This is a genomic window from Stenotrophomonas sp. STEN031 (genome assembly GCF_056759975.1).
Genome location: NZ_JBRREA010000008.1, coordinates 1 through 110,710, shown reverse-complemented (window position 1 = coordinate 110,710; position 110,710 = coordinate 1). Strand labels below are relative to the sequence as shown.

Annotated in this window: 114 protein-coding genes and 1 riboswitch (1 of these 115 cut by a window edge); of the genes, 51 read left to right on the top strand and 63 right to left on the bottom strand. The window is 64.1% G+C overall.

What is annotated here, in order from left to right; genetic code table 11:
- The 15 genes from ACVOLQ_RS05760 to ACVOLQ_RS05690 all read right to left on the bottom strand — a co-directional run.
- Window positions 1-254, bottom strand: the 5' portion of a protein-coding gene (locus tag ACVOLQ_RS05760) for a phage tail terminator protein (RefSeq protein ID WP_481527417.1). Its footprint begins 226 nt before the window's first position; only the first 254 of its 480 coding nucleotides appear in the window; it begins with the start codon at window positions 252-254; its stop codon lies beyond the left edge, outside the window.
- Window positions 251-778, bottom strand: a complete 528-nt coding sequence (locus ACVOLQ_RS05755; RefSeq protein ID WP_481527416.1) for a gp436 family protein — start codon at window positions 776-778, stop codon at window positions 251-253. Before ACVOLQ_RS05755 ends, ACVOLQ_RS05760 begins: the two co-directional genes overlap by 4 nt.
- A 10-nt stretch (window positions 779-788) precedes the next feature.
- Window positions 789-1,331 (bottom strand): hypothetical protein, encoded by a 543-nt coding sequence (locus tag ACVOLQ_RS05750; protein ID WP_481527415.1) that lies wholly within the window; start codon window positions 1,329-1,331, stop codon window positions 789-791.
- 119 nt (window positions 1,332-1,450) lie between these two features.
- On the bottom strand, window positions 1,451-2,404 hold the full coding sequence (locus ACVOLQ_RS05745; protein WP_481527414.1) for a major capsid protein: 954 nt from the start codon (window positions 2,402-2,404) through the stop codon (window positions 1,451-1,453).
- Between the two features lie 65 nt (window positions 2,405-2,469).
- Window positions 2,470-2,823, bottom strand: a complete 354-nt coding sequence (locus ACVOLQ_RS05740) for a capsid cement protein (RefSeq protein ID WP_481527413.1) — start codon at window positions 2,821-2,823, stop codon at window positions 2,470-2,472.
- 52 nt (window positions 2,824-2,875) lie between these two features.
- Entirely contained in the window at window positions 2,876-4,051 is a 1,176-nt protein-coding gene (locus tag ACVOLQ_RS05735; protein WP_481527412.1) for a hypothetical protein, read from the bottom strand.
- Between the two features lie 210 nt (window positions 4,052-4,261).
- A complete protein-coding gene (locus ACVOLQ_RS05730) occupies window positions 4,262-4,843 on the bottom strand; it encodes a phage virion morphogenesis protein (protein ID WP_481527411.1) in 582 nt (193 codons plus the stop codon).
- A 98-nt stretch (window positions 4,844-4,941) separates the two neighbouring features.
- Window positions 4,942-6,204 carry a PBECR2 nuclease fold domain-containing protein gene (locus ACVOLQ_RS05725; protein ID WP_481527410.1) on the bottom strand — a complete coding sequence of 421 codons (1,263 nt, stop codon included), beginning with the start codon at window positions 6,202-6,204 and terminating at the stop codon, window positions 4,942-4,944.
- 3 nt (window positions 6,205-6,207) lie between these two features.
- Window positions 6,208-7,752, bottom strand: coding sequence for a DUF935 domain-containing protein (locus ACVOLQ_RS05720; protein WP_481527409.1), 1,545 nt, complete (start codon window positions 7,750-7,752; stop codon window positions 6,208-6,210).
- Window positions 7,753-7,754: 2 nt separating this feature from the next.
- Window positions 7,755-9,194 (bottom strand): phage terminase large subunit family protein, encoded by a 1,440-nt coding sequence (locus ACVOLQ_RS05715; RefSeq protein ID WP_481527408.1) that lies wholly within the window; start codon window positions 9,192-9,194, stop codon window positions 7,755-7,757.
- Window position 9,195: 1 nt separating this feature from the next.
- A complete protein-coding gene (locus ACVOLQ_RS05710; protein ID WP_481527407.1) occupies window positions 9,196-9,738 on the bottom strand; it encodes a DUF3486 family protein in 543 nt (180 codons plus the stop codon).
- 1 nt (window position 9,739) lies between these two features.
- Window positions 9,740-10,048, bottom strand: a complete 309-nt coding sequence (locus ACVOLQ_RS05705) for a hypothetical protein (protein ID WP_481527406.1) — start codon at window positions 10,046-10,048, stop codon at window positions 9,740-9,742.
- Window positions 10,038-10,388, bottom strand: coding sequence for a hypothetical protein (locus ACVOLQ_RS05700; protein ID WP_481527405.1), 351 nt, complete (start codon window positions 10,386-10,388; stop codon window positions 10,038-10,040). The genes ACVOLQ_RS05705 and ACVOLQ_RS05700 overlap by 11 nt, the downstream gene beginning before the upstream one ends.
- 336 nt (window positions 10,389-10,724) lie before the next feature.
- Entirely contained in the window at window positions 10,725-11,135 is a 411-nt protein-coding gene (locus tag ACVOLQ_RS05695) for a hypothetical protein (RefSeq protein ID WP_481527404.1), read from the bottom strand.
- The gene (locus ACVOLQ_RS05690; RefSeq protein ID WP_481527403.1) at window positions 11,132-11,884 is read right to left on the bottom strand and encodes a hypothetical protein; all 753 of its coding nucleotides are present in this window, start codon (window positions 11,882-11,884) and stop codon (window positions 11,132-11,134) included. The genes ACVOLQ_RS05695 and ACVOLQ_RS05690 overlap by 4 nt, the downstream gene beginning before the upstream one ends.
- Before the next feature lie 186 nt (window positions 11,885-12,070).
- On the opposite strand from ACVOLQ_RS05690, the gene ACVOLQ_RS05685 reads away from it, so the two are divergent.
- Window positions 12,071-12,295: an Acb2/Tad1 domain-containing protein gene (locus tag ACVOLQ_RS05685; RefSeq protein ID WP_481527402.1), complete on the top strand. Its 225-nt coding sequence runs from the start codon at window positions 12,071-12,073 to the stop codon at window positions 12,293-12,295.
- Window positions 12,296-12,346: 51 nt separating this feature from the next.
- Here ACVOLQ_RS05685 and ACVOLQ_RS05680 read toward each other — a convergent pair whose 3' ends face one another.
- Complete coding sequence (locus ACVOLQ_RS05680; RefSeq protein ID WP_481527401.1) at window positions 12,347-12,967, bottom strand: hypothetical protein; 621 nt, start codon at window positions 12,965-12,967, stop codon at window positions 12,347-12,349.
- Window positions 12,964-13,425: a helix-turn-helix domain-containing protein gene (locus ACVOLQ_RS05675; protein WP_481527400.1), complete on the bottom strand. Its 462-nt coding sequence runs from the start codon at window positions 13,423-13,425 to the stop codon at window positions 12,964-12,966. The genes ACVOLQ_RS05680 and ACVOLQ_RS05675 overlap by 4 nt, the downstream gene beginning before the upstream one ends.
- Before the next feature lie 46 nt (window positions 13,426-13,471).
- Here ACVOLQ_RS05675 and ACVOLQ_RS05670 point away from each other — a divergent pair, with 46 nt between their 5' ends.
- From ACVOLQ_RS05670 to ACVOLQ_RS05570, 21 genes are read left to right on the top strand one after another with little or no spacing between them, the layout of a single operon-like run.
- Entirely contained in the window at window positions 13,472-13,684 is a 213-nt protein-coding gene (locus ACVOLQ_RS05670; protein WP_481527399.1) for a DNA-binding protein, read from the top strand.
- Window positions 13,681-13,929: a hypothetical protein gene (locus ACVOLQ_RS05665; RefSeq protein ID WP_481527398.1), complete on the top strand. Its 249-nt coding sequence runs from the start codon at window positions 13,681-13,683 to the stop codon at window positions 13,927-13,929. The genes ACVOLQ_RS05670 and ACVOLQ_RS05665 overlap by 4 nt, the downstream gene beginning before the upstream one ends.
- The gene (locus tag ACVOLQ_RS05660; protein ID WP_481527397.1) at window positions 13,926-14,219 is read left to right on the top strand and encodes a helix-turn-helix domain-containing protein; all 294 of its coding nucleotides are present in this window, start codon (window positions 13,926-13,928) and stop codon (window positions 14,217-14,219) included. The genes ACVOLQ_RS05665 and ACVOLQ_RS05660 overlap by 4 nt, the downstream gene beginning before the upstream one ends.
- 14 nt (window positions 14,220-14,233) lie before the next feature.
- Window positions 14,234-15,175, top strand: a complete 942-nt coding sequence (locus tag ACVOLQ_RS05655; protein WP_481527396.1) for a hypothetical protein — start codon at window positions 14,234-14,236, stop codon at window positions 15,173-15,175.
- Window positions 15,176-15,177: 2 nt separating this feature from the next.
- Window positions 15,178-16,980 (top strand): hypothetical protein, encoded by a 1,803-nt coding sequence (locus ACVOLQ_RS05650; protein ID WP_481527395.1) that lies wholly within the window; start codon window positions 15,178-15,180, stop codon window positions 16,978-16,980.
- Complete coding sequence (locus ACVOLQ_RS05645; protein ID WP_481527394.1) at window positions 16,980-18,155, top strand: ExeA family protein; 1,176 nt, start codon at window positions 16,980-16,982, stop codon at window positions 18,153-18,155. Before ACVOLQ_RS05650 ends, ACVOLQ_RS05645 begins: the two co-directional genes overlap by 1 nt.
- Window positions 18,152-18,547, top strand: coding sequence for a hypothetical protein (locus ACVOLQ_RS05640; protein ID WP_481527393.1), 396 nt, complete (start codon window positions 18,152-18,154; stop codon window positions 18,545-18,547). Before ACVOLQ_RS05645 ends, ACVOLQ_RS05640 begins: the two co-directional genes overlap by 4 nt.
- Window position 18,548: 1 nt before the next feature.
- Window positions 18,549-18,773: a hypothetical protein gene (locus ACVOLQ_RS05635; RefSeq protein ID WP_481527392.1), complete on the top strand. Its 225-nt coding sequence runs from the start codon at window positions 18,549-18,551 to the stop codon at window positions 18,771-18,773.
- A gap of 1 nt (window position 18,774) precedes the next feature.
- On the top strand, window positions 18,775-19,095 hold the full coding sequence (locus ACVOLQ_RS05630; RefSeq protein WP_481527391.1) for a hypothetical protein: 321 nt from the start codon (window positions 18,775-18,777) through the stop codon (window positions 19,093-19,095).
- A 3-nt stretch (window positions 19,096-19,098) separates the two neighbouring features.
- A complete protein-coding gene (locus tag ACVOLQ_RS05625; RefSeq protein WP_481527390.1) occupies window positions 19,099-19,398 on the top strand; it encodes a hypothetical protein in 300 nt (99 codons plus the stop codon).
- A complete protein-coding gene (locus ACVOLQ_RS05620) occupies window positions 19,391-19,612 on the top strand; it encodes a hypothetical protein (protein ID WP_481527389.1) in 222 nt (73 codons plus the stop codon). The genes ACVOLQ_RS05625 and ACVOLQ_RS05620 overlap by 8 nt, the downstream gene beginning before the upstream one ends.
- Window positions 19,605-19,814: a hypothetical protein gene (locus ACVOLQ_RS05615; RefSeq protein WP_481527388.1), complete on the top strand. Its 210-nt coding sequence runs from the start codon at window positions 19,605-19,607 to the stop codon at window positions 19,812-19,814. The genes ACVOLQ_RS05620 and ACVOLQ_RS05615 overlap by 8 nt, the downstream gene beginning before the upstream one ends.
- A gap of 41 nt (window positions 19,815-19,855) precedes the next feature.
- The gene (locus ACVOLQ_RS05610; protein ID WP_481527387.1) at window positions 19,856-20,050 is read left to right on the top strand and encodes a hypothetical protein; all 195 of its coding nucleotides are present in this window, start codon (window positions 19,856-19,858) and stop codon (window positions 20,048-20,050) included.
- Window positions 20,051-20,076: 26 nt separating this feature from the next.
- Window positions 20,077-20,694 (top strand): DUF3164 family protein, encoded by a 618-nt coding sequence (locus ACVOLQ_RS05605; RefSeq protein WP_481527386.1) that lies wholly within the window; start codon window positions 20,077-20,079, stop codon window positions 20,692-20,694.
- A 2-nt stretch (window positions 20,695-20,696) separates the two neighbouring features.
- Window positions 20,697-20,969 carry a hypothetical protein gene (locus ACVOLQ_RS05600; RefSeq protein ID WP_481527385.1) on the top strand — a complete coding sequence of 91 codons (273 nt, stop codon included), beginning with the start codon at window positions 20,697-20,699 and terminating at the stop codon, window positions 20,967-20,969.
- A complete protein-coding gene (locus tag ACVOLQ_RS05595; protein WP_481527384.1) occupies window positions 20,962-21,321 on the top strand; it encodes a DUF2528 family protein in 360 nt (119 codons plus the stop codon). The genes ACVOLQ_RS05600 and ACVOLQ_RS05595 overlap by 8 nt, the downstream gene beginning before the upstream one ends.
- Window positions 21,321-21,650, top strand: a complete 330-nt coding sequence (locus ACVOLQ_RS05590; protein ID WP_481527383.1) for a hypothetical protein — start codon at window positions 21,321-21,323, stop codon at window positions 21,648-21,650. The genes ACVOLQ_RS05595 and ACVOLQ_RS05590 overlap by 1 nt, the downstream gene beginning before the upstream one ends.
- 2 nt (window positions 21,651-21,652) lie before the next feature.
- Window positions 21,653-22,561, top strand: coding sequence for a recombination-associated protein RdgC (locus tag ACVOLQ_RS05585; protein ID WP_481527382.1), 909 nt, complete (start codon window positions 21,653-21,655; stop codon window positions 22,559-22,561).
- Between the two features lie 3 nt (window positions 22,562-22,564).
- A complete protein-coding gene (locus ACVOLQ_RS05580; protein ID WP_481527381.1) occupies window positions 22,565-22,900 on the top strand; it encodes a hypothetical protein in 336 nt (111 codons plus the stop codon).
- On the top strand, window positions 22,890-23,384 hold the full coding sequence (locus ACVOLQ_RS05575; RefSeq protein WP_481527380.1) for a phage protein GemA/Gp16 family protein: 495 nt from the start codon (window positions 22,890-22,892) through the stop codon (window positions 23,382-23,384). The genes ACVOLQ_RS05580 and ACVOLQ_RS05575 overlap by 11 nt, the downstream gene beginning before the upstream one ends.
- Window positions 23,385-23,387: 3 nt before the next feature.
- Window positions 23,388-23,732 carry a Mor transcription activator family protein gene (locus ACVOLQ_RS05570; protein ID WP_481527379.1) on the top strand — a complete coding sequence of 115 codons (345 nt, stop codon included), beginning with the start codon at window positions 23,388-23,390 and terminating at the stop codon, window positions 23,730-23,732.
- Window positions 23,733-24,084: 352 nt separating this feature from the next.
- On the opposite strand, the gene ACVOLQ_RS05565 is transcribed toward ACVOLQ_RS05570, so the two are convergent.
- The 4 genes from ACVOLQ_RS05565 to dusA all read right to left on the bottom strand — a co-directional run bounded on the left by ACVOLQ_RS05565 (window position 24,085) and on the right by dusA (window position 27,895).
- Window positions 24,085-25,512, bottom strand: a complete 1,428-nt coding sequence (locus tag ACVOLQ_RS05565) for an ATP-binding protein (RefSeq protein ID WP_313171216.1) — start codon at window positions 25,510-25,512, stop codon at window positions 24,085-24,087.
- A gap of 23 nt (window positions 25,513-25,535) precedes the next feature.
- Window positions 25,536-26,219, bottom strand: coding sequence for a response regulator transcription factor (locus ACVOLQ_RS05560; protein ID WP_057627010.1), 684 nt, complete (start codon window positions 26,217-26,219; stop codon window positions 25,536-25,538).
- A 73-nt stretch (window positions 26,220-26,292) separates the two neighbouring features.
- Complete coding sequence (locus ACVOLQ_RS05555; RefSeq protein WP_313171218.1) at window positions 26,293-26,682, bottom strand: PepSY domain-containing protein; 390 nt, start codon at window positions 26,680-26,682, stop codon at window positions 26,293-26,295.
- Window positions 26,683-26,881: 199 nt separating this feature from the next.
- Window positions 26,882-27,895 (bottom strand): tRNA dihydrouridine(20/20a) synthase DusA, encoded by a 1,014-nt coding sequence (gene dusA / locus ACVOLQ_RS05550; RefSeq protein ID WP_481527378.1) that lies wholly within the window; start codon window positions 27,893-27,895, stop codon window positions 26,882-26,884.
- 338 nt (window positions 27,896-28,233) lie between these two features.
- Between dusA and ACVOLQ_RS05545 the strand changes: the two genes are divergently transcribed.
- Window positions 28,234-30,060, top strand: coding sequence for a cyclic nucleotide-binding and patatin-like phospholipase domain-containing protein (locus ACVOLQ_RS05545; protein WP_481527377.1), 1,827 nt, complete (start codon window positions 28,234-28,236; stop codon window positions 30,058-30,060).
- 19 nt (window positions 30,061-30,079) lie between these two features.
- Here the strand turns inward: ACVOLQ_RS05545 and ACVOLQ_RS05540 are convergent, their stop codons facing one another.
- From ACVOLQ_RS05540 to ACVOLQ_RS05525, 4 genes are read right to left on the bottom strand one after another with little or no spacing between them, the layout of a single operon-like run.
- Entirely contained in the window at window positions 30,080-30,427 is a 348-nt protein-coding gene (locus ACVOLQ_RS05540; RefSeq protein ID WP_313493702.1) for a DUF3307 domain-containing protein, read from the bottom strand.
- Between the two features lie 37 nt (window positions 30,428-30,464).
- The gene (locus ACVOLQ_RS05535; protein WP_481527376.1) at window positions 30,465-32,690 is read right to left on the bottom strand and encodes a CHASE2 domain-containing protein; all 2,226 of its coding nucleotides are present in this window, start codon (window positions 32,688-32,690) and stop codon (window positions 30,465-30,467) included.
- On the bottom strand, window positions 32,687-34,450 hold the full coding sequence (locus ACVOLQ_RS05530) for a FecR family protein (RefSeq protein WP_481527375.1): 1,764 nt from the start codon (window positions 34,448-34,450) through the stop codon (window positions 32,687-32,689). The genes ACVOLQ_RS05535 and ACVOLQ_RS05530 overlap by 4 nt, the downstream gene beginning before the upstream one ends.
- 11 nt (window positions 34,451-34,461) lie before the next feature.
- Complete coding sequence (locus ACVOLQ_RS05525) at window positions 34,462-35,910, bottom strand: tetratricopeptide repeat protein (RefSeq protein WP_481527374.1); 1,449 nt, start codon at window positions 35,908-35,910, stop codon at window positions 34,462-34,464.
- A 141-nt stretch (window positions 35,911-36,051) separates the two neighbouring features.
- Between ACVOLQ_RS05525 and ACVOLQ_RS05520 the strand changes: the two genes are divergently transcribed.
- Complete coding sequence (locus tag ACVOLQ_RS05520) at window positions 36,052-36,384, top strand: SMR family transporter (protein ID WP_313171234.1); 333 nt, start codon at window positions 36,052-36,054, stop codon at window positions 36,382-36,384.
- Window positions 36,385-36,718: 334 nt separating this feature from the next.
- Window positions 36,719-37,339 (top strand): bifunctional nicotinamidase/pyrazinamidase, encoded by a 621-nt coding sequence (gene pncA, locus ACVOLQ_RS05515; protein ID WP_481527373.1) that lies wholly within the window; start codon window positions 36,719-36,721, stop codon window positions 37,337-37,339.
- Window positions 37,340-37,352: 13 nt separating this feature from the next.
- Here pncA and purU read toward each other — a convergent pair whose 3' ends face one another.
- Entirely contained in the window at window positions 37,353-38,204 is an 852-nt protein-coding gene (purU, locus tag ACVOLQ_RS05510; RefSeq protein ID WP_481527372.1) for a formyltetrahydrofolate deformylase, read from the bottom strand.
- A 98-nt stretch (window positions 38,205-38,302) separates the two neighbouring features.
- Window positions 38,303-38,716, bottom strand: coding sequence for a DUF2798 domain-containing protein (locus tag ACVOLQ_RS05505; RefSeq protein WP_481527371.1), 414 nt, complete (start codon window positions 38,714-38,716; stop codon window positions 38,303-38,305).
- Here ACVOLQ_RS05505 and ACVOLQ_RS05500 point away from each other — a divergent pair.
- Window positions 38,709-39,647: a LysR family transcriptional regulator gene (locus ACVOLQ_RS05500; protein WP_481527370.1), complete on the top strand. Its 939-nt coding sequence runs from the start codon at window positions 38,709-38,711 to the stop codon at window positions 39,645-39,647. The genes ACVOLQ_RS05505 and ACVOLQ_RS05500 overlap by 8 nt on opposite strands.
- Window positions 39,648-39,684: 37 nt before the next feature.
- Here ACVOLQ_RS05500 and ACVOLQ_RS05495 read toward each other — a convergent pair whose 3' ends face one another.
- The 4 genes from ACVOLQ_RS05495 to ACVOLQ_RS05480 all read right to left on the bottom strand — a co-directional run bounded on the left by ACVOLQ_RS05495 (window position 39,685) and on the right by ACVOLQ_RS05480 (window position 43,534).
- Complete coding sequence (locus tag ACVOLQ_RS05495) at window positions 39,685-40,794, bottom strand: NADH:flavin oxidoreductase/NADH oxidase (RefSeq protein WP_481527369.1); 1,110 nt, start codon at window positions 40,792-40,794, stop codon at window positions 39,685-39,687.
- 74 nt (window positions 40,795-40,868) lie between these two features.
- Window positions 40,869-41,729, bottom strand: coding sequence for an NAD-dependent protein deacetylase (locus tag ACVOLQ_RS05490; RefSeq protein ID WP_481527368.1), 861 nt, complete (start codon window positions 41,727-41,729; stop codon window positions 40,869-40,871).
- 11 nt (window positions 41,730-41,740) lie between these two features.
- Complete coding sequence (locus tag ACVOLQ_RS05485; RefSeq protein ID WP_312367676.1) at window positions 41,741-42,145, bottom strand: acyl-CoA thioesterase; 405 nt, start codon at window positions 42,143-42,145, stop codon at window positions 41,741-41,743.
- Between the two features lie 390 nt (window positions 42,146-42,535).
- Window positions 42,536-43,534, bottom strand: a complete 999-nt coding sequence (locus ACVOLQ_RS05480) for a ribonucleotide-diphosphate reductase subunit beta (RefSeq protein WP_293712244.1) — start codon at window positions 43,532-43,534, stop codon at window positions 42,536-42,538.
- 154 nt (window positions 43,535-43,688) lie between these two features.
- On the opposite strand from ACVOLQ_RS05480, the gene ACVOLQ_RS05475 reads away from it, so the two are divergent.
- Entirely contained in the window at window positions 43,689-44,045 is a 357-nt protein-coding gene (locus ACVOLQ_RS05475) for a four helix bundle protein (protein ID WP_312367672.1), read from the top strand.
- A gap of 72 nt (window positions 44,046-44,117) precedes the next feature.
- On the opposite strand, the gene ACVOLQ_RS05470 is transcribed toward ACVOLQ_RS05475, so the two are convergent.
- Entirely contained in the window at window positions 44,118-46,427 is a 2,310-nt protein-coding gene (locus tag ACVOLQ_RS05470; RefSeq protein WP_481527436.1) for a ribonucleoside-diphosphate reductase subunit alpha, read from the bottom strand.
- A gap of 271 nt (window positions 46,428-46,698) precedes the next feature.
- Window positions 46,699-46,915, bottom strand: a riboswitch (cobalamin riboswitch).
- A 269-nt stretch (window positions 46,916-47,184) separates the two neighbouring features.
- On the opposite strand from ACVOLQ_RS05470, the gene ACVOLQ_RS05465 reads away from it, so the two are divergent.
- Complete coding sequence (locus ACVOLQ_RS05465; protein WP_313493689.1) at window positions 47,185-47,994, top strand: DUF2884 family protein; 810 nt, start codon at window positions 47,185-47,187, stop codon at window positions 47,992-47,994.
- A gap of 48 nt (window positions 47,995-48,042) precedes the next feature.
- On the opposite strand, the gene ACVOLQ_RS05460 is transcribed toward ACVOLQ_RS05465, so the two are convergent.
- The 3 genes from ACVOLQ_RS05460 to ACVOLQ_RS05450 all read right to left on the bottom strand — a co-directional run bounded on the left by ACVOLQ_RS05460 (window position 48,043) and on the right by ACVOLQ_RS05450 (window position 51,522).
- A complete protein-coding gene (locus tag ACVOLQ_RS05460; protein WP_481527367.1) occupies window positions 48,043-49,542 on the bottom strand; it encodes a VWA domain-containing protein in 1,500 nt (499 codons plus the stop codon).
- A gap of 211 nt (window positions 49,543-49,753) precedes the next feature.
- A complete protein-coding gene (gene zapE, locus ACVOLQ_RS05455) occupies window positions 49,754-50,848 on the bottom strand; it encodes a cell division protein ZapE (RefSeq protein WP_481527366.1) in 1,095 nt (364 codons plus the stop codon).
- Between the two features lie 2 nt (window positions 50,849-50,850).
- On the bottom strand, window positions 50,851-51,522 hold the full coding sequence (locus tag ACVOLQ_RS05450) for an alpha/beta hydrolase (protein WP_313171250.1): 672 nt from the start codon (window positions 51,520-51,522) through the stop codon (window positions 50,851-50,853).
- 62 nt (window positions 51,523-51,584) lie between these two features.
- Between ACVOLQ_RS05450 and ACVOLQ_RS05445 the strand changes: the two genes are divergently transcribed.
- Window positions 51,585-52,445 (top strand): EamA family transporter, encoded by an 861-nt coding sequence (locus ACVOLQ_RS05445; protein WP_481527365.1) that lies wholly within the window; start codon window positions 51,585-51,587, stop codon window positions 52,443-52,445.
- A 205-nt stretch (window positions 52,446-52,650) separates the two neighbouring features.
- Here ACVOLQ_RS05445 and ACVOLQ_RS05440 read toward each other — a convergent pair whose 3' ends face one another.
- From ACVOLQ_RS05440 to ACVOLQ_RS05430, 3 genes are all read right to left on the bottom strand, one after another.
- Complete coding sequence (locus ACVOLQ_RS05440) at window positions 52,651-54,384, bottom strand: ExeM/NucH family extracellular endonuclease (protein ID WP_481527364.1); 1,734 nt, start codon at window positions 54,382-54,384, stop codon at window positions 52,651-52,653.
- A gap of 108 nt (window positions 54,385-54,492) precedes the next feature.
- Entirely contained in the window at window positions 54,493-55,011 is a 519-nt protein-coding gene (locus ACVOLQ_RS05435) for a c-type cytochrome (RefSeq protein WP_313495776.1), read from the bottom strand.
- Between the two features lie 135 nt (window positions 55,012-55,146).
- Complete coding sequence (locus tag ACVOLQ_RS05430; protein WP_481527363.1) at window positions 55,147-55,764, bottom strand: TetR/AcrR family transcriptional regulator; 618 nt, start codon at window positions 55,762-55,764, stop codon at window positions 55,147-55,149.
- A gap of 144 nt (window positions 55,765-55,908) precedes the next feature.
- On the opposite strand from ACVOLQ_RS05430, the gene ACVOLQ_RS05425 reads away from it, so the two are divergent.
- Window positions 55,909-57,072 carry an isovaleryl-CoA dehydrogenase gene (locus tag ACVOLQ_RS05425; protein WP_481527362.1) on the top strand — a complete coding sequence of 388 codons (1,164 nt, stop codon included), beginning with the start codon at window positions 55,909-55,911 and terminating at the stop codon, window positions 57,070-57,072.
- Window positions 57,073-57,184: 112 nt separating this feature from the next.
- Here ACVOLQ_RS05425 and ACVOLQ_RS05420 read toward each other — a convergent pair whose 3' ends face one another.
- Window positions 57,185-57,355 (bottom strand): hypothetical protein, encoded by a 171-nt coding sequence (locus ACVOLQ_RS05420; RefSeq protein WP_313171262.1) that lies wholly within the window; start codon window positions 57,353-57,355, stop codon window positions 57,185-57,187.
- Between ACVOLQ_RS05420 and ACVOLQ_RS05415 the strand changes: the two genes are divergently transcribed.
- Window positions 57,354-58,964, top strand: coding sequence for a carboxyl transferase domain-containing protein (locus ACVOLQ_RS05415; protein WP_481527361.1), 1,611 nt, complete (start codon window positions 57,354-57,356; stop codon window positions 58,962-58,964). The genes ACVOLQ_RS05420 and ACVOLQ_RS05415 overlap by 2 nt on opposite strands.
- A gap of 356 nt (window positions 58,965-59,320) precedes the next feature.
- Window positions 59,321-61,288: an acetyl/propionyl/methylcrotonyl-CoA carboxylase subunit alpha gene (locus ACVOLQ_RS05410; RefSeq protein WP_481527360.1), complete on the top strand. Its 1,968-nt coding sequence runs from the start codon at window positions 59,321-59,323 to the stop codon at window positions 61,286-61,288.
- A gap of 14 nt (window positions 61,289-61,302) precedes the next feature.
- On the opposite strand, the gene ACVOLQ_RS05405 is transcribed toward ACVOLQ_RS05410, so the two are convergent.
- Entirely contained in the window at window positions 61,303-62,562 is a 1,260-nt protein-coding gene (locus ACVOLQ_RS05405; RefSeq protein WP_481527359.1) for a putative peptide maturation dehydrogenase, read from the bottom strand.
- A gap of 78 nt (window positions 62,563-62,640) precedes the next feature.
- Here ACVOLQ_RS05405 and ACVOLQ_RS05400 point away from each other — a divergent pair, with 78 nt between their 5' ends.
- Window positions 62,641-62,949, top strand: coding sequence for an NHLP-related RiPP peptide (locus tag ACVOLQ_RS05400; protein ID WP_481527358.1), 309 nt, complete (start codon window positions 62,641-62,643; stop codon window positions 62,947-62,949).
- Window positions 62,950-62,962: 13 nt separating this feature from the next.
- Here ACVOLQ_RS05400 and ACVOLQ_RS05395 read toward each other — a convergent pair whose 3' ends face one another.
- The 4 genes from ACVOLQ_RS05395 to aceB all read right to left on the bottom strand — a co-directional run bounded on the left by ACVOLQ_RS05395 (window position 62,963) and on the right by aceB (window position 69,668).
- Window positions 62,963-65,431, bottom strand: a complete 2,469-nt coding sequence (locus tag ACVOLQ_RS05395; RefSeq protein WP_481527357.1) for a putative peptide modification system cyclase — start codon at window positions 65,429-65,431, stop codon at window positions 62,963-62,965.
- A gap of 31 nt (window positions 65,432-65,462) precedes the next feature.
- Window positions 65,463-66,482, bottom strand: a complete 1,020-nt coding sequence (locus tag ACVOLQ_RS05390) for a GGDEF domain-containing protein (RefSeq protein WP_481527356.1) — start codon at window positions 66,480-66,482, stop codon at window positions 65,463-65,465.
- Window positions 66,483-66,652: 170 nt separating this feature from the next.
- Window positions 66,653-67,984 carry an isocitrate lyase gene (gene aceA / locus ACVOLQ_RS05385; protein WP_313494935.1) on the bottom strand — a complete coding sequence of 444 codons (1,332 nt, stop codon included), beginning with the start codon at window positions 67,982-67,984 and terminating at the stop codon, window positions 66,653-66,655.
- 43 nt (window positions 67,985-68,027) lie between these two features.
- Entirely contained in the window at window positions 68,028-69,668 is a 1,641-nt protein-coding gene (gene aceB, locus ACVOLQ_RS05380) for a malate synthase A (RefSeq protein WP_313494934.1), read from the bottom strand.
- A 108-nt stretch (window positions 69,669-69,776) separates the two neighbouring features.
- Here aceB and ACVOLQ_RS05375 point away from each other — a divergent pair, with 108 nt between their 5' ends.
- The gene (locus ACVOLQ_RS05375) at window positions 69,777-70,745 is read left to right on the top strand and encodes a LysR family transcriptional regulator (RefSeq protein ID WP_313171279.1); all 969 of its coding nucleotides are present in this window, start codon (window positions 69,777-69,779) and stop codon (window positions 70,743-70,745) included.
- A gap of 177 nt (window positions 70,746-70,922) precedes the next feature.
- Complete coding sequence (locus ACVOLQ_RS05370; RefSeq protein ID WP_481527355.1) at window positions 70,923-71,831, top strand: LysR substrate-binding domain-containing protein; 909 nt, start codon at window positions 70,923-70,925, stop codon at window positions 71,829-71,831.
- Between the two features lie 187 nt (window positions 71,832-72,018).
- Here ACVOLQ_RS05370 and ACVOLQ_RS05365 read toward each other — a convergent pair whose 3' ends face one another.
- The 6 genes from ACVOLQ_RS05365 to lepB all read right to left on the bottom strand — a co-directional run bounded on the left by ACVOLQ_RS05365 (window position 72,019) and on the right by lepB (window position 79,936).
- A complete protein-coding gene (locus tag ACVOLQ_RS05365; protein ID WP_481527354.1) occupies window positions 72,019-73,305 on the bottom strand; it encodes an MFS transporter in 1,287 nt (428 codons plus the stop codon).
- A gap of 328 nt (window positions 73,306-73,633) precedes the next feature.
- On the bottom strand, window positions 73,634-75,331 hold the full coding sequence (gene dld, locus ACVOLQ_RS05360) for a D-lactate dehydrogenase (protein WP_481527353.1): 1,698 nt from the start codon (window positions 75,329-75,331) through the stop codon (window positions 73,634-73,636).
- Complete coding sequence (lldD, locus tag ACVOLQ_RS05355; RefSeq protein ID WP_481527352.1) at window positions 75,328-76,467, bottom strand: FMN-dependent L-lactate dehydrogenase LldD; 1,140 nt, start codon at window positions 76,465-76,467, stop codon at window positions 75,328-75,330. The genes dld and lldD overlap by 4 nt, the downstream gene beginning before the upstream one ends.
- 3 nt (window positions 76,468-76,470) lie before the next feature.
- Window positions 76,471-77,235, bottom strand: a complete 765-nt coding sequence (gene lldR / locus ACVOLQ_RS05350) for a transcriptional regulator LldR (RefSeq protein ID WP_313171288.1) — start codon at window positions 77,233-77,235, stop codon at window positions 76,471-76,473.
- Window positions 77,236-77,289: 54 nt separating this feature from the next.
- A complete protein-coding gene (gene lldP / locus ACVOLQ_RS05345) occupies window positions 77,290-78,948 on the bottom strand; it encodes an L-lactate permease (RefSeq protein WP_481527351.1) in 1,659 nt (552 codons plus the stop codon).
- A 367-nt stretch (window positions 78,949-79,315) separates the two neighbouring features.
- Window positions 79,316-79,936: a signal peptidase I gene (gene lepB / locus ACVOLQ_RS05340; protein ID WP_481527350.1), complete on the bottom strand. Its 621-nt coding sequence runs from the start codon at window positions 79,934-79,936 to the stop codon at window positions 79,316-79,318.
- 356 nt (window positions 79,937-80,292) lie between these two features.
- Between lepB and ACVOLQ_RS05335 the strand changes: the two genes are divergently transcribed.
- The 5 genes from ACVOLQ_RS05335 to ACVOLQ_RS05315 all read left to right on the top strand — a co-directional run bounded on the left by ACVOLQ_RS05335 (window position 80,293) and on the right by ACVOLQ_RS05315 (window position 82,380).
- On the top strand, window positions 80,293-80,544 hold the full coding sequence (locus ACVOLQ_RS05335) for a hypothetical protein (protein ID WP_481527349.1): 252 nt from the start codon (window positions 80,293-80,295) through the stop codon (window positions 80,542-80,544).
- 3 nt (window positions 80,545-80,547) lie between these two features.
- Window positions 80,548-80,997: a 3-dehydroquinate dehydratase gene (locus ACVOLQ_RS05330; protein ID WP_481527348.1), complete on the top strand. Its 450-nt coding sequence runs from the start codon at window positions 80,548-80,550 to the stop codon at window positions 80,995-80,997.
- 1 nt (window position 80,998) lies between these two features.
- Window positions 80,999-81,205: a hypothetical protein gene (locus tag ACVOLQ_RS05325; RefSeq protein ID WP_481527347.1), complete on the top strand. Its 207-nt coding sequence runs from the start codon at window positions 80,999-81,001 to the stop codon at window positions 81,203-81,205.
- A 205-nt stretch (window positions 81,206-81,410) separates the two neighbouring features.
- Window positions 81,411-81,836: a hypothetical protein gene (locus ACVOLQ_RS05320; protein WP_481527346.1), complete on the top strand. Its 426-nt coding sequence runs from the start codon at window positions 81,411-81,413 to the stop codon at window positions 81,834-81,836.
- A 106-nt stretch (window positions 81,837-81,942) separates the two neighbouring features.
- Window positions 81,943-82,380 (top strand): hypothetical protein, encoded by a 438-nt coding sequence (locus ACVOLQ_RS05315; RefSeq protein WP_481527345.1) that lies wholly within the window; start codon window positions 81,943-81,945, stop codon window positions 82,378-82,380.
- Between the two features lie 397 nt (window positions 82,381-82,777).
- On the opposite strand, the gene ACVOLQ_RS05310 is transcribed toward ACVOLQ_RS05315, so the two are convergent.
- The 8 genes from ACVOLQ_RS05310 to ACVOLQ_RS05275 all read right to left on the bottom strand — a co-directional run bounded on the left by ACVOLQ_RS05310 (window position 82,778) and on the right by ACVOLQ_RS05275 (window position 94,496).
- On the bottom strand, window positions 82,778-83,641 hold the full coding sequence (locus ACVOLQ_RS05310; RefSeq protein WP_481527344.1) for a PA4780 family RIO1-like protein kinase: 864 nt from the start codon (window positions 83,639-83,641) through the stop codon (window positions 82,778-82,780).
- Between the two features lie 272 nt (window positions 83,642-83,913).
- Window positions 83,914-85,470, bottom strand: a complete 1,557-nt coding sequence (locus tag ACVOLQ_RS05305; RefSeq protein WP_481527343.1) for an FAD-binding oxidoreductase — start codon at window positions 85,468-85,470, stop codon at window positions 83,914-83,916.
- A gap of 14 nt (window positions 85,471-85,484) precedes the next feature.
- Entirely contained in the window at window positions 85,485-87,065 is a 1,581-nt protein-coding gene (locus ACVOLQ_RS05300; RefSeq protein WP_481527342.1) for an alpha/beta hydrolase, read from the bottom strand.
- 9 nt (window positions 87,066-87,074) lie between these two features.
- On the bottom strand, window positions 87,075-88,082 hold the full coding sequence (locus tag ACVOLQ_RS05295) for an NADP-dependent oxidoreductase (protein ID WP_481527341.1): 1,008 nt from the start codon (window positions 88,080-88,082) through the stop codon (window positions 87,075-87,077).
- Window positions 88,082-89,254 carry an acyl-CoA dehydrogenase family protein gene (locus ACVOLQ_RS05290; RefSeq protein ID WP_313495598.1) on the bottom strand — a complete coding sequence of 391 codons (1,173 nt, stop codon included), beginning with the start codon at window positions 89,252-89,254 and terminating at the stop codon, window positions 88,082-88,084. Before ACVOLQ_RS05290 ends, ACVOLQ_RS05295 begins: the two co-directional genes overlap by 1 nt.
- A 55-nt stretch (window positions 89,255-89,309) precedes the next feature.
- A complete protein-coding gene (locus ACVOLQ_RS05285) occupies window positions 89,310-90,710 on the bottom strand; it encodes a flavin monoamine oxidase family protein (protein WP_481527340.1) in 1,401 nt (466 codons plus the stop codon).
- A gap of 409 nt (window positions 90,711-91,119) precedes the next feature.
- Window positions 91,120-93,555, bottom strand: coding sequence for a TonB-dependent receptor (locus tag ACVOLQ_RS05280; protein ID WP_481527339.1), 2,436 nt, complete (start codon window positions 93,553-93,555; stop codon window positions 91,120-91,122).
- A gap of 89 nt (window positions 93,556-93,644) precedes the next feature.
- The gene (locus tag ACVOLQ_RS05275; protein ID WP_312370121.1) at window positions 93,645-94,496 is read right to left on the bottom strand and encodes a DUF1838 family protein; all 852 of its coding nucleotides are present in this window, start codon (window positions 94,494-94,496) and stop codon (window positions 93,645-93,647) included.
- Between the two features lie 468 nt (window positions 94,497-94,964).
- Here ACVOLQ_RS05275 and ACVOLQ_RS05270 point away from each other — a divergent pair, with 468 nt between their 5' ends.
- From ACVOLQ_RS05270 to ACVOLQ_RS05250, 5 genes are all read left to right on the top strand, one after another.
- The gene (locus ACVOLQ_RS05270; protein WP_481527338.1) at window positions 94,965-96,152 is read left to right on the top strand and encodes a class I SAM-dependent methyltransferase; all 1,188 of its coding nucleotides are present in this window, start codon (window positions 94,965-94,967) and stop codon (window positions 96,150-96,152) included.
- Entirely contained in the window at window positions 96,149-96,508 is a 360-nt protein-coding gene (locus tag ACVOLQ_RS05265) for a hypothetical protein (protein ID WP_293706676.1), read from the top strand. Before ACVOLQ_RS05270 ends, ACVOLQ_RS05265 begins: the two co-directional genes overlap by 4 nt.
- Before the next feature lie 48 nt (window positions 96,509-96,556).
- Window positions 96,557-97,063, top strand: coding sequence for a hypothetical protein (locus tag ACVOLQ_RS05260; protein ID WP_293706675.1), 507 nt, complete (start codon window positions 96,557-96,559; stop codon window positions 97,061-97,063).
- A 401-nt stretch (window positions 97,064-97,464) separates the two neighbouring features.
- Entirely contained in the window at window positions 97,465-98,607 is a 1,143-nt protein-coding gene (locus ACVOLQ_RS05255) for a nitrilase-related carbon-nitrogen hydrolase (protein ID WP_481527337.1), read from the top strand.
- A gap of 185 nt (window positions 98,608-98,792) precedes the next feature.
- Window positions 98,793-99,371, top strand: a complete 579-nt coding sequence (locus ACVOLQ_RS05250; RefSeq protein ID WP_481527336.1) for a methyltransferase family protein — start codon at window positions 98,793-98,795, stop codon at window positions 99,369-99,371.
- Between the two features lie 4 nt (window positions 99,372-99,375).
- Here the strand turns inward: ACVOLQ_RS05250 and ACVOLQ_RS05245 are convergent, their stop codons facing one another.
- The gene (locus ACVOLQ_RS05245; protein ID WP_481527335.1) at window positions 99,376-100,125 is read right to left on the bottom strand and encodes a hypothetical protein; all 750 of its coding nucleotides are present in this window, start codon (window positions 100,123-100,125) and stop codon (window positions 99,376-99,378) included.
- A 141-nt stretch (window positions 100,126-100,266) separates the two neighbouring features.
- On the opposite strand from ACVOLQ_RS05245, the gene ACVOLQ_RS05240 reads away from it, so the two are divergent.
- The 5 genes from ACVOLQ_RS05240 (at window position 100,267) to ACVOLQ_RS05220 (ending at window position 104,598) form a co-directional block, all read left to right on the top strand.
- Window positions 100,267-101,643, top strand: coding sequence for an amino acid permease (locus tag ACVOLQ_RS05240; protein WP_481527334.1), 1,377 nt, complete (start codon window positions 100,267-100,269; stop codon window positions 101,641-101,643).
- 93 nt (window positions 101,644-101,736) lie between these two features.
- A complete protein-coding gene (locus ACVOLQ_RS05235; RefSeq protein ID WP_481527333.1) occupies window positions 101,737-102,321 on the top strand; it encodes a YdeI/OmpD-associated family protein in 585 nt (194 codons plus the stop codon).
- 63 nt (window positions 102,322-102,384) lie between these two features.
- Window positions 102,385-102,651, top strand: coding sequence for a hypothetical protein (locus ACVOLQ_RS05230; protein WP_313171323.1), 267 nt, complete (start codon window positions 102,385-102,387; stop codon window positions 102,649-102,651).
- Window positions 102,652-102,903: 252 nt separating this feature from the next.
- On the top strand, window positions 102,904-104,085 hold the full coding sequence (gene hmpA / locus ACVOLQ_RS05225) for an NO-inducible flavohemoprotein (protein WP_481527332.1): 1,182 nt from the start codon (window positions 102,904-102,906) through the stop codon (window positions 104,083-104,085).
- Window positions 104,086-104,217: 132 nt separating this feature from the next.
- Window positions 104,218-104,598, top strand: a complete 381-nt coding sequence (locus ACVOLQ_RS05220) for a DUF1761 domain-containing protein (RefSeq protein WP_481527331.1) — start codon at window positions 104,218-104,220, stop codon at window positions 104,596-104,598.
- Window positions 104,599-105,451: 853 nt separating this feature from the next.
- Here ACVOLQ_RS05220 and ACVOLQ_RS05215 read toward each other — a convergent pair.
- The 4 genes from ACVOLQ_RS05215 to aroE all read right to left on the bottom strand — a co-directional run bounded on the left by ACVOLQ_RS05215 (window position 105,452) and on the right by aroE (window position 109,581).
- The gene (locus ACVOLQ_RS05215) at window positions 105,452-105,880 is read right to left on the bottom strand and encodes a hypothetical protein (RefSeq protein ID WP_313171326.1); all 429 of its coding nucleotides are present in this window, start codon (window positions 105,878-105,880) and stop codon (window positions 105,452-105,454) included.
- A 313-nt stretch (window positions 105,881-106,193) separates the two neighbouring features.
- Complete coding sequence (gene dinG, locus ACVOLQ_RS05210; RefSeq protein WP_481527330.1) at window positions 106,194-108,293, bottom strand: ATP-dependent DNA helicase DinG; 2,100 nt, start codon at window positions 108,291-108,293, stop codon at window positions 106,194-106,196.
- A 74-nt stretch (window positions 108,294-108,367) separates the two neighbouring features.
- Window positions 108,368-108,724: a hypothetical protein gene (locus ACVOLQ_RS05205; RefSeq protein WP_313171328.1), complete on the bottom strand. Its 357-nt coding sequence runs from the start codon at window positions 108,722-108,724 to the stop codon at window positions 108,368-108,370.
- 8 nt (window positions 108,725-108,732) lie between these two features.
- Window positions 108,733-109,581: a shikimate dehydrogenase gene (gene aroE / locus ACVOLQ_RS05200; RefSeq protein WP_313171329.1), complete on the bottom strand. Its 849-nt coding sequence runs from the start codon at window positions 109,579-109,581 to the stop codon at window positions 108,733-108,735.
- 52 nt (window positions 109,582-109,633) lie between these two features.
- On the opposite strand from aroE, the gene ACVOLQ_RS05195 reads away from it, so the two are divergent.
- Complete coding sequence (locus tag ACVOLQ_RS05195) at window positions 109,634-110,512, top strand: TolB family protein (RefSeq protein ID WP_481527329.1); 879 nt, start codon at window positions 109,634-109,636, stop codon at window positions 110,510-110,512.
- The last annotated feature ends 198 nt before the right edge of the window (window positions 110,513-110,710 follow it).

The window sequence follows — 110,710 nt, the reverse complement described above, 5'->3', positions numbered from 1 at the left end:
AGGGCGATGCCGATGCCGACTTGGACGAACTGGCCAACCGATACCTGCTGCCCAGGCATGGCGGCACCGACATCAGTCGGACGTGCGGTTTCCTTCGCCAGCAGTACATAGGCACAGGGCGCCGGAAAGTCGTTGAGTGCTCGTATCTGTGCGTATTCGCCACGGCCTTCGACCAGGCGTAAACCGTCCTTGGTGATGGCGCGCTGGCGTAACCGCTCAATTACCAGACCCACATCAAACGGCTGCGCGCTCATCGTCCGAAGTCCCGCAGCGTGCCCATCGTGAACTGCCGTTCGGGTCCACAAAATTCCGGGGTTCCTGCGCTGGCCGGCGGCAACGGATCTTCCAAGCCTAGGCTGAACTTGCCGTCACGCACTTCCTGCAGCAGCCGGATGGCCTCCCGGTAGTCACGCACTACCGGGTCGGTCTTCTCTTCGGTGCCGAAGCGCTCCTTGTGCAGCAGGTAGCGGGCGATCCACTGCGCCCACACCGCGACAACTTCCGGCACCGGTGCGAGCGGGACTGTGTAAGGCACAGGCTTGCGCATGCGCAGGTAACCATCGATCAGTGCATCAGCGCTGGTGAGGGCACGCTCGACAACAGCAAGAGCCGCCTGTGCCGCTGCAACGTCTTCTGGATCAAAGGAACTGGTGTCAGCCTCGCGTAGTACAGCATCCATCACCGCGTCGGCCGGGATGCGCATGCGCTCTGGCGTAGCTGCCTGTGCCAGCTCGCGGGCCAGTTTGGCATCGGCCAATTGGGTGGGGGTGCAGTACATGCGTGCGTCCTTACTCGTCGGCCGGCTCAGTACCCAGCACGCCGGCTTCCTGGTACTGGAAGGCATCAGCGGCGTCCATCCGGATCCGTGCCGGCGGCTTGATCACACCGCCACGGAACCAGAACGGTGCCAGCACTTCGTATAGTGCAGATGCCGGCTCATGCAGCTGCGTGGCACCGGCCCGATTACCGGCCTGGGCTTCGCCGGTTTCCTGCAGCTGCGTGGCACCGGCCTGATGGCCGCCCCTGGCTTCGCCGGTTTCCTGCAGCTGCGTGACACCGGCCTGATTGCCGGCCTGGGCTTCACCGGATTCCTGCAGCTGCGTTGTACCAGCCTGATCGCCGGTCTGGGCCTCGCCGGATTCCTGCAGTTGCGTGACACCGGCCTGATTGCCGGCCTGGGCTTCGCCGGATTCCTGCAGCTGCGTGGTACCGGCCTGATCGCCGGCCTGGGCCTCGCCGGTTTCCTGCAGCTTCGCGGAGCCAGCCTGGTTACTGCTGGTGTCGGCGCTCTTCTTCGGCGTTGGCGCCGCAGCGTTTGTGGCCTTGGACATGTCGGGTTCCTTGCAGTGGAAATTGATAGGGCCGTCTCTCCGGCTGTCACGCCTGCATAAGGGGCGTTCCCCCCACGCAGCACTTCCTGTGCGCACGCGGAACCTCTCCCTAGACGTTCTTATGCCGGGTCCGCGCCTGCGTTCTGGATCAGGTAGCCGGCGACCATGCCGGTCAGCTGCGGCGTGCGGTTGTTGTTCACCGGGTGAATCCACGACTGGCGGTTTTCGTCGCGGTAGGCCTGGCGCACATTGGGCTGGCCACGCAGCGAGTACGTGTAGCCGTAGCTCGGCTTGGCGGCGCTGCGGCGGTTGCTGCCATTCGGCGGCGCGACATAGGCCAGGATCACGTCGGCACCCCAGACGTCGCCCAGGTCGTCGTCCTGGCCAGCCACTACGGCTTCGCCGATGGCGATATTCGGGATCTCCCACAGCGACTTGAGGATGTCGACGGTGAGCGTTTCTTTGCCCAGATGCTTGAGGTAGTCCTGGATTTTTGCGTTGGCCTTCAACGCAGAGAAAGCGCTGGCCGACAGCACCGCGGTGTTTGGGCGCACGCCAATCTTCGCGCGGACCGCCTCCTTGCCGACCTCGATGTTGGCCGTCGGATCGCCGGCCGCTCCACGCCAGCGCGACGTACCGACCAGAACCACCTTGTGGTCGTTGTCGTAGTTGGCGGCATTGCGGGCGACATCCGCACACTCGCATTCGTGTTCCAGCTCGAAGATATCGAGCGTCAAGTCCACGGCATCCTGGGATGCATCAATATGCGGTCCGGCAGCGGATTCCTGACCGATCTCATCCGGCACCACCGCCTCCAGCGCGGCATCGACGATGGCATAGGTGCCGGCTTCGTAGCCAAACTGGACCCGCTTGGTGGCTTCGCCAGGCGCGCGTTTGGTGTTGTAGCGCTTGAAGCCTTCCTTGCCGAACTTGGTCACCTTGCCGGCGCGCATGGCAACCTCAACGCGCGGGAACAAGATGGAGCCGATGTTGCCGGGCCGGACGTAACCGATGGCATGGGTGGTCAGGACGGGATCGACGATACGCGCCTGGCCGGTGGTCATCTGGGACATTGGATGCTCTCTCTAAGAAAGATGGAAAGACGCGGCAGCGAAGCGCTGCGGCTAGTTCTGGGTGATTACGGCGTTGGCGCCGGCGCGTTCTGAATCCAGAGCACCTCGACGCGGTCGCCGTCGGCGGTCGCGGCCTGAAGCGCCTGGGCCACGGCAATGCCGGCGGCCTTGGTGATCAGCTTTCCGTTTGCGCCAACCTGCAGGAAGGCACCCTTGGCAAAGGCCGCACCGGCAGTGGCGATGGTCGTGCCGAGTACGTCGGTGGGAACACGGTCACCGACAGCACCCTTGGTGTTGGTCACGCCGAAGGCATTGCCGCCTGCAGCTGGGTAAGCACCGCCAGCAGTAACAGCGCGCTCGGTCTCGAGCGCAACCGCCGCGATGACGGCCAGAGTGAGCAGGGAGATTTTCTGGGTCATGGTCATGCGCTCCTGGCGCTATGGAAGTGAAAAATGCGAGCGCTCGGGGCGATCAGCTGGATACCGCTTTGACTGCCACCATGTAGTCGGTGCCAGGATTTGCGCGCTGGAACGCCACGGCTTTGCTGTGCAGCTCCATGCGACCGGCGTCGGCCACGGTGCCTTCGGGCATTGCGAAGTCAGCAGTGGCCACGGTGCCGTTGTCATGGCCCCCCGACTTCTCTGCGAAGTCCACGCGCTTGGGCAGGTCGTTCAGGATGCTGCGCAGCAGCTCCGCCGCATCGTGATCGGTCGCGGCCTGGCCAACGGCCTCGGCAAAGTTGAGGACGGTGCCGGCCGGGAAAGCCAACAGCAGCTCGACGGCTGCCGGTACCTGGCGCGGAAGCAATTTTCCGACCGGCTCGCTGGCCAGGTGCTCGGCGAATGCAACAGCATCGGCACGACGAGCGGCGTTTTCGCGCTCCTTCAGGGCCTGCTCGCGCTTTTCCACATCAGCGTTGCGGATATCGATCTGGCGCTGCTGTTCGGCGAAGTCTGTGGCATCGCTGCCCTGAGTCTTCTGGGTCATGGTTTTCTCCGAGATGGTGTTGTTGGCCGCTTCAGCGAAAGCGGTGTGGGTGTCGTCGTCATCGGCAGTGGCCTCGGCGATGCCGTCAATGCACCACTGCGGGATCAGCTGTTCGGCCTTCTCGGTGCCGTCGCTCTCGATGGCGCGGTCACGTAGGCCCTGGAACAGACGTTTGAGGTAGTAACCCAGGCTGGTAATGCGGCGCGGCAATGGCATCGAGAACTCGATGGCGCCATCGCCTTCGGCAAACTGCGGCCGCTGCAGACCCTTCACCGCCGGAGGCTGTGCGCCGAGGAAGCCAATGTGACGCGGGTAGTAGTGGCCTGGCTTCGGGTTGCCGGGTGTGTCCGGCAAATACACAGACAGGCTGATTGCGCTGAAGCGTTCGTCATTCACCATTTCGGCGAACTGCGGATCTACCGCCTCGGGCACCGCGAACACCTCGCCACCGTCGCGGCTGAAGCTGCCGGCCCAGCCGAAAGCAGGGTCATCAGTTTTCGGGTGGCCGACAACAAGCGGTGCGCGTGACAGCTTCGGATCGTAGCTGGTGACCATGTCAGCGACATTCGCTTCGCTGAAGGTGTACTGCTTGCCGTCGGTCGCAGTGTGCGTGCCTGCACGGAAGACATGAAGATTGGCGGCGGGCTTGGGCTGGTTCATGCCGCCAGTTTCTAGTGCTCGGCGGCACCCATCTGCCAAACCATTTTGCCGTTATGCCATCCCGCGCGCGCGGGAAACTGCGCGCGCACGTCAAACGGTCATCGCATTCGGCGCAGCAAGCGCGCCAACGCGCTGTCAGACACCAAACAGGCATCTGTGATGCATGGATGCGCCGGGACGCATCCTACGGCGCCTCAAAACGCCGCACGTTCACTGCGCCTCGAATGCCTTGCCGAGGTGATCGGTGGCAATTGCCAGCAGCTCTTCCTCATCGTCCTTGGATACACCCAGCCAAGGACGTGCTGGCATCCTGACATCGTAGGCTTCAACCGTTGCCCACTTCTCATGATCCACGTCGTTGCTGCCAACGCGCGCAAAGACCTTCATACCGTTTGCTCGGTCCTTGCCGAAGGCGAGCTTGCGCGAATGTGCGGCACGCTGCGTGGTGCCGCCGAACTGGTGAATGGCGCCATAGGGCGCATTGGTACCGAGCAACAGCCCATCTGTATCAACCTGCCAGGCAAACTGGTCGCCGAGCATGTGGAAATCGAACTTCAGCATCGGCACGCCGGGACGCTTCTTCGCTTTCCACTTCGCGTAGTTCGGCGAGAGCGGGCGCCACTTGTTGCCGGCTGGGGTTTCCTCCCGTGCGGCGCGCTCACGCGTACTACGCATCAGGTACTCGCCCATCTGTCCGAGCATCAGTTCCCGCCCGTCGCCCTGCATCTGCACTAACAGACGTTTCAGGGCCGGGCTGGCGGTGTCCTTGGTGATTGCGATACGTGCTGTCATCAGGCGTATTCTCCGGTCAACCCATCGGGCGAGACGCCGCTGTCACGGCCACCGATCCTATGTCCGGGGTGACCAGTGCGGGGCAGCGTGCTGGTTTTTCATTGGTCGGCATTGCGGCCACGTCGATATAGCCGCACACCGACGCGCCAATCGTTCTCGGTCTGCTGCTCCCCTTGGAACGTTGCCACGCCCCACCAGCCGTCCGGCCCACGCTCGAACACGGCCAACGTAGGGGTTGTTTCGCCTTCAACCAGGATGCGCGCCACATACCGTCGGCGGATGACCATGCGGCCAAGAGTATCCATCCACTCTAGGCGCGCCCATATTTCGTCCGGCGCCTTCAATGCCTCTGCAAGAACTCGCATCCAGCGGCCTCGGCCGCGCTTATCCGCTTTGTATTCACCGCTGGGATCACGGAACAGCTGATCGGCTATCACCAGGCGTTCGCCAATCGCGTCGGTGAAGACCGCCGGCACATCAGCTGCCGCGCCAAACTCACCAAGGAATGCGGCCGCGTAATCGGCGGCACTCAACCCGGAAGGCAGCAACCGACTAGCAGGTACTGCTCTGGGAGCAGGCAAGTCACCAGGCGGCCGGCGATTAGGTAGGCCAGCACCGCCGGCGCTACCTGGAACAGGCGGATCAAGCTTCTCCGGCGGAACCTGCGATAGCAGGCGTGCGCGACCGGGCGCGTACTCGAAACCAGGATCGATGCCTTCGGGCACCGTGACGGTGCGCGGACCACCCGGGCTACGCTGGCCGATCACGACCTCGCTAAAGTCCATGTCAGGCGTCGGATCAGGCCCGGTCTTGCCCAGGCGCTTCATGTCCCGCTCGCTCAGCGACTCGGTGTAACACTGACAGCCCCAGCCGTTGGCGGGAAATATCACTTTCCAGATCGGATCATCCGCACGCCAGATCTTGTCGTTCCAGCCCTTATGTACCGGACGCGGGTGCATGACCGCATCGCTGTGCTTGTAGCGGATGTAGGGCATGGTCTTTGCCAGCGCCATCTGCTGTTCATAGCGGCCAGCGTTGTAGCTCTGCCGCATGTTGGTTTCATAGATGACGCGGCTGCGCCAGTTGCGGCCGCCGTTGTAGTCCCAGCCATGCTTGGCAACGATGTTGTCGAAATCAAGGCGGAAGTCATCGAGCGTCCGGCCTTCATCGATAGCGCGGCGAATCGCAGTCTGGAAATCGGACAGGATGTCATCGCGGTTGGCGCCGGCCACCATGAATGCCCAGTCATGCTCTTGGGCATAGACGTCCGTCCAGCCATTGGTTGGCAGCCGGATCTTGCGGCTGAAGAACTCGATCTGTTGCCGGAACGGCACCCGACCATAGGAAGCACCAGTGGCCACGTCTCAGCCCCTGCTGTCCGCACGGGCCTGCAGCACGTCTGCACGGCCGGCGAGTGCGGCAGCGGTGGATGCTTCGGCGAGAACCTGAGCATATTCGTCCAGGTCCATATCAGTGGACATTGCCAACAATCCCTCCTGCAGCTGCTCGAAGGTTTCGGCGTTCATCACCAAGGTACGGATCTGCTCGATCCACTCGCTGCCGATCGGCTGCAACTTACGGTCCAGCTGCCGAGCCAACGGTATGGTGGGGCTGAGGTCAGCCTCGCCCTCGGCGAAGCTGGCGCCATGTCGGTGCAGCAGCTGCACCACAGTGCGGCCAACGTCGGCGAAGTCAGCGCCAGCAATGGCGCTAGGTGTAGCTGCAAGATCAGGGGCAGACGATGCCTGGCGATCCACCCATTGGCCGCCATACTGCTCATGCACATAGGCCAGCTCGGGTTTGAATCCCCAGCTGTAAATCTTTCCGTCCCGCTCGGCGCGGGTGTTGAGATCCTCATCCTGCTCTGTCGCCCGCCAGACGCGCGGCAGCTCGGCGTCAGGGAAGTTCCAAGCCATCAGCTGAGGCACGACACGGTCGTTGAAGCTTGCACATACCAGGTCGGCATCGGCCTTCACGATGTCGTCCTTCACTTGGCCCTGCTGGTCTTCGTTGCCCAGCTTGCCCGGCGTGCCTTGGGTGGTCGCGGTCTGTCCGAGGGTCGCCTTCTGGATAGCGGCGTTCATGGTGTCATACAGGGACTTATAGTCTGCCGTGCCACTTCGCGATGCTTCCACCAAGCTCAGTTCCATACCCTTGGGGATGATGATGCCGCTGTCCTGGTGAATGGCACGCGTGGCGGCCAGAAGCTTGGCACGCTCGCCGTCAGTGGCGTCTGGATCGTACTTGCCAAGCCCGGTCGGCATCCCGAACTTCTCCAGGAAGGTCAGCCAGAACTTGATGCCGTTGCGCTTGAACAGGACTGGCCAATAGAGCCAGTGCGCCAGCCCCAGCCCGTAGGGCTCGTCGTCATGATCGGCGCCGGTGCAGAAGTCCCAGAAGTAGGGGCGCTCACAGGGAATGCCCTCGAACAAGCTGGCTTGGGTGAGCAGGCGCAGATCGCCATCTTTGCCGTAGCGAAACCGGCGCCGGTCGCGCACCTTGATCGCGCTGATGCCGATCTTGCCCTCGTCCACGCCGTAGACAATCTCGGCCACGGCATAGCCGTAGAACACGCCGAACAGCATTTTCTCGGTCACGTTGTCCCACTGGCGCTTTGCCAGCTGCTGTTGCAGCCACTGTGCCGCCTGCTTGTCGCGTCGCCGGTCACCGCCCGCGTCCACGCGCCATTCGCACTTCACGACAGCCGACTGACGCTGACCGAAGGTGGCCTTTACCTCTTCATCGCTACGCACCTGCTGATAGATAGACAGGTCACCGCCACGGTTGCGCAGCACGCTATCGAAGGGGGTCAGAAGTGGTCCGGCATAGCCCCTGGTGATGTCGATGCCATCGGCTGTCGTTGCGATCTCGCGGCCCAGCTCGGGGGCTTTGGTCATCAGTTCGTTCATGGTCACAGGAATCCTTCGAAATCGTTGCCGCCGCCCACGCTGCCGAAACCGTCGAAGCCAAGATCACCCACGCCGCCGCCCGTGAACGCACGCCGGCCGGCTGACTGGAACTCGATGGGAGCGGATGGGGATGCTGCGGCATGTACGCCCAATGCCAACGCCCAGAACCGGTCGGCGTGGCCATCGGGCGTGCGCTCGGCGGTGAAACGGATGTTGCCGGCGGCGGTGGTCTGTTTCGTGACGCTGCGCAGGTCCGACCGGATATTGGGGTCATACGGGATACGCAGGGTGCGATCTTGCATCTTGCCGCGCACGGGATAGGCCAGTGCTTCCTTCACCTTAGGAGTGAAGGTCACGGCCTCGACCCGGTGCTCGCCAAAACGGCGCTGGGCGTCGTCGCACCAACCGATGCCCAGGCCTGTGGCATCGATGCAAGTACGGCGACAACGGGAGATCCACGGCCACAGGATGGCCTCCTGCTCGGGCTTGGGCATGTTCTGCAGCGAGATCACCTCGCGGGTGTAGAGCACATCGCCCAAACGCTCGAAGATCCACATCACCGTCAGGTCGCGTTTGCGGCCAATGTCGATACCGGCATACAGCTCGGCGGGCGTACGCTCGATGAGGTTCCAGTTGGCATCCTGGGCGTATTCGCAGCTGGCGATCAGGTCATATTCGAGGAAGGCAACATCGTCGTCAGCCGGGACACACATGTATTCCTGCTGGAATGATTCTTCATCTACACAGCCCGCTTTGACGAACTCGAAGTACGCTGCCTCGTCCATCTCCTGGCGCTCGTCATCGTCGGGCAACTTCTGCTGCAGCTTGTAGAGCAGGCCCTCATTCAGGGCGTCTTCCAGCGTGACACGGTGCAGGCTGATTCCCTTCGGGTTGCCACCCTCGCGCACTTCGCGGATCAGCTGGTTGAAGAAGTTGTGGCTGCCACGGTGGGTGCTGAATACCTCCAGGCTGCCGCCCCAGGTGATGCCCGGATAGGCGATGGCCCACAGCTTCCTTGGATCTTTGTGCAGTGCAAACTCGTCCAGTACGCGGCCACCACGCTTACCTGCTTGGGCATCCGGGTTGGATGACATGCTGTGGATGCTGCGGCCATTGACGAAGTTCAGGTCGAAGCTGGTCTGTTTGCCATCAAGGACCTGCTCGCCGAAATCGCGGGCGCCCAGGGACAGCACATCAGCCCACAGCTTGCAGTCGTCGATGAACAATCGGGCCTGCATCTCATCACGGCTGCTGACCCACTGATCCAGCTTCGCCCCTTTGAGCGAAGTGCGGCGCACGCAGGCATAGGCCGAACACCAGGTCCAGCCGATCTGACGGGACTTCTCCGCCAGCTTCAGCCGGCTACGGTCGTTGATCCACTTCGTCTGCGACGGAAGGAAGGTGGCATTGCGATCTGCGGGAATACAGCGGGCGTTGCCCATCTCACACCACACCCTGCAAGCGTGCATCGATGGCAGCCAGGGTTTCCTCTGACACGCCCGCACCCGCCGCCAGCTTGCGCACGTCGGCTGCAGCAGCATCCATCTTGGCGCGGATCTCCACGGCCCATTTGTGCCGGTTGACGCTGGCACGGCTGAGCGTAGCCACGTGTTTGGCGGCGTTGCTGATAATTGCCACGCGTTCGCCCGGATCAAGGTCATCGTCCGTGGCTTCCTGCAGGCACAGCAGCGCTTCGAACATCTCGGTCTGCACCAGGCTGATGATGGCGTTGCTGCGGTCATCGGCATCATCCGGGGCCGCCGCGGCAATCAGCCGGGCGGCCTCGGTGCTGGCTTTTACCGCAGCCAACCGGCGCTCCAGCTTCTGGCCATAGGCACCGACGGTGGTCTTGCTGATCTCGAAGCCTTTCGCGGTCAGCCACTCGGCTAAGCCGATGTAGCCACCGAAGCCATTGTCGATTATCAGCGTGTCCAGCTCGCGGCGGATATCCTCCGGCAGCAGGTCGATCTTGCTCGGCGGCGGCACGTCACACCACCTTCGGAGGACGAGCAATGCCGGATTCGCAAGCGACGGTGTACTCCACGATGTCTACACCGTAGCGCGCCAGCTCGGCATGCCAGGAGCCGGTGTGCTGCCCGCCAATCTGCACCAAGCGGCGGCCAGCCAAGTAGTCCAGTTCCCGCCGTACCTCGCGCTGTGTGCTGTCCGTATACAACCCTTGGATGACACTGAGCAAAACATGCTCAGAAATACCTTCCGGCCGCGCGTAGTCCAGAGCGCGCAGTAGGTTCCAACGGATGGTTTCACGCCGGGTCTTCTCGAAATCAAGATTCACGCCTTGCCCCCTGGATCTTTACGAATTCCAATTCGGTAAACACCCGGTCCAGTTTGGCTTCCAGCACCGTCTGGCCTCGGATGTAGTCCTCCCGCCGGACGTATCTCTCCGGCAGCTCCGCCTTCAATTGCAAAAGGTCACGTTCAACGTTCTGGTATCCCTTTGCGTCCCTGGCGATCTCGGCAAGGCGGTCCTCCAACGACTGCGCGCCCCTCGACATTTCGGCAAGACGTGTTTCCAAGGACCGCTGGAACTGCGTAAGCAAGAGCTTTCCCAACGTCGTAAACAGCCCTGCCGCCATGATCAGCAGCGTGATCAGTTGCCAGATTTCAAAAGTCACCTTCACTTTTCCGCCTCCGGCGTATTGATACGGAAAGCCTGGCGCAAAAGGTGCGACTGTTGGCCCCCTAACTGGCCTGATCTGGAGGCGGGTTGGGATCTAGTAGCGGCGGCCGCTCTCGCACCTACGCTAAGAAAAGCGGAAGTTGCGCGGTCAGCATTGGCGCGGTCCAACACCGTCTGCCACTCAATCTCGCGCATCAAACCGTCATGCACGCACACCGCCGGTTGACCACTGGGCCACGCGCAATTCAATGCAGGCGCTGTCGGCGCCACAAGCGGCGCGGTCAGTGCCTCCGGAAGCGGCGCATACTCGACGACAGGAACTTCAACGATCTCAGCGGGCGGCGGGGTCGGGCGGACTGCCCCACAGGCCGTTAGCCAGAGCAGCGCAAACAGGCAGGCGGCGCAACGCATTGCAGTCTTCATCTTTGATTGCCTCGGTGTTTATCTTCTGGCGTCGCCGTTCGGCGGCAACTTCCAATTGGGCGATACGCTCGGCGCGGTCAGCCAGCTCTTGCTGGACGGCCTGCTCGATGCGGTTCCTCCGCTCGCGCTCTTCGCGCAGCGTTGCCTTGATCGTGGTCAGGGTTTGCGCCTGGGCGTTGGCGTGCATGAAAGTTGCATCGCGGTCTGCGACCAGCTGCCGGACCTCTCCATCCCTGGACTGGCGGCCAATGACCACGCCGCCACCAACCAAAGAGGCCAGCACCAGAACAACGCCAACGGCCTGACCGGCCGGGGTCATGGCGTTACCGCCCGCCGTGCGCGGCGCAGCCGGTACCAGGTGTAAATGCTTGCACCAGCAGCCACCAGCACCACGATTGCGATGATGGCGCGCAGCCAGCTGGGAAGCGCGCTGGTGGACTGGGCCACGGCATTGACTTGGGCGATGGCCGGTGTGAGCTGCTGGACCGGTGCGCTGGCCTGCTGCACAAGTTCCGCAATGGCCCCGGCACCTGAGGCCGTGGCCGCAGTGACAGCAGCAACCGGCACCGCCTTGGGTACCGCCATGAGCGGTTCGGCGCCGGGCTTGACCACCCCGGCCAAGCGCAGGCCCTCCTCGATCACCTCAGATGCATAGGGCTGCTGCCCGTTCTCATGCCGAATGATGGCCTCGACAATAGGGCGAAGGCGTCGGTATTCGTGCAGGTTCACGAAGTCATTGGGCGTTACGCATGCGCCCTGGACAGCTTCGCTGATGCAGGTTTCGCGGGCTACGTTCTTGGCATATGAATCCGTGTCGTTCTCGACCGGCGGCGCCCATCGCCCAATGATCTTGGTTATCGTGTCCAGCCCGTGCCGGTCGTAGTAGTTGACCAGAAGGGCTGCGAGCGCACGGATGCCCCACGCCGGAGAGGTGAACACCTCGAAGCGCTTCTCTGCGCGCTGCTCGGGTGTCATGCGTTCGCGCGGCATAGTCCCCTGCCACTTATTGGCTGGATTGCGTTCGATGTTGCCCGGGTTGTTATTGCGAATGCCGCGTGGCATGCCCATGACCATCTCCTGAAATAAAGATGACCGGTGGGCAGACGAGGACGGGTGCCCACCGGTCTGGTGCGCCCCACACGCACCGAACCGATGTGCCAACTTTCCGACGAGATGAAATCTGTCTCTGCCAAACCATTTTGCCGCCATGCCTCACGCGCGCGCGGGAGAGTGGCCCCCTAATCCGGAGGCGCAATGGATAACCAGCACAGAAAAATCAACGGCTACCGCGAACTGTCGCAGCAGGAGATTGATGGTATGAACGCCCTCAAGGCCAAGGGCAATGAAATCGGACGATTGCTCGAAGAGCTGAAAGAACTACCGGGCATTGACCAGCGAGCCTTGGCTATTGCCAGGACGGAACTGCAAACTGGCCTCATGTGGGCCGTGCGTTCCATCGCTCAGCCGGCATCGTTCTGACGGCTGCAACAGCAAGAAGGCCGCCTCATGGGCGGCCTTCCATTTACTGAGCTACGAGCCGGATAGGCGCGGACCTCTGCGAATAACGATATCGGTTTCACCGCGGGTCACACATGACTTGGCCATGCCATAGGAGTCAAATCGACGCGCTTCCACCGCGCACTGTCGTGCCAGTAATTCACTGGTTTGATGCGCTTCCAGCCATGCGCGCGCCTCAGCCTCGTTTGCCTCACAGTTTGCATACAACTCTGGCTTGTCGGCACTTCGTTGCCGATTTTTTTCGCACTGCTTCCCGATGTTGATCCGTGGCAGGGCAACAATCGCATTACCGAAGGACTCCCCCGTTGCCGGAATGCAGGCTGCCCACAGGCCAGCAAAGAAACCCTGATTGCTGAAGTCACCGGGTGAGGCGTCCCTGATCATTACGTGATCGCCCACGACGAAGAAGGGCTGGAAGCCAACGTAGCCACCATAGGAGTTCTTCGAGTTCACCCAGCCGCAGACCATGCCACCTTTTTCGGCCTTCAGCAGATCGGTATAGCGGGCGCTCTCAGCATCTTTCAGTTTCATCGCAACCTTTGCCTTTGCTGATGCGATATCGGGATCTTCAGTTAATGCATACACCTGCGACGCAAAAGTGGTAAGCAACATCGCAATCACAAGCTTCTTCATGCCTCTCTCCCTGTCATGTTTGCAGGCTGCGCCTGCCGCACGGCAACGTAGCGCTCAATTGCAGCCTCGATGATCTCTGGCTTATTCCACAAATTACCGAGCATCACATCGCGGATGAGCTCCCCCTTTTGCAAATCATCCGTTAGCTCCAGAGATCGACGGGTGCATTCTTTGAGTGCATCCATGCGGTCTTCTAGAGCGGATTGCCGCTCATCGATTGATTTGCCTGTAAGGATGTAGGACACATCCCACCCGGCCCGCGCCAGAGCGTCCAGTACGTCACTCCCTGGCTTTGCGCGCCCCCGCTCGTATCTGCCCCACATCTCGCGCGAAACGCCGCAAAGCGAAGCGGCATCGACCTGGCTGAGCTGTCGGGTTTTTCGCTGTTCCGCTAGGCGAGAACTAAAGTCCACAGAAATTCCTATTTTTGGCTTGACAATGAGAACGATAGTTCCCATAGTTCGCCCACGTTACCCACATTTGCCCGCAAGAGTACCGCACCCAATGACGTCCCAACGATTGCGCACCCCGGAGCAGGTACGCCGGTGGTTTGCCGAGAACGGCATCAGCCAAGCCGAGTGGTCACGCAAAAACGGCTTCAGCCATTGCGTTGTTCGCGACCTCCTTCGCGGAAAGCGCCGCGGTCTTCGCGGGGAAGCCCATCGCGCCGCCATTGCTCTCCGCCTCAAACCCGAACCGAAGGACACCCAACTGTGAACGTCGCTCGCCTCTTGCGCCGCTTCGACGCGGCTGCCCACGAACAAACCCTGGCCGAAGTGATCCGGCTGGCCGAAGAAAATGAGCACCTGCGCATCGAGCTCTCGCGTGCTGAAGAAGCCGCCGAAGCTTGGAGGAATGACGCCCTGTCGATGATGGATGCGCAGTGCGTCGCCACCGGCGCCACGCCCGGTATCACCCAGTCCGGGGCGCTGGTGCTGGTGCCGAAGGTGCTGGCCGCATGAGCACGAAATCCATCTTCGCCCGCCTGCTTTTCGGGCTGGCAGGCCATAGCTACCGAGGCCTCCGCTTGAAGCAGATCGCCGAGGGCATTGGTGAGTCCGAGCCCACGACGCTGCGCAACCTTCAGAACATGGAGGCCGACGGCCTGGTCGAGCGCGCCCCACTGGATGACAAGTGCTGGCGACTGACGCCGCGCGTGGTCCAGATATCCATCGCCCACTCCCACGAAGTGCTGCGCGAAGAACAGGCACTCCAAGAGTTCAAACAGCGGTACAGCCGCACCCCCAACTGATCGAGGAACGTTCCATGGCAAAGACCCCTGTTGCAGACCGGCAAAGTCCTGAAAACAAGCGTGGCGCCAAGCAGCTCCCCGCCGCAGACATCGTAGGCGACCAGGCGGTCGCCAGCGAAGAAGCCGCGCGCCACGGCGAGCTGGTGGCGATGAATGCCCAGCAGAGCGCGCTGGTGGAACAATTTGGAGATGGCTTGCCGTGGCATCCGGATCACTACGAGTCAGCGATCCGCATCGAGATCGGCCGCAGTGCTGAATCCTTCCTGCGCGCCGGGCGCATGCTGCTGGTGGCGCGTGCCTGCTGCGTGCATGGCGAATGGGCCGGGATGCTGAAGCGGCTCAATTTGGGGGATGACGCTGCGCTGCGGATGATGGCGTGGGCGCGCCAGATGCAGGGGGTGGCAAATCCCGCACGCGTGCGGGATTTGCAGGCCGCTGCTTCCACCATCGGCAAGATGATTGAGCTGTCCCGGCTCCCGGAAGACCAGTTCAAACAGTTGGCCGAAGAAGGCATTACGGGCGAGCTCGACCTGGATGATGTCGCCAGCATGACTCGTGACGAACTCCGCGCGGCCGTGCGCGAGGCCCGTGCCGACCTAGAAGCGAAGGATCAGCGCATCAACAAGTTGAGCGACGATCTCAACAAAGAACACGATAAAACCACCAAAGCTCAGCGCCGGTGGAAAGCTGCAGATACCGATCAGCAGTTGGTGATCCTCAAGCAGGCGGTCACTGAAGCCGAACAAGCGGTGCTTGCTGCATACGGAAACGAGAAGTCGGGCCTGCGCGCTGCGGTTCGGGCGTTGGCTGATCACGCAGCCGACAACAGCCAGGACGGCGATGCGGCCATCTTCCTCAGCGATATGTTCGGCCGCTTGTTGACTGGCGTTCGCGTTGCGCGCGATGACGAAGAGCTGGCCATTTCTATTCCCCTCACGAACGACGGGGAGGGCTGACCGTGTCGGCCGAACTCATCCAAGCGGCTGCCGGTGAACTACTGACCGCACCGCACGGCAGTAAGGGCGTCATCGTCGCCCGGCTGGCCGAGCAGATGGGATGCTCGGTCCAGACGGTACACCGCCGACTTGCCGCTGTGACTGCGCCGGTAAAGCCCAGAAAGCGGCGCTCCGATGCGGGTGACATGGCGCTTTCGCGCGCCGAGGCAGCATCCATTGCAGCCTTGGTCGAAGAGACCAGGCGTCTGACTGGAACCGGCACCTTGCCGATAGAGGATGCAGTCGAAATCCTGCGCGCCAACGACAGGATAGAAGCCGCGCGTCTGGACAAGAGCACCGGGGAATGGCGACCGCTGAGCGTAAGCGCCATCTGCCGTTCGCTACGTGCTTACGGATTCCATGCCGATCAGCTGGCCGCACCCTCGCCAGCTGCGCGGCTGGCATCGCGGCACCCGAACCATCTATGGCAGATCGACGCATCGGTAAGCCGGCAGTTCTATCTCGCTGACGACGGCACACAGGTAATGGACAAGCGTGCGTTCTATCGCGGTAAGCCGGGCAACTTCACCAAGATCGCGGAACGGCGGCTATGGCGCTATGCGGTCACCGATCACGCTTCGGGCTGCATCGACGTGTTCTACGTGCTCGGCGCCGAGAGCAGCGCCAACCTTCTGTCCACCTTGATTCACGCAATGACGCGACGCGAGATCGGGACAATGCATGGCATCCCGAAGCTGCTGATGATGGACCCGGGTAGCGCTGTCACAGCTGGCACTACGCGCAACTTCATCGCGGCGTGCGGGATTGAACTGATCGTCAACGAGGTTGGTAACGCTCGGGCCAAAGGGCAGGTTGAGAACGCCAACTACCTGATCGAAATCCACTTCGAGGCGATGCTCAAGACACGCGCCCCGGTAACCAGCTTGGAAGAGATAAACACGCTTGCCCAAGAGTGGGTGCGTGCATACAACGCCACCCGCATCCACACCCGCACCGGCATGACACGACGTGACGGCTGGCTGCGTATCACGCCGGATCAGCTGGTTCTGGCGCCGACTATTGAAGTTCTTCGCACACTCGCGCACACCACGCCAAAAGCCTGCATGGTTCGTGACGGAATGGTCCGCTTCAAAGGATCGGTCTGGGATGTCCGTGGCATTCCCGGCTTGATCAATAACCAACGCGTCCAGGTAATCGGTAATGCGTTGGACGCCGAAGGCAGCGTGCGCGTGCTGATGCCGGGCGAGCGCGATAGCGCGCCGCTCCATTACCTTGCCCCACGCATCGGAACGCTCAATGAGTGGGGCTTCTTGGATACCGCAGCGATGGTTGGCGAGCAGTTCCGCAGCTTGCCGGAAACGCCGGCTGATGCCGCGCGCAAGGAACTGGACAGGCTTGCTATGCAAGTCGAGTCGGATGCCGAGGTTGCTGTGGCACGCAAGGCAAAGCGCGTTGCATTCGGTGGCCAGATTGACCCGATGAAGCATATTCGCGAGGCCAATATCGCGCCGAGCCTGCCGCGTTCCGGAACCATCGCCAACATCGACGCGCCGCAGGTCATCGCTGCACAGCGCATTGAGCCAGTAGCACCGCGTGCCGAGCTGGCGCCGCTGAATCACGTCGAAGCGGCGATGCGTTTGAAGCCCCTGGTGGAGCGCCTGGGCAGCACCTGGACGCCGGAAATGTACGCCCGCACTGCCGGCCAGTGGCCGGACGGGCTGCCGGTCGATGACGTCGAATCGTGGGCGGCTGTTCTGGCAGCGCCGTCGCGTGCACTGCGCATCGTGGAAGGAGGGGCCGCTTGATGCTCCGCCTGAAAGCTGTACTGCAGGAAGCCCGCATCCCGCAGGGTGCCCTTGCAGCTGCCGTTGGCATCAGCCGCCCCGCGCTCAATGGCTTGATCAACCACGGCCACCTGCCGACCGGCTGCGATGCCGCCAAGGTCCGCAGCGAGATAACGCAGTACTTGGTCCAGAAAGGCGCCCCCGCCGCCGACTGGCACCTGCAAGAGAAGGGGCCGACGTGCGTCAACACGCCGGCCCCGGTTTCCCCACCGCAAGACCCCAACTGCAACGCTGAAATCAACGACGAGGAAGAGTCCATGTTACTTCGATACCAAGCATTGACGCCCAAGGCCCGCCGGGCCTTCGGCCTGACCGGCAACCCCTTCGCCGAACCGGCGGCCGCTGACGATGTGTTCCTGTCTCCGGATATCCGCTATGTGCGCGAGAGCATGTATGCCGTTGCCCGCCACGGTGGCTTCGCCGCCGTGATCGGCGAGAGCGGCGCCGGTAAGTCCACCCTGCGGGAGGAACTACTGGACCGCATCCAGCGCGAAGAGCAGGCGGTCATCGTCATTGAGCCGTATGTGCTTGCGAGCGAGGGTAGCGACGCCGTGGGTAAGACCCTGCGCAGCCACCACATCGCCGAAGCGATCATGGCAGCAGTCGCGCCCTTGTCTAAGCCGAAGAGCAGCCCGGAGGCCCGCTTCCGCCAGTTGCACGAAGCACTGCGTGATAGCGCGCGTGCAGGCCACAGCCACGTCCTGGTCATCGAAGAGGCCCACAGCCTGCCTCTGCCCACCCTGAAGCACCTGAAGCGATTCCGCGAGCTGAAGGACGGCCTGCGCCCGCTGCTCTCCGTGATCCTGATCGGCCAGCCGGAACTGGCATTGAAGCTGTCCGAGCACAACCCGGAGGTGCGCGAGGTCGTACAGCGCATTGAAATGATCACCCTGCAGCCGCTGGATAACGAGCTGGAGGGCTACCTGCAACACCGTTTCAAGCGTGCCGGCGTACCGCTGGAAAAGGTGGTGGAGCGCAGTGCTATCGATGCCCTGCGGGCCAAGCTGGTTCCGGCGCGCGGCACTGGCTCGCTGCTCTATCCGCTGGCGGTGCAGAACGCATTGACGGCGGCAATCAACCGCGCCGCCGAGCTGGGCGTGCCGACCGTCACCGCTGATGTGATCCGGGGGGTATGACCATGGGCGCATCGAAAAAGAGCCCGGCCTATCTCGGCACCCTTGCGTTCGGTTTGGTTCTGGAGGAACGGAACCGGCAGATCGAAGCCAAAGGCTATACCCATGCCCACGATGACACGGAGCACGGAAGCGAAGAGCTGGCAGCTGCTGCTGCCTTCCACCTGCTGCCAGCATGGATGAACCCTGACGTCTGCACCGCCTCCAGCGGTGGTGGCCTGGAGCTGACGCCCCTGCAGGAGGTGGTCGGTCAGGGCGCTTGGGAAGGTATCAGTCGTGATCACGACGATCCCCAGGACGATCTTGAACTGCGCATCCGCAATGTCATCCGGGGCTGTGCCTTGGGCTTGGCCGAACTGGAACGCCTGGTGCGTATGCAGAAGGGGGGCCGCTGATATGGCGCTGACTCCCACCTCTGTTCGCGCCTACCTGCGGGCACTGTTCATCGACCAGGGCATGCCCGTGGACCGCATCACCTTGGTGCATCGGGATGTGCTGGAAACCGCCTGCATTCCGTACCGCATCGGCCAGTCCTTCAACTCGCTGCTGGACGCGCTCACCCCCGGGCAGGCGGACGCCCTGGCTGATGCCCTGCGCGACGACGAAGTGGAGGAAGTCTGACATGGCCGTCCCTACCGCTTCCCGTTGTCAGGCGCAGAAGCTCAACCGGCGCGAGCACAGCGCGCACCCAAAGCACCGGCGGCAGGCTCCGGCGTCCTCTCATAGTCCGTTCGGTCAGGTGCTCCCCCTTGGTGCCGCCCCGGTGCTGCACCGCGAGTTCGCCAAAGCCCGCATGGAGGAGACAGGCGACGAATACACGCTGGCCACCGGAACGGGCGGCGCGCCCGTGATCACTTCTTCCCGCACCGGCCGCGTCTGGACCATCGATTGGGAAGCACTGATTGACCTGGCTGTTATCGACGGCATCGACAAGGAGCACTGAACCATGTCTACGAATGTGATCAACCTGCCTCTGTGCCAGGGCCTGAAACTGGCACGTATTGCCGCCGATGAGCTGGCTGCCCAGGGCATCACGGTTTACACCGCCGAAGTCAGTAAAGGCCCGGAAGCGCCTGTACTGCACGTCAGCACCTTGCCAGCTGGTATCCCCTTCGGGCTGCGCATGCGCTACCCGGATGCCAGGGGTGGAACAGTGCTGGTGCACGCGGCCTTCTTCGAAGGTTGCCGCCTGGAATGGAGCGTGGTTCGACCGGCACGAAGTGCGAAGGGGGCCAGTCATGGCTGAGCAGCGCTTTGCCGTCGTGAAGATGGATCAGATAGGCAAGCTGGCGGGAGGCGATGCCGCTGGCCAAGACCTGCAGGAAGCGGTAATCACCGCGATGACTCAGACCAGCGCGGACAAAGAGCCCCGTTACGTCGTGCAGGTCCTGCGCCTGGTCGAGGTCGATCCCAAGCCCAACGTGATCGTCCGGGAAGTTGGAGAAGCCACCCATGCGTGACCATCGCGATAGCCGACAGGGCACCCGTGACCACCAGTTGGCGTTGCCACTCAAGCCGGTCTGCGCCTACTGCGGCAAGCCGGTCGATGAGGGCAAGTTGATCTGCCCCCCTTGCGACAACGCACCTATGCCGCCGGGTGAAGGTGCGCGGATTCTCGGTCGCCTGGACACCTGGTTCCACGAAGAGTTTCGGGTGGAGTGATGGCACGTACTGGCAGGCCTACCAATAGCCGGATCTGCACCATGCGTTTTGCGTTGTGGGCGCAGAACAAGAACCCGCGCGAGATAACAGCCGAGCTTATTGCCGGGCTATTCGGCATCAGCTTGGTATCCGCCCGCCAATGGCGCACCGATTGGTTCAACGCCATCAGCCCGATGGAAATCGAAGGTGTTCCATCGGTGCTCGGGGTTCAGTTCCCGGCAGACAGCCCCCGCTGATCCGCCACCTTACAAAGGAGCTTCACATGAATGTAAAACAGGCACCGCCGGACGGTTTCCGCGAGAACCGCAGTGGCCACTTTGTGCCAGAGGCACAGATCAAGCCCATTGATCTCTTGCGCGACGGGTTGGTCATGGAGAAGGTCACCCACGCTTTGCAGCTGCGGCAGCGGCTGCGTGACTTCAAACAACAGTTGTTCCCCGATATCGACGCATTCGTGCAGGTGAGTGCGGAGCAGTACAACGCGCGCATCGGAGGTGGCAAGGGCAATGTGGCGCTGTTCTCATTCGACGGCCGCTACAAAATGGTGCGTGCAATTCAGGACGCCATCACCTTCGACGAACGCCTGCAGGCTGCCAAGGCATTGATCGATGAGTGCCTCAACGACTGGACAGAAGGTGCTGACCCGAAGCTCAGAACGCTGGTAAACAAAGCTTTCCGCGTCGACTCTGACGGCAACATCAAGACCGGCGAAGTACTTTCGCTGCGCCAGTTGGAGTTCGACGACCCCCGTTGGCAGCAGGCAATGGTTGCGATCAGTGACGCCGTAACGGTGGTCAGCAGCAAGACTTATGTCCGCTTCTACGAGCGGGATGCGAACGGCATGTACCAGCCGATCAGCCTCGACCTGGCGGTGCTCTGAACATGAAGACCACCAACGCACTGGCCATCGCAATCGCCGATGGCGCCGCCAGGTCAGATATCGAGCTTTTTGCCGGTAGTACCAACGTAGAGGGCGTGCAGTTCTACAACACCGCCATGACCGCCCCAGGCTGTGGTCCTGATGAGCTGGAGGCGGTACAGCGCGCCGTCCAGTACATCGACCAGCGGGGGGACGTGTTCCCCTGGTATATGCAGCGCCACATCGGCGCCTCGCAGCTGGTCCGCTTCGTCGAGAAGGAGAGCAACGATGGCTGATATCCCCGCAATCCGGTCATTCAAGATCGACAACGGCTTCGATCTGTCGATCACGCTCGATATCGATACCGCTGTCTTCACTCCCGACTATGCCCGGGAAACGGCCCGCTTTTGGTCGTCGAAGGACGAGGTGCTGGATGCCTCAGACAATGACGATTACCAAGCGGTCGCGCGCTACGCCGCGAGCTGGCTGTGGGGCTATCTGATTGAAGGCTACACGGTGGCCGGCGCCTTGACTGAATTGCATGAGCAGGAAGGCTGGTGCCATCCGGGCGGCAGTGTCGGCATCTCGATCCGCGAATACGACGTGCCGGGGTTCGATGCGGCCGCTTATGAAGTGGAGGTGCTGTGATGGCACACACGCTGACCCGCACCGACCAGGTGCTGGAAGTTCTGAAGGCCGGCGGCCAGGTGCAGGCTTCCGCTGACGCGCGGTTGCTGCGCCTGGTCGACAAGACCGGCAAGGTCGTAGCGGCATGGCAGACGGCTATCAAGGCGGCCGCCAAGAAATTGGGCCTCGTCCCCGCAACTGGCGAGGCGCTGGAGTGGATCCAGACCGCGCGCGACGATATCGCACGTGGCGACCTGGTGGATGCGATGGACTCGCTGCTGGTGGCGCATCGTTGCCTGCAGACGGTGCGGCAGCAGGCACTCGCTGCCGCCGCGAGCCGGGGGGAATGAGCATGTTCCCGAAGAATGTGACGATCTTCCGCTTCCCGAGCTCGGTGGACTTCTCCGAGGTCGAAACACTCCTGCCGCTGGATGTCCTCAAGCCGGTGGGTGCGCTGGAAATGACCTCGCGCGGCTTCATTTCTCCTTTCGGGCGGGAAGAGAAGGTTCAGCTCTCCCACCGTATGGGTGATTTCCTGTGGCTGACCATCGGCACCGAAGAAAAGATCCTGCCCGGGGCTGTCGTCGGCAACAAGCTGGACGAGAAGATCCAGCAGATCGAGGCCAACGAAGGCAGGAAGGCGGGGGGCCGCGAGCGCAAGCGCCTGAAAGATGACCTCCTGCACGAGCTGATGCCGCAGGCCTTCGTCAAACAGCTGCGCACTGATGCCTTCCTTGACCTGCAGCATGGCTTCGTCGCGGTGGACACGTCGAGCTACAAGACCGGCGAGAACGTGATGAGTGATATCCGGGGGCTGCTGGGCAGCTTCCCGGCGCTTCGATTGAACGCCGAGATCGCTCCGCGCACGATCCTGACCGCCTGGATCGCAGGCGAGCCGTTGCCCGAGGGCCTGTTGCTCGGTGAAGAGGCGGAGCTGCGTGACCCGGCCGAGGGCGGCGCCAAGGTGCACTGCACCGACCAGGAACTGCGCTGTGACGAGGTCGACAAGCATCTGGACGCCGGCAAGCAGGTCACCAAGCTGGCGCTGGTGTTCGAGGACAACCTGTCATTCGTCCTCGGCGATGACCTGATTGTGCGCAAGCTGAAGTTCCTGGACGGTGCCACCGATCAGTTGGAAAACATCGACGAGGAAGGCCGCCGTGCCGAGCTGGATGCCCGCTTCGCGCTAATCAGTGGTGAACTGCGCCGCCTGTTCCTGTTGCTGGAGCGGGCCCTGAAACTGTCCAAGGCGGAGGGCTGACAGATGGGCGATATCGTCACCATGCCTGAAGAACTGCCGGCCGGCCCGCTGGGGCTGCTGCGGCTGGCCGACACCTTCTACAAGGCCGGCTATGCGTCGCTGGCCAGCGACATGCGCCGCTGGGCCGACGAGCTGGCCGTCGCCCGTGGACGCCCCAACCAGGAAGAGTTGCTGGGGGTGGCAGCACGCTATGCGGAATGGCTGAAGAACCGGGGCCGTGGCACCAGCTTCTCCACCTTCGTCAACGAGTTCGGCTATGAGGAATCCGACTGTTCCAACGTCTACCAGAACCTCATATTGCCGGCTCTCCGGCTGCTGGAGAACTTCGATGGCCGCTAAGCCCACCACGAAAGGCTGCCGCACCGGGGCAGGCGATCAGCGCCTGGCAACGATTCGGGCGGTCCAGGCCATGCGCCGCAAGCTCGACCTGGATGATTGCGCCTACCGTGACCTGGTTGAGCGGCTTTCCGCTGGCCACGGCCGCCCGGTGCGCAGCGCCGGGGATTGCACCCAGGCCCAGCTCGACGCGGTGGCCTCTGAGCTGCGGCAGAAGCTGGGCCAGCCCGTCCGCTCCAGCTGGAAGGGCAAGCCCAAGGCCGGCCCGCAGGACCGGGAGGCCCGTATGCGCAAGATCGAGGCACTGATCGCTGACCAAGGGCGTGGGTGGGAATACGCACATGCCCTGGCGCGGAACATCGCCAAGGTCGAGCGGCTAGAGTTCTGCGACGCGGCGGCCCTCGGCAAGATCATCGCTGCGCTGGAATATGACATTCGCCGCCACCCCGAGCGCAGCCGCACGGGCTATAAGCCGGAGCCCCGCTGACCCGTGAACGCAACGGATGCCCTCCGCAATGAGTTCTTGACCGATGTGGCTGAAGCCGCTGAGCGAACTGCCCGTGCCCACGGCATCGACCAGGCCCTGGCCGAGCAGATCGGTGCGGCAGTAGCTGACATGATGTGCGTCGAGTACGCGGGCATCCGGATCTATATAAACCTCGACCTGGCCTTCAAGCTGGCCCCCCGCGACCGTGAAATCTGCCGGTTGCGGGCCGATGGCAAGACCATCCCAGAGCTCGCCAAAGCCTTCTCGCTCTCCGAGGAGCGCATCCGGCAGATCATCCGTCGTCGAGATGCCCGAGACCCTGACTTTGACCAAGGTCAGTTGTTCTAGAATGTCCGCAACGCTCTAATTTGCCGTCCATACGTTTTACGCCACGCGCAACAACGTTTCCGACGCCATCCAGAATCAGCCGTGTTCTTCCGACCTCTTCCGGCTAGATATCTCAACATCCCCCCTGATATATCTCACCCCTGCACAGCAAGGGCAGGATCAAAAGCGAACCCCTCCCCGGCCCTCACCTACGCACTGCGTGCGCAAGGGAGGGAGCAGGCTTCGCCCCCTCCCTTTGGCGCAGCCAAGGGGAGGGTTGGGGAGGGGTCGGTTTTTGAATTTGGCTACAGCTCAAGCGCAAGAAGCACCAAGAACACGCACGCGGCCGGCAATTCCCAGGCCTGTTCCGGAACTAGATACCCGGCGGCAAGGTCACTTCAAAACGGGCGCCGCCCAGCTCTTCCGAACGCTTGACCTGCAGCTCACCGCGATAGGCCTTGATCAGGTCCTGCACGATCGACAGACCAATGCCGTGGCCCTGCACGCGCTCATCGCCGCGCACGCCACGCTGCAGCACCTTGGCGATATTGTCCTCGGCAATGCCCGGGCCATCATCGTCCACTGCCAACGCCAGGCCTGCGCGCTTGCCATTGCCAGCGGTGATCGGCTTGGCGGTCAGCAGCACGCGTCGGTTGGCCCATTTGAAGGCGTTCTCCAACAGGTTGCCCAGCAGTTCCTGCAGGTCGCCCGGCTCGCCGTAGAAGTTCACCCCCGGCGCCACCTCGAACTCGCAGAACACGCCCTTGGCGGCGTAGACCTTCTCCAGCCCGCGCACGATTTCCTCGGCGGTGGTTTCGATCGGCACCGGTGCCGAGAACAGCTTGTGCCCGGACGATGCCGCGCGTGCCAGCTGGTAGGACACCAGGTTGTTCATGCGCTGCAACTGCACGCCCACTTCCTCGCGCAGCTCGCTCTCATTGCTGGTACCGCTTTCCAACTCGTTGCGCAGCACCGCCAGCGGTGTCTTCAGGCTGTGCGCCAGATCGGCCAGGGTATTGCGCTGGCGCTCCAGGTTCTCGCGCTCGCTCTCGATGAAGGCGTTGATGCTTTCGGTCAGCGGCTCCAGCTCGCGCGGATGCAGTTCGCTCATGCGTTCGCGTTCGCCGCGCTGCACGCGGGTCAGTTCGTTGATCACGCGCTTGAGCGGACGCAGGCTCCACTGCAGCACCAGCGTCTGCAGCAGCAACAGGATCAGGCCGGTAACACCCAGCCAGAACCACACCGCCGCACGGAAACTGCGCAGCTGCATGCCCAGCGCGCGCGAATCCTCAAGCACATAGATGGTGTACGGAAACTCGGATTCGGGCGCGCCATCGCCGCCCCATACCAGGCCCATGCCGTAGCGATAGACCTCGCCGGGCGTGCCGTCGATCTGGGTGATGGGCAAGGGGCCTTCGAATACTTCCTCGCGCGGCTTGAGCGTGTGCTCGCTCACGTCCGGCAGCATCGGGCCTTCGGCCGACATCGAGTTGGCGACATGGCCGGGCATCACCACCTGCAGGTACAGGCCGCTGCCGGGCACATCGAAACGCGGATCCGGTGGCTGTTCGCGGATGTACAGCGAGCCATCACGGGTGAAATCGATGCCACCGGCATAGGCGGTGGCGTAGTTCTTCAGGCGCTCGCTGAGGTTGTCACGCGCGGTCTGGCCAAAGGCCGCATCCAGCGCGTAACCGGCCAGGGCCAGGAAGGCCACAAGGCCCACCGACGCCGCCAACAGCTGGCGGGCCTGCAGGGAGCGGGGCCGCCAACGCTTCAATAGCCACTGACGGCCCGTCATCACGCTCTACCCCTTGGCGGGGCTCAGCCCTCGTTGCGCGGAATCGCGAAGCGGTAGCCGCGACCACGCACGGTTTCGATCGGCTTGAGCTCGCCGTCCGGGTCGAGCTTCTTGCGCAGGCGGCCGATGAACACTTCCAGCACGTTCGAGTCGCGGTCGAAATCCTGCTGGTAGATGTGCTCGGTCAGGTCGGCCTTGGAGACCAGCTCACCGGCATGCATCATCAGGTATTCCAGCACCTTGTACTCGTAGCTGGTGAGGTCGACATTGCTGCCGGCCACGCTCACCGTCTGGGCGGCCAGATCCAGCGCCACCGGGCCACATTCCAGGGTCGGCTTGGACCAGCCAGCGGCGCGGCGCAGCAGCGCGTTGACGCGAGCCAGCAGCTCTTCCACATGGAACGGCTTGACCAGGTAGTCATCGGCGCCCTGCTTCAGGCCCTCGACCTTGTCCTGCCAGCTGGAACGTGCGGTCAGGATCAGCACCGGGAATTTCTTGCCCTCGTCACGCAGCGCGCGGATCAGCTCCATGCCCGACATCTTGGGCAGGCCCAGATCGATGATGCCCACGTCGAACGGCACTTCGCGGCCCATATACAGGCCTTCCTCGCCATCCTGAGCGGCATCCACGGCAAAACCTTCGCGCTTGAGGCGGGCCGCAAGGGTTTCCCGCAGCGGGGCTTCGTCTTCAACCAGAAGGATACGCATGAACTCTCCCTAGTACTTTGGGCCGGCCAAGCGGCCAGCGTGTGTATTCAAAACCCACAACCACTATCGCTGTTCAGGAGTTATCGCCGCGTGGTGGCAGCTCCGCCCGCTGGTCGCGCGGGTGGTCTCGTGAAGGCGAAGGGTCGTCCATGTAGCGTACGCGCCCACGGTCATCCATGTATTTGACACGATTGATGTCGCGGCCGTCATACGGCACGCGCTCCGCGCCAAGAATGCGCCCACCGGTCTCGCGTTGCACGCGCCGCACGGCATCGGACAGCGAGCGGTCTGCACCGCCCTGACGGCCCGCGCGTGCAACGCGCTCACCGCCGTCCATGCCACGGGCGTGCTCGCCCCGCGACTGTTGCGGCTGCTGCGCCGACGCCACGACCACGCCCGGACCGGCCACGACCAACGTGGCAATCAGGGCGACCAGCAGACGACGACGGGAAAGCGAATGCATGGGACAGATCCTAGCGGACGGCGAGGCAACGTTCAAAATTCGTAAACCACGACCCCTGAAAATTTCCCCGAGGCCTTACGAAATCGAGCCAAATTCTTGATTTTTAGGGGTGAATCCGATCTGAACCCGTCCCCTCGCCCTGCCTGCTCGTTCAGCAAGCTGACCAAACATGTCCTGCGGCGCCGCCTCCATCGACCGCTCAGGCAACCCGTGCGGCCTGCTGGCGGGTGACCTCCAGTGCCTGCTCGACCAGTGCCCAGTCGGCACCCGGCCGGTGCGCGCCCTCGCTGAGCACCTGGCGGAAACCGCGCCCGCCCGGCTGGCCATGGAACAGGCCGAGCACGTGGCGGGTGATGTGCTTCAAGGCCAGGCCGGCACCCAGCTGTGCCTCGACATAGGGCCGCAGCGCAATCAGCAGTTCCTCGCGGCCGCGCAGCGGCTGCCCGGTCTGCGCGCAGTCCAGGGCATGCAGCACGTAGGGGTCGTGATAGGCCGCACGGCCGAGCATCACCCCGTCCATGTGCTGCATGTGCTGCTGTGCGGCCTCGACCGTGGCGATGCCACCGTTGATCACCAACGGCAGCGTCGGACGCTCACGCTTGAGCTGGTAGGCCCATTCATAGCGGAGCGGCGGGATCTCGCGGTTTTCCTTGGGCGACAAGCCCTTGAGCCAGGCATTGCGGGCATGCACCACCACCATCGCAGCGCCGGCCTGGACCTGCCGGTCCACAAAACCGGCAAACACGTCGTAGTCCTTGTCCTCGTCCACACCCAGGCGGCATTTGACCGTGATCGGGATATCCACCGCCGCCACCATCGCCGCGACGCATTCAGCAACCAATTCAGGTTCGCGCATCAGGCAGGCACCGAAGCGCCCGGCCTGGACCCGGTCAGACGGGCAGCCACAATTGAGGTTGACCTCGTCATAGCCCCACTCGGCGGCAATTCGGGCAGCCTGGGCCAGCGCATCGGGATCGCTGCCACCCAGCTGCAGGGCCAGCGGCTGCTCGACCGGGTTGAAACCGATAAGCCGCTCGCGGTCGCCATGGATCACCGCATTGGCATGCACCATCTCGGTATACAGCCGCGCGCCCGGCGCCAACAGCCGGTGGAACACCCGGCAATGCCGGTCCGTCCAGTCCATCATCGGGGCAACGGACAGGCGCAGGGAGTCGGCGTAGCGGGTGGCAGGCGAGGCGGAAAGCTGGGACATGATCGGATCGAAAGTCAGGTGGCTGTGCGGCCTCAACGGGCGCCAGCGGGGAACTCGGGCTGCAAAGAGTAAACGACCGGGCTGAACCCCGCCGGTCCATGATCGTGGCAGCCAGTTGGCGAAAGCCAAGGGGGCACCTCCACACGCCAGCTCATGCAGGATGCCTGGGCCGCAGCCTGACAGCCGGTCGTCCAGCGCTCTTACCCCGCACATGGGCCGCCGCAAGGGGGCGTGGCTGCCCCATTTGCAGGGGATATGGCCCAGCGGTTCAGCGCACTCTTACGGTCTGCGGCGATAACAGGCGGGTAAACGTCACCGATCACAGCACGAGCCGTCTCTTGGATACTGCCACCGCTCCCCGTTCCGACCTGCTGGCCGGGCTTTCCGACGCCCAACGCGACAGCCTGCTTGCCCGGATGCGGCGACTGCAACTGCGCAAGGGCGAGCACCTGGTACGCCAGGGCGAGGCCGCCAATCATGTCTACTACGTGCTGCGCGGGCGCTTTGAGGTGCTGCTCGGTGGCCGTCACCTGGTGGCCGAGATCGGAGCGGGGGAACCGGTCGGCGAGATCGCCTTCTTTGGTGGCCTGCCGCGTACCGCCGATGTGGTCGCCAGCCGCGACTCGGAGGTATTGGAGCTCAGCCGCGACAGCTTTGAGCATGTGTCGGCAGCGCAGCCGGACTTCACCCAGTCGATCCTGCGCATCCTCGGCCGTCGCCTGGCCGCCACCACCTCGGCGGCGGCGGCGATGGCACCCCGCATCGCCGATGCCATCGGACTGTGCCCGGCCGGCACCGCCCCCATCCCCGCGCAACTGGTCGAACAGCTGCTGCAGGCTTTGCGCGCCAGCGGCACCGCCACCGGCGTCTTGCGTGCAGGCGACCTGCCGGGCGACGTCGCCGTTGACAACGAACAGCAGCTCTCGCAGTGGTTGGGCATGCAGGAACATGCCGGCAGCAAGCTGTTGCTGGTAGCGGGTGACGGCAATGCCGCCTGGGACCGCGCCGCGCTGCGCCATTGCGACCAGTTGCTGCTGTGCGGCCGCCAAGACCTGGCGCATACCGGGCCGGTGCCGCTGAGTGCGCTTGAAGCCTATGCGCTGCCCTTGTTCCGGCCACGCCAGGTTGGTCTGCTGCTGTGGCGCGAACACGGTGGTGACGCGATCCGCCACACCCGTCATTGGCTGCAGGAGCGGCCATTGCACCTGCATCACCACCTGGCGCTGCAACAGCCGCGCGACTACGCGCGCGTGGCGCGACTGCTCACCGGCCGCGGACTGGGCGCGGTGCTCGGCGGCGGCGGCGCGCTGGGCGCAGGCCATATCGGCACCTTGCGGGCGCTGTCCGAAGCAGGCATCGAGCTGGACATCATCGGCGGCACGTCGATCGGCTCGGTGGTCGGCCATGCCTATGCGGCCGGCAACGACGCCGCGGCGATGATGCAGGACTACGAGCAGTTCTTCCTGCGCAACAAGGCGCTGGGGCGCTTCACCCTGCCCTGGTACAGCCTGCTCGACCACCGCCACCTGGATGCCTGCATGCAGGCACAGCTCGGCGATGCACGCCTGGAAGACCTTCCGCTGAACTACTTCGCGGTGGGGGCCAACCTGTCCACCAACGAGTTGGAAGTGGTGCGCCACGGCCTGACCTGGCAGGCGCTGCGCATTTCAACCGCCATCCCGGTGGCGCTGCCGCCGTGGATCAACGAACAAGGACAGGTGCTGGTCGATGGCGGGGTGATGAACAACGTGCCGATCTCGGTGATGCGCGCCATCAAGAGCGGACCCAACATCGTGTCGATGCTGTCGCCGGGCAACGAGTGGCGGGTGCGGAGTGCCTACGGCAACGTACCGTCGCGCCTGTCACTGGCTTGGCAGCTGCTGCGCGGGCGGCGCAGGGGCGATGACTTCCCGCGTATTGGTGAGGTGGCGGCGCGTTCGATGCAGATCACCTCCGGGCGCATGCTGCGCGGCACCGGTCTTGGCAGCGACCTGCTGCTGAAACCACCCACCGTCCCGGGGATGGGCCTGCTCGCCTTCAAGCTGGGCCGTGCGCAGGAACAGGCCGGTTATGAATACACGCTGCGTTTCCTCGACAAGGCCGGCGGCCTGGACGGCATCAACGCCTGGCGCCGCGGCGAAGTGATGCCCGGCTTCGAGGATTGATGCCGCGCAAGACCGGCGATCAGGGCAAGGGGCCGAACACCAGCAACAAGGCCACCCACACAAATTTGCAGACGATGTGCAGCAGCTGGTCGACGTTGTAGCTGATGCGATGGCCGCACTTGAGGTCATCGATCAAAGCATGTGCCAGCGCTTCGAACAGGCCCAGCAACATGCTGCCGGTGACCCAGCCCACCACCCCACCGTGGATCACCGCATGCGCGCCCAATGCCTGGTACCACGGCACCCCGGCCAGCGGCGCGAAGCGGTTCTTGGCCCTGGACAGAAACTCGCCCTGCAACGGGTAATCCGCCAATGCATGGCCGACGATCAACAACACAAACGTGGTCAACGACGGAATCAGGGACATGTGCCGATTGGGTTCAGGTCAGGGGTTGAGTCTGGCACTACTTGGAGGTCGCCGTGAAGATGCCATCCCATTGCGTCGGCGGATGTTTGATCAACTGCTCAAGTCGCTGCAGGTAAAGCATGTGCAACTGCGTAAGCAGCTGCAGTTCGTACTGCGCCTGCAGTGCGCCGAGCGCACGCAGCGCAGCACTGAAATTCCCGCAGCGATACAGACCAAGAACCTGTGCGTGGGCCTGCGCCAACGCCTGGAAATCCGCCTGCTGCGCAAACTGCGCATCGCCAAGCAAGGCAAACAGCTGCACCGGTTCAGTGCGTCCCACCACCCGCACCCGATCCACTTCCAGATAGGCCAGATCGGCGGCCTCGGCGCGCACCGCATCGGTCACCATCACGGTGACGCCGTAGTACTTGGTCAGCCCTTCCACGCGCGAGGCGAGGTTGACGGTGTCACCAATGGCCGAATAGGAGAACCGCTGCTGCGACCCCAGGTTGCCGACGCAGGCATCGCCCAGGTTCAAACCCACACCGATGCGCAATGCGCTGCCGCGTTCGCGATTGAGCGCCTCCACCGCAGCCACCATGCCCAGCGCCGCCAGGCAGGCCTTGCGTGGATGCGCGGCGATGTCGACCGGTGCATTCCAGAACGCCATGATCGCGTCGCCGATGTACTTGTCGATGGTCGCTTCATGCGCCAGCAACACATCGGTCATTGGCGTCAGGAAGTCATTGAGCAACGCGGTCAATGCATCCGGACTCAGATTCTCCGACAGTGAGGTGAAGCCGCGGATATCCGAGAACAACACGGTGATCCGCCGTGTCTGGCCACCAAGCTGCAAGGCCTGCGCATCATGCGATAGACGTTCGACCAGGGCCGGTGACAGGTAGCGCGCAAATGCCGTGCGCACGAAGCGTTTCTCGCGGTTACCGGCAAACAGCAATGCAGGCAGCATGCTGACAAACACCGCCAGCAGGCATAGCAGTGCCGGCACCGGATCCAGCAACCAGGTGTGCCGGGTATACGCCCACCACGCCATGCCGAGCACACCGGCCAGCAACAGCAGAAAGACCAGCGAAGACAGCAGCGGCCGTGCGCCCGCCAGCACCAGCAACAACAGCACACTGCTGACGATGGCAACCAGCACTTCCGCGCCGCGCGCCCAATCCGGGCGCTGCAGGGATTGTTGATTCAAGGCCTGGTCGATCAGCTCGGCATGCACATTGACGCCGGGTTCGGCCGCCGCCAGCGGCGTGGCAACGATGTCGCGCAGGCCGATGGCCGAGGTGCCGACCAGCACAACACGGCCCTCCACCTTGTCCGACCATGCCGCCGCATCACCCTGCAACAGCTGCCATGCCGGAATCACCGTCATATGCGGCATGCCCGAATAGTGGACGCGAAAGCGGCCATCGGCGGCGGCTGGCAACTCCAGCATGCCGACCTTCACTGCAGTCAGCGCAAGCGGGCCAGCGGCGCTTTCACCGCTGGCATCACTGGAGCGCAGCACCAGGCCGGATGCGCCCTGCGCGACGCGCAGGGCTTCCACGCCCAGCCCGGGATAAAGCTGGCCATCGGCAGATGCCAACAACGGCATCGCGCGGATGATGTTGTCGTGTGCCGGCGGAAACGAAAAGCTGCCGATGCCGGTGGCCGCCGCGCTCAACGCCGGCAGATTGGACAATCCGCCTTCGAAAGCGGGCAGATAGCGGCGCGGGTCGCTACCGGCGAACGACAGCCCGGCCAGCGGCGGTGACAATGCGCGCCCGGTTTCGCTCGACAGCGCAACGCCCATCACCACCGGGTTGCGGGCGATGGCCTCGGCGAACACGCGGTCATTGTCCAACGGCGCGTCATCCGGCACCCGGACGGCGATGCCCTGCGCCTGCAGGCGCTGCAGCTGTGGTCCCAGCGAAGTACGGTCCGGTTCGGTGAACACCATGTCGAAGGCAATGACCGCCGCACCAAGACTGCCGACGGTATCGACCAGCTGTCCCATCTGATCGCGTGGCCACGGCCATTGCCCAACCCGCGCCAGCGATGCCTCATCGATGTCCACCACCAGCACACCCGGATCAGGCGTGGCCGCACGCGGGGCGGCGCGCTGGAAACTGTCGAACAGCAGATCAGCCTGCCGCGACAGGCCATCGCGGAACGCGGTGTCGATCAGCAATGCCAGCAACAACACCGCCACCCCACCGAGCAGCAGCCTGGCGCGGCGCGGTCGCGCTGGCGTTGCCTTGCGGCGGCTCGACGACAGCTCGCTCACGGGGCGCCGGAAGCAGGCGTCTCACTGGTTTTCTTGCCAGCGAAGATGCCGGTGGCCGACCAGTTCGTTCCGCCTTCCTCACGCACGTCGAAGGTGCCCAGCATCGCCGCGGTGTTGTCCGTGCCGTCCGAGGCGAAGCCAGCGGTGTAGCGGCCGAAATAAGGCGCGGCCATGGTGGACTCGATGGTTCCCGAGATCGCGTTGTCCGGCATGCCGGAAGCGGCCGAACCCAGGTCAAAGCTGCTGCCGAAACTGTGCCCATCGAAATTGGCGATGTTCAAGCTGCCGGTGCCGGCGGCAAAGTTCACTGTCGCGGTGAAATCCCCGGTCAAACCGTCGACGACCTGGTCATCACGATAAGCCGCACCGATCACCATGCCCGAATAGGAGGCAACGATGTTGGTCGGCAGCTCGGCCAGCGGGGTCAGCTTGCCGATGATCCAGTAACCGTTCTGTGCGACGTTCGGCGGCACATCCTCGCCCGGAATGCCCGGCTGGGTTCCCGGTACATTGATCGCCTCCCAATGTCCCCAGCTCAGGTAATCGCAGTTGCAGAGCAGGTCCGGGCTTCCGTCCACGCGCAGGCTGCCCTGGTTGCTTTCGAACTCATAGCTGCGGTCATGCAGATAGTCACCCGCACCTGACAGGGAGGCACCGTTCCAGGACTCCGGCGCAATGCTGGCGGTGAAGGTACCGGCGGCAGCATCGAACTGGAAGCTCGCGGTGCTTGTGGACACTGCCGTGTTGCCGGCATAGGCAGAGGCGAAGCCTTGCATGATGCCGTTCAGCGTCTTGGGCAAGTCCGGATCTACCGGTTCTACCGGTTCTACTGGTTCTACTGGTTCTACTGGTTCTACTGGTTCTACTGGTTCTACTGGTTCTACCGGGTCTACCGGACCTACAGGGTCGACCGGCGTCACCGGATCCGGCGGTGTGGCGCGGCGCTCAAGCTCTGTCTCGAGCTGCGATTGCCCGGGGCTGTCGCCCTGCGCAGCAGGCAGCAATGCCGAAGGCCCCTGCCCCGGCACAACACCGGGCACACCCAGCGCCGGCCCCATCGGAGCGCCGCTGAACCCGGCACGCGCGTTTGGCTGTGCCTCCAGCCCACCGACATTCTGGTCCTCACCCTGCGCCGCTGGCAGCGCCGCCGCCGGATCAACCGGCGCACCGCCGCCATTGTTGATCAAGGCACCATCGCCGTTGGAACTGAAGCCCGTACCCGGTTGGTGCAGCACCACCGCCGGTCCCTGCGCCGGTTCGAAGCGTGCCTCATCGCCAAACTCGAACTGCCCGATGGCACTGCCTGCACAACCGGCCGCCGCATCATCCACGCACAAACCCAGAATGCCGCCACGGATGCCGGCCACGCCGACCGGCGTCTTGATCTTCACTCCATCCGCGCTCTTGGACGCCGCACCGCCAATGAAACGCATAACCCCGCGCGACATGCTGCCAGCCAGCTGCGCCGTTCCCCGCTCGGGGTTGTAGACGAATTGATCGATCACCAACGACGAACGCGGGCCGATGGTGAAACTGGAACCGTCCACCAGCAGCACCTGCACCACGCCCTTGGCGTCGGTCTGGAAGCGCTGGTTGCGCAACACGTTGTCGCCCAGTCGCACCACCCGCGGTGCCGTCGAACCGAAGTAACTCTGGGCATCCGGCGCGACCGCCGCCGCAGTGCCCACTTTCTCGGCCGAGGCCGGCGCCACCGCAAGCAACAGGCCCGCAATTACCGCTACCGGTAGATGGATACGCATCGCTGGAATCCTCAGAACGCCTGGATCACTGAAAAGCCGGCAAACCGGTTGTTGTACTCGCGCAGTGCATAGTTGGAATGCAGCCGCCGGTAGCCGGCATACAGCTGCAGATCCGTGCCGCTGCGCAGCGGGATGGTCTGCACCGCCTGCAGCACCAATTCGTTGCCGCGTTGGCGCGTATCGCGGCTGACCACCGTCATCGGCACATCATTGCGCCGCCGCGCTGCCTGGGCAGTCACCGCCAGCATCCACGGTTGGCTGTGTTTGCCGAGCAAGGCGGGGTAGCGATAGTTCACGCCGACGTTGAAGCGCGGTTCCCAATAACTGTTGAACGCGACCTGCGCCTTGCGCCGCTCGACGCCAGGATTCAGCAGCAACTGCCAGTCATCGGCAAGCTGACGGCTGTAGCTGACGCTGGCACGGTAGCGGTCACCCGAATAGGCCTTGGCACTGGCCATGTCCGCGGCCGGGGTATAGCGCTCATCGCGCCAGTCGACATTCGCCGCCAGCAATGATTCACGGCCTATCGGCTTGCGGAAGGCGACCGCCAATCCTCCCGAATGCATGTAGCGCGTGCCATCCAGCCAGGTCTGCCCCAGCAGTCCGGCAACCGCGATACGGGCGTCACGCCACCCCCAGCGGTTGAGTGAAATGTCCGGCCCCAAGCGCAGCTCCAGCCCGTCGCTGCCCAGTTCCCCCAGATCGCGATAGCGACTGGAGGCTGCGGCCAGCGACACATCCAACACACCGCCCTGTTTGGACAGCGGCTGCCGATAGCGCAGCAAAGCGCCCAGTTGCAGACTGCTGTCACTGGCTGCGCGCGAATCGGGAGCCAACTCGAAATCACGGCCATTCAAGCTGATGCTGTCACGGTCCGGCGCACCGTTGGCGTTGCTTTCCGCGCGTGCGCCGATGCTGAGCATGCCGCTGAAGCCGCCGCGCTGTTTGCGCTCACCTTCAATCACGGCCATATAGCCCGCGATGCGCCGACGTACCGGATCCGGTGTCTCCGGCAATGCCAGCACCCGGTCGAACAGCTGCCGCGCGCGCGGATAGGCACCCAGGCGGAAATACAGCGCCGCAAGCTCCAGTTGCAGCCGCGGCGTCGCCGGCCGCACGATCAGCATCCGCTCGTAAGTGGCGATCGCCGCCTCGTAATCACCGAGGCGGGTGGATGCCACCGCATAGGCGAAACCGGCATCCAGGTCCGCCGGATCGTCGAGGATCTTCTGGAACAGTTGCCGCCGCTCCGTTTCCAGCTGCGCGACCTCGCTGACCGGCACTGCCGCCGGTACGTTGTAGAAATGGTGCTGCGCCAGCGCCGTGCCGCCAGGCAAAAAGCACAGTACCGCCGCCAGGACGGCAAGGCGCGCGCGTCCCCGCCGCGCGTCCAGCACATGTCCCTCCGGGCGACGGTACTGCCCCCCCATGCTCCGTGATTCCACAATGGCCTCCTGCATCGCGGTTCCGGCTACCGGCTCGATAGCCCAGGCGCAATGTGCGCGGAGTGTATAGAGGCACCGTAAGAACACCGCGCGGTCGCGACCTTGGCGTAAGACCTCCCCGGCTAGAATCAACGCCCCACCCGTCGAGTCCGCTCAATGAACGCTTACGCCCTGTTGGCCTGCGCCATCGCCCTGGAGGTGCTCGCCACCTCGCTGCTCAAGGCCTCCGATGGCATGAGCCGGCTATGGCCCACCGTGGGTGCGCTGCTCGGTTACAGCGTGTGCTTCTGGCTGTTGGCATTGGTGATGAAGACCATCCCCACCGGCATCGCATACGCGATCTGGTCCGGCGTCGGCATCGTGTTGATCTCGTTGATCGGGCTGTTCGTGTTCAAGCAGAAGCTTGATGCGGCCGCCATCGTCGGCATTGGCCTGATCTGCGCCGGGGTGCTGGTGATCAACCTGTTCTCACGTTCAACGGCACATTGAGCGATAGAGCCGAGCGTGGTCCGCCGTTGCCCCCTCCCTTTTGCGTAGCAATGGGGAGGGCCGGGGAGGGGTGCTTTGGCTTTGCTTGCTTCGCGGCTTACGCCGCTCCTACGAGATTGTTGGTAACGCCTCTGCCGAGCATGGCTCGGCACTACCGCCGTTGCTCCCACCCTTTTGCGTCGCAAAGGGGAGGGGTGCTTTGGCTTTGCTTGCTTCGCGGCTTACGCCGCTCCCACAAGATTGCTCGCCACGCCCCTGCCGGGCATGGCTCGACACTACCTTGCTTCCATCGCCGCTGGCTTAAACTGTGCTTCCCCGCGTGAGGAAGTTGTCGATGTACGGAACCGACGTTGCGCTGCTGGTAATCGATCTGCAACCGGATTTCATGCCCGGCGGTGCCCTGCCCTGCCCGCATGGCGACACTATCGTGCCCGGCATCGCTGCGCTGTTGTCAGCACGCCACTACCACACCGTGGTTGCCACCCAGGATTGGCACCCGGCCGATCACGCCTCGTTCGCCAGCCAGCACCACGGGCGTAAACCATTCGACGCCATCGAACTGCACGGCCAACCACAAACCCTATGGCCAGACCACTGCGTCCAGGGCACGGAGGGAGCAAGTCTGGATGCACGGGTGGACTGGAAGCACGCCGACCTGATACTGCGCAAAGGCACACAGCGGCTCGTGGACTCCTATAGCGCGTTCCGCGAGAACATCGGCCCGCAAGCCACCCGTGCCCCCACCGGACTGGCCGGCTGGCTGCATGAACGCGGCATCCGCGAGGTCCACGTCTGTGGCCTGGCACGTGACTACTGCGTGCTGTGGAGCGCGCAGGACGCGGCCATCAGCGGCTTCCGGGTGCGCTTCCTGTGGGAGCTGACCCGGCCGGTGGCCGCCGCCAGCGACGAGGCCACGCGTATTGCGTTGATGGAAGCAGGTATCGAGATCGGCTGAACCCGGGCCGGATTCAGCGGAACACCACCGTGCGGTGCCCGTTGAGCAGGATGCGATGCTCCACATGCCGACGCACCGCCCGCGCCAGTACCAGCGATTCGGTATCGCTGCCCAGCTGCACCAGGTCACGCGGCGTCATTGCGTGGTCCACGCGCGCCACGTCCTGCTCGATGATCGGGCCCTCGTCCAGGTCCGAGGTCACGTAATGCGCGGTGGCGCCGATGATCTTGACCCCGCGCGCATGCGCCTGGTGATACGGCTGGGCGCCCTTGAAACTGGGCAGGAAGCTGTGGTGGATATTGATTGCCCGCCCGGACAAGGCCTCGCATAGCCGTGGCGACAGGATCTGCATGTAGCGCGCCAGCACCACCAGGTCGATGCGCTCGCGCTCGACCAGGTCGATGATCTGCTGTTCCTGTTGCTCGCGGTTTTCGGCGCTCACTGGCAGGTGGTGGAACGGCACATTGTAGGAACCGGCCAAGCCGGCGAAGTCGTTGTGGTTGGAAGCCACCGCGGCGATATCCACCTTCAGCTGGCGGCTATGGGTGCGGAATAACAGGTCATTGAGGCAATGCCCCTGCTTGCTGACCAGCACCAGCAGGCGCGCACGCCGCCGCGCATCGTGCAGTTCCCACTGCATCGCGAACTCATCGCCCAGGCCCTGCAGCCTGGCGCGCACCACCGGTTCATCGCCCGCATTGCCCATGTCGAAATGCACGCGCAGGAAGAAGCGGCCGCTTTCATCATCACCAAACTGCTGGGCATCGAGGATGTTGCAGCCCGCCTCGAACAGCAGGCCGGACACGCGATAGACAATGCCGGTGCGGTCCGGGCAGGAAAGAGTGAGGATGAAATCGGGACGCATGGCCAACAACATTTATCGGTGGGGTCGTGGAAAGTAACCGTTCCAGTCGATCCCCGGCAAAGACAGTTGCAGCTGACACGGTTTGCCCGTCGGCCTGCTCAGTGCGGATGTACCGTCAGCGCCACCAGCCGCATCACCACCGGCCGCACCATTAGCACGCAGCAGAATGCGGTTGGCATCGCCAGGCAGTAAGCCGACAGCACCCGCGCCGGGAACTGGCCATCGATGCCGGCATTGGCGGCCGTGATCACCAGGCACATCAGCATGGCCATGATCGAGGCCATGAAGAAAGCGAAAACAACAGGTGTGGCGCGCGCATGCAACTTCCAGCGGGCAACGGCGACGGAACGGGGGTCTGGCGGCATCCAGCGGGATCCATGCATGCAGCAATCAGGCGCTGCGGGCCGGGCACGATAGTCGGCAAGCCGGCGGCCGGCTAGATCGCGTCGGCTTGGCGCTTTATAAAGATTTACTTTGCAATCCTCCCGGAAAATGCCGAGCGGCATGAACATACTCCACGCCATCCGCAGCTTCATCCGCACCGCCGACGCCGGCAGCCTGGCCGCTGCCGCGCGTACCCTGGGCATCAGTGCGGCAGCGGTGGGCCAGAACATCGCCCGCCTGGAAGCCCATCTGGGCGTGCGCCTGTTCAACCGCACCACCCGCCAGTTGGCCCTGACCGAACGCGGTGCCGTCTACCTGGCACAGGTGCGGCATATCGAGCGCGACCTGCAGCGCGCCCAGGCAGCGGTGACCGACCCCGATGCGATGCCGGCCGGTCGGCTGCGCATCGCCAGCAGTGCCGCGTTCGGCCGGCATGTGCTTGCACCATTGCTGCCGGCCCTGCAGCAACGTTATCCGCGACTGGAAATGGAGCTGCTGCTGGCCGACCGCAGCGTCGACCACGCCCATGAAGACGTGGATGTCAGCATCCGCATCGAGCCGCAGCTGGAGGAAGGCCTGGTGGCACGGCCCATCGCGCAGGTGCCATTCGTGTTCTGTGCCGCACCGGCCTATCTGGCCATCGCCGGCACACCGCGTACACCCGATGAGCTGCACGAGCACCGCTGCCTGCTGTTCCGCTATCCGCTGGATGGACGCTACCTGCGCTGGGGTTTCGTCCGCGACGGCCTGCGCTTTGATGCTGAGGTACAACCAGCGCTGGTCAGCGACGATATCGATGCCCTGGCGGCGATGGCCGCACGCGGCGGCGGCATCACCCGGCTGGCGAGCTTCGTCGCCGCCCCGTATCTGGCACGCGGTGAGCTGCAGGCCCTGTTCCAGGATGAGGCCAGCAGCGATGCGCAGGCCTCACCGGAGCCGATGCGCCTGTTCCTGTGCGTCAGCGACCGCCGCGACCTGACCCCGAAAGTGCGCTCGCTGCTGCAGCACATCCTCGATGCCCTGCCGCCGGCCTGGCGCATCGACATCGACCACGCCTGAGCGCCAGCGGCCGCACCGCTGGCGCCTTCGCCGGACGTCAGCCTCGTTGGTCGAGCTTGAACAGACCGCGCGCTTCATGGGGTTCGCAGCGCATGTATTGCGGCGACACCGTCACCTGCGCGCCCAGCGCTGCCGCGGCATGCCACGGCCAGCGCGGGTCGTAGAGAATGCCGCGGGCGATGCCGATTGCGTCGGCCTTGCCATCGACGAGGATTTCCTCGGCATGCGTCGGCTCTGTGATCAGGCCCACCGCGATCACCGGCGTGCCGATTTCGGCCTTGATCGCCGCCGCCTGCGGCACCTGGTAGCCGGGCTCGACCGGAATCTGCTGGCGCGGATCCAGCCCGCCGCTGGACACATGCAGGAAGTCGTTGCCGCGTGCCTCCAGCGCCTTGGCCAGCACGATGCTCTGGGCGACATCCCAGCCGCCTTCTACCCAATCGGTAGCAGAGATGCGCACGCCCAGTGCAACGCTGCTCGGCACCACCGCACGCACCGCATCGAATACCCGCAGCAACAGGCGCATGCGGTTTTCCAGCGAGCCGCCGTAGGCATCATCGCGCTGGTTGCTCAGCGGCGACAGGAACTGATGCAGCAGGTAGCCATGCGCGGCATGTAGTTCAATCAGCTCCAGACCGAGCCGCACCGCGCGCTTGGCGGCAGCAGCAAAGTCTTCAACCACCGCGTCGATACCGGCGTCATCCAATGCTTCAGGCGTGGGATCACCGGCCTTGAACGGCCGCGCCGACGGTGCCAGCACCTGCCAGCCGTGCGCCTGTTCCGGCGCGATTGCGCCACCGCCATCCCAGGGCCTTGCAGTGGACGCCTTGCGCCCGGCATGGGCCAGTTGCACGCCGATCGGCATGCTCGACCAGCGCCGCACCGACGCCAGCACCTTGGCCAGTGCCGCTTCGGTGACGTCATCCCACAAACCCAGATCAGCCCAGCTGATGCGCGCACGCGGCTCGACCGCGGTCGCTTCGATGATCAACAGGCCGGCGCCGGACTGCGCCAGCTGGCCCAGATGGATCGTGTGCCAATCAGTGGCCTGCCCGTCTTCGGCCGAGTATTGGCACATCGGCGCGATGACGATGCGGTTGGAAAGGGAAAGCGGGCCTAGCGACAACGGTGAGAAAAGCTGGCTCACGTGGGGAACGTCCATCAACGGTGGGGGCGCCCATTGCACGCCGCGCCGGCCGTTGATTCAACCGGCGTGATGGATCACTGCGTCTTGGTGCCGTCCAACAGGAAGGCAAGTGCCTGGGCGCAGGGCATTTCCACCTTCAGCGACAGCAGGTGATCGGCGCGGGTAAGACCCAGATTGACAGCGGCCACCGGCAGACCGGCCTTGGCGGCGGCATCGACGAAGCGAAAACCCGAATACACCATCAGCGACGAGCCCAGCACCAGCACCGCATCGGAACGCTGCAGATGTTCATGCACGGCGGCAACGCGCTCGCGCGGCACGTTCTCGCCGAAGAACACCACGTCAGGTTTAAGCACGCCACCACATGCATCACAAGCCGGCACGCTGAAGGCGGAGAAATCGGCTTCCAGATCGGCATCACCATCGGGCGCGATGCCGGCCTCCAAGGTGTCCCAGCCCGGGTTGGCATCCAGCAGTCGCTGTTGCAGCAGCTCACGCGAGCTGCGTGCTTCACAGCCCATGCAACGTACCTGGTCCAGTCGGCCGTGCAGATCGATCACCGTCTGGCTGCCCGCCGCCTGGTGCAGGCAATCCACGTTCTGGGTCAGCAGCAGCTCGATGCGACCATCGGCTTCCAACGCCGCCAGCGCACGGTGCGTGCCATTGGGCAAGGCCTGGCCGAAGCGCGGCCAGCCCAGCAGGCTGCGCGCCCAATAACGCTTGCGTGTTGCTTCCTCGTCCATGAAGGCCTGGTAGGTCACCGGCGGCGTGCGCTTCCATTGGCCATCGCGATCGCGATAGTCGGGAATGCCGGAGTCGGTGCTGCAACCGGCACCCGTTACCACGAACAGGCGCCGATGGCCGGCGATGAATTCCGGCAATTCGGTGATCACTGCCGGCGACAGACGCCCGGTCGGTACCGATGAAGTGGTCATCACCGCGCAGCTCAGGCCTGCGTCGGCAGCGCCGGCACGGTGGTCGGATGACCTTCGCCATCCAGCGCGATCATCACGAAGGTGCCTTTGGTGCAGAGCGCACGTTCGCCGTTGTGCAGGTCTTCGGCGATCAGTTCGACTTCCACATGCATCGAACTGCGGCCAACCTTGACCACCCGGCCGATGGTTTCCACCATCTGCCCGATGCGGATCGGCAGCTTGAAATCGACCTGGTCCGAGCGTGCGGTGACCACGGTGCAACGGGAATAACGGGCCGCAGCGAGAAATGCTGCCTTGTCCATCCACGCCAGCGCCTGGCCGCCGAACAGCGTGCCCATATGGTTGGTGTGGTTGGGGAAGACGATTTCCGCCATGCGGACTTCGACCGGCGGGTTGGTTTCGGGAATGGGGGTCATGGGGGTGTCACCTGTAAGTTGGCGCAGATGATACGCCCGCAAAGCTGTGCAGCTTGTGTACGCAGCTGCAGATAGCTTTTGTAGGAGCGGCGTGAGCCGCGAAGCCGATAAAGCCTCAGAAGCCTGCGACGCATCCCTCCCAAACCCTCCCCTTCACCTTCGGTGAAAGAGAGGGAGACCAGTAACGCCGCAGCACTTCGCTCTGCCCCCTCCCTTCGGCGCAGCCGAGGGGAGGGCTGGGGAGGGGTGCCTTTGCTGTTGAAGGTGGCTTCCGCCAAAAAACGGCAATCGAGCGCTACGTGTAGAGCCCAAAGCACCCCTCCCCAACCCTCCCCTGCGCTCCGCGCAAGGGAGGGAGACAAGCGCGCTTCGCGCACGGGAGAGCGTCGCTCAAAACGCCATATCGAACGCCACTTCACCCTGCACGCCGACCTGGTAGGCAGAGGCGCGGCGCTCGAAGAAGTTGGTCAGTTCCTGCACGTCCTGCAGCTCCATGAACGGCAGCGGGTTGCGCACGTTGTACTTCTTGGCCATGCCCAGTTTCAGGAAGTGGTTGTCGGCGCAATGCTGCAGGTACTGGCGCATGTCGCGGGTGGAAATGCCAGCCACTCCACCGGACAGCACGTCCTCGGCAAACTGCACTTCGCAGTCGATGGCCTCTTCCAGCATCTGGTAGACCTCCTGCTCCATCTTCGCGTCGAACAGGTCGGGTTCTTCGGCGCGGATCTTGCGTACGCACTCGAAGGCGAACTCCATGTGGCAGCTCTCGTCGCGGAACACCCAGTTGGTGCCCGAGGCCAAGCCCGGCAGCAGGCCGCGCGAACGGAAGTAATACACATAGGCAAACGCAGCAAAGAAGAACAGGCCCTCGATGCAGGCGGCAAAGCAGATCTGGTTGAGCAGGAACTGGCGGCGGTCCTCGCGGGTTTCCAGGCGCTTGGTCTCCTGCAGCGAGTCGATCCACTTGAAGCAGAAATCGGCCTTCTTCTTGATCGAGTCGATGTTCTCAACCGCGGCAAACGCCTTGAAGCGTTCTTCCGGATCCGGCAGGTAGTTGTCCAGCAGGGTCAGGTAGAACTGCACATGCAGCGCTTCTTCGTACAGCTGGCGCGACAGGTACATGCGCGCTTCCGGCGCATTGAGATGCTGGTACAGGTTCAGCACCAGGTTGTTCGACACGATCGAATCGCCGGTGGCGAAGAACGCGACCAGGCGGTGGATCAGGTGCTGGTCGGCCGGCGACATCTTCTGGTGCAGGTCGGTGATGTCGATCTGGAAATTGATCTCTTCCACCGTCCAGGTGTTCTTGATCGCGTTGCGGTACATCTCGTAGAAGTCCGGGTAACGCATCGGACGCAGGGTCAGCTCGAAACCAGGGTCCAGGAGCATCGGGCGCCGCCCTTGCACAGGAGTGAGTGAAGAGGAGTGAGAAGTGAGAGTAGCGGCCTGATCGATATCGGCTGACGAAGACATTTGGATTTTCCTTATTGGCTTTCTTTGTCCAGAGGAGAAATTGAGTAGACACTCATCTTCTGGAGGGGAAATGCATTACCGGCAAACCATCATCTGGCAAAAAACGATGCATCTGACGTTGGCGATATACCGGCTGGCACCACTGCTGCCGCGCGAGGAGGTCTACGGCATGCGTAGCCAGCTCACCCGGGCCGCCACCTCGGTACCGGCCAATATCGCCGAAGGTTGGACCCGTGAATCGAGCGCAGAGAAAGCACACTTCCTTGCCATCGCACACGGATCATTGGCTGAACTCGAAACTCTTTTGACCTTATGTGAACAGCTCGACTGGTTTCCAGTTGACCAGACTGCGGTACCCCGTAGCCTGATCAACGAAGCCAGCCGCATGCTGACCACCCTGCGGAGGAGGAGAAGGAGCGAGAAGTGAGGAAAATAACGAGAGAATGCAGCGCTTGCTTTGTTCCCTCTCACTCCTCGCGCCTCTTAACTCACTCCCGCTTTACTGGCAGGCCTCGCAGGCTTCCGGGTTTTCCAGCGAGCAGGCCACGGCTTCGACCGGGGTGTAGCTGCTGACCGTGGTCTTGGCGATCTTGGTGGCCGGACGCGAACGCAGGTAGTAGGTGGTCTTGATGCCCTTCTTCCATGCGTACATGTACATGGACGACATCGCACCGATGTTCGGGCTTTCCATGAACAGGTTGAGCGAGGCCGACTGGTCGATGTAGGCACCGCGGTCGGCAGCCATGTCGATCAGCGAGCGCATCGGCAGTTCCCAGGCGGTGCGGTAGATATGCCGCAGGGTTTCCGGGATCTGCGGCAGGTTCTGGATGGAACCGTCAGCGAGCTTGATCGCATCGCGCATTTCCGCCGTCCACAGGCCCAGCTGCTTCAGTTCGGCCACCAGGTGGCGGTTGATCTGCAGGAAGTCGCCGGACAGCGTCTCGCGCTTGAACAGGTTGGACACCTGCGGCTCCACGCATTCGTAGCAGCCGGCAATCGAGGCGATGGTGGCAGTCGGGGCGATGGCGATGATCAGCGAGTTGCGCAGGCCGTGCTGCTTGATGCGCTCACGCAGGGCGTCCCAGCGCGCGGTGTCTTCCGGCACCACATTCCAGGCGTCGAACTGCAGCTCGCCGTGGGCGGCGCGGGTATCGTTGAACGAGGGGTGTTTGCCACGTTCCTGGGCCAGCTCGCAGGACACTTCCAGGGCGTGGAAGTAGATGGTCTCGGCGATCTTGGCCGACAGCGCGCGGGCCGGTTCCGAATCAAACGCCAGGCGCTTGCGGAAGAACACGTCCTGCAGGCCCATGCAGCCCAGGCCAACCGGGCGCCAGCGCAGGTTGCCGCGGCGGGCGGTTTCAATCGGGTAGAAGTTCAGGTCGATCACACGGTCGAGCTGGCGCACGGCCAGGCGCACGGTCTCGGCCAGCTTCTCGAAATCGAAGTCGCCGTGTTCGTCGATGTGGTTGCCCAGGTTGATCGAACCCAGGTTGCAGACCGCGGTCTCGTCGTTGGAGGTGATCTCCAGGATCTCGGTGCACAGGTTGGACAGGTGGATCACGTTGCCGGCGCGCAGGGTCTGGTTGCTGGCCAGGTTGCACTTGTCCTTGAACGTCATCCAGCCATTGCCGGTCTCGGCCAGGGTGCGCATCATCCGCGAGTACAGCTTGCGGGCGGATACGCTCTTGCGGGCCTTGCCCTGCATTTCAGCCTGTACATAGGCCTGCTCGAAGGCCGGGCCGTACAGGTCGGTGAGCTCGGGCACCACGCGCGGGTCGAACAGCGACCATTCCTGGTCGGCCTCCACGCGCTGCATGAACAGGTCCGGCACCCAGTTGGCCAGGTTGAGGTTGTGGGTACGGCGCGAATCGTCACCGGCGTTGTCGCGCAGCTCGAGGAAGTCCTCGATGTCGGCGTGCCAGGTTTCCAGGTAGACGCAGGCCGCGCCCTTGCGCTTGCCGCCCTGGTTGACCGCTGCCACCGACGAATCCAGCGTCTTCAGCCACGGCACGATGCCGTTGGAGTGACCGTTGGTGGACTTGATCAGCGAGCCACGCGAACGCACGCGGGTATAGCTGACGCCGATGCCGCCGCTGAACTTGGACAGCTGGGCGATGTCGGCATAGCGGTCGTAGATGGATTCCAGCGAGTCCTGCGGCGAATCCAGCAGGAAGCACGAGGACAGCTGCTCGTGGCTGGTGCCGGCATTGAACAGGGTCGGGCTGGACGGCAGGTAGTCCAGGCTGCCCAGGCGCTGGTACAGCGCCAGTGCCTCGGGCACGTCCTCGCTCAGCGCGCTGGCGATGCGCAGGAAGAACTGCTGCGGGGTCTCGATGACCTTGCGCGTATGCGGATGCCGCAGCAGGTAGCGGTCATACATGGTGCGCAGGCCGAAGTAATCGAAGTTCAGGTCGTAGGCCGGGTCGATCGCATCGTTGAGCTTGCGTGCATTGACCTGCACGAAGTTGAGCAGGCGGTCGTTGATCAGGCCCACTTCGTGGCCACGGCCCACCGACTGCGAGAACGCATGGATTTCCTGCCCGGACACTTCCTTGGCGATGAAGTTGGCCAGCAGGCGCGCGGCCAGGCGGCCGTACTCGGGCTCTTCGCCGATCAGCAGGGCGGCGGTACGGATCGACAGCTCGTCCAGTTCCTGGGTGCTGGCGCCGTTGTACAGGCCGGAGATGGTGCGCGTGGCCACCCGCATCGGGTCCACCGCGTGCAGGCCTTCGCAGCAGCGCTGGATGGCACGGACAATCTTGTTGAGGTCTACCGGCTCGGTGCTGCCATTGCGCTTGGTCACGCTCATGGCGGTGGCGGTCGGCGGCGGGGTCAGTTCAAAACCGGCTTCAGCCGGAGCGACGTCAGTATGAGTGGCAGTCACGACGATGGTGTCCTTGCAAACGTTATGCACGCAGCTCCTGCCCGCGCAGGAAGCAGAGCCGGTACGGAGCAGCGAGCATGGAAGGACGGCGTCGCAGCAGCCGCGACTGCCCGCGACCCACGGGTCGGCAGCAGTACGGCACCACGTCACCAGCCGTCTTCCCCTCGAAGACACCGCAGCCGGCACCACGCGGTGTGCATCGCGTGGCTGTCGGCAGGTCTTCGGACTCATGGGCAGGAAGGCGGGGGCCTTCTCCTACTCCGCCGCTTCCCAAGGCCTGTGCCTCAGTGCTGTTGGCGGGGTCGTTCCCAATTACCGCTGCGGGGCAGTGCCGGACTAGCCTTGAAGGCATCACCGGCTTCCCTATTAATCCGACGGAAAATTCCGCCAGAACCGACGGGGCACAAGATAGTGGGGGTGTATGACAGGGTCAACACCAAATCTAGTATTTCTTTGCCAAGCCTTGCGGCACAAGGCCTGGACTGTCCGGCGCCCGGGCCGGACACTGCAGCCCGCTCGAACGGAGTGCGCAGTCAAGCCTTTTACAGAGTTTTTTTGTAGGGAAACCGCCTGAGTTGATAGCGTAAATTTCTGATGAAATTCCGGACGTGACTTCCGGCCTGCGCCAGCTGCGACAGGAGCCGCCAAGCTGCGTCCATGTTCACGGCAAGGGATCCATGCCATGCGCCTGTCTTCCATCGCGGTCTCGCTTACCCTGCTGCTGCCGCTGGCGGCCCAGGCCGGCACGGTCAAGGCGCCTGAGCTGTCCGCCGATCAATGCGGCGTATCCACCGACTACAACGTGCTGGTCGACGGCGGCGGCATCTGGCTGCGCCGCGATACGCTGCCCATGCGCGAGATCGTCTTCCACGACGGCCAGCTGAGCATCGACAACCGCATGCAGACGGTATCGCCCGCCGATGCACAACGTCTGCGCGCACTGGAGGATGGCGTGCGCCGGCTGATGCCGGCGGTGACCGGCATCGCCACCGAGTCCGTTGGCATCAGCTTCGATACCTTGGACTCGGTTTACGAAGGCCTCACCGGTAACGCCAACTCCCGCAAAGTGCGCAAGTTGCGCAAGGAGGCCGAGCGCTTTGTCGAACAGACCATCGGCCGCGGCCGCTGGGACCAGGACCTGTTCAATGAAGGTTTCGAAGCACGGGTGCAGGATGCCGCCGAGAGCCTGAGCAGCTCCATCGCCCGCAGCATGCTGTGGGCGGTATTCACCGGTGGCGGGGACAAGCTGGATGCGCGCGCAGACAAACTCGACGCCGAACTGGAGCAGCGTCTGGAAGGGCGCGCTGCCGCCCTGGAGCAGCACGTGCGCTCGCTGTGCACGCAGGTACAGGCGCTGGATAGGCTGCAGTCGGCACTGGAGTTCCGCCTCGATGGCCAGCCACTGCAGATGATGCGCGTGAGCGGCGATGACGCGACGATGGCGGTGCGCGAAGACCGCCAGGACGACAGCATTCCGTTACCCGCGCGGTAAAGCCCACCTCCTGTAGTGCCGAGCCATGCTCAAAGGAGGGGGCACAGCTCAGCCCTTCGGCAGCTGCGCCAGCTCCTCGCGCACCAGCTTCACCACCAGCTTGTCCAGGGTGTCGACCGAATAGTTCTCCACCTCATGCACGGTCTCGCTGCCCGGACCGCTGGAGGGATCACTGGCGTCCTTGTAGGTAAGGAAGATGAATCGCCCGCCGGTGTACTGCGCGATCTGCCGCTGCGCGATCTCGCCGGTCGTGTCCTGGCCGGATGCGGCAACGCTCAACACCTTGATGCCCTTGCCCAGCGCCGCCAGCATGGTCTGCTCGTAGCGCGGCTGCGGGTAGTCCATGTGCGGCGGCGCATCGGCCAGCGACACCAGCAGGCGGGTGGTCGAGGCACCGCGCCAGTTCATCGCCTGCACCGCATGGTCGAAGGCTTCGTTCATCGCCTCAGGGTAGTCACCGCCGCCATTGGTGCGCACGCCATCGAGCACTTTCTGGAAGCCGGCAACGTTGTTGCTCAGGTCCCAGCCACGCACGAAGTATTCGTCGCCGCGGTCTCGGTAGGTCACCAGCCCCAGGCAGATGTCCGGGTTGGAGGGCAACTGGGCGATGTCACGGACGATGCCCTGCAGTGAATCGCGCAGCTTGTCGATTTCATCGGCCATCGAACCGGTGGCATCAACCATGAACACAAGATCGAGCTTGGCCCGGGCCGGCAGTGGCGCATCGGGTACCACCACCTGCACGGCATTCTTCTGTCCGCGCTGCAGGGCCGAGGTCACCGTCTTGCCTGCGCGTCGCACCTGCACCTGGTAGCTGGCCGAATCGCGGTCATCAAAGGCATTGGGATGTATCCACACCTGGCCACCGGCATCGGTGCGCGCCCACATCCGCGCGCCGTTGCGGGCGGTAACAGCCACTTCCGCATCCGGTACCGGCCGGCCCTGTGCATCCACCACCTGCAGGCGCTGGCGCACGCTGACATCGCGTCCGAGCGTATTGGCCTCTTCGTGACGCTGCAGGAATTGCCGGAAGGCGGTGAAGTCGGCATTGTCATCGACCACCCCAGCTGTGACCGCTGCCTGCTGCTGGCGCAGGTGACCGCTGCTCGGCGCGACGGCCATCGGCATTTCCGCGGCGGCCGATGCAACCTCGGCCATCGCATCCGCACTGACCGCAACCGGCGATGGCGGTGCCGCAGGCGCAGGCATCGGAGCCATCATCTTCGCCATCGCGCGCGAACCGTCCCCACGACGCAGGCGAACCTCGCCCGCGGCGATATTGTGCTGCTGCGGCCTGGGGCTGGGATCGGCAACCTCGCGCAGCACCGGCGTGTCGCTGCATACCGTGGCGCTGGGTGCCTGGAAGTTGGGCTGGGTCTGGCGCGTACGCTGGAGGGTCGGCGCCTTGAGGTCGCCGCTGTCTTCGGCCACCGGGAACGGGGTGTGGCGGACCGACGCGGCTACCGGCAGGCCGACCAACAACGTCACTGCCGCGGCCAGCGCGATGTTACGAACCGCCGGCCTGTTTGAACCCTTTGCGCTACCCATGATTCCTGCTCCTTGCGGGCCGCGTGATGCGGCGTACGGGGATAGGAACGGATGGGAATGGGGAGTGGGGTTAAATCTGCTCCCTCCCTTGCGCAACGCGCAGGGGAGGGTTGGGGAGGGGTTGGCTTTGCTGCTTTAGTGCCGAGCCATGCTCGGCAGAGGCTTTACCGGGAATGCCCTTGCCGAGCATGGCTCGGCACTACAGGAGGCGTCAGTTGCGGTGCGCGGTGCCCAGGTATTCGGCGCTCTGCATCTCGATCAGGCGACTGGCGGTGCGCTCGAAGGCGCCGGCCAAGCGGGTGCCGCTGTACAGCAGCGGCGGTGCGTCCTGGGCGGTGCAGACCAGGTTGACCTGACGGTCGTACAGCTCATCGATCAGGTTGACGAAGCGGCGCGCGGCATCTTCATTCATGCGATCGAAATGCGGAATGCCACCCAGCAGCACGGTGGTGAACTCGCGTGCGATCTCGATGTAGTCCGACGGCCCACGCGGGCCTTCGCACAATGCTGCGAAATCAAACCAGGCAATGCTCTTGCCACGGCCACGCACCGGGATCTTGCGACCTTCGATCTGGATATTGCCGCCGCGTGCTTCTTCGGCACCGCTCAACTCCTTCCAGCGTCCGCCCAACCACGCATCACTCTCGCCATCGAGCGGCGCCCGGTAGACCGGCGAGCGGGTCAGCGCGCGCATGCGGTAATCCTCTGTGCCTTCGGCATACAGCTCTACGCAATACTTCTCCAGCAAGGCAATCGCCGGCAGGAAGCTGTCACGCTGCAGGCCGTTGAGATAGAGGTTTTCCACCGCCGTATTGGACGTGGTCACCAGAGTCACGCCCTCGGCGAACAGCCGCTCCAGCAAGCGTCCCAGCAACATCGCATCGCCGATATCGGTGACGAAGAATTCATCCAGCACCAGCACCCGCAGCTTGTCACGCCACTGCTGGGCGATCTTCGCCAGCGGGTCGCTCTGCCCCTGATGCAGGTGCAGCTGCTCGTGGATACCGCGCATGAAGCGGTGGAAGTGGGTGCGGTACTTCTGCTCGATCGGCAGGCCGTCGTAGAACAGATCGACCAGGAAGGTCTTGCCGCGGCCAACACCGCCCCAGAAATACAGACCCTTGACCGGCTCGGGCTTCTTCCAGAACGCGGACAGGCGGTCCAGCCAGCCGTCCTGCGCACTGTCGACGATGGCCAGATGGATGCGGTCCAGCTCGGCCAGCGCGGCATGCTGGGCAACATCGTCGCGCCAATCGCCGCGGGCCACGCCGGCGGCGTAGCGTTGTGAGGGGGTCATCGCATCCATGCTCAGTTGCTGCCGTCGGGCAGCCAACGCCGCACTTCATGCTGGATGGCGCCGCGCAGGTCGATCAACTTGCGGTGGAAGAAATGCGAGGTGTCCGGCATGCGCACCAGCTGCGGCGGGTTCGGCAGTGATTCCAGCCACTGGTAGACACCTTGGGCATCCACCACTTCGTCCGCATCGCCCTGCACCACCAGCCAGTTGGCCGGCGGCTGCACTTCGGAAAAATCCCAGGTGCGGCGGCCCACCGGCGGCGCGATCGAGATCAAGGCCTGCGGCTGCAGCTGCGCGGCGGCGCGCAGCGACACATAGGCGCCGAAGCTGAAACCGGCCAGCCACAATGCGGCATCCGGGCGTTCGCTGCGCACCCAGTTGACCACCGCGCGCAGATCGTCGGCTTCGCCTTCACCGTTGTCGTAGGTGCCAACCGAGGCTCCGACACTGCGGAAGTTGAAACGCACGGTGGTGATGCCCAGGTCGCGCAGCGCGCGCGAGACCATGGTCACCACCTTGTTGTGCATGCTGCCACCCTCGATGGACAGCGGGTGGCAGATGACGGCGATGATCGGACGCGCGGCGGTCTCGCCATCAGGCAGGTCGACGCCGACTTCCAGCGGACCAGCCGGGCCGTCCAGCATCAGCGTCGCCGATTCGTGGGGGAATGGGAGAGTTTGCATACGGCCATAATAGCGGCCCCGTCCGGCGGCTTCACGCCCGCCCTTCACAACTGCCCCAATCCATGCATTTCCTTGTCCTGAGTGTGATCTGCAGTGTTCTGGTATCGGTGCTGCTGAAGCTGGCACCGCGTCGTGGCGTCGATATCGCCCAGGCGGTGACCTGGAACTACCTCGCCGCCAGCGTGCTGTCGCTGCTGTTGCTCAAGCCGTCGCTGCAGTCGCTGCAGAGCGGGCACACGCCGTGGTTGGCGTTGCTTGGCCTGGCCGTGGCCTTGCCCGGCATCTTCCTGGTGCTGGCCCGCGCGGTGCGCGAGGCCGGCATCGTGCGCAGCGACGTGGCCCAGCGGCTGTCCTTGCTGCTGTCACTGGCGGCCGCCTTTCTGATGTTCGGCGAACAGGCCAACGGCTGGAAACTGGCGGGCCTGGGACTGGGCTTGCTGGCGATTGTCGGTGTGACCGCGCGCGATGGCGGCAGCGCCGAACGCTCGCGTTCAAGCTGGGGCTGGTTGCTTGGAGTCTGGGCCGGCTTTGCCTTGATCGACATCCTGCTCAAGCAGGTGGCTGCCGCCGGGACGCCATCCACCGCGGCCTTGCTGGTGAGCTTCGGCATCGCCTTCGTATTGATGCTGGTTTGGCAGCTGCAGCGGCATGTCAGCGGCAACAGCCGGCTGACGCTGGGCAATCTCGGTTTTGGCCTGCTGCTCGGGCTGCTCAACTTCGGCAACATCCTGTTTTACGTGCGGGCGCATCAGGCGCTGCCACACAGCCCGGCGACGATTTTCGCGGGCATGAATATTGGCGTGGTGTGTCTGGGTGCGCTGGTCGGCGTGCTGGTGTTTGGTGAGAAGACCAGCGTGTGGAATCGGCTTGGCCTGGCACTGGCGGTGGTGGCGATAGCCTTGATTGCGCGCGGGACGCTTTAGAGACAGGAGTGAGTGAAGAGGAGTGAGGAGTGAGGAGTGAGAAAAAGCAGCGCCCTGCTCGCCTTCTGCCTGTCTCTCACTTCTCGCTCCCCTCCATCCGTTCACAACCCGAAACTCCCCCGCACCGTCAGCGCAAGCCAGAGCCAGAGCAACGAGGCAGCAGCTTGTATCTCACTCCCCACTCCTCTTCACTCACTCCTGGCCCTCAGGGCTCAAACCCCAGCAACAACGGATCATGGTCCGAGCTGCGCCACGGCCCCGGCACATTGCGGCCCTGGTAACCCACCTCGTCGGCCTCATCGGCATTGATATGCCACTCGGCCGCGCCCTTCAGCCGTGCGGCCATGCCCGGGCTGAGCAGCGCGTGATCCAGGCGACCGGTCAAACCGTTGTAGACGTAGCTGTAAGGCTGCTGCACGCCAGCCACCTTGAACGCGTCCTGCCAGCCATCGGCATTCAAGGTGCGGATCGGGTCTTCCATTGCATAGGCGTTGAAGTCGCCCAGCAACACCGCATCACGGCTGCCGGTACCGGTCGGATCTTCCTGCAGCCAGCTGTGCAGCAGCTTGGCGGATTCCACGCGGGTGGCGTTCCAGCAACCCTGGCCGTCATTGCGATCAGCATTCTCGCCACTCGCTTCCGAGCAGCCCTTGGACTTGAAGTGGTTGGCCACCACCACGAACGGCGTGCCCTTGCGGCCCATGCGGAAGGCCTGCGCCAACGGCACGCGGCTGCGCTCGCCGAACGGCTCGCGCTCCAGCACCGCCGGCTTGCCGACCGGGCTCACCCTTGAAGCGCGGTAGATGATGCCGACACGGATCGGGTTGTCGCCCGGGCCCTTGCCGGCATCGACGAAGCGCCAGTCGCCCTCCTTGCCCTGCGCCGCATTGAGCGCGCGCACCAGCTGATCGATCGCCGAGCCCGGGCCGTAGCCGTCGTTCTCCAGTTCCATCAGCGCAGCGACGTCGGCGTTGAGGCTGCCGATGGTGGTGATCAGCTTGGCCTGCTGCGCCACCTGCTGTTCGGCGGTCTTGGCGCCACGCAGGGTCGGATAGCCGCCGCCCTTGCCGTCGCCATTGAAGTAATTCTCCAGGTTGAACGCAGCGATGCGCAGGCCGCCAGCCACCGTCGGTGGCTGCTGCGGACGCTCGGCATCCACCACGACCGGAGCGGTCAGCTGCAGCCGATAGCCGCCATCGAAACGCTGGTCGACGATGCCCTGTACCTCGCGCAGCTGCGCACCACTGCGCAGCAGCTGGTCCGGCGCCAGATACGGCACCGCACCCGGATCGCGCTTGCCGCTGGCATCGTCCAGGCGCAGGCGACGGCGGTTGTTGTCGGCAATAACCGCGGCTTGTTCGGGGCTGCCGGCGGCGGCCACTTCGCTGGGCTGCCACAGGCGGCCGCCGAAAGCAGCGGTCAGTTCGCCATAGCGCGAGAGCTGGTCCTGGCCAGCCACGGTCAGGCCGGTCGGAATGCGCACCTGCATGCCTTCCAATGCTTCCCAGTTGGCGGGGACATCGGTCAACACCAGCGGCGCCGGTACGGGCCGCGCTGCAGCCGGGTTGACGGTCTGGGCCTGCAGCGTGGTCAGGCCCTGCTCGCTCTTGCCGGCGGCCTGCTCTTCGACGGTACCGGTAATGCGCAGCCACTGGCCGACCTGCACGGCCTGCTCCTTGGGCAGGCGCACGAACATGGCATCGGAAGTGGCGGTATCAGCATCACCTGCGTCCTGCACGAAGATGCCGCCCAGGCCATCGCGCATATCGGCGGTCACCGCGCCCTCGATGGTGACGGTCTTGCCCGCGTACGGGCTGTGATCGGTCGCGCCCTGCACGCTGCCGATCGGCAGTACAACGGGCCTGGAGGGGGCAGCCAGCGCCGCGCCGGAACAGGCGGCAGCCAAGGCCAGGGCAAGCAAGCTAGGGGTACAACGCATGGACGCACTCCGGGGAAGACGGAAACACAAAGCGCCGCCCTGGTGGGGCGGCGCCGGCTATTCTGCAGCAATCGGGCCTGTTGCCAGCTGCGTGAGTCTGGCGGCTTTCTATTTCAGATTGGCCAGCATCCAGTCCACAGTGGCGTGGATCTGCTCCTCGCTGAGCCCAGCATTGCCGCCTTTGGGCGGCATGATGCCGCCGTCCGGGCCGGTGTAGCCCTCGATGGCGTGTTTGTAGAGGGTGTCCTTGCCCTGTGCCAGGCGCTGATCCCAGTGGCTGTGGTCCAGGGTCGGTGCTTTGCCAACGCCGGTGGTGTGGCAGGCGGTGCACAGGCTGTCGAAGATGGTCTTGCCGTCCAGGGTGCCACCGTAGGCCCCGCTGGCTGCTGCCGCAGCGGCAGCTGCTGCTGAAGCGGCAGCCTGTGCCGATGCCCCGGTGGCGCCGGCGTACACCGCACCAATGGGGGCGATGCGTTCCTCGATGCGTTTGGTCGCGGTCGGCGACACTTCCTTGGGAATGACGTGCTGCAGGTAGGACGCGAAGATGATCAAGCCAATCGTGATGACGGCCAGGATGGCGATCACGATGGAAAAGCGTTTCAGGAACTCAAGGTCGTAATTCCGCACGTCTCATCACCCCGGGCGAGTTGTCGGTGGACCAGCAGCTGCTGGGCGAGTATAGACCAGCGTCCGCCCGCTCCCGCAATGCCCTGAACGCGCGCACAAGTGCGGCATTGCAGCATCCCGCAGGGCTTACAGCACTCACTGCGGCATCGGCGCACCGGCTGCGCGCAGGCACAGCGCACTGATCGCAGCGACCAGGTGTTCGCCATCGCGCAGGCCGTCACGGCTGGGCGCGGTCGGCCCAACCAGGGCTTCGGTGAAGGCACCGACGATGCAGGCCGCGCTGATCTCCAGGTCCTGCGCCGGCAGCTCGCCAGCGTGTACGCCGTCTTCAAGGATGCGCTTGAACACGTCACCGAACAGACGCCGGCAGCGGATGCGCTCGGCCTCCACTTCCGGGTCCACCGGCTCGGCGATGAAGGCATAGGCCAGGCCCGGGCCGGCCATGGCGCGGCGCACGAACGAGGCCACCGCCAGCTGCAGCCGCTGCGGCGCCGGCAAGGGCTGATCGGCGATGGTGGCGAGGATCTCCAGCTCGTGCTCAACGGCGAAGGTCAGCACCTCCACGAACAGCTCGGCCTTGGAGGGGAAATGCCGGTAGATCAACCCGGTCGAGACCCCCGCCTCGGCCGCCACGGCGGTGATCGGCGCATTGCGATAGCCACCTGCGGCGACCAGCCGGCGGGCGGCGACCAGGATCCGCTCGCGGTTGCCCGCCAGCCGTTTTTCCATCAATTCCGAGCGCTTGTAAGCCATTTGTTGATTCTATGTTCAATTTTTGAATTTGTATTCACTTTTTGTCCGGGAGCCGCTAGGCTGCGCGCAAACGCCCGTGCCGACGGCCTGCCCGTCTCCCCAACCCGGTGCGCCCCTTATCGCCAAGCAGTACCGGAGCCAGCCATGCACGTCCCCACCCTGAATTTTGATCTGGGCGAAGAAATCGACATGTTGCGCGAAAGCGTGGGGCAGTTTGCCGCCGCCCACATCGCGCCACTGGCCGCCGAAGCCGACGCCAGCAACCACTTCCCCAACCAGCTCTGGCGCCAGCTCGGCGAGCAGGGCCTGCTGGGCCTGACCGTGGAAGAAGAATACGGTGGCAGCGGCATGGGCTACCTGGCGCATGTGGTGGCGATGGAGGAAATCTCGCGTGCTTCCGGCGGCATCGGCCTGTCCTATGGCGCGCATTCCAACCTGTGCCTCAACCAGCTGCGCAAGAACGCCAGCGAAGCGCAGAAGCACAAATACCTGCCCAAGCTGTGCAGTGGCGAACACGTCGGCGCGCTGGCAATGAGCGAGCCGGGTGCCGGTTCGGACGTGGTATCGATGAAGCTGCGCGCCGAGCTGCGCGGTGATCACTACGTGCTCAACGGCAACAAGATGTGGATCACCAATGGTCCCGATGCCAACGTGCTGGTGGTCTACGCCAAGACCGACCCGGAAGCGGGTTCACGCGGCATCACCGCCTTCATCATCGAGAAGGGCATGAAGAGCTTCTCCACCGCGCAGAAGCTGGACAAGCTCGGCATGCGCTCGTCCAACACCTGTGAGCTGGTGTTCCAGGATTGCGAAGTGCCGGTCGAGAACGTGCTGGGTGCAGTTGGTGGTGGGGTCAAGGTGCTGATGTCCGGCCTGGACTACGAACGCGTGGTGTTGTCGGGCGGCCCGCTGGGCCTGATGTCGGCGGCGCTGGATGTGGTGCTGCCCTACGTGCATGAGCGCAAGCAGTTTGGCGAAGCGATCGGCAGCTTCCAGCTGATCCAGGCCAAGTTGGCCGACATGTATGTCGGCCTCAATGCCTGCCGCGCCTATGTGTATGCGGTGGCCAAGGCCTGCGACCAGGGCCGTACCACCCGCCAGGACGCGGCCGGCGCGATCCTGTATTCGGCCGAGAAGGCAACCTGGGCGGCAGGTGAAGCGATCCAGATCCTCGGCGGCAACGGCTATATCAACGAGTACCCGGCCGGGCGCTTGTGGCGTGATGCCAAGTTGTATGAGATTGGTGCCGGTACTTCGGAAATCCGCCGCATGTTGATTGGGCGCGAGTTGTTCCAGAAGACCGCATGAATGACGCAAAGCAGAATCAAAGCGGAATAGAAGCCCCTCTCCCGCCTGCGGGAGAGGGGTTGGGGTGAGGGGAAGCTCCTGGCAAGCAGGCCCAATGCTTTAGAAGCTTCCCTCATCCGCCCCTGCGGGGCACCTTCTCCCGCAAGCGGGAGAAGGGACGCAACAGCAACAGCAGAGCAACGGCAAAAGCAAAAGCCAAGCAACAGCAAAGCAACAGCAAAAACAAAAGCCCTGCTGCCATGTTTCCGCGCAGACAAGCTCCAGAATCCAGGACCTCGGCCATGACCGTACTCACCTCCCAGCTGCAACCCGGCAGTGACAGCTTCGAAGCCAACCGCGCCGCGATGCAGGCCCAGGTCGACAACCTGCGCGCAACACTGGAAGCCACCGCGCGCGGCGGCAGCGATGCAGCCCGGGCCAAGCACAGTGCGCGCGGCAAACTGTTGGTGCGCGAGCGCATCGACGCCCTGCTCGATCCCGGCAGCCCCTTCCTGGAGGTCGCGCCGCTGGCCGCGCACGGCATGTATGCCGATCCGGTGCCCGGCGCCGGCATGGTCGCCGGCATCGGCCGCGTCTCCGGGGTGGAATGCCTGATCGTTGCCAACGATGCCACCGTCAAGGGCGGCACCTACTACCCGGTGACGGTGAAGAAGCATCTGCGCGCGCAGGAAATCGCCCAGCAGAACCGCCTGCCCTGCATCTACCTGGTCGACTCCGGCGGTGCCTTCCTGCCGCTGCAGGATGAGGTCTTCCCCGACCGTGACCATTTCGGCCGCATCTTCTACAACCAGGCCAACCTGTCAGCCCAAGGCATTCCGCAGATCGCCTGCGTGATGGGCAGCTGCACGGCCGGCGGCGCCTATGTGCCGGCAATGAGCGATGAGACCGTCATCGTCAAGGAACAGGGCACGATCTTCCTCGGTGGCCCGCCGCTGGTGAAGGCCGCTACCGGCGAAGTGGTCAGCGCCGAAGAACTTGGCGGTGCCGACGTGCATACGCGTATCTCCGGTGTTGCCGACCACATGGCCGACAACGACCTGCAGGCGCTGGCACGGGTGCGTTCGATCATCGCCAACCTGAACTGGCGCAAGCCGGATGCAGGCGTTGCGCCGCAGCCCAGCGAGGCACCGCTGTTCGACGCGCGGGAACTGTACGGGGTGATTCCCAGCGACACCCGCAAGCCCTATGACGTGCGCGAGGTGATCGCTCGCATCGTCGACGGCTCGCGTTTCGATGAGTTCAAGCCACGCTATGGCAACACGCTGGTCACCGGCTTCGCGCATGTGCATGGCCATCCGGTCGGCATCATCGCCAACAATGGCATCCTGTTCTCGGAGTCCGCGCTGAAGGGCGCGCATTTCATCGAGCTGTGCTGCCAGCGCAATATCCCCTTACTGTTCCTGCAGAACATCACCGGCTTCATGGTCGGCCGCAAGTACGAGCACGGTGGTATTGCCAAGGACGGCGCCAAGCTCGTCATGGCGGTGGCCAATGCACGTGTTCCGAAATACACGGTGGTGATCGGTGGTTCTTTCGGTGCCGGCAACTATGGCATGTGCGGGCGCGCGTATTCGCCGCACTTCCTGTGGATGTGGCCGAATGCGCGCATCGGGGTGATGGGCGGTGAGCAGGCGGCCAGTGTGTTGGCCACAGTCAAGCGTGATGGTATCGAGGCCAAGGGTGGGGCGTGGTCGGCTGATGAGGAGGATGCGTTCAAGCAGCCGATCCGTGATCAGTTCGAGCAGCAGGGTCATCCGTATTACGCGAGCGCGCGTTTGTGGGATGACGGGGTGATTGATCCGGCGGATACGCGCAGGGTGCTTGGGTTGGCCTTGGCTGCCAGTCTCAATGCGCCTGTGCAGGACACGCGGTTTGGTGTGTTCCGGATGTGATGGCGTGAACATCGCTCTGACAGCAACAGCAAAGGCTTTCACTCCCCTACGGGGAGCGAGTCACTTTTCTTTGCTTGTGCAAAGAAGAAGTAACCAAAAGAAAACACACCCTGCCTTCGCGCCCACGATGCTACGCATCGCGGGTCCACTCCGCCGGCAGGATTTTTCGACGAGACATCCCTGTCTCGTCGAAAAACGACGCACATCCTTGTGCGCCGCCCCTTCGGGGTCTTGTCCGCCGGCTCCGTCGCTACGGAAGGGGACCCGAAAATCAAAGTCACAAGCCAGAGCAAAGCCCGGCCCCCTAGCCTCCGCTTTTCGCCACGCCACCGCCACGGCACTCAACGGATAAAACCATGTTCAACAAAATCCTGATCGCCAATCGTGGTGAAATCGCCTGCCGTGTTATTGCTACCTGCCGTCGTCTTGGCATCGCTACCGTGGCGGTGTATTCGGATGCCGATCGCAATGCGCGACATGTACGCCTGGCCGATGAAGCCATCCATATTGGCGCAGCGCCCGCTGCCGAGAGCTATCTGCGCGCCGAGGTCATTCTCGATGCTGCGCGGCGCAGCGGTGCGCAGGCCATCCATCCGGGTTATGGCTTTCTCTCCGAGAACGCGGGCTTCGCGCGTGCCTGTGATGCTGCTGGCATCGTCTTCATCGGGCCGCCAGCCAGCGCCATCGATGCCATGGGCGACAAGAGCTCGGCCAAGGCATTGATGCAGACCGCCAACGTGCCGCTGACGCCGGGCTATCACGGCGAGCGGCAGGAGTCCGAGTTCCTGCGCGCGCAGGCCGACGCCATCGGCTATCCGGTGCTGATCAAGGCCAGCGCCGGCGGTGGTGGCAAGGGCATGCGCAAGGTCGAGGCCAGTGCCGACTTTGAAGCCGCGTTGGCCAGCTGCCAGCGTGAGGCGCAGGCGTCGTTCGGCAATGCACATGTGCTGGTGGAGAAGTACGTCGAGCGCCCACGCCATATCGAGATCCAGGTATTCGGCGATAGTCACGGCAACGTGGTCTATCTGTTCGAGCGCGACTGCTCCGTGCAGCGCCGCCACCAGAAGGTGTTGGAAGAAGCACCCGCGCCCGGCATGACCGCCGAACGTCGCGCCGCAATGGGCAAGGCGGCTACCGATGCCGCACGCGCAGTAGGTTACGTCGGCGCCGGCACGGTGGAGTTCATCGCCGGGCCGGATGGCGACTTCTATTTCATGGAAATGAACACCCGCCTGCAGGTCGAGCACCCGGTCACCGAGTTGATCACCGGCACCGATCTGGTCGAGTGGCAGCTGCGCGTGGCCGCAGGTCAGCCGCTGCCGAAGGCACAGGAGCAACTGCAGATCCACGGTCACGCGATCGAGGCACGGCTATACGCCGAAGACGCCGACCGCAGCTTCCTGCCTTCGACCGGTACGCTGCGCCATCTGCATCTGCCACAGCCCAGCGCCAATGTGCGTGTGGACGCCGGTGTCGAGCAAGGTGATGCAATCACCCCGTACTACGATCCGATGATCGCCAAGCTGATCGTATGGGACGTGGACCGTGCCAGCGCCTTGCAGCGCATGCAGCAGGCCCTGGGCCAATGCCAGGTCGTCGGTGTGACCACCAATGCCGCCTTCCTGCGTCGACTGGTGCTGACCGACTCGTTCCGTAACGCCAACCTCGATACCGCCTTGATCGAGCGCGAGCGTGAGGCGCTGGATATCCATCACGTTGCTGCCAGTGACAATGATTGGGCGCTGGCGGCCGTGCTCGCTGTAACCAACGATACGCCGCACGACAACGACGCATCTCCGTGGGCAATCGCCGACAGCTGGCGCCTTACCGGCCCCGCAGCACGCTTGGTGACGCTGGAACACCTGGAGCAGCGCAAGCAGCTGCAGGTGCGCGACAGCGCCAACGGCTGGCAGGTGCAGGTCGGCGACGCATCAATCAGCGTGACCGGAAAAGTCGACAGCACTGGCTACGCCCTGCAGCTGGGTGAACGCCTGCAGCGCGGCAACGCGATCCGCGAAGGCAATACGTTGTACGTCTTCGGTAACGAACAGCGGCGCTTCAACATCCACGACCCGGTCGCCGAAGCCGACAACAACAACGACCACGGCGGCAGCCTGCTGGCACCGATGCCCGGCCGCGTCGTCACCCTGCTTGTGCAACCGGGCAGCACGGTCAGCCGCGGCACGCCACTGCTGGTGATGGAAGCGATGAAGATGGAACACACCCTGCAGGCGCCGGGTGACGGCACCGTGCATGGCTTCCGCGCCAAGGCCGGCGACCAGGTCGCCGATGGCGCGGTGCTGGTAGATTTCGAGGCGGGCTGATTGCCCGCCACGTCTCAGCCAACTGACTCCCAGACCGCCTCTGCAGGGTCGAATTCAGTGGTTTCCATGACCTGTGCGCGCCAACCAAAGCCGCATATCGCCAGGGGGCTCTGCGCCATCGGATCGAACCCCAGGGCCTGTTCGATCTCTTTCTCATTGATCGCTGCCGTTACAAAGGCACCGAGCCCCATCTCAGTTGCGCAGCCCAGCAGCAACTGAGACAGGTGACCAACATCCAGTGTCACCGCGCGGTAGGCTTTCGCATGTCCCCTGTATTTCCAGTGCAGGCGATCAAAGCGCGGCGCAAGCACGATCAGGACGTGTGCGTTTGCAAACCAATGCTGGCCCGCCACGAACTGGGCTGCCATAGCCGCCGGGAGCTGCGACGCATCAAGCATCAAGGTCAGTGCGTGCTCCGTCGGATGGTAGTGATACAAACCAGCATGCATCCCTTCGACGTTCTGCACGATGAGGTAGCTTTCGGTGGGGTGAAGCCCCCCTGCGGAAGGTGCGTTTCGTTTCAGAAAGACGCTTTCCTCGTCCAACCGATAGTGACCAGTTGCAGCGAAGCAACGTCCCATCAAACGTGAGAAGACCGCCAAAGGCAGCGGCTTTGAAACGTCGAAGTTGCGGCATGTGCAACGCATCTGGAGGCGCCGATCAAGCTCGTCCTCAGGTGCACGCGGCAGCATGATCATGGGGCCGTCCGGCGCTACCGTTGGCGGCGGCGGCGCACCAAAACGCTGACGCAGCCCAGCTGCTGTCTGGATGCCCACCGAATCAATCGCAGCGACGCTGTCCTGCCCTTCCCAACGCGCCTGCCAATGCGTCATCGCTGCAGGCCCCCACCAGCCAAGCTCTCTGATCCGCTCATCCGAGCGAGCAAGGCTACCTTTGTCGCAGTCGCTGAACAGCAATCCTTTCTCCAGCAGCTCAAGCTGGGGCGAGCTCAATGGCAGCGCAACCTCCACCCAAGCATCTGCATCGATTTCACCCACGGCCTGTAGCGCCTCCGTGGACACTTCAACACCCTCAGGCAGATGCGGCGCCAGCGCCATCCAACAACCGCGTGACACCATGCCTGCACGACCGGCCAGAACATCGTCCAAGCTGAAACAATCAACCCGCCTCGGCTCGATGAAAAGGTGCTTGCAACGACGAATCAAGACTACGTTAGAGGACATGCGTGCTTCTTGCGAAAAGTGAGATTCCAGCGAGCGCGAAACCATGTACTGGCAACCCGTCGTTGTAAGTACCGCTAAAGTTTGCTTCATTCATACCGCTATGTTGACCGAACATATTCAGCCATCATCCGTGGCTGATTCCCAACACAACCTTCTGGATGGAATGCCATGAGTAACGAAAAAAGTCCTCTCTCGCAAGAAGACGCGGTAAAGCTTCTGGACCTGCTCAGCACCGACGATGCATTCCGCGACCTGTTCGCCAAGAGCCCCTCCCAGGCAATGCTGCAGATCAGCGCTGCCGCTGCTGCATCCAGCAGCGCATGCGAAACCACCGGGCCGCTCGCAGGCAAGGAAGAGTTCCTGCGTTCGCGCGATGCGCTTCTGGGCCACTTGGCAGCAAACGCTGCCTTCTACGTCCCACATTGCTTTGTATCGGGCAAGGTGGACAGTTCGCTGCAGCGCAAGCCACAGATCTAAGCAGTCGCACATCTCATCTTCGTGCCTGCCGCACGTCTGCCACGTTACGCGCCTTGAGCGCGTACGTGCCAGAACTCTCTGCATATGCCAAACCGCGTTGCAGTGCCAGCCATTGATGTTGACTCTGAGCCAATCCCGGCCTCCCGAGTTTGACGTACAGATCCGCAAGAACCACATGAAGCTGTAGTAGCTCCGTACCGTCCGCTTGCTCTTGCAGACGCGCGACTGCTTCTTCAATCCGCGACTCGTCGACCTCTTGGCCAGCGCTTAGCAGCTGCAGGAGTTGAAGACTCCTAGGGTCGTTTACCTGCTTTACCAGACCATTCAAGCGTGGCAGCCACGAAGTTACCAGGCCTTGATGGCCAGCTCGCTGGGCCAGATAAAGCGCTGCCCCCGCAATGAAGACCCACTCGACTTTGTCGGCACCATCCGCCTGGAGTGCTTGTTGTTGCAGCGACCGGAGCTCCTTTTCAAATACTGCAGCACCTACGGGGTGCCCCGCCTCGGGAAGGACCGCAAGCTCCTGCAATCGCAAGGCGCTGCAGACATAGCCTTGGACTTTGCACTGACTTGCGCCTGCTCGTGCCTGCGCAAGTGCCTCCTCCGGCTTTCCTGCATCTATGGCAATGGCTACGCGCTGAAGCCACCCGGACATGTCTTGTGGCCGCAGTGAATCAAGAACCGCCCGAGCTCCGGCAAAGTCGTCCTGCGCCGCCAAGGTCGCCGCGAGCTCACTGTCGACATAGTTCTCGTCAGCCGCCCTTACCTCCTGGAAATTGCGCTTGGCTTCATCGAGTTTGTTCTGTGCCAGCTGCGTTCTCGCGAGTTGACGCTGCGCAAGGAGGCGTAACGAGTTCTGCGGCACTACCGCTCCGCGCACCGCTCGCTCGGCCTCCGCGTAGCGCCCAAGAGTCAACAACGCATTGGAGCGATTGGCATAGGCGGCGTGGTAATCAGGGTACAAATCACCAAGCAGCTTCCACTTGTAGGCACTCTCTGCCGCACCGGAACCATTGAGCTCTGCACCCCACGCATCCAGGTACAGGCCTTCGCGCGGCGTCAGATCATCACGATGCGCAACGGCCTCTGCCAGCAATTCCCGAGCACGCACCATATCGCCGCGCGAATAAGCGATTCGCATCTGAGCCAAATAAGCCGCTGCAAAATCCGGGTCCAGCTTCTCCGCCTGACCCAGGTATGCCAAAGCGTCTTCATGCCTGTGCTCAGCGTATGCATCAACACCCATGGCATAGGCATGCAAAGCATCCAGGTTGCTGGTGGCCACTCTAGGTAACGGCAGCGATGTCCGTCCCAACTCTTCAGGCGCCTCGCCAAGTCTTGTGCGTACTGCAGCAGCAACTTTGTCCAAAGAGCCCAGCGCTGAATCCAGCCCATCACCGTCTGCGTATGCGGAGTACACAACCCGACCGGACACAGGATCCAGCACCTCCATGCTGATGCGCAGTTTGCCGTGCAGTTCTTGCACACCAGGCATGACCACCGCCCGCGCGCCATCCCGGATAGCGACCTCCTTGGCTGTATCACGATCCAGGGGTTTGGCCGGATCCCTGCGCATTTGCTGCAGGGTCTCACGCACCTTCAGGTCACTGAGAACATTCACATGCCGGGACTGCTCAAGACTGATCCGCAGCGCCTGCTGCAAGGCATCGTCCAGCACCAGATTGCCGGTCTGGTTGGTGAAGTCCCCCACCACTACCCAATCCCGCTCGGCAAACGCAATGGCTGGCTCGGGCCGCACCAATGCCCAGGCTATTGCGCCCACCGCCACCACCACCAGCAGCTCGGCAACCAGTGCTGCCGGCCGCCGCCATAGCGGCAATCGTCGCCACGCCTTGTTGGAGCGGGGTGGCATGCGCAATGGCGCGCTGCCCGCTGCGCCTACCTCAAACACTTCCTGCGGTGTCGGCAAACCCTTGAAGTACCAGCGTCCGTGCGACTTCCATTGCAGGTTCGCACCGCGCTCGCCCAACTCACGTTGGCCGGCACGCAGCAGCGCTTCCGCTACCGCAGACAACAGAATCTGATTCGGACGCGCCAACGCCATCAGCCGGGCTGCGGTGGGCTTGGCCACACCCTCCACCTCCAGCGGCTTGGCGCCGGCGGCGACCGCATCGTCATCGTTGCGCCAGAACAGCACGTCGCCTACATGGATGCCGATCCGCGCCTGCAACGGCAGCTTGCGCTCTTTGCCGACCTCGGCCAGCGCATCCAGGTAGTCCAAAGCAAAACCCAGGCCTTGGGTAGGCACATCGAACAACAGGAACATGCCATCGGAACGATCGATCAACCGCCCTTTCCAACGCTGCAGCAGTTGCAGCGCGCGTACGTCCAGCGTGCGGAACAACTCAGCGGCAGCGGCATCACCGATCCGCGCCGTCAGCGCCACCGAATCGCAAAGATCGGTCAGCACCAGCGTCTTGAGCTGGCGATCGGATGAGAGCGGGTCAGTCGCGCTGGTCATGATCTATGCCGGGCAATCCATGCACATCGGACTATTCCCGGCACCACTGCGCGCGATTGCCGCCTTCGCGCTTTGCTTCGTACAACGCCCGGTCGGCGCGGGAATAGGAGTCGTTCCAGTGGTGATCTTCGTTGATCAACACCATGCCGATGCTCAGCGAGCAGGCGCCAATCGTCGCCCCCGGATAGGCGATCAGATGGCGCACCGCCTCCAGCACGAACTCGGCGGTGCGCGGCAGACTTTCGGCATCCGCATCCAACAGCAACACGCAGAACTCATCGCCACCCAGACGGCAGGCGATATCGTCCTTGCCCGCCACCGAGGCGAGGATGCGGCCGAAGCACTGCAGGGCATGGTCACCGGCAAGATGTCCGTAAGAGTCGTTCAGCCCCTTGAAGTCATCGCAGTCCAGCAACAGCAGCCCCTTCGGGCGCTGACCGGAACGATGCGATTTCTGCAGGTAGGCCGTGAGCGCACGACGGTTGCTGAGCCCGGTCAGGTCATCGTTGTAGACCAGTTCGCGGGTGTGGTGCAGCTCGTGGTTGGCGCTGTACAGATTGCCCAGCGCGGTTTCCAGTTCATTGTTGCGGCGGCTGAGCTGGGCGATCAGGCGCTGCTCGCTGGAGACCACCCGCGACAAGGTACGACGCAGGAAGAACACCACCATCGCCGGGTCCTGGTCGATCAACCGATGGAAGTTGGCGTGGGTGATTTCCAGCAGCACGCTGTCGCAGTTGGCGCGCGCATCACAGGAACGGGGATGGCGCTCGATCAATAGGCCAAGTTCGCCAAAGAAGTCGTTGCTGCCCATGGGCTTGGGCGCCAGGCCGGCACCGAAATCCAGGCTGATGGTGCCGCTGACGATGATGAACATCGAGCTGCCCAGGTCGCCACGGCGGAACAGGACCTGGTCGGCATGCAGGGTGCGGCGAACGCCGTACTGGGCAAACAATGCGAACTCTACCGGGGACAATTGCGCACGCAGCACCGCCCCTCCCGTCGACGCAGCGACGGAAAGTTCAGACTCCAGTGCCAAACCCCCTGTTCCCATGCCGCTCATTCCCTGCCTCATGGACCGCTCGCCCATCTCAGACGAGTAATCTCGCGAGCCTATCATCAAAATAAACGGTTTTGTGACCCCCTACACCATTTGACGCCAGGCGACGCCAAAAAAAAGAAGGGGCTCGTAAGAGCCCCTTTGAAACGACCTCATCAGCGCCCTCAGGCGGCCTTTTCAGTCTGGAACTGCTCTTCCTCGGTTGACCCGGTCAGGGCGGTGACGCTGGAGGCGCCGCCCTGGATCACCGTGGTCACATCGTCGAAGTAACCGGCGCCCACTTCCTGCTGGTGCGAGACAAAGGTGTAGCCCTGCTCGCGGGCGGCGAACTCCGGCTCCTGCACCTGCTCCACGTAGTGGCGCATGCCCTCGCCCCGCGCGTAGTCGTGGGCGAACTTGAAGGTGTTGAACCAGTTGATGTGGATGCCGGCCAGGGTGATGAACTGGTACTTGTAGCCCAGCGCGGCCAGCTCGTCCTGGAACTTGGCGATGGTCTTGTCGTCCAGGTTCTTCTTCCAGTTGAACGAGGGCGAGCAGTTGTACGACAGCAGCTTGCCGGGGCTGGCGGCATGCACGGCCTGGGCAAACTCGCGGGCGAAGCCCAGGTCGGGGGTGCCGGTCTCGCACCACACCAGGTCGGCATGCGGGGCATAGGCCACGCCGCGGCTGATCGCCTGCTCCAGGCCGTTCCTGACCCGGTAGAAGCCCTCGGCGGTGCGCTCGCCGGTGACGAACGGGGCGTCGTTGGGGTCGAAGTCGCTGGTCAGCAGGTTGGCGGCCTCGGCATCGGTGCGCGCCAGCACGATGGTCGGTACACCCAGCACGTCGGCGGCCAGGCGCGCGGCCGACAACTTCTGGATCGCCTCCTGGGTCGGCACCAGCACCTTGCCGCCCATGTGGCCGCACTTCTTCACCGCCGCCAGCTGGTCCTCGAAGTGCACCGCGGCGGCACCGGCAACGATCATGTTCTTCATCAGCTCATAGGCATTCAACACGCCGCCGAAGCCGGCCTCGCCATCAGCAACGATCGGCAGGAAGAAGTCGATCGCGTCCTCGGCCTTCACCTTGCCGTCGATGATGTTCTTCCACTGGATCTCATCGGCGCGCTGGAAGGTGTTGTTGATGCGGCGAACCATGGTCGGCACCGAGTCGTAGGCGTACAGCGACTGGTCCGGGTACATGGTTTCGGAAGTATTGCCGTCGGCAGCCACCTGCCAGCCGGACAGGTACACCGCTTCCAGCCCGGCCTTGGCCTGCTGCATGGCCTGGCCGGCGCTGATCGCACCGAAGGCGTTGACGTAGCCCTTCTTCGCGCTGCCATTGACCAGTTCCCACAGGCGCTCGGCGCCGCGCTTGGCCAGGGTGTACTCCGGCTGCACGCTGCCGCGCAGGCGCACCACGTCGGCGGCGCTGTAGCTGCGCTTCAGCCCCTTCCAACGCGGGTTGGTATCCCAGTCCTGCTGCAGGGCGTCGATCTGTTGCTGGTAGGTGCTCATCGTGTCGTCCTCAAGTCGAATGCGTACGTAGGGGGAAGTCGGGTCAATCGATCTGCCGGTAAGCCGGCAGGGTCAGGAACTCGGCCAGGGTGTCGGCGCGGCTGAGCTGGTCGAGCAGGCCGATGGCCTGGGTGATGCGGCCGCCACCGGGCAGTGCGGAGGTGTCGCCGAGGCGCGCCGGCAGCGCGCGCAGGGTGCTGTCCAGCAGCGCGAGGTCGATCGCGGTGCCGTCATCCAGATGCTGGTTGCCGGCATGCAGCCACTGCCAGATCTGGCTGCGGCTGATTTCGGCGGTGGCCGCGTCTTCCATCAGGTTGTGGATGGGCACGCAGCCGTTGCCGTCCAGCCAGGCGGCCAGATAACGCACGCAGACTTCGACGTTGTTCTCGAAGCCGGCACGGGTGACGGTGCCGCTGCATGGGGCGATCAGTTCATCGCGGCTGGCCTGCACGTCACGGCGCAGCACGTGGTGCTGGTTGGGGCCGGACATGTGCTCGTCGAAGATGGCACGCGCCACCGGGATCAGCGCCGGGTGTGCCACCCAGGTGCCGTCGTGGCCGGCGGTGACTTCGCGCAGCTTGTCGGCGCGCACCCGCGCCATCGCCTGCTCGTTGGCAGCGGCGTCGTGGTTGATCGGGATCTGCGCGGCCATGCCGCCCATCGCATGTGCGCCACGGCGATGGCAGGTCTTGATCAGCAGTTCCGAATAGGCCTTCAGGAAGGGCTGGGTCATGGTCACCTGGCCGCGCTCGGGCAGCACCTTGTCGCGGTGACGGCGGAAGGTCTTCAGATAGGAAAAGATGTAATCCCAGCGGCCGCAGTTCAGGCCGACGATGCGGTCGCGCAGCACGTACAAGATCTCGTCCATCTCGAACACCGCCGGCAGCGTCTCGATCAGCACGGTGACCTTGATCTGCCCCTGCGGCAGACCCAGCATGCCTTCGATGTGCGACAGCGCGGTCTCCCACAGCGCCGCCTCTTCCATCGACTGCAGCTTGGGCAGGTAGAAGTAGGGGCCGCGGTCCTTGTCCATCAGTGTCTGCGCGTTGTGGAAGGCAAACAGCGCCGCATCGAACAGGCCGCCGGCAATCGGCTGGCCGTCGATCAGCACGTGCTTCTCGTCCAGGTGCCAGCCACGCGGGCGCACGATCAGCACTGCCTGCTCGTCGAACGGACGCAGCGTGTAGTGCTTGCCCGGCCCCTTGGCGGTGGCCGGCGCAGTGAAATCCAGGTCACCGCGCACCGCCGCCTTCATCGTCTGCTGGCCGGCCAGCACATTGCGCCAGGTCGGCGAGGTCGAATCCTCGAAGTCGGCCATGAACACCTTGGCGCCGGAGTTCAGCGCATTGATGACCATCTTCGGGTCGGTGGGCCCGGTGATCTCGACGCGGCGGTCCTGCAGCGCGGCCGGGATCGGCGCCACGCGCCAGTCCTCCTCGCGGATGGCGCGGGTATCGGCGCGGAAATCCGGCAGGCCGCCCTGGTCGAAGAAGGCCTGGCGCTCGCGGCGGGCCGCCAAGCGTGCCTGCCGGCCCGGCTCGACCGCCCGGTGCAGCGATACGAGCAGGCCCAGCACGCCGGCCGGCAGCAGCGCGGACTGGCCGGCCAGCTGGGTGGTCAGGGTGATACCCGGGGTCGGGCGGGCGGACTGCTGGGCAACGACTGCGTGGGCGACGGCGGACATCGGAGGTACCTGCGTATGTCGGGGACTCCAACGTGCCGCCGCAGGGAGGTATTTAACAAAACAGTTTTTGCAATGTTATCTATAAGTTGTGCTAATACTGATATCGTCATGCCAACCAAGACGCCCGTAACCCCGCGTTTTTCCTACAAGTCTGATCGGCTCAAGCCGCTGCGGGCGTTCCTGCAGACGGTGCGTCTGGGCTCGGTTTCGCGTGCCTCGGAAGCGCTTTTTGTCAGCCAACCGGCGGTGAGCCTGCAGCTGCAGGCGCTGGAACGGGAACTGGGGGTAGTGCTGTTCGAGCGCAGCGGGCGCCGACTGGTGCCTACCCGCGAGGGTCAGCTGCTGTACGACATGGCCCAGCCGCTGGTCGAAAGCCTGGACGGGCTGCTGCCGCGATTCCGCGAGAAGGTCAGCGGGCTGGATGCCGGGGAGCTCAATATCGCCGCAAATTCGTCGACCATCCTGTATCTCTTGCCGAAGATCGTCGAAAACTTTCGCCAACAGCACCCGGATGTGCGCCTGACCCTGCACAACGCGATCAGTGCCGACGGCACCGACCTGCTGCGCAGCGACGCCGCCGACCTGGCCATCGGCTCGATGATGGATGTGCCCGCCGACCTCAGCTACGCACCGGTCTACCGTTTCGAGCAGGTGCTGATCACGCCGCCCGACCACCCGCTGGCGAAGAAAAAGAACCTGACGCTGGAAGACCTGTCGCCGTGGCCGCTGATCCTGCCGCCGCGCCGGCAGATCACCTGGCGGCTGGTTGACCTGGTGTTCCAGCAACACCGCGTGCCGTATACGGTGGCGCTGGAAGTGGGCGGCTGGGAGGTGATCAAGCAATACGTGGCAATGGGCATGGGCATCAGCATCGTCACTGCCCTGTGCCTGAACGACAGCGACCGCGACAAGCTGGCGACGCGGGCGATGAGCGATTACTTCCCCTCGCGCAGCTATGGCGTGGTGGTGCGCCGCGGCAAGGTGCTGTCGCCGCAGGCCCGCGCGTTTGTGGAGCTGATCCAGCCGGACCTGTTTGCGCCGCGGCAGTACGACGATACCGGGCATTCGGAGCGTTAGGTTTTTTGGTTTTGCCCTTGAGCCGTCATTCCCGCGCAGGCGGGCATCGCTCCCGCTTCTGCCCGGCTCTGGCCTTTGCCCTGGCCCCCTCACCCCCCGCATGGAGCGATCCCCACCTACGCGGGGATGACGAACTGATGGTTGGTCGGTAAGGCCTTCGCAGCCTAGACTGCCGCGATGTCCCTGGAACTCCGCCACCTGCGCTATTTCCTGGCCGTCGCCGACACCCTGCACTTCGCCCGTGCCGCCGAGCGCCTGGGCATGTCGCAACCGCCGCTCAGCCAGCAGATCCGGCAATTGGAAACCCTGCTCGGTGCGCAGTTGTTCGTACGCAGTCACCGCCGCGTGCAGCTCACGCCCGCTGGCGAGGTGTTGCTGGACCAGGCGCGCGACATCCTGCAGCGCGTGGACAAGGCAGTGGACACGGTGCAGCGCGCGCAACGTGGTGAGAGCGGCGAACTGCGCATCGGCCTGACCCGCGCCACACCGCTATCGCCGCAGATACCGCGCGCGATCTTCAGCTACCGCCAGCAGCACCCGCAGGTGCAGATGCAGCTGCGCGAGATGAACAGCCTGCGCCAGATCGAGGCCCTGCTTGCCGACGAACTGGACGTAGGCATCATCCGCAAGCGCGTGCTGCCGGACGAACTGGTGGCACAGCATCTGTTTGATGACCCACTGGCGCTGGTGGTACATGCCAGCCACCCGGCGCTGCGTGGCAAGGACCCCGCGAGCGCGCGCCTGTCGCTGAAGCAATTCGCACTCGACCCGTTTGTCGGCTTCTCACGCGACTCGGGTGCAGGCATCCACGACCATGTGATCACCCTGTGCCGCAACGCCGGTTTCAGCCCGCGCATCGTGCAGGAAGCCGGCGAATCATCGACCTTGATCAGTCTGGTCGCGGCCGGGCTGGGCGTCTGCGTGCTGCCCTCCTCCTGCAGCCACATCCAGGTGGAGGGCGCGTGCTTTGTCGCACTGGCAGATCGTGGCGCAGCGTCGGAGATCCAGCTGGCGTGGCGGCGTGAAGCGGTGACGCCGTTGTTGCGGCAGTTCATTGCGTTGTTGAAGCGGGAAGTGGCTGGTTGAAGACAGCCAGAGCAAAGAGCTGAAGCAACAACAAAAGCACCCCTCCCCAACCCTCCCCTTGCCTGCGGCAAAGGGAGGGGGCTGAGCTTCGCCCCCTCCCTTGCGCATAGCGCAGGGGAGGGTTGGGGAGGGGTGCTGTTAGCTGTTAGCTGTTAGCTGTTCGCTGCTAGCGGTTAGCCGCCAACCCTCACCGAACCAGCAACAACCCCGTCGCATCCTCCAGCCGCCGCCACAACCGCCAAGCCGCACCCACACCGGCCAGGGTCAGCACCAGACAGAAACCGCACACGCCCGCCCAGCCCCAGTGCGTATAGAACACGCCACCCAGCGCGCCCAGCACGCTGGAGCCCAGGTAGTACGAGAACAGATACAGCGCCGACGCCTCGGCACGCAGTCCACCGGCGCGCACGCCAACCCAGCTGCTGGCCACCGAATGACCACCGAAGAATCCAAACGTCACCAAGGCGATGCCCACGGCCATTGCCAGCAGCCACGGCACCGCCAGCAACAACACGCCCAACAGCACCAAGCCGAACGACAGGGCCAGCACCGGCCCGCGCCCCAGGCGATTAGCCAACTGCCCCATCCACGCCGAGCTGACGCTGCCGACCAGATATACAGTGAAGATCAGCCCCGCCACGGTCTGGCTCAGGTCATAAGGCGGCGCCAGCAGGTGGTAACCCAGATAGTTGTAGAGCGTCACGAACACGCCCAGCAGCAGGAAGCCGCAGGCAAACAACCAGGGCAGCGCGGCATCGCGGAACAAGCCGGCGAAACGTGCCGGCAGTTGCGCCGGCTCGGCACGCTTGGCACGGAAATGGCGCGATGCCGGCAGCTGTGTCCATAGCGCCACGCTCGCCATCAAGGCGATCACACCGACGGCTGCAATACCGGCGCGCCAGCCCCAGTGGTCGGCCACCACACCGGCAATCAAGCGCCCGCTCATGCCACCCACCGCGTTGCCGCCGATGTACAGGCCCATCGCCAGGCCCAGTGCGCGGCTGTCCATTTCCTCGACCAGCCAGGTCATCGCCACCGCAGGCACGCCGCTCAGGCTCAGGCCGAGCAAGGTGCGCAGCAGCAGTATGGTGTTCCAGTCGTCGGTCAATGCGGTGCCAAGCGTCAACAAGGCGGAGCTGAGCAGCGAGGCAACCATCACCGGCCGTCTGCCCACCCGATCGGAGACGATGCCCGCCATCAGCATTGCCACGGCCAACACGCCGGTGCTTGCCGACAAGGCCAGGGCACTGTTGCCAGCACTGATACCGAAGTGGCTGCTGAAGCCCGGCAGCAGCGGCTGCACGCAGTACAGCACGCCAAAAGTAGCGAAGCCGGCCATGAACAAGGCCAGCACCGCGCGCCGGAACTCGGGCGTACCCTGGCGGATGTGGGGGAGTTCGGCTGCCGTGTTCGGCGGGGTGATTGGCGCCAATGATTCGTTGCAGCTTGCGGTGTTGCCTGGTTCGGATTGCATTGCATCTTGGCCTGTAACGGCAGGCCGGTTTATTGGAGATGCGGGAAGCTTGAACCTGCGGATCGAGTCGATCCATAACCTGCTGTGTACGGATTGATACTTGAAACGTATTAATTCAGTATCTGCAGTGCCGCAGTGCTTTGAACAAGCATCGAAGCACATCCCTTCTCCCGCCTGCGGGAGAAGGTGCCCCGCAGGGGCGGATGAGGGGGCTTTGGGGTTTAGCTATTGATCGTGATTTTCCAGCCAGAAGCTTCCCCTCACCCCAACCCCTCTCCCGCAAGCGGGAGAGGGGCTTTAACAAAAGCAATGGCAGGTGCTTCGCGTCTCAGCAATCACAGCCCTTCCAACCCGGCTGCTTGCTGGTCTGGCCGATGCCCGGGTTGAAGGTATTGCTCGGGTCCAGCTGCTGGTAGAACTGCGCCAGCGCCGGCTTGGCCGGATACAGGTGACCGACGTTGTGCTCGGCCGGGTACTCGGCACCGCGTTCGTCCAACAGCTTCCACATGGCGTGTTCGATCGCCATCGGATCTTCACCCTTGCGGGCGATGTAATCCTGGTGGAAGACATGGCACAGGAAGTGGCCGTAATACAGCTTGTGCAGCAAGCGCGCATCCAACTCGGCCGGCAGCTGCTCGAACCAGTCGCGGTCGTCGCGGCGCAGGGCAATATCCAGTGCGACGATGTCCTCAACCTGCGCACGATGCACTTCGCGGTAACGCACCGCCGCGCCAGCCACTGCGAACCGGTGCAGGAAGGCCTTGCGCCCTTCGTCCGGCGTGCAGTGGAAGTAGCCGCCTTCATGCCCGGCGAAGAAGCCGCGCAACCACTGCTCGGTCGCCGCCGCATCCTGTGCGGAAACCTTGACCAGCAAGTGGTGCTCATAGCGCTGGCGGAACTCGCCCATGCGCTTGGGAAGATGCGATGGCAACAGTCCGGTCAGCAGCTGCAGCGCGTGATCGGTGACTCCGCGCAGCCCCAAACGTTCGAACCAACCATCGACCCGGCTTTTCAACGCGAATGCCGCCGGTACCCGCGCGGTGCCGAGCTTGTCGATCAGCAGGAAGGTGTCCTTGCCGTAGCGCTCGCCAATGTCATAGGCGACGCGGTGGATGTACTCGCCGGAGATCGGCAGGCGCTCGAAGCCGGTCAGCAGCTGGCGGCGAATCGCGGTGAGGCTTTCGGTGCTGTTGCTGCCGATATAGAACACCTCGGCCGCCTCCTTGGCGAAAGTATCCAGGCGCACCGCGAATACAGCCAGCTTGCCGGCCGAACCGGCTGCTTCGTAATGACGGCTGGGATCGGCGTTGAAGCGCGCCGGCGTTGCTGCATCCACCAACCTTACCTGCTCGGCGTAACGCGGATCGGAGCCGGCGCGGTCACCATCGTTGCGCACATCGCCAGGCTGGTAATCGCCAGCCTGCAAGCGCTGCAGAATTTCCTCCGGGCTGTCGCCCAGCGCGATACCCAGGTGATTGACCAACTTCAACTGGCCGGCCCCATCCACCTGCGCGTACAGCGCCATCTCGGTATAGGCCGGCCCACGCCGCACCAGCGAGCCACCGGAGTTGTTGCAGACACCGCCCAGCACCGAGGCGCCGATGCACGAAGAACCAATCACCGAATGCGGCTCGCGCCCAAGCGGTGCCAGCGTCTGTTCGAGTCGGTCCAAGGTAGCGCCGGGCAGGCACAGCACCTGCCGCCCTTCATCGAGCAACTGCACGCCGGTCAGGCGCAGCGTACTGATCAGCACGATCGGCCGCCCGTAGTCATTGCCGTCCGGCGTCGAGCCCCCGGTCAAGCCGGTATTGGCCGCCTGCAGGATGATCGCCGCCCCGCCCTGCACGGCTGCCTGCAGAGCGCGCCACATCTCCAGCAAGGTCCCTGGGCGCACCACGGCCAGCACAGCACCGTCACCGAAGCGGTAACCCTTGCGGAAGCGACGTGTTGCCTTGTCGCCAGTCAGCACATGGGCGTCACCAACGGCGCTGCGCAGCTGTGCCAACAGTGCTTCGTTCGCACTCATGCCAGGTTGACCAGCGAATCGCGGCCGATATCAGCAATACGTCGTGCGCCGGTCAAGGTCATCGCCACACGCATTTCCTTGGCGATCAGGTCCAGCAGGTTGGCCACGCCGGTCTCGCCCTGCGCAGCAAGTGCGTAGACGAAGGCACGACCGAGCAGCACGCTGTCAGCACCGAGTGCGAGCATGCGCACCACATCCAGACCGGTGCGGATACCGGAGTCGGCAAGAATCTTCAGATCGCCCTGCACCGCGTCTGCAATCGCCGGCAAGGCGCGTGCGGTGGACAACACGCCATCGAGCTGGCGACCGCCATGATTGGACACCACGATGCCATCGGCGCCAAAGCGCACTGCATCGCGCGCATCATCCGGATCGAGGATGCCCTTGATCACCATCGGCCCCTTCCAGAATTCGCGAATCCACTCCAGGTCCTTCCACGAAATCGACGGGTCGAAGTTGTTGCCCAGCCAACCGATGTAATCCTCCAGCCCGGTCGGGCTGCCGCGATAGGCGGAGATGTTGCCAAGATCATGCGGACGGCCGAACAGGCCTACGTCCCAGGCCCAGCGTGGATGGGTCATCGCCTGGCCGATGCGGCGGATGCCGGCATTCGGGCCACTCATGCCCGAATGGGCGTCGCGGTAGCGCGCGCCCGGCACCGGCATGTCGACGGTGAACACCAGCGTGGTGACGCCGGCAGCCTGCGCGCGCTCCAATGCGTTGCGCATGAAGCCGCGGTCGCGCAGCACATACAGCTGGAACCACATCGGTCGTTTGATCGCCGGCGCCACCTCTTCGATCGGGCATACCGACACCGTCGACAACGTGAACGGAATGCCGCGGCTGTCCGCGGCACGCGCCGCCTGCACTTCACCGCGACGTGCATACATGCCGGTCAGGCCGACCGGCGCCAGCGCAACCGGCATCGCCAGCGTCTCGCCGAACAGCTCGGTTTCCAGGCTGAGCTCGGACATGTCGCGCAGGATGCGCTGGCGCAGCGCGATGTCGGACAGGTCGGAAACATTGCGTTTGAGCGTGTGTTCGGCATACGCGCCGCCATCGATGTAGTGGAACAGGAACGGCGGCAGACGACGCTGCGCGGCCGCACGGTAATCGGTGGAGGCAGAGATGATCATGGGTCAACCGTGGGGGGAAGGAAGCCGCGAAGCGCGGGCACGCCGTGCCTCGTCTTCATCGAGCGTGCGCAACGTGGTGTGCACGAACTCGAGATGGGTATGCGCTGCGGCACGCGCACGCTCGGGATCGCCAGCCAATACCGCATCCATCATTTCGCGGTGCTGGTCGGACAAGGGGGAAAACGTCGTCGATGCGGTGTAAAGCTTCTCGCGGCTCTGCGAGATATTGGTCTGCAGCAGCTCGAACAGACCGCGCATCACCTGCAGCAGCACCAGATTGTGCGAGGCCTCGGCGATGGACAGATGGAAAGCCGCGTCGGCGCGTGCTTCGCCGCCCGGATCGTCCTTGCCATGCGCGTCCATCATGGTCTGGAAGGCCTGCGCGATACGCGCGCGGTCCTCGTCGGTAGCCCGCAGCGCCGCATGCCAGGCGGTGGCGCCTTCCAACGCGTGGCGGATTTCCAGCACGTCGAAACGGTACTCCGGATCGCCCTGGAACAGCGGCAGATAAGGCACCAGTGGTTCATCCAACGCCTGCCGCGCACGTGCTGCCGGCTCGGCCACATAGGTGCCACCGCCAACCCGCGCCACCAGCAGGCCCTGGCTGCCAAGCTGGGCAATCGCCTCGCGCAGCGCCGTGCGCGAAACCCCGAGCTGCACCGCCAGTGCGCGCTCGGAAGGCAGCCGGTCACCCGGCTGCAGTTGTTGTTCGTCCACCAGCACGCGCAGCTGCGCGGCCACCTTGTCGGAAATACGCTGCGTACTCATGCCGACATTGTGGCCCGAAGCTGCCCGGCGTTGGCGGATGCGCGCGGCCATGGCTCAGGGAATCATCCACGTCAGCCAATAGGCCTGCGCGGTAGTGATCAGACCGACCATTACCGTGAAGATCAGGCTGTGCTTGACGGTGAAGCGGAACAGGTCCGATTCCTTGCCGGCCAGGCCCACCGCCGCACAGGCGATGGCGATGGACTGCGGCGAGATCATCTTGCCGGTAACACCGCCGGTGGTATTGGCCGCAACCAGCAGCACCTCGGACACACCGATCTGCTGCGCGGTGGTCGCCTGCAAGGCCGAGAACAGGGCATTGGACGAGGTGTCCGAGCCGGTCAGGAACACACCCAGCCAGCCCAGGAACGGCGAGAAGAAGGTGAAGGCCTTGCCGGTATGCGCCAGCGCCAAGGCCAATGTTGCCGACAGCCCGGAATAATTGGCGATGAAGGCGAAGGCCAGCACCATGCCGATGGAATAGATCGGCATCTTCAGTTCATTGACGGTCTCACCAAAGGTGCGCACCGCCGCACGTACCGGCATGCGCAGGTAGATGATCGCAATCACCGCCGCCAGCATGATCGCGGTGCCGGTGGCCGAGATGGCATCGAACTTGTAAACGGCCTCGTAGGCGGTGGGTGCACTGACGATCGGCGGCATCTTCTGCACCAGCTGGTCCAGGCCCGGCACCGGCAGCTTCAGCACCCAGCTTTCCAGCGGGCCACCGGCGGCGAACAAGGCCTTGAACGGCTTGATGCTCCACAGCGTCACCATCGCGGTGAGGATCAGGAATGGCGACCACGCCTTGGCGATCTGGCCGGCGCTGTAACGCGGTGCAGCCGATGCCTGCGCGGCCGCCTCGGCGCTGGCGTCGGTCTCGAAGCGGAAGATGCGCTTGGGCTGCCAACGGCGCAGGAACAGCGTCAGGCACACCAGCGATGCCAGCGAGGCGGTGATGTCCGGCAGCTCCGGACCGATGAAGTTGGAGGTCAGGTACTGCGCGATGGCGAAGGAGCCACCGGCAACCAGCACCGCCGGCCAGGTTTCCTTGATGCCGCGCCAGCCATCCATGATGGCCATGATCCAGAACAGCACGATGATGGTCAGGAACGGCAGCTGGCGGCCGGCCATCTGCCCGATCTCGAACGCATCCAGGCCGGTGACCTGACCGGCGACGATGATCGGAATGCCCATCGCGCCGAAGGCCACCGGCGCAGTGTTGACGATCAGGCACAGGCCAGCGGCATACAGCGGCTTGAAGCCCAGCCCGACCAACAATGCAGCGGTGATCGCCACCGGTGCGCCAAATCCTGCGGCACCTTCGAGGAAGGCGCCGAAGGCGAAGCCCACCATCAGCATCTGCAGGCGCTGGTCTTCGGTCACCGACAGGATCGACGCGCGGATGATCGCGAACTGCCCGGTCTTGACCGATACCTTGTACAGGAACACTGCGCCGATGATGATCCAGGCAATCGGCCACAGCCCGTACAGGAAGCCGAACCCGGCTGCACCCAAAGCCTGCGAAACGGGCATGCGATAGAACAGCAGCGCCACTGCCAGCGCGATGGCGACGGTGATGGTGCCGGCCAGCCAGCCCTTCATGCGCAGCACCGCCAGCGCGACGAAGAAGAAAGCGATCGGCAACAGCGCGATCAGGCTGGACAGCCAGAGGTTGCCAGCGGGGTCGTACAGTTGTTCCCAGGGCTGCATGCAGGTTCTCGTCAAAGGCGAAAGGCGGCCCACCCGCAGGTGGCGTGGCGGTGGTCGCGAATATTGGTATTACCAATATTCAATCAGTCCGACCAACGAACCGCGATTGAATCGCCGTTACCGCGGAGATCCTATTAGACCATAGGGTTAGTGAAGGTAATTGGTATTACCAATCAAGCATGGATCTTGTGGGAGCGGCGTCAGCCGCGAAGCCACCGGTGCCGGCGAACCGCATGGATGCGATGGCAAACAGACAAGGGCTGTATTGATGTCAGCTTCGCGGCTGACGCCGCTCCCACAAAAAAACAAAAGCGAAGGCAAAAAAAACGGCACGTCTCCGTGCCGGCTTTTTCTTCGCTGTTGTCGGTTACAACCGCCGCCACTCCGGCCCATCACCGCGCCGCCAATACACCGCCACCGCCTTGCCGTAGACCGTATCGGCATCCACCAGACCGAAGAAGCGGCCATCAAAACTGTTGCCGCGATGATCCCCCACCACCAGCAACTTGCCGGCCGGAATGGTGATGCCGTTGATATCCGGACCGCCGCCATCCTCCAGATCCAGCTGCACCTGCTTGTTGCCGAACAACTCCTGCGCCACGTCCTGACGCAGCGGCTGCTCGTTGATGGACAGATAGCCGTCGTGCAACTGCACGCGGTCTCCAGCCACCGCAACCACGCGCTTGATCAGGCGCGTGCCATCGGCTGGCGAATCGAACACCGCCACGTCACCGCGCTGCGGTGCCTGCCCCGCCCACAGCTGCACATCCGTGAAAGGAACGCGCAGGCCGTACGTACGCATATCCACCACCACCCGATCACCCGGCTGCAGCGTCGGCTGCATCGAGCCACTGGGTACCTGGTAGTGATTGGCCAGGCTGTCGCGGGCGGCAAACAGCAGCAGCAACATCACGCCCAAGGGCAAGGCTTCACGTCGCAGCCAGGCCAGCACGGGATGGGGCGATGCAAGGGACGCAGTCTCATTCATGGCTGATCACTAACTCCGGGGACGAAACGAGTTGACCGCCAAGTCTGGCCGAAGTTCCCCAGGGTCACAGCGCCGGGACCGCACACTTTGCTACGCAGACTTTACGCCGTCGCGCCCAGCCGCCCTCGCGATTTGATGTCGCCGCGGCGCATCGTGGCACCACCGCGCCGCAAGGCGCTTGAACGTGGTGCTACATGAGCGTTTTACTGATCCGGCATACCCGCAACCCAACAGTGCCGGATGCATCCCTTCTACCCACACAGCTCGCTGGTCAGCCGCTGCAATGCTTGCATTGCGGCTCACTGCCTGCGTTGGCCCGGTGCCTGGATAATGCCCGACAGCACGCACCAAGCTGGGTGCTGATCGAGAACACCGCCACCGACGAGGCGCAATGGGCGCTGCACGGCCGCAGCGTCTGCAGCGCACTGGATGCGTTGCCCTCACCGTACATCGAAATCGCCCGCAGCGATGCAGATACGCTCGAAGCGCACCTGCATCCGCATCATGCCGCGACCGCATTGGTGGTCTGCAGTACCGGTACCGACGAGGCGCGGCGCCTCTCACTGGCGATCACCTCGCGCCTGCTCAGCAACGTGCAAGGTGCCTGAGCCATGGCCATCTTCATCGTACGTGGGCCGGATGCCAGTGGCGCCTTGCTGCAGGCGTGTACTCCGCTGCCCAGCCCGGTCATGAGCGCACTGGTGCGGCGCGCTCTCGATGTCGGCATCAGCGTTGCGCAGCGCAACTGCCGCTCCGAACAGGAGCTGATCGACGCGCTGTGCGCGGCCGATCACAACCCCAGCGACGTGATCCTGTTGGCCCCTGCAGCCTGCGTGCACAGCGCCCGCCTGCAGCACCTGCTACCTCGCCTGCGCAACGCCTATGTGGAAGTACACGACGACGCCAGCGACGCGCCGCAGTCCTGCCTTCCCGCGCATCTCGGCCAGCGCCTAGGCATCGCCCAGGGTTATTGCGCACAGAGCTATGTGCTGGCGATGGAGCTTGCGCTGGAACACCTGTGCTGCAGCGACGTCGCCGACCGCGTGCACGTAGGCACCTGAGATGGATGCGCACCGTTACATCGTGGGTTATGAGGTCTACCTCGACAGCCAGCCGTTCTGGTGGGGCCATCTGGCCGTGCAGCTGCAGGAGGCGGATCCGATGCTGCTGCATCCACAGGCACTGTTGGATCATATCTGCGCGATGGCCGCCCAGCGCCACGATGTGCCGGCGGCGCAGGTGCGCTTGAAGATGATCAGTCGGTTGTAGCTGATAGCTCCTCTCCAACGGCTTCGCGACTTATGCCGATCCTGCACGAGGCTGGTGGATTGCCTGGAATGCCCCTTGCCGAGCATGGCTCGGCACCACCTGCAGACGTCGGCGCCGGGCATGGCGTGCTGATTCGCTATGATCGGCATACGCGCCAACACACGCCCCCTGATGCGGCATGCGCTTCCCAAGGACGATCTCCAACATGAATAGTCTCTCCATGCTGCTGTGGCTTCCACTTGCCCTTGCCCCGACTGCGGCGGCGGATGCGGCCGATGAGGCGGCCACGCTGGCCATCGTCACTGCCGGCCATTGGCAGTCTGGGCAACAGCAAGGGGTTTATCGAGTGCGTCTGGAGAACGTCGGCTTCGAGCACGTGTCCTGCCGCGTCTGGATAGAATGGCTGGCGGCAGCTGCACCGGGGAAGCCTCTCACTTCGGTCGCCAAGGTGCCGTTGGCGGAAGCCTCCGACAGTTTCTGGTCATGCCCAGCGCGGAGCGGAACCGTGGTGCTGGACGATGGCACGCTGCAGCTCAATCTGGTCCACGCCTATTCGCTGGAGCCGCGCGTATTCAACGTGACGCTTGGCGCGCCCGGAAGTTACCAACTGCAAACCGACGCCCAGCCATAAGCATGCTTTGCCGGCATTTCGGCGCCGAAGCCCTTGTTGGCGACGGAACAGCGCTGCGGAGACCTGCTCCGCGCATACGCATCGATCATCGAAGGACCACATCATCGTGACGAACGGAATCAGCCACATTTTCGCGCCGACCGCAGCCACCTCGCGTCTGGCCCTCCCCTGCCTGTTGGTGATGAGCACCGCGCTGCTGGGCGCCTGCACGACGCGCCCCGGGCCGCTGGGCAGCTTGTCCAACATCGTGGTGACCGGCAATGGCGTCGACAATGAGCGCGATGCGCCCTTGTGCCAGGAGTTCAAACCCGAAGCGCCACAAGTGCGTGCGTTTTTCCGCAGCGCCGTGCTGATCACTCCACGCCAGGAACACGATTTCTTCCTGCACGGACCTTGCTACGTGCGTGGCACGCTTACCACCCGGTATGAGACCTGGCATTGGGAACTCCGCAATGGCGGCACTGCGCGGGTGACTTCCGCTGCGGGCGATGATTCTTTCCTGTTGGCCGATCCGCGCGAGGAATCTTCGCTTGGCGATGAGTGAGGCCTGCGCGGTTCCGTAGTGCCGAGCCATGCTCGGCAGCGGCCTTGCTGATAGTGCCCCTGCCGAGCATGGCTCGGCACTACCGCTTCTGCCCCCTCCCTTTTGCGTAGCAAAGGGGATGGTTGGGGAGGGGTTGGCTTTTGTGGCCTTTCAGGTGCTGTTGGCTTCGCGGCTTACGCCGCTTCTACGAGGCTGGTGGATTGCCGGTGAAGCCCCTGCCGAGCATGGCTTGGCACTACCGCTGTTGCTCCCTCCCTTGCGCCGCAGGCGGAGGGGAGGGTTGGGGAGGGGTTGGCTTTTGTGGCCTTTCAGCGCCGCTGGCTTCGCGGCTTACGCCGCTCCTACGAGGCTGGTGGATTACTGGGAAAGCCCCTGCCGAGCATGGCTCGGCACTACCTTAGTAGCCTTCTTCTTCCGCGGCGGCTTCGCGCCCTTGTTGGCGGATCAGTGCTTCTTCGCGGGCATCGTTGATGGCGTGACGCACGCTATCCAGGTCAACCGCACGTTCGTCCGGCGTGTACTGCCCGGTCAGGACGGTGTCGGGTAGCAGGTCACCGGCCTGGAACAGCTCCCACATTTCCTCGCCATACCAGGTATCCAGCAACGCCGGCGCACTGCGGCCCAGGTAGGCGGTGAGGTTGTTGACGTCACGCAGCAGCATGGTGCGCGCGGCGTTGTTGCCACCGGCACTGACCACCTGCGGGAAGTCGATCACCACCGGGCCATCCGGCCCGACCAGCACGTTGTAGGGCGACAGATCGCCGTGGATCAGGCCGCAGCACAGCATCAGCTTGACCTGCTGCACCAGCACGGCGTGGAACTCGGCGGCCTGCTCGGCGCCCAGATCCACCTCGCCCAGGCGCGCAGCGCTATAGCCCTCGGCATCGGTCACCAGTTCCATCACCAGCACGCCCTGGAAATAGCCGAACGGCTCGGGCACGCGCACGCCGGCATCGCGCAGCTGGTACAGCGCATCCACCTCGGTGTTCTTCCACGCCGCTTCGGCCTGCTTGCGGCCGTAGTTGCTGGCCTTGCCGATGGCGCGGGCCTCGCGGCTGCCGCGGACCTTGCGGCCTTCCTGGTACTGCACGCGCTGCTGGAAACTGCGCTGCGCCATGTCCTTGTAGACCTTGGCGCAACGGACTTCATCGCCGCTGCGGACGACATAGACCGCCGCCTCCTTGCCGCTCTTGAGTGGTCGCAGCACTTCGTCGATGACGCCGTCGTCTATCAGTACCTGCAGTTGTTGGGGTGTTTTCACAGTGTCTCGGTGGATGCGGGTGGCGGTCCGATCTGCATCGAACGTGGGCCGTCCGGGTGGGATCAGGCGGGCATATTGTTGCCGATGGTACGGAAACCGGCCAGCCATGGACGTGACGGGGGTTCAGGCTGGGCAGTTCCGCCGGCACCTACGCGAACGGCCAGGCGTTGCGCCTGGCCGTTGGTCGGTGATCGCAGGTCGCAGGTCGCAGCAGGCTGCGCCCACCCTCTCCCCAACCCCTCTCCCGGAGGGAGAGGGGCTAGAGCGCACCCTCAGCGGCTGAGCACGCCGGGGTTCATCAGGCCCTTGGGGTCGAGCTGGTTCTTGACTGCATCCAGCACGGCCAACGCCGCCGGGTCACGGCCGGCGCGGTAGTCGTAGAACTTGCCCAGCTGCAGGTTGGCCGCGCCATGCGCACGCATGGTGTCGGCGATCTGCCGCTTGAGCGTGTCGGCCGCCGCGCGTGCGTCCAGGTGTTCACCCGGGCAGCCGATGCGCTCGCGGTGGTCGGCATCGACGGTGCGCTGGTGGAAGGCGTTGTGGCTGTCCGGCCAATAGATGCAGGGCTCGATCACTACCGTCTGCGCGCCCACGCTGGACAGCAGGGTGCCGATGAACAGGCCGTGTTTGTCCATGGTTTCCTGCTCGCGCGCGAACAGGTCCTGCAGGGCGTTGAACATACGGGTGGCCTTGGAATGCGGCACCAGCGCGTGCACCGGCGCCCAGCGCTCGCCCTGCGGGCCCAGCATCGAGTTCCAGGCCGCGAACGGATTGGCCGCCATCATCTTGGCGATCGACGGTTCGATACTTTCACCGAACTCGCCCACCAGCTTGCGTGCACGCGCCACGCGATCGGCCACCTCGGCGGCGCTGTCGCCCTCCAACGTGATGTGCAGCGAAAACTGCTCCTGGTCGACAATGTCGCGGCCCTTCACCGCCAGCTTCAGGCCGGAGATCAGGCCGCCCTTCTTGATCACGTTGGTCAGTGCCTTGACGTCGCTGGACAGGCCGGCGCGGCGCATGCGCACGCGGGTCAGCGCCGGGTCGAAGGCGGCCGTTTCGCTGGCCAGGCCATGCCGCGAGAGCATACCCAAGGCACCGAACAGACCTTCGGCCGTCGGGAATTGCCAGGACAGGTAGTCGATATGCGCATGCTTGGGAATGAGCTTGAGCACGATGCGCGTCTTGATGCCGAGCAGGCCGCAGTCGCCCAGGAACAGACCGGTCAGGTCTGGCCCGTACCAACGGAAGAACGGGCTGGTATTGGCCGCAGCCGCCGAACCGGTGGTGAGGATGTCGCCATTGGCGGTAACCACCTGCAGGCCCAGCACCACATCGGCCGAGCAGCCATAGCGCGCGGTGCCGTGGAAGATCGCGCCCTGCGACATGCCGCCACCCACGGTGGCATGCGAGCCGGACATCGGCCCGAAGTACGGCGTGCGTACGCCCTTGGCATCCAGCGCTTCCTTGAGCGCGCGCCAGGTGACGCCAGCCTCGACCACCACATAGGCGTCTTCCAGGTTGATCTCGACGATCCTGTCCAGCGCGCCGGTGTCCACCAGCACACTGGGGCTCTGCGCGGCGGTGTAGCCGCCGGTATAGCTCATGCCACCGCCACGGGCGATGACCGCCACGCCGGCATCGGTGAGCTGCTTGACCGCATCGGCCAGCTGCTGCGCGTCGTTCGGGCGCAGCACGGCCAGCAGCGGCTTGCCCTGCGAATAGACGTCGGTGGAAAAGTACTCAAGCTCGCTCGCATCGGTGACGATGCTGCCGCCCCAGCTGGATTGCAGGCGGTCGATGACGGCGGTTGCGGTGTCGTTGCTCATGGGGGTCCTTCGGCTCAGGCAGACAGGGCGGCAGCGCGCCCCTGGTAATCGGATTCGGCATCGCCAACCACGCGCAGTGGCACCGGCAAGGCACGCAGGCGGGCAGCCAGGTCGGGGTGGGTGACATCGCGCAGCAGGCCGTGCAGGCGGCTGCCCAGACGCAGCAGCTCCACCACGTTGTCGTGCACCCGCGCAGGCGCCGGTGCATCCACGCGGCGACGCGCGGCGGCGCTGGGCGGCAGCCACGGCCACAGCAGGTGGCGCTCGCGCTCCCACTGCCAGGCATCGCAGAGATAGCCACCGGCGCGATCAATGACGGTGCTGGGCAGGCCCTGCAGCAGCAAGGCCTGTTCTTCGGCGGTGAGCAGCCACGGCGAATGCAGTCCGACCTCAACAACCGCTGCGCCCAGTGCCTGCACCAGCCCAGGCACGTAACCGGCGGCAGCGCCATGCGCTTCGATCACCAGCGGCAAGGCATTGTCGGCCGGAATGGCGGCGAGCAGCGCGGCCACCAGGGTGGCGGCATCCAGCGCGCCCTCGCTTTCGCAGGACGCGCCATGACCAGGCAGGTCAGGCAGCAGCCAGGCGCTGTCGCCAGCGTCGATCTGCAGTGGCGACAACGGTCGCGTGCCGGGGGCGTGCAGGCACAGGTGCAGCACGCCCTGGCCTGCCCGTTCCCACACCGCCATGTCACCGGCGCCGGTGGTGATGATGCGGCGCTGCCAGGTGTTGGATGCCAGCGCCGGCGCGGCGGCTTCGACAAAGGCCGGTTCGTTGGCCAGGGTCTGCGCCAACCAGCCGTCCATGCCGTCCTGCATGGCGGGGATGCCGTTGGGTTCTTCAAGCACCGCGACATTGACCGGCAGGTCGCGCAGGCGCGGCATATGCGCCAGCAGCGGATCACCATGGCGGTAGACCAGCCACGACGGCATCTGCAGCTCACCCAGCCAATGGTGGTCGTTGTGGCGGAATGCGGCGGCGTAACCGGCGCGGTAGGTATCGCCCACGTCGAGCACATCCATCACCGTTTCGCGGCTGCTTTCGGTGGTCTGCGGCGGGATGACCATGGCCGCTTCGGCACGGCCGTCATACCAGGGGAAGTAATACTTCTGCTCACGCATGCGCGACCACAGCCAGCGCAGGTGCGAGCCATCCCATTGCGGCACGAACGGCGGCAGGTAGGCATCGCCGTACAGCATGGATTCCTGCGGGGTGAACGCGGCATAGCCATCAACCACCAATGCCGCCACGCGGGTGGGATTGGCCCAGGCCAGCCAGGTCGCGATCAGGCCGCCGGTATGCATGCCGAACACGGCAAAACGCTGCAGGCCCAGCGCATCGACGAACTGCAGGGTTGCAGCGCCGAATTCGGCAATCGTCATCGGGTTGCCGGGCAAGGCATCGGAATAGCCGAAGCCGGGCGTGTCCGGCGCGATCACCGTGTAGCGGTCGGCATAGCGCTGCTGCATCTGCGCCCACATCCGCGAGTTCTGCGGCGACTGGTGGATCAACAGCAGGGCCGGGCCACTGCCGGCGATACGGTAATGCACCTGCCGCCCGTTGACGGGCACGAAGCGGCGTTGGATCTGGGTCATGCGTATTCCTTAAAGCCGTACCAGCGCCTTGCCCAGGTTCTCGCCCTTGAGCAGGCCAATGAAACCAGCCGGCGCCGCGGCCAGCCCGTCGTGGATATGTTCGCGGTAGCGCAGCGTGCCTGCGGCGATCATCTGCGCCAGCTCCGCGCGGCATTGCGCGAAGTCGGCCAGGTGGTCGTAGACCACCAGGCCTTCAAGCCGTGCACGCGCGCCGATCACCGGCCCCAGGTTGGGCCCGGCCGGGCGTTCGGCGCGGTTGTACTGGTCACTGAGCCCGCACAGCACCACCCGTGCCTGCAGGCGCAGCAGCGACAACGCGGCCTCCAGCACAGCGCCGCCGACATTGTCGAAATAGCCATCAATGCCGTCCGCGCAGGCCGCGCGCAGGGCCTGGACAAAGTCCGCATCGCGATAGCTGACACAGGCATCGAAGCCGAATTCATCGGTGACGATGGCGCACTTCTGCGCGCTGCCGGCAATGCCGACCACGCGGCAACCGGCCGCCTTGCACAGCTGGCCGACGACGCTGCCAACCGCACCGGCGGCGGTGGATACCAGGATGGTTTGGCCGGCCTTTGGTTGCAGGATCCTGCGCACGCCGGCCCAGGCGGTAAGCCCTGGAATACCGAGCACACCGACGGCGGTGCTGACCGGCGCCAGCGCCGTATCCACCACGGCGGCGGTGTTTGCATCAATGGCGGTGAATTCGGCCCAGCCGGTCATGCCGGTAACCACGTCGCCGATCTGGAAGCGCCCGCTGCGATCTTCAATCACCGTGCCGATGCCGTAGCCCGGCACGATGCTGCCCAGCGGCGGGCAGGGCAGCGCGTAACGGCCGCCGAGCTGCGCACGCAGGAACGGATCCAGCGACAACCACTGCACCTGCACCAACAGCTGGCCATCGCCGGGCACCGGCAAGGGCAGCTGCTGCATTTCAAAATCCTGCAGCTGCGGCAGGCCTTGTGGAACCTGCCGCAGGCAGACGGCCTGCATGGTGCTGTGCAGGCCGTCCATCATCAGAACGCGTTGATGCCGGTCAGCTCGCGGCCGATCACCAGCTGGTGCACGGTCTCGGTGCCTTCGTACGTGATCACCGACTCCAGGTTCAACGCATGACGGATCGCACCGTGCTCGGTGGTGATACCGGCACCGCCAAGCAGGTCACGGCACTCGCGTGCGATGTCGATAGCCAGGCGGCAGTTGTTCCACTTGGCCAGCGAGACCTGCTGCGGCTGCATCTGCCCGGCGTCCTTCAAACGACCCAGCTGCAGCACCAGCAACTGGCCGGCAGTGATACGGCGGGCCATGTCGGCCATCTTGATCTGCGCGCTCTGGGTGGCAGCCACCGGGCGGCCGAACAGGATGCGCTCCTTGGTGTAGGCCAGCACTTCGTCCAGGCAGGCAATCGCAGCGCCCAGCGGGCCCCAGGTGATGCCGTAGCGGGCCTGGGTGAGGCAGCCCAGCGGGCCCTTCAGACCCTTCACGTTGGGCAGGCGGTTGGCGTCGGGCACGCGCACGTTGTCGAAGAACAGCGCGCCGGTCACCGAGGCGCGCAGGCTCATCTTGTGCTTGATCTCCTGGGCGGTGAAGCCCGGGGTGCCCTTCTCGATCACGAAGCCCTGCACGCCTTCGTCGGTGTTGGCCCAGACGATGGCGATATCGGCCACCGAGCCGTTGGTGATCCACATCTTGGAACCGTTGATCACCCAGTCACCGCCGTCCTTCATCGCGCGGGTCTTCATGCTGGCCGGGTCGGAACCGCCATGGGCTTCGGTCAGGCCAAAGCAGCCGATCACCTTGCCGCGCGCCATGTCCGGCAGCCAGCGCATGCGCTGCTCTTCCGAACCGTAGGCGTAGATGGGGTACATGCACAGCGAGCTCTGCACCGAGACGAAGCTGCGCAGGCCGGAGTCGCCGCGCTCCAGTTCCTGGCAGATCAGGCCGTAGCTGACGCTGTTCAAGCCGGCGCCGCCGTACTGTTCCGGCAGCGAGCTGCCGAGCAGGCCCATGTCGGCGATCTCGGGGATCAGCTCATTGGGGAAGCGGCCCTGGTCGAAGCAGTCGCCGATGATCGGCAGCACGCGCTCGTCGGTGAAGCGGGCAACGGAATCCTGTACAGCGCGTTCTTCCTCGCTCAGCAGCGAACGCACGTCGAACAAATCGTAGGGGTTCAGTGTCTTCAGGCTCATTACTGTCTCTGGAAGGCGCATCCGCGCCCGGAAGGTAGGGGATAAGGTAGTTCAATCAGGCCGAAAGAATTGCTGCAGCCGCACGCTCGCCCGAGGTGACGGCCGCTTCCATGCCCGGAACCTGCAGTTCGGTCTGCTCGCCGGCGAAGTGGATGCGCCCGAACGGGGTATTGGCCCAGCGCAGGGTTTCGGCAAAACGGCCCGGGGCGATCTCCGAGAACGCGCCATCAGCCAACGGGTCATTGCCCCAGCTGCGGGTCTCCAGCGGCAGCAGCGCGCCCTTGGCGGCCGGGCGCAGGCGCTCCATGGCATTGATGACCCAGGCAAACCGGGCCTCGCGGTCCAGGGTGTCGGCATGCTGGGCCATGCCACCGTTGAGCCAGACGATCAGGCGGTTGGTCTGGCCGTCGGCGCCGGGCACGGCAAATACGCGCTGCAGCGGGCCATCGCCCCACAGCGACAAGGGCAGGCCGTCGTCTTCCCAGAACGCGCGGGTCGGGTGCAGGTGCACGGTGGTCACCGCATTGGAGCGGCGTGCCGCCCAGACCTCCTGCTGGGCGACCGGCGGCGCCGGGTCGATGGCGATGCGGCTGAGCGGGCCACTGGGCAGGGCCAGCACCAGGTGCGCGGCGCGGAAGCGGCGGCCGTCAAGGCAGCGCACCTCCAGGCCGGCACGGCCGGACTCGACCCGGCTGACCTGCGCGCCCAGCACCGGCGGCTGTGCCAGTGAGGCGGCCATCGCCTCCGGCAAGGCCTGGCTGCCGCCCTGCACCCAGCCGGTGCCGCGCGAGCCGAACCGCCGCAGCGCATCGCGGCGCAGGGCATCCAGCGCGCTGATGGTCTGCAGCGAGGAAAAGCTGTTGCCGATATCCATCCACTGCAGCGCCTGCGACGACCAGCCCTTGCTGGCGATCAACTGCGACAGGGGGATATCCAGCGAGAGATTGGCAGGGTCGCGCCAGCTGTCCACTGCCGGCAGGCCGAGCTCGCCCATGGCGGTGGCCAGCAGCATCGGCGGCAGCAGGCTGTGCTCGCGACCCTGCAGGGTATTGAGTGGGCTTTCAGCCCATTGCGTGGCCGGCACCAGTGCATCGCCGATGGCCAGGCCCAGCCCGGCGGCGGTGGGCAGCGCGGCCGAGGGCGGCACGATGGCCACACCTACGCGCTTGGCGTGGGCATGCACGCGCTCGTAGCCGGTGCCGACTTCCACCCCACCGATTTCAAAACGGATGCCGTTGCGCACCACCGTCTGCAGGCGGCCACCAACACGCGGGTTGGCCTCCAGCACGGTAACGCGGGCCCCGCCGACTTCCAGTGCATGCGCAGCGGCCAGGCCAGCCAGCCCGGCGCCAACCACGATCACATCGCTGCTCGGCACCTTGGCATGCAGCATGCCCGGCAGCAATGACAGTGCGGCCATGCCGGAAACTCCCTTGATGAAATCGCGACGTTGCATTGGTTCTGCCTGCGGAGGTTGTTGTTGTTGCTGTTGTTGCATTGGCATTTGCTTCAAAAGCCGTCATTCCCGCGTAGGCGAGGTTTTCACCCGACGAATGTCGGGTCATTGCTCTTGCCTTTGCTCTTGCCGCTCCTCCTGCGTGCTCTGCGAAAAATTCAAAACCCAGAGCCAGAGCGATTCCCGCCTGCGCGGGAATGACAATCAACAGCCAGAGCGATGACCCGACATTCGTCGGTTGAAAACCCCGCCTGCGCGGGAATGACGATCAACGGCCAGAGCGATGACCCGACATTCGTCGGTTGAAAACCCCGCCTGCGCGGGAATGACGATCTGATGGTGGGTCGGCAATGCCTATCGAGTGCAAAACCGGGACGGCACAATGCGCCACCCCAGCCCGCGTCAGCCCTTAGAACTTGTAGCTGACCTCAACGCCGTACATGCGCGGCAACGACGGGGTAAGACCGAAGTCGCGCAGGTTGGTCACCGCCAGGCCGGTCAACGGCGGCACCGCCGGCACTGCCACGTAGGCGTCCGGATTGATGGTGCGCTGTGCGTCTTCCAGGGTGCGGTCGTTGAACGCATTGGTCACGTAGGCCGACACCTGCAGCTGCTCGGTCGGGCGGATGCTGAAGCGGAAGTTGGTACGGGTGGAAGCGCCGATATAGGCCAGGTTGTCGACCTGGATGTAACGCTTGCCTTCGTAGTTGATGTCCATGTTGGCGGTGTATTCCCAGCCATTGGCCAGTGCACCGTCATACATCAGGCCCAGCGTCGCCTTGTGCTTGGGCACGCGCGGCAGGTTGGCGCCGGCAGCATCGGCGGCCGGGTCAGCCAGTGTCGGTGCCTTGCTGCTGGAGAACAGATCGGCCTGGTCCTGGCTGATGAACTTCAGGATCTCGGCATCGGTGTAGGAGTACGCCAGGCTGGCCAGCCAACCCTGCGCGAACGCCCACTGGCTTTCCAGCTCGAAGCCACGGATGCGCGACTCACCGACGTTGGTGGTGTAGCTGGTCGAGAACAGCGAGCCGTTCTTGCGGATCACCGGGCCGGTTTCGGTCAGCTGCTGGTTGGTCCAGTCGATCTGGTAGATGTTGGCGTTGACGCGCAGGGTGCCGTCCAGCCAATCGCTCTTCATGCCCAGCTCGTAGTTCCAAGCCTCTTCTTCCTTGTAGGTGTTCAAACCACGCGCGATCAGCGCGTCGCGATCGGCTTCCTGGAAGTCGGCGCGGTAGACGTCGGTATTGAAGCCGCCCGGCTTGTTGCCCTTGGACACCAGCCCGTACAGGTTCACGTTCTCACGCGCCTGGTAGCTCAAGGTCCAACGCGGGGTGAAGCTGCTGAAGGTCTTGTCCAGCGCATACGTCTGGCGATAGGTGTTCGCACCGAGCACGCGCACATCGGTGCCGCCCTTGCTGATTTCATCGCGTGCATAACGGCCTTCCAGCGAGGTGGTCCACTGGTCGTTGATGTGCCAGTTGATCAGGCCGTAGATCGCCTTGTTGATGGTCTGGTCATCCGGATTGGTCGGGATGGCAGTGACCACCTTGTTGCCGCCAATGGTGTAACCGGTGAGGTCACCGCCCCAGCCCGGCTGCGCTTCCTGCTTGTAGTAATACGCGCCCAGCATGCCCGACACCGCCAGACTCTGGTCGGTGGTCAGGCGGATATCCTGCGACCAGTTCTTGACACCGGTATTGGCAAAGCTCTCAAACGCACCGCCGTAACCACGGATGGCGCTGTAGTCCTGGTCACTGGCGGCGTAGGTTTCGCTCTTGTTGTAGGCCGAGGTCGAGGTCAGGTTCCAGCCATTGGAGAACAGATAGTCCACCACCACGCTGGTGCGCAGCAGGTCGGTCTTGCGGCCGGAGAAGTAACCGGCGGTCTCGAATTCCCTGGTGTTCAGCGCGTAGTCCGACGGCGCCGTCAGCTCACCGCAGTAATAGCCGCGGCGGCGCGATTCCAGGATCGGATACAGGCCGAAGTACAGGCCGCCGGTTTCTTCCGGCAGGTAGCAGTTAAGGTTGTCGCTGCCCAGGCGGGCGGCGGCGAAGTGCTGGTCGCGGCTCTTCTGCTTCATCACCCGCGCGGTGATGTCCAGTGCGTCGGTCGGCGACCAGGCGATGGCGGCCATGCCGCTGATGGTCTCGGTGCCGTTGAGGTCCTTCCTGCCCGAGGCCTGATTGTAGAAGATGCCGTCATTGCCGCGCTTGTTCAGGCTGACGTCGTAGCCGAACGAACCATCGTCATTGGCGCCCGAATAGAACAGGCCCATCTTTTCCTGGCCGTAGTTGCCAGCACCCAGGGTGAGCTTACCGCCCGGCGCGCTGCCCGGACGCTTGGTGATGAAGTTGACCGCACCGGAGAAGGTACGACGGCCAAACGCGGCCGACTGCGGGCCACGGATCACTTCCACGCGCTGGATGTTTTCCAGGCCGTAGCTGGAGATATCGCCTTCGACGTAGATGCCGTCGATGAAGAACGAGGCATTGGCCTCGCCCTGGATGTTGGACATGCCGCGAATCACCGGACGGTCGAAGCCGCGGCCGTAGCCGGACTTGAACGAGAAGCTCGGCGACAGGTTGGCGATGTCGCGCACGTCGGTCAGGCCCTTCTTCTCGATGGTCTGCTCGGACATGGCGGTGATCGGCAGCGGCATCTGCTGCAGCGGCTCGGACACGCCACGCGCGGTCACGGTGATCTGGTCGAGGCTGTGCACGGCATCGCTGTTGGCTGCCGGCGGTGCGCCCGCTTCGTCGCTGTCGGCAGCGGCGGCGTTGCCCGCACACAGCAGCAGCGCGAGGGCGATCGAGGAGCACAGCAGGTCTGGCTTGATGGTCTTCATGGGATTCCCGACTGGAAAGTTTGATCGGAATGGATTGGGAGGATGGATGCGCCGTCTTGGGGGAGGGTTCCGTCCGTTGTTTCCGTACTTCAGTCCTGCTGTTTCGCCGCCGCGTCCTGCTTGAGCTGCTTGTAGTAGCTCCAGCTGGTGACGTTGGGTTGCACCCAGGTTTCGGGTGCGCGTGCGTACTCGGGGTAGCGGGTACGGACGAGTTCCTGGATGTCGGCAGGCAGTTCACTGACCGAGGCGCGCTTGTTGCCCTGCGCGATGTACAGCAGATTGCCCGGGCGGGTGCCCAGCTTCATCCAAGGAAGCCACGGCCCGATGCGGGTCCAGCCGTAGGTGACCGGCACGCTCTTCAGGGCCGGGTTTTCCAGATCCGCGCGGGGCGCGAAGAACATGAAGTGCTCCGACCCCATGTAGGTCGGGCCACTGGACTCGGCCGGGAACTCAGCCGGCTGCAGCGGGTTGGGATAGGCCAGCGGGATGTTGAGGGTCAACATCACCTGGTCGCCGGCTTCCACCCACGGCAGGTGCAGCGGACGGCCCGGCGCATTGAGCACGGTGTTGACCGGGTCGTTGGCGACCTGCACCACCGCGTTGCGCTCACCCGAGAACGGGTTGTCCCAGCTGTCGATGATCTTGCCGGTCTTCAGATCGCGGTAGAAAGTGAGTTCGCGCGTGTACAGCCGCCATACGCCATCGGCCTGCTTTTCCGCACGGCAGATGTTGTAGCCCTCGAAGCCGAGCAGCGGCGCCGGCTTCTGCCCTGGCTCCTGTGCGAACAGGGTGCCGGCCCACCACAGCAGTTCTTCCTGCTTGGGGTCCAGCGAACAACGCAGCTTGACCATTGCTTCAACGCTGCCCTGTTCGGACTGCAGATCCAGCGCTTTTGCCTGTGGCGAAAGTGCAATTGCGGCAGCCAGCAAAACCGATGACATTCGAATCACGTCTAACCCCCCGGTTGAAGTGGAGCAATGAAGCCAGCGCGCTGGCCTGCCCCGGACCACGGAAGACGGGCCTGCGACCCATCAAAGATGACATATAGCTATATCATTAGTACATGTTTGTCCAATCATTTGTAGAACCTTTATCGCCGACCCCGCGGCACTGCTGGACGCCGTGAAAACCCAGCCACAGCAAGCACGGGCGGCACTGCGCAAGATGTTGCTTTGCAACAAAAAAACGCCCGCCCAGGCCATGAAAATGGGCACTGGCTTTTTGTCCGGACATTTGAGAAATTCGGGATACGGATGATGCCGGGAGATAGGTTGATAGACCGTTCTGGCGGAGGTTTCCGCCAGTACGAAGGCGCAAGGGCACAGGTATTAGTTGGCCGCTTGACCCCGAGCAGACCTACATGACATATAGATATAACTTTAGAACTTGAAGCCTTCCAAGGAGTCGCCATGAGCCAGCAAGCCCTGCCCCCCAGTTGGCAGCACGTGGGCCGCCACGCGGTGTTCCCCGATAGCGCACTGGATGACACCGCCCGCTTCGACTTCCTGGCCAACCTCAATGGCTACCTGGCCACCCAGCTCAGCCCCAAGGTCAAGCTGGCCTACGAGCAGCGGGTGAAGCCGGCGTTCGAGAAGGACAAGGGCCGCGCCCCGGAAACCCGTCACGAAGTGCGCAAGGCGATGGCCGGCGATGCGATCTACCAGACCTGGAGCGCCCTGCGCCGCAGCAGCATGGAAATGCGTCAGCAGGCCGGTCGTGGTCTGGTGCTCAAGCAGGTGGACGCGCTGATCGACAAGACCCGCGCACTCAACGCCAGCGACGATGGCCTGCAGCTGGATGCCTCGGTGAAGGTGCCGCGCTATTCCAGCGCGGTGGACATCCACTGCATGCCCGGCGGTTACCACACCGAGCTGCTGGCCGATGACGTATCGGCGGCCGCCAACTACGACTGCGGCATCTTCGCCACCACCGGCGGCATGCTCGGCCGTTACAACGATGGCGGTGGCCAGGCGCTGGCGCAGTGGCTGAAGGAGGAACACCCCGGCTTCAAGCCGCGTCGTATCCTCGATATCGGCTGCACCGTCGGCCACAACATCGTGCCGCTGGCACAGGCCTTCCCGGATGCCGAGGTGATCGCCATCGACGTGGCCGCACCGATGCTGCGCTACGCCCATGCGCGCGCCCGTGCCCTGGGGGTGAACAACATCAGCTTCCGCCAGGCCAATGGTGAAGCGCTGGACTATGCGGACGGTTCCTTCGACCTGATCACCACCGCCATGTTCTGGCACGAAAGCTCGGCCACGGCGATGCCGCGCAAGCTGCGCGAGATCCACCGCCTGCTGGCGTCCGGCGGCCTCACCGCCCACCTGGAGCAGCCGCAGTACCACGGCATGGACCCCTACGAGCAGTTCATCCGCGACTGGGATGCGTACAACAACAACGAGCCGTTCTGGAGCGTGATGCACGAGTACGACCTGCGCCAGATGATGGCCGCGGCCGGCTTCGATGCCGAGCGTTATTTCGAAACCAAGGTCCGCGGCGTGGTCGATAGGGACATCTTCCCGGTGGCCAGCGAAAGCGGCGAAGACCACGGCCGCGCTGCGCTGTGGACCATGTTTGGAGCCTGGAAAGCATGAGCATCGATCCGATCGCCCTGGCCGGCAGCCGCGCCCGCGGCAAGCGTCCGTACTTCTTCAAGGACCCGGACGTGGAGCGCGTGCTGTCCATTGCCATGGCCATCGCCATGGAAAACGCCGTCACCCACCAGCGCCTGGATGCGCTGGAACGCTTGATCGAACAGAAGGGCCTGCTCAGCCGCGAGGAACTGGACCAGTTCCGCCCGGACCGTGAGGCCGAAGCCCAGCGCACGCTGTGGATGAAGGAATACATCGCCCGGGTGCTGCGCATCGTGCAGCAGGAGACCGAGGCCTTGGAAGGCGGTGCTATGGACGTGCCGATGGAAGAAGTGATGGACGCGCTTCGCAACGAATGAGGCCCTGCCTCAACTGATGACATCAACACGACCCACAAGGAAACCGCAATGCCGAACATGCAACTGCACCTGCCGCTGCTGGCCCGCCACGAAGGCGTCTGGGATGGCGTCTACCGCTACTACGACGCCAACGGCGACAAGATCGACGAACACAAGTCGCGCCTGATCTGCCGCTTCCCGGCCGATGAAAACCTGCCCTACCACCAGACCAACCACTACAGCTGGGCCGACGGCAAGGTGGAAGTGCGCGACTTCCCGACCCGCTACGAGTTTGGCCGCGTCATCTTCGACAACGAGCTGATCTACGGCTGGGCCGCCGAAGTGCCGCTGGATGACTACCACCGCACGGTGATGCTGTACTGGAAGCGCAAGGGCGAGGAAGGCCTGGAGCTGTACGAAATGATCCAGCTTTCCGACTGCGGCCAGCTGCGCAACCGCATCTGGCATTGGTACAAGAATGGCGTACTGGTACAGCGCACGCTGATCGACGAAAAGTTCGTCAGCCGCGACTGGCAGAAGATCAAGGGCGAGAGCTTCAACGGCGACCCGATCTGACTTCGCAACTGAAATGATGACTCGGGGCGCCAAGGCGCCCCGAGTTTGTTGCGGCTGTGCAGCGCTGGAGTTTGCGATTGCAGCGGTGAAGCCCTTCACGCAGCCCGCGACTGCAGCTGTGAAGCCCCTCTCCCGCTCGCGGGAGAGGGGTTGGGGTGAGGGGAAGCTTCTAGCGAGCAGACCCAAGGCCTTTAAAGCTTTAAAAGCTCCCCTCATCCGCCCCTTCGGGGCACCTTCTCCCGCAAGCGGGAGAAGGGATCAAGAACAACAGCAACAGCACAAGCAACAGCACAAGCAACTGCACAAGCAACTGCACAAGCAACTGCACAAGCAACTGCACAAGCAACTGCACAAGCAACTGCAACCAATATGATCCAGGCTATTAACCACCGAGGTACCCAATGAGCAACACCCGCAGACATTTCCTGGGCAGTGCCGCCGGCCTGGCCGCACTGGGCGCAGTCGGCCCGTCCCTGCTGGGTGCCTCGGCACCGGCACAAGCCGCAATGGGCAAGGGCCCGGATGCGCTCAACGAACGCACCGATGGCACCTACGCCACGGTTGAACTGGCCAAGCCCGCCTGGACCCTGGGCCTGGTGCAGTCGCGCGTACACAGCTTCGACGCCAAGGAATGGAAGGCCGGCACCAAGCGCAACCTGGCGCATATGCTCGAGCTCATCGACAAGGCGCATTACCACGCCAAGCCCGACCTGCTGCAGTTCCACGAATTCCCGCTCACCGGCTGGCGCAAGTGGACCCGCGATGAAATCCTCAAGTTCGCCATCACCATCCCCGGCGAAGAAACCGAGGCCATCGCCGCCAAGGCACGCCAATACGCCACCTGGATCGTGTTCGGCGCCTATGCCACCGACCCTGATTGGCCGGGCCATGTGCTGTCCATCACCACGATCATGAACGACAAGGGCGAGATCGTGGACAAGCACTGGAAGGCACGCAACCTCAAGGGCGCCTTCCCGGACTTCGAACTGTTCACCACCACGACGTACGACGTGCTCGACCGCTACGTGGAAATGTACGGCCGCGATGCCGTCGTGCCGGTCACCCGCACGCCACTGGGCAATATCTGCACCAGCTCCACCCAGCGTGAGCCGGAACTGTTCCGGGCGATGGCGTTCAAGGGTGCCGAAGTGTTCCTGCGTACCGCCTCCGGCGGCTTCTCGGACATGGATATCGCCGCCTGCGCGATGTACAACGGCGTCTACTCCTCCATCGTCAACAACTCGATCTCGCCGGACAACGGTCCCTATTTCGACGATCCGGGCTCAGGCGGCACCGCGCTGTACGATCCCAGTGGCAAGATCGTCGCCGAAGCACAGAGCAAGGAAGAAACCCTGGTGCTGGGCCGCGTGCCGATCGCCGAGTTGCGCGCGCGCAAGCGCCAACCTGTCGTGCACATGGACCTGTTCCGCGACGTCTACGACACCTACCAGAACGCCTATCCGCCGAACCTGTGGTCGGAGTACCTGCCTACTTCGCTGGAAGATGCGGCGCGTTACATCCGCGGCAAGTCACGCTGGAAGTAAGCTGAACCGATGACGGCGCCGCAAGGCGCCGTTGCTTCATCCGGCGCCACCGCTGATTTCAGCCGATCGAACCCAAGCAGCTTCGTACCGCAGCGCGCGGTTCGGCCCACAGCCACTCCAGCTCACAAGCAGGTGACACGGCACGGATCAAACTGAGCGTCGGTTCTGCAACGACGGAGTTGTTAATGCCAACCGTCTTCCATCTCGGCCTGCTGCTGTGCTGGGCCGTGGTGCTTGGCTATTGGGCCATCACCGCGCTGCGCGCCAAACCGGTGAGCCGCAACGAATCGCGGGCACGGCAGTTCCTGGCGTACTGGCTGCCGTTGCTCATCGCGGTACTGCTGCTCGGTCCGGGCCAATGGTTCGGCCACAGCTGGCTGCGTGAGCAGTTCGTACCGCACTCCTTGCCGATCTACACCTTGGGCCTGCTGCTGTGTATGGCAGGTGCCGCACTCGCGCTGTGGTCGCGCTGGCAGCTGGGCCGCAACTGGAGCGGCAATGTGCAGATCAAGCAGGCACACGAGCTGATCAGCAGCGGGCCGTATGCACATGTGCGCAACCCCATCTACAGCGGCTTCCTGCTGATGTTCAGCGGCACCGCGTTGATGGCTGGCGATTGGCGCGGGGTGATCGCCGTGGCAATCGTGTTCGCCTCGTTCTGGGTCAAACTGCGGCAGGAAGAGCGCTTCCTCGCAGCCCACTTCGGGCCCGCCTACAGTGCCTATGCGGCACGCACCAAACGCCTGATTCCCGGTCTGCTGTAAGGCCTCAGGCGCCGCGCTCCGTGTCATCCTCACTACCGCGTCCTGCGCCGTAACCCAGTCCGGCGCCCATGCCCATGCCGGCACCCATCCCGCCCATGCCACCGCCGGCACCGCCGCCTTTGCCACCACCCGCGGCGTCCTTGTCGGCGCCTTTGCCCGCGCTCTTGTTGCCGCCACCGCTGCCCGCCGGCCGCAGCGGCCCTTGCCGGGGAATGGCGACGGCAGCCGGTATCACCTCCAGGTCCAGCACGCTGCGGACGAAGTCGCGCAGTGACACCACCAGTTCAGCGGTATGGATCGGCCGACCCTCGACCATATCGGTGGCAGCGCGCGCGGCCAGCCGCACCTGCTCCTCGGTGCCCAGCAGGATCACGTCCGACAGCGCCGCCTCCACCGCATCGCGGATGCGCCGCGCCCGCTCACCCGCCTCGCCTGGATCCGGGCTTGGCAACAGCAGGGCACCGTCGGCGGTCGTAGCGGTCTGTCCCTGCGCCAGTTCGGCGGCACGTCGGCGCAGATCGCGCAGGTGGCTGGGGTCAACGCTGAGATCACCTGTAAAGGAACCGCCCAAGGTCTTGTAGGCCGCAATCAGGGTTTTCAGCCGTTCGTTGATCTGGCGATTGGCGGCTTCGCGCTTCTGCTGCACCGCCTGCATCACCAGCAAGCGAATGCCGACGCCGATCAGGGTGATGATCGCCAGCCCCACCAGCGTCGACAGCAGGCCCTGCCAGGAACTGAAATCCAGACCACGCATCCGCGCACCCGTTGCTGCAGGCGCACATGTGCGCCGGGACCTTCATCGTACCGGCAGCATGCCAATCCCCACCAACGGCACAGCCACTGCAGTGGGCGGACGCGGTATCGTGTCGCCCTCTTCTTGTCCTAGAACCCGCCGATGCCCAGCACGTCTCCCGCCCCGGCCACCGCCCCTTCGCAGAAACTGGAACGCGCGCTCAAGCCGCGCCAGCTGATCATGATGGGGCTGGGCAGCGCCATCGGTGCCGGCCTGTTCCTGGGCTCGGGCGTGGGCATCCAGGCCGCGGGCCCGGCGGTACTGATCTCCTACCTGGTGGCCGGCACCCTGGTCATCATCATGATGCACGCCATGGGCGAGATGGCCGCCGCACGGCCCGCCAGCGGCGCATTCTCGGTCTACGCCGCCGATGCCCTGGGTGCCACTGCCGGCGCCACCGTCGGCTGGTTGTGGTGGGCGCAGCTGGTGGTGGTGATCGCCGCCGAATCCGTCGGCGCGGCCGGTCTGCTCAGTACGGTCTGGCCGCAATTGTCGGTACCGCTGACCTCGCTGGCATTCATGGTGGTGTTCACCGCCATCAACCTGCTGGGAGTGCGCAATTACGGCGAGTTCGAGTTCTGGTTCGCCATCCTCAAGGTCGGCGCCATCATCGCCTTCATCCTGATCGGCATCGCGCTGCTGCTGGGCCTGCTGCCCAATGTGCCTTCGCCCGGTCTGGCCAACATCACCGGCCATGAAGGTTTCATGCCCAAGGGCCTGGCCGGCATCGGCGCGGCGCTGCTGGTGGTGATCTTCGCCTTTGGCGGCACCGAGATCGTGGCCGTGGCCGCGGCCGAAACCCAGGACCCGGAACGCAGCCTGGCCCGTGCCATCCGTACCGTGGCCTGGCGCATCCTGGTGTTCTACATCGGCTCGATCGGCGTGATCATCGCCGTGGTGCCGTGGAACAGCCCCACCCTCAAATCGCCGTTCGCCGCCGTGCTGCAGGTCGCCAACATCCCCGGCGCGGCCACTGCCATCACCTTGATCGCGGTGATCGCCCTGCTGTCGGCGCTGAACGCCAACCTGTACGGCGCCTCGCGGATGATCTATTCGCTGGCTGAACGGGGCGAGGCCCCGCGCTGGCTGGGCCTGACCAATACCCGTCAGGTGCCGGTGCTGGCGGTGATGGCCAGTGTGCTGTTCGGCTTTGCCGCCACCGTGCTGGAACTGGTGTTCCCGGACAAGGTGCTGCCGGTGCTGCTCAACGTGGTCGGCTCCACCTGCCTGCTGGTGTGGACCATCACCCTGGTCTCGCAGCTGATCCTGCGCCGTCGCGCCGAGCGCCTGGGCACGCCGCTGCCGTTCCGCATGGCCGGCTTCCCCTACCTGACGGTGCTGGCGCTGGCGATCCTGGGGCTGATCTTCGTGCTGCTGCTGAGCACCCCGGAAACCCGCCTGCAGTTCCTCTCGATGGCCGCCTTCACCGCTTTCATTGCGCTGTGCAGCGGCTTGGCAAGGAAGACCCGCCGCGCTTGACCATGCCAAATCAGCTGGGATTACAGCCCATCGCCACGATGGGCTTGTTTTAACGGGAAACTAACGGCAGGCTGCGCCCATCCGAGGCCAGTCATGCCGATCACAGACCCCCGCGTAGATACCTACATCGCCGATGCCGCCGCTTTCGCGCAGCCGATCCTGCGCGAGATCCGCCAGCGCGTGCACAACGGCTGCACCGCGGTGGAAGAGGCCATCAAATGGGGCATGCCGGCCTTCCTGTACAACGGCAAGCTGCTCTGTGGCATGGCGGCATTCAAGGCGCACGCCACGCTGGGGTTCTGGCAGCGCGAGGCGGGTAGCGGCGATGACTCGGCGATGGGCCAGTACGGCCGCCTGCAGTCGCTCCGCGACCTGCCCGGCAAGCGCGAGTTCACCCGCCAGCTACATGCCGCCATGCAACGTATCGATGCTGGCGTAACCCGCCCGCGGGCAACCCCACGAGCGCCCCTGCCAATGCCTCCGGCTTTTGCCGAGGCGCTGGCCGGTGCGGCGGCCGCCAAGGCACAGTTTGAATCGTTTCCCCCTGGATACCAACGCGACTATCTGGAATGGATAGGCGAGGCCAAACGCGAAAGTACCCGCCAGCGGCGTATCGCCCAGGCCATTGAGTGGTTGTCCGACGGCAAGCGACGCCATTGGAAACATGAGACACATTGACGTGGGACGCGCCAACGATTCCACTTCCCCCAAATATCCCCCAATCAGCCCTGTTGCTACGCCATGATCGACCTAGAAAGCCTCATCCAGCGCTCCATCGACCCTGCATCCGTCAGGCTGGAAGGTACCCTGACAAATCCGCCGTCGTTCGGCGTGTATGCCATCGAGAACATCGATGACGGCAGCACCCATTACCGCTTCGGCAATCATCCGGTGCGCATGCACGAACTGGAGGACAAGTTCGGCAGCGCCGAGCTGGAGTACCTGTTCCTTAGCCGTGAAGACGCCGCTGCGATGACTTCGGCCCTGAACCGCCCCGAAGCGGACTGAACAAGCCGAGGTAGCGCCGAGCCATGCTCGGCCGAGGCATTGCCGTGTAGTGCCGAGCCATGCGCGGCAGGGCCGTTGCCGGTGAATCCTCTTGCCGAGCATGGCTCGGCACTACATTTCGTTGCACCGGTGAGGCCCCTTGCCGCGCATCGCTCGGCGCTAGAATCGTGCGGGTTCTTGATATTAGTCATCGATAAAGCAGGCCCGCTGCGCGGAACATGGAACTACCCCCGAAGCCGGATAGTTCGCACCATGCTCAGCCCCACCCAACGCGACCTGATCAAAGCCACCGTCCCCTTGCTGGAGACCGGCGGCGAAGCGCTGACCAAGCATTTCTATGGCCGGATGCTGAGCCAGAGCGACGTCGCGCGCCCGCTGTTCAACCCCTCGCACCAGAGCAGCGGGGACCAGCCGCGTGCGCTGGCCAACTCGGTGCTGATGTATGCCAAGCACATCGACCGCCTGGAAGCGCTGGGTCCGCTGGTGGGTCAGATCGTCAACAAGCACGTTGCCCTGCAGATCCTGCCGGAGCACTACCCGATCGTCGGCCACCACCTGCTGGCCTCGATCCGCGAAGTACTGGGCCCGGACGTGGCCACCGACGAGATCATCGACGCCTGGGGCGCGGCCTACCAGATGTTGGCCGACCTGCTGATCGGCGCCGAAGAAGAAGTCTACGCCGCCAATGAGAAGGCCCCCGGCGGCTGGCGCGGTGCGCGTACTTTCCGGGTTGCCGAGAAGGTGCCAGAGAGCGCGGAAATCACCTCTTTCCACCTGGTACCGGTTGATGGCGGTGCGGTGGTGGACTTCAAGCCTGGCCAGTACATCGGCATGAAGCTGGAACTCGACGGCGAAGAAACCCGCCGCAACTATTCACTGTCGCGCGCAGCCAACGGCGTCGGCTACCGCATCAGCGTCAAGCGCGAAGGCAACGGCAAGGTGTCCAACCATCTGCACGACAAGGTACAGGTCGGCGACACACTGGAGTTGTTCGCCCCCGCCGGCGATTTCACCCTGGTTGCCGGCGAGCGCCCGATCGCCCTGATCAGCGGCGGCGTCGGCATCACCCCGACCCTGCCGATGCTGGAGCAGGCACTGGCCAGCGGCCGCCAGGTGCATTTCATCCATTGCGCACGCAATGGCCAGGTGCATGCGTTCCGCGAGTTCATCGCCGACCAGCAGAAACAGCACCCGCAGCTGCGCAGCTACACCTGCTACAGCGAGGCGCTGCCGGGTGATGCTGGCGACGCGGAGGGTTTCCTCAGCCGTGAACTGCTGGAGCAGTGGCTGCCAGCCGAGCGCGATATGGACGCCTACTTCCTCGGCCCGAAGCCGTTCATGGCGCAGGTGAAGAAGCTGCTGCGCGAAGTCGGCGTACCGGAAGCGCAGAGCCGTTACGAATTCTTCGGCCCGGCCGCTGCGCTGGAAGCCTGAGCGGCGCAGCCGCAAACGTGTGCGAGGTAGGAGGCCGGCGGGGAGACCCGCCGGTCTTCTTTGTTGTGGCGGCTACGCAAGCGCGGGCGGCAGCGCTAGGATGCGGCATCGCTCACTGCCCGGGGGAAATGCATGAACGTCTATGCCGTAGTGTTGGCCGCTGTATCGAGTTTCCTGCTGGGCGGCTTGTGGTACTCACCCGTCCTGTTCGGTCGTGCCTGGAACCGCGAGAATGGTGGTGAAGTCCCACAAGGGCATCCGGGCAAGGTGTTCGGCGTGGCCTTCGTGTTCTCGCTGCTGGCAGCGTTCGCCTTCGCCTGGTTTGTCGGTCCGCAGCCTGAGCTGCGCAAGGCCCTGCTATGCGGGCTGGTGGCCGGCTTCGGGATGGTCGCGGCCAGCTTCGGCATCAACTATCAATTTGCCCAGCGCAGCGGAAAGTTGTGGGCGATTGATGGTGGTTACCACACCGTACAGTTCGTGCTGTTCGGCCTGATCCTCGGCCTGTGGCACTAAGCCAGCACTAACAGCCGCCGCTGTTGCTGTTGCTGTTGCTGTTGCTGTTGCTGTTGCTGTTGCTGTTGCTGTTGCTGTTGCTGTTGCTGTTGCTGTTGCTCTAGCCCCCTCCCTTTGCCGCAGGCAAGGGGAGGGCTGGGGAGGGGTAGCCTTTGCCTTTGCAGTTGCCTTTGCCTTTGCAGTTGCCTCTGCAGTTGCCTCTGCTTTTGATCTACCGGGCCCCTTCCGCAGCGACGGAGCTGACGGACAAGACCCCGCACGGGGCGACGTGCAGGACGCACGTCGTTTTTCGACGATACAAGGATGTATCGTCGAAAAATCCCGGCAGCGGAGTGGACCTGGAGCGCATCGCGCGGAAGGCGCGTAGGCAGGGTGTGCTTTCTTTGGGCCACCTTTCTTTGCACAAGCAAAGAAAGGTGCGCTCGCGCGCCGAAGGCGGGCGAAAGCTCTGCACTTGCTCTGCACTTGCTTTGGCTTTGGCTTTGGCAGCAACAGCTGAAGCCAGGGCTTTCTCTCCCCTTCGGGGAGCGAGTTACTTTTCTTTGCTTGTGCAAAGAAAAGATAACCCAAAGAAAGCACACCCTGCCTCCGCGCCCACGCCGCTACGCGACGCGGGTCCACTCCGCCAGCGGGATTTTTCGACACGACATCCCTGTCGTGGCGAAAAACGACGTGCATCCATGCACGTCGCCCTTCGGGTTCTTCCCACTGGCTCCGTCGCTGCGGAAGGGGCCCGGTAAATCAAAGGCAGGAACAAGAGCAACGGCTAGAACAACCGCAACTGCAAAAGCTACCCCTCCCCAGCCCTCCCCTCCGCTTAGCGCAAGGGAGGGAGCGAAGCAGCGAAGCGGTGTTACGCCAGGTTTGCGCGTAGCCAGCGCATCACTGTTTCAACTACACCCAGCTTTTGCGGCACGTCCAAAGCAATTGCACGCGCAAAACCATCGGCGTTTCGAATGAACGTCTGGCGCGCGATACGCTGCGCCTGCTGCACCGTCGACTGCTGCCTGCGCAACTGCACGATCTGCACCGACGGCCGGCCCGGCGGCGCGAACTTCTGGTAGCGGCGCAGCTCGTCGGCAACCAGACCCACGTCGTTGTCTGCCTTGAGCTGACTCTCACCGGCCAACAACAGCTGTTCCAGCGCCGAACCTGCGACAGTCAGTACATCGCCATCGGCGATGAACATCGCGTGCGTCCCCAACAGCGCCAGTGCGCCATCGCGGTGCTGCAGTCGCTGCAGCTGCTGTGTCCACGGGAAAGTTGCGGGAGGGGTAGCCATGGCAGCCTGGAATAGTGGGAGGTGGCGAACTTTACGAGGTGGAACGGGGATGTTCCAGCGAAGAGTTTTCTCCCCTCTTTCCCCTTTCCCCTCTCCCCAACCCCTCTCCCGCAAGGGGAGAGGGGCTAGGATCCTGCACATTGAAGCATCGCTTGAAAGTGCAGCTTTGCTTCAAGCCCCTCTACCCTTGCGGGGTGAAAGGGGCCTGCTGACGAACCGAAGGTTCGTGGCACCTCGAACGACCTTGCGCTCGCGCAAGGGCTGAGGCGCGGAGCGGGGGTTGGGGAGAGGGGTTGGAGGCAAGCCTCCTACCTCACCCAATCACCCGCTTGAACGGCGGCAGGGAATCAATGATGCGCTTGCCATACCGGCGCGTCAGCAGACGCGAATCCAGGATGATCACCCGCCCGGTATCGGTGGAGGTGCGGATCAAACGACCCGAAAACTGGGTCAAGGTACGCAACGCATGCGGGATCGCGATCAGGTTGAACGAGTTCAAGCCGCGGCTCTCGAACCACTCGCTCAAGGTCGAGGTCTGCGGATCGGTAGGCACCGCGAACGGCACCTGGGTGATAACCACCGTGGTGCAGGCCTCGCCCGGCAGGTCGAGGCCCTCGCCAAACGAGTTCAGGCCAAACAACACCGAGCCCTCGCCCGCCGCCGTGCGCTTGATGTGCTCGTCGATCATCTTCTGCTTGGCACCGTCGCCCTGCACCAGGATCTTCTTGCGCAGCGAGGCCGGCATCAGCTCGGCCACCTTCTCCATCTTCCAGCGCGAGGTGAACAACACCATGCTGCCCTTGTCCCAATCCAGCTCGGCCACCAGGTACTTGGCCACTTCCTTGGGATGGCGCTCGCGGTCATCCGGCGTCACCGGGAACTGCGGCACGATCAGCTCGGCCTGGTTGGGCAGGTCGAACGGCGACGCCAGCGACACCATCTCCGCTTCCTCGGGAATGCCGTTGTCGATCGCCAATGACTGGAAATCACCGCCGCCGGTCAGCGTCGCCGAGGTCATCACCACCGAGTCCACTTCGTCCCACAGCAGCTTGCGCAGCACCATCGCCGCCGATACCGGCGAGCAATGCAGGATGTAGTCACCATCGCGTGACATGGTCACCCAGCGCGCGATCGGCGGCTGGCCCTCCTTGTCCTCGCGGCGCCAGCCGGCCCACAGGTTGTATTGCTGTTCGACCATTTCCTGGGCCATGCCCAGGTTGCGCTGCAGCCGCTCGACCGCCGGATCATCCTGCTTGCCCTTGGCCACCGCCGAAGCCGCCGCCGTTGCCCAGTTGAGCAGGGTGCGGGTTTCATCGGCCAGCACTTCGATCGGCTGGCGCCAGGACTCAGGCAGGCGGCCATTGGCAGCGCGCCACATCGGCTCGCGCTCATCGGGCTGCGGAATCCAGACGTTGCCGATGTCGTCGCGGAACGCCTTGAGCAGCTTGCTCACGCGCGAGGCCACATCGATGGCCTCATTTGGCAGCAGGTTGCCGATCTTGTCCTTGTCCACCGCGCGGTAGGCGCCGGCAATCAGGATCTGCAGGCGACCGGTACGCTTGGCCATGTCGTCCAGTGGCAGGTTGGCCGCGCCCTGGTCGATGGCGACGTTGCCGATATGGTGGCCTTCGTCCAGCACCAGCAGCATGTCGCCCGGCGGCGCGATCAGCGGCTGGCCACTGTCGCTGTCGCCCAAGGACAGCGCCGACAACAGCAGCGCATGGTTGGTGACGATGATCTGCGCGTCGCGCACTTCGGTACGCGCACGCAGCACCGGGCATTGCGCCGAATACGCGCAGCGGCGGCCGGCGCAGGCCGAGGCCGGCGTGGTGATGCGCATGCGCAATGTGGGGGTGACATTCTCCGGCGCATTGTCCAGGTCGCCGTTCCAGCGGCCTTCGATGAAGGCCTTGGTCAGCTTCTCGGCAACGTCCATTTCAATCGGTGCCAACGGCCGGTCATAGAGCTGCACGTCGTCGCCGAACATGCCCTCCTGCACGCCCTCGCCCTGTGCTTCGGCGGCGTTGCGCGTGCACAGGTAGCGGGTGCGGCCCTTGGCCAGCGCCACGGTGGCCTGCAGGCCGGTGGACTTGAGGAAGTTGGGGATATCGCGTTCGACCAGCTGCGACTGCAGGGCCACGGTGCCGGTGCTGATCACCAGCTTCTTCTTGCTGGCCAGCGCGATCGGCACGCCGGCAGTGAGATAGCCCAGGCTCTTGCCGACGCCGGTGGGCGCTTCCACCACACCGACGCCGCCGGTGCCCAACGCGCGCGACACCACGCCGATCATCTGGCTCTGCGAGCGACGCGTACTGAACCCCGGGGTGTTCGCCTGCAGTTTGGCGTAGGCGTCACGGATGCCGGTTTTCAGGTCTTCGGTCAGCGTCCGTGGTGCTTCTACTTTTTCCGTCACGCCAATCTGCCAGCAGCTCAATCAAGGCGGGCATTTTCCCATACCCGCCCGCATTCACCGAATGCGTTGCGGGCTCAGGCTTTGCCGGGAGCCTGCGGCCGCCGCAGGGCTTGCACCACTGCCCAGGCCAGCATGATGTAGCCCGCCGCTTCCAGCAGCGACAAGCCGATATGGCCGATGCTGAGCAGCGTATTCATCGCACCGATGCCGGAATAATTGCCGCTGGCGATGAGCACCAGCGGAATTGCCGTCAGCCCGCCGCCTATCAAGGTGACAGCCAGCAACAGGGACAATGCCCCCAAGGCCACGCTGCGCACCTTGCCACGCGGGCTGTCGAGCAGCATCACCACGGCAACGCCCAGGGCAATCATGATCGGCAGTCGGTAGCCGATGGAGACCAGCAAGGTGCTCAGCAATTCAGTGGCGTCCATGTCCTGCCTCAGTCCGCGGTGACCAACAGCGCATCACGACCACGCAGTTCGGCGTAGATCGCATCGGTTTCCGGTCGCATGCCATGCCACTGCTGGAAGCTCTCGGCGGCCTGCTCGACCAGCATGCCCAGGCCATCGAAGCTGTTGCGGCACCCCGCCGCCCGCGCCCAGGCCAGGAATGGAATCGAGGCCTCGCCGTAATTCAGGTCCACCGCCGTGGTCATGCTGTTGACCAGCGACAGCGGCAGGTTGAAGCCGCTGCCCTCGCCGCGTGCGGCCGAGGTTGCATTGATGATCAGTTCGAAGTCGCCCTGCTCGCGCAGCGCGTCCCAGTACGCGGAGATGGCACGGCCGGGTTCGCTCATCGCATCGACCAGCGCATCGGCACGTTCGGGCGAGCGGTTGACCACGATCAGTTCGAGGATGCCGGCATCCAGCAAGGCCGGTGCCACGCCACGTGCGGCGCCACCGGCGCCCAGCAGCAGTACCCGGCGGCCGCGCAGGTCAAGGCCGTGACGGCCGGTGAGATCACGCACCAGGCCGATGCCGTCGGTGTTGTCGCCATGCCAACGATCCCCCTTGCGCAGCAGCGTATTGACCGCCCCGGCGCGGTGCGCGCGCGAGGTGGTGGTGGCACATAGCGCGAAGGCGGCTTCCTTGTGAGGCAGGGTCACGTTGGCACCCACGCCGCCATCGGCGGCAAAGGCTTCCAGTGCAGCGGCGAAATCTTCCGGCGAGGCTTCGATGGCGCGGTAATCCACCTCGATGCCATGTGCCTTGCCGAACGCGGACTGGATGCGCGGCGACTGCGAATGGGCGATGGGCTGGCCGAAAACTGCGTAGCGTGGAGCGCTCATTGTGATCCTCTGCATGACCTAGACTGGACGCGACCCTGCTGGCTGGACCCCTATGCGGACCCGACGTTTACTGCTCGCGCTGACCCTGAGTTTACCCTTTAGCCCCGTTGCCTCGGCGCTTTCCGAGTTCGGCATCGAAGGCATGGGGGTAGTTTCCACCCGCGCCGATGAAATCCGCGCAACGCTGTCAGCGGACGGGCAACGCATCATCTGGGCCAGCAACCGCGAAGGCGGTGCCGGCGGCTGGGACCTGTGGCAGGCGACGCTGCAGGACAAGCGCTGGATGGAGCCGCAGCCGTTGGCCGTGAACAGTGCCGCTGATGAGATCGATCCTTTCCTCAGCACCGATGGCCGCTGGCTGTACTTCGCCTCCAACCGCAAAGGCGGCCACGGCGGCTTTGATCTGTACCGGGCTGCCGTCGCCGCCGATGGCAGCCTGGGCCGACCGCAGAACCTGGGCCCTGCCGTGAACGGCAGGCAGGACGAACGCTCCCCTGCACAGGCCGACGATGGCCGGCTGTTGTTCTCCAGCAATCGGGGTGGTGGCAGCGGTGGCTGGGACCTGTGGCGTGCAGCGGCAGCCGGTGAGGGTTTTGCCGCACCTGTTGCCTTGGCCGGCATCAACACCGCTGCCGACGAGCTGGACGCGAGCTGGCTGGGTGGCGGCCGCGGCCTGGTGTTTGCCCGCGCCAACGCGTCAGGCGGCGCGCAGCTGTGGCTGTCGCAGTGCCGGCAGGGGCAATGGGGTGAGGCGACGCTGCTGGGACTGTCGTTCAACAGCGCTGACGGCGACACACGCGGCGCGGCGATTGATGCCAACAAGCCCGGCGAACTGGTGGTCAGCGGCAAGGCGCGTTCGCCCAAGGCCGGCGGCATGGATCTTTACCGGATGAAGGCACCGCTGGTTGATGGGGATGATTCTTGTCGGTGAGGTTTTACCGGCGGGGCAAGAGCAAAAGCTCCCCCCTCCCCGACCCTCCCCTTCGCTGCGCGAAAGAGAGGGGGCAGAAGCAACCCCTCCCCAACCCTCCCCTTGGCCGGGGGGGGCAGGGGGGGCGGCGAGCGGGCGGGCGGGAATTTGGCCGGGGGCGGGGAGAGCCCCCGCCCGTTGGGCGGCCGCGACGGGGAG

Bases quoted from the DNA above. Each gene is read 5' to 3' on its own strand.
- ACVOLQ_RS05755 (WP_481527416.1), bottom strand. From the start codon at position 778: ATGTACTGCACCCCCACCCAATTGGCCGATGCCAAACTGGCCCGCGAG.
- ACVOLQ_RS05750 (WP_481527415.1), bottom strand. From the start codon at position 1,331: ATGTCCAAGGCCACAAACGCTGCGGCGCCAACGCCGAAGAAGAGCGCC.
- ACVOLQ_RS05745 (WP_481527414.1), bottom strand. From the start codon at position 2,404: ATGTCCCAGATGACCACCGGCCAGGCGCGTATCGTCGATCCCGTCCTG.
- ACVOLQ_RS05740 (WP_481527413.1), bottom strand. From the start codon at position 2,823: ATGACCCAGAAAATCTCCCTGCTCACTCTGGCCGTCATCGCGGCGGTT.
- ACVOLQ_RS05735 (WP_481527412.1), bottom strand. From the start codon at position 4,051: ATGAACCAGCCCAAGCCCGCCGCCAATCTTCATGTCTTCCGTGCAGGC.
- ACVOLQ_RS05730 (WP_481527411.1), bottom strand. From the start codon at position 4,843: ATGACAGCACGTATCGCAATCACCAAGGACACCGCCAGCCCGGCCCTG.
- ACVOLQ_RS05720 (WP_481527409.1), bottom strand. From the start codon at position 7,752: ATGAACGAACTGATGACCAAAGCCCCCGAGCTGGGCCGCGAGATCGCA.
- ACVOLQ_RS05715 (WP_481527408.1), bottom strand. From the start codon at position 9,194: ATGGGCAACGCCCGCTGTATTCCCGCAGATCGCAATGCCACCTTCCTT.
- ACVOLQ_RS05695 (WP_481527404.1), bottom strand. From the start codon at position 11,135: ATGACCCCGGCCGGTCAGGCCGTTGGCGTTGTTCTGGTGCTGGCCTCT.
- ACVOLQ_RS05690 (WP_481527403.1), bottom strand. From the start codon at position 11,884: ATGGGCATGCCACGCGGCATTCGCAATAACAACCCGGGCAACATCGAA.
- ACVOLQ_RS05685 (WP_481527402.1), top strand. From the start codon at position 12,071: ATGGATAACCAGCACAGAAAAATCAACGGCTACCGCGAACTGTCGCAG.
- ACVOLQ_RS05680 (WP_481527401.1), bottom strand. From the start codon at position 12,967: ATGAAGAAGCTTGTGATTGCGATGTTGCTTACCACTTTTGCGTCGCAG.
- ACVOLQ_RS05675 (WP_481527400.1), bottom strand. From the start codon at position 13,425: ATGGGAACTATCGTTCTCATTGTCAAGCCAAAAATAGGAATTTCTGTG.
- ACVOLQ_RS05670 (WP_481527399.1), top strand. From the start codon at position 13,472: ATGACGTCCCAACGATTGCGCACCCCGGAGCAGGTACGCCGGTGGTTT.
- ACVOLQ_RS05660 (WP_481527397.1), top strand. From the start codon at position 13,926: ATGAGCACGAAATCCATCTTCGCCCGCCTGCTTTTCGGGCTGGCAGGC.
- ACVOLQ_RS05655 (WP_481527396.1), top strand. From the start codon at position 14,234: ATGGCAAAGACCCCTGTTGCAGACCGGCAAAGTCCTGAAAACAAGCGT.
- ACVOLQ_RS05645 (WP_481527394.1), top strand. From the start codon at position 16,980: ATGCTCCGCCTGAAAGCTGTACTGCAGGAAGCCCGCATCCCGCAGGGT.
- ACVOLQ_RS05640 (WP_481527393.1), top strand. From the start codon at position 18,152: ATGACCATGGGCGCATCGAAAAAGAGCCCGGCCTATCTCGGCACCCTT.
- ACVOLQ_RS05635 (WP_481527392.1), top strand. From the start codon at position 18,549: ATGGCGCTGACTCCCACCTCTGTTCGCGCCTACCTGCGGGCACTGTTC.
- ACVOLQ_RS05630 (WP_481527391.1), top strand. From the start codon at position 18,775: ATGGCCGTCCCTACCGCTTCCCGTTGTCAGGCGCAGAAGCTCAACCGG.
- ACVOLQ_RS05625 (WP_481527390.1), top strand. From the start codon at position 19,099: ATGTCTACGAATGTGATCAACCTGCCTCTGTGCCAGGGCCTGAAACTG.
- ACVOLQ_RS05620 (WP_481527389.1), top strand. From the start codon at position 19,391: ATGGCTGAGCAGCGCTTTGCCGTCGTGAAGATGGATCAGATAGGCAAG.
- ACVOLQ_RS05615 (WP_481527388.1), top strand. From the start codon at position 19,605: ATGCGTGACCATCGCGATAGCCGACAGGGCACCCGTGACCACCAGTTG.
- ACVOLQ_RS05610 (WP_481527387.1), top strand. From the start codon at position 19,856: ATGCGTTTTGCGTTGTGGGCGCAGAACAAGAACCCGCGCGAGATAACA.
- ACVOLQ_RS05605 (WP_481527386.1), top strand. From the start codon at position 20,077: ATGAATGTAAAACAGGCACCGCCGGACGGTTTCCGCGAGAACCGCAGT.
- ACVOLQ_RS05600 (WP_481527385.1), top strand. From the start codon at position 20,697: ATGAAGACCACCAACGCACTGGCCATCGCAATCGCCGATGGCGCCGCC.
- ACVOLQ_RS05595 (WP_481527384.1), top strand. From the start codon at position 20,962: ATGGCTGATATCCCCGCAATCCGGTCATTCAAGATCGACAACGGCTTC.
- ACVOLQ_RS05590 (WP_481527383.1), top strand. From the start codon at position 21,321: ATGGCACACACGCTGACCCGCACCGACCAGGTGCTGGAAGTTCTGAAG.
- ACVOLQ_RS05585 (WP_481527382.1), top strand. From the start codon at position 21,653: ATGTTCCCGAAGAATGTGACGATCTTCCGCTTCCCGAGCTCGGTGGAC.
- ACVOLQ_RS05580 (WP_481527381.1), top strand. From the start codon at position 22,565: ATGGGCGATATCGTCACCATGCCTGAAGAACTGCCGGCCGGCCCGCTG.
- ACVOLQ_RS05575 (WP_481527380.1), top strand. From the start codon at position 22,890: ATGGCCGCTAAGCCCACCACGAAAGGCTGCCGCACCGGGGCAGGCGAT.
- ACVOLQ_RS05565 (WP_313171216.1), bottom strand. From the start codon at position 25,512: ATGACGGGCCGTCAGTGGCTATTGAAGCGTTGGCGGCCCCGCTCCCTG.
- ACVOLQ_RS05560 (WP_057627010.1), bottom strand. From the start codon at position 26,219: ATGCGTATCCTTCTGGTTGAAGACGAAGCCCCGCTGCGGGAAACCCTT.
- ACVOLQ_RS05555 (WP_313171218.1), bottom strand. From the start codon at position 26,682: ATGCATTCGCTTTCCCGTCGTCGTCTGCTGGTCGCCCTGATTGCCACG.
- dusA (WP_481527378.1), bottom strand. From the start codon at position 27,895: ATGTCCCAGCTTTCCGCCTCGCCTGCCACCCGCTACGCCGACTCCCTG.
- ACVOLQ_RS05540 (WP_313493702.1), bottom strand. From the start codon at position 30,427: ATGTCCCTGATTCCGTCGTTGACCACGTTTGTGTTGTTGATCGTCGGC.
- ACVOLQ_RS05530 (WP_481527375.1), bottom strand. From the start codon at position 34,450: ATGCGTATCCATCTACCGGTAGCGGTAATTGCGGGCCTGTTGCTTGCG.
- ACVOLQ_RS05525 (WP_481527374.1), bottom strand. From the start codon at position 35,910: ATGCAGGAGGCCATTGTGGAATCACGGAGCATGGGGGGGCAGTACCGT.
- ACVOLQ_RS05520 (WP_313171234.1), top strand. From the start codon at position 36,052: ATGAACGCTTACGCCCTGTTGGCCTGCGCCATCGCCCTGGAGGTGCTC.
- pncA (WP_481527373.1), top strand. From the start codon at position 36,719: ATGTACGGAACCGACGTTGCGCTGCTGGTAATCGATCTGCAACCGGAT.
- purU (WP_481527372.1), bottom strand. From the start codon at position 38,204: ATGCGTCCCGATTTCATCCTCACTCTTTCCTGCCCGGACCGCACCGGC.
- ACVOLQ_RS05500 (WP_481527370.1), top strand. From the start codon at position 38,709: ATGAACATACTCCACGCCATCCGCAGCTTCATCCGCACCGCCGACGCC.
- ACVOLQ_RS05505 (WP_481527371.1), bottom strand. From the start codon at position 38,716: ATGTTCATGCCGCTCGGCATTTTCCGGGAGGATTGCAAAGTAAATCTT.
- ACVOLQ_RS05490 (WP_481527368.1), bottom strand. From the start codon at position 41,729: ATGACCACTTCATCGGTACCGACCGGGCGTCTGTCGCCGGCAGTGATC.
- ACVOLQ_RS05485 (WP_312367676.1), bottom strand. From the start codon at position 42,145: ATGACCCCCATTCCCGAAACCAACCCGCCGGTCGAAGTCCGCATGGCG.
- ACVOLQ_RS05480 (WP_293712244.1), bottom strand. From the start codon at position 43,534: ATGCTCCTGGACCCTGGTTTCGAGCTGACCCTGCGTCCGATGCGTTAC.
- ACVOLQ_RS05475 (WP_312367672.1), top strand. From the start codon at position 43,689: ATGCATTACCGGCAAACCATCATCTGGCAAAAAACGATGCATCTGACG.
- ACVOLQ_RS05470 (WP_481527436.1), bottom strand. From the start codon at position 46,427: ATGAGCGTGACCAAGCGCAATGGCAGCACCGAGCCGGTAGACCTCAAC.
- ACVOLQ_RS05465 (WP_313493689.1), top strand. From the start codon at position 47,185: ATGCGCCTGTCTTCCATCGCGGTCTCGCTTACCCTGCTGCTGCCGCTG.
- ACVOLQ_RS05460 (WP_481527367.1), bottom strand. From the start codon at position 49,542: ATGGGTAGCGCAAAGGGTTCAAACAGGCCGGCGGTTCGTAACATCGCG.
- zapE (WP_481527366.1), bottom strand. From the start codon at position 50,848: ATGGATGCGATGACCCCCTCACAACGCTACGCCGCCGGCGTGGCCCGC.
- ACVOLQ_RS05450 (WP_313171250.1), bottom strand. From the start codon at position 51,522: ATGCAAACTCTCCCATTCCCCCACGAATCGGCGACGCTGATGCTGGAC.
- ACVOLQ_RS05445 (WP_481527365.1), top strand. From the start codon at position 51,585: ATGCATTTCCTTGTCCTGAGTGTGATCTGCAGTGTTCTGGTATCGGTG.
- ACVOLQ_RS05440 (WP_481527364.1), bottom strand. From the start codon at position 54,384: ATGCGTTGTACCCCTAGCTTGCTTGCCCTGGCCTTGGCTGCCGCCTGT.
- ACVOLQ_RS05430 (WP_481527363.1), bottom strand. From the start codon at position 55,764: ATGGCTTACAAGCGCTCGGAATTGATGGAAAAACGGCTGGCGGGCAAC.
- ACVOLQ_RS05425 (WP_481527362.1), top strand. From the start codon at position 55,909: ATGCACGTCCCCACCCTGAATTTTGATCTGGGCGAAGAAATCGACATG.
- ACVOLQ_RS05415 (WP_481527361.1), top strand. From the start codon at position 57,354: ATGACCGTACTCACCTCCCAGCTGCAACCCGGCAGTGACAGCTTCGAA.
- ACVOLQ_RS05420 (WP_313171262.1), bottom strand. From the start codon at position 57,355: ATGGCCGAGGTCCTGGATTCTGGAGCTTGTCTGCGCGGAAACATGGCA.
- ACVOLQ_RS05410 (WP_481527360.1), top strand. From the start codon at position 59,321: ATGTTCAACAAAATCCTGATCGCCAATCGTGGTGAAATCGCCTGCCGT.
- ACVOLQ_RS05405 (WP_481527359.1), bottom strand. From the start codon at position 62,562: ATGAAGCAAACTTTAGCGGTACTTACAACGACGGGTTGCCAGTACATG.
- ACVOLQ_RS05400 (WP_481527358.1), top strand. From the start codon at position 62,641: ATGAGTAACGAAAAAAGTCCTCTCTCGCAAGAAGACGCGGTAAAGCTT.
- ACVOLQ_RS05395 (WP_481527357.1), bottom strand. From the start codon at position 65,431: ATGACCAGCGCGACTGACCCGCTCTCATCCGATCGCCAGCTCAAGACG.
- ACVOLQ_RS05390 (WP_481527356.1), bottom strand. From the start codon at position 66,482: ATGGGAACAGGGGGTTTGGCACTGGAGTCTGAACTTTCCGTCGCTGCG.
- aceA (WP_313494935.1), bottom strand. From the start codon at position 67,984: ATGAGCACCTACCAGCAACAGATCGACGCCCTGCAGCAGGACTGGGAT.
- aceB (WP_313494934.1), bottom strand. From the start codon at position 69,668: ATGTCCGCCGTCGCCCACGCAGTCGTTGCCCAGCAGTCCGCCCGCCCG.
- ACVOLQ_RS05375 (WP_313171279.1), top strand. From the start codon at position 69,777: ATGCCAACCAAGACGCCCGTAACCCCGCGTTTTTCCTACAAGTCTGAT.
- ACVOLQ_RS05370 (WP_481527355.1), top strand. From the start codon at position 70,923: ATGTCCCTGGAACTCCGCCACCTGCGCTATTTCCTGGCCGTCGCCGAC.
- ACVOLQ_RS05365 (WP_481527354.1), bottom strand. From the start codon at position 73,305: ATGCAATCCGAACCAGGCAACACCGCAAGCTGCAACGAATCATTGGCG.
- dld (WP_481527353.1), bottom strand. From the start codon at position 75,331: ATGAGTGCGAACGAAGCACTGTTGGCACAGCTGCGCAGCGCCGTTGGT.
- lldD (WP_481527352.1), bottom strand. From the start codon at position 76,467: ATGATCATCTCTGCCTCCACCGATTACCGTGCGGCCGCGCAGCGTCGT.
- lldR (WP_313171288.1), bottom strand. From the start codon at position 77,235: ATGAGTACGCAGCGTATTTCCGACAAGGTGGCCGCGCAGCTGCGCGTG.
- lldP (WP_481527351.1), bottom strand. From the start codon at position 78,948: ATGCAGCCCTGGGAACAACTGTACGACCCCGCTGGCAACCTCTGGCTG.
- lepB (WP_481527350.1), bottom strand. From the start codon at position 79,936: ATGAATGAGACTGCGTCCCTTGCATCGCCCCATCCCGTGCTGGCCTGG.
- ACVOLQ_RS05330 (WP_481527348.1), top strand. From the start codon at position 80,548: ATGGCCATCTTCATCGTACGTGGGCCGGATGCCAGTGGCGCCTTGCTG.
- ACVOLQ_RS05325 (WP_481527347.1), top strand. From the start codon at position 80,999: ATGGATGCGCACCGTTACATCGTGGGTTATGAGGTCTACCTCGACAGC.
- ACVOLQ_RS05320 (WP_481527346.1), top strand. From the start codon at position 81,411: ATGAATAGTCTCTCCATGCTGCTGTGGCTTCCACTTGCCCTTGCCCCG.
- ACVOLQ_RS05305 (WP_481527343.1), bottom strand. From the start codon at position 85,470: ATGAGCAACGACACCGCAACCGCCGTCATCGACCGCCTGCAATCCAGC.
- ACVOLQ_RS05300 (WP_481527342.1), bottom strand. From the start codon at position 87,065: ATGACCCAGATCCAACGCCGCTTCGTGCCCGTCAACGGGCGGCAGGTG.
- ACVOLQ_RS05295 (WP_481527341.1), bottom strand. From the start codon at position 88,082: ATGATGGACGGCCTGCACAGCACCATGCAGGCCGTCTGCCTGCGGCAG.
- ACVOLQ_RS05290 (WP_313495598.1), bottom strand. From the start codon at position 89,254: ATGAGCCTGAAGACACTGAACCCCTACGATTTGTTCGACGTGCGTTCG.
- ACVOLQ_RS05285 (WP_481527340.1), bottom strand. From the start codon at position 90,710: ATGCAACGTCGCGATTTCATCAAGGGAGTTTCCGGCATGGCCGCACTG.
- ACVOLQ_RS05280 (WP_481527339.1), bottom strand. From the start codon at position 93,555: ATGAAGACCATCAAGCCAGACCTGCTGTGCTCCTCGATCGCCCTCGCG.
- ACVOLQ_RS05275 (WP_312370121.1), bottom strand. From the start codon at position 94,496: ATGTCATCGGTTTTGCTGGCTGCCGCAATTGCACTTTCGCCACAGGCA.
- ACVOLQ_RS05270 (WP_481527338.1), top strand. From the start codon at position 94,965: ATGAGCCAGCAAGCCCTGCCCCCCAGTTGGCAGCACGTGGGCCGCCAC.
- ACVOLQ_RS05265 (WP_293706676.1), top strand. From the start codon at position 96,149: ATGAGCATCGATCCGATCGCCCTGGCCGGCAGCCGCGCCCGCGGCAAG.
- ACVOLQ_RS05260 (WP_293706675.1), top strand. From the start codon at position 96,557: ATGCCGAACATGCAACTGCACCTGCCGCTGCTGGCCCGCCACGAAGGC.
- ACVOLQ_RS05255 (WP_481527337.1), top strand. From the start codon at position 97,465: ATGAGCAACACCCGCAGACATTTCCTGGGCAGTGCCGCCGGCCTGGCC.
- ACVOLQ_RS05250 (WP_481527336.1), top strand. From the start codon at position 98,793: ATGCCAACCGTCTTCCATCTCGGCCTGCTGCTGTGCTGGGCCGTGGTG.
- ACVOLQ_RS05245 (WP_481527335.1), bottom strand. From the start codon at position 100,125: ATGCGTGGTCTGGATTTCAGTTCCTGGCAGGGCCTGCTGTCGACGCTG.
- ACVOLQ_RS05240 (WP_481527334.1), top strand. From the start codon at position 100,267: ATGCCCAGCACGTCTCCCGCCCCGGCCACCGCCCCTTCGCAGAAACTG.
- ACVOLQ_RS05235 (WP_481527333.1), top strand. From the start codon at position 101,737: ATGCCGATCACAGACCCCCGCGTAGATACCTACATCGCCGATGCCGCC.
- ACVOLQ_RS05230 (WP_313171323.1), top strand. From the start codon at position 102,385: ATGATCGACCTAGAAAGCCTCATCCAGCGCTCCATCGACCCTGCATCC.
- hmpA (WP_481527332.1), top strand. From the start codon at position 102,904: ATGCTCAGCCCCACCCAACGCGACCTGATCAAAGCCACCGTCCCCTTG.
- ACVOLQ_RS05220 (WP_481527331.1), top strand. From the start codon at position 104,218: ATGAACGTCTATGCCGTAGTGTTGGCCGCTGTATCGAGTTTCCTGCTG.
- ACVOLQ_RS05215 (WP_313171326.1), bottom strand. From the start codon at position 105,880: ATGGCTACCCCTCCCGCAACTTTCCCGTGGACACAGCAGCTGCAGCGA.
- ACVOLQ_RS05205 (WP_313171328.1), bottom strand. From the start codon at position 108,724: ATGGACGCCACTGAATTGCTGAGCACCTTGCTGGTCTCCATCGGCTAC.
- aroE (WP_313171329.1), bottom strand. From the start codon at position 109,581: ATGAGCGCTCCACGCTACGCAGTTTTCGGCCAGCCCATCGCCCATTCG.
- ACVOLQ_RS05195 (WP_481527329.1), top strand. From the start codon at position 109,634: ATGCGGACCCGACGTTTACTGCTCGCGCTGACCCTGAGTTTACCCTTT.